Source organism: Allolucifera butyrica (genome assembly GCF_900476375.1).
Lineage (GTDB): Bacteria > Bacillota > Negativicutes > Sporomusales > UPPP01 > Lucifera > Lucifera butyrica.
Map to the genome: position 1 here is coordinate 57,672 of NZ_UPPP01000083.1, position 115,343 is coordinate 173,014.

At 46.7% G+C, this 115,343-nt stretch carries 129 protein-coding genes and 1 riboswitch (2 of these 130 cut by a window edge); of the genes, 3 read left to right on the forward strand and 126 right to left on the reverse strand.

Features of this window, described 5'->3' with window-relative positions; genetic code table 11:
* Window positions 1-1,088, forward strand: partial view of an Rqc2 family fibronectin-binding protein gene (locus LUCIF_RS15920; RefSeq protein WP_122628879.1) — the 3' portion only. It extends 676 nt beyond the left edge of the window; only the last 1,088 of its 1,764 coding nucleotides appear in the window; its start codon lies off the left edge, out of view; the stop codon is at window positions 1,086-1,088.
* Between the two features lie 267 nt (window positions 1,089-1,355).
* Here LUCIF_RS15920 and LUCIF_RS15925 read toward each other — a convergent pair whose 3' ends face one another.
* The 12 genes from LUCIF_RS15925 to LUCIF_RS15980 all read right to left on the reverse strand — a co-directional run bounded on the left by LUCIF_RS15925 (window position 1,356) and on the right by LUCIF_RS15980 (window position 13,421).
* Window positions 1,356-3,188, reverse strand: coding sequence for a carbon starvation CstA family protein (locus LUCIF_RS15925; RefSeq protein WP_122628880.1), 1,833 nt, complete (start codon window positions 3,186-3,188; stop codon window positions 1,356-1,358).
* Window positions 3,189-3,347: 159 nt separating this feature from the next.
* On the reverse strand, window positions 3,348-3,935 hold the full coding sequence (locus tag LUCIF_RS15930) for a lysophospholipid acyltransferase family protein (protein ID WP_122628881.1): 588 nt from the start codon (window positions 3,933-3,935) through the stop codon (window positions 3,348-3,350).
* Window positions 3,928-4,605 (reverse strand): (d)CMP kinase, encoded by a 678-nt coding sequence (gene cmk, locus LUCIF_RS15935; protein ID WP_122628882.1) that lies wholly within the window; start codon window positions 4,603-4,605, stop codon window positions 3,928-3,930. Before cmk ends, LUCIF_RS15930 begins: the two co-directional genes overlap by 8 nt.
* Window positions 4,606-4,625: 20 nt before the next feature.
* Entirely contained in the window at window positions 4,626-5,939 is a 1,314-nt protein-coding gene (aroA, locus tag LUCIF_RS15940) for a 3-phosphoshikimate 1-carboxyvinyltransferase (protein WP_122628883.1), read from the reverse strand.
* Between the two features lie 79 nt (window positions 5,940-6,018).
* The gene (locus LUCIF_RS15945) at window positions 6,019-6,540 is read right to left on the reverse strand and encodes a hypothetical protein (RefSeq protein WP_122628884.1); all 522 of its coding nucleotides are present in this window, start codon (window positions 6,538-6,540) and stop codon (window positions 6,019-6,021) included.
* A 46-nt stretch (window positions 6,541-6,586) separates the two neighbouring features.
* A complete protein-coding gene (locus tag LUCIF_RS15950; protein WP_122628885.1) occupies window positions 6,587-7,843 on the reverse strand; it encodes a BaiN/RdsA family NAD(P)/FAD-dependent oxidoreductase in 1,257 nt (418 codons plus the stop codon).
* Window positions 7,844-7,916: 73 nt separating this feature from the next.
* A complete protein-coding gene (locus tag LUCIF_RS15955) occupies window positions 7,917-8,639 on the reverse strand; it encodes a pseudouridine synthase (RefSeq protein ID WP_122628886.1) in 723 nt (240 codons plus the stop codon).
* 28 nt (window positions 8,640-8,667) lie between these two features.
* The gene (locus LUCIF_RS15960; protein WP_122628887.1) at window positions 8,668-9,666 is read right to left on the reverse strand and encodes a hypothetical protein; all 999 of its coding nucleotides are present in this window, start codon (window positions 9,664-9,666) and stop codon (window positions 8,668-8,670) included.
* Window positions 9,667-9,679: 13 nt separating this feature from the next.
* The gene (locus LUCIF_RS15965) at window positions 9,680-10,960 is read right to left on the reverse strand and encodes an FAD-dependent oxidoreductase (RefSeq protein WP_122628888.1); all 1,281 of its coding nucleotides are present in this window, start codon (window positions 10,958-10,960) and stop codon (window positions 9,680-9,682) included.
* 109 nt (window positions 10,961-11,069) lie between these two features.
* Window positions 11,070-11,609 (reverse strand): spore maturation protein, encoded by a 540-nt coding sequence (locus LUCIF_RS15970; RefSeq protein ID WP_122628889.1) that lies wholly within the window; start codon window positions 11,607-11,609, stop codon window positions 11,070-11,072.
* Window positions 11,610-11,612: 3 nt separating this feature from the next.
* Window positions 11,613-12,206, reverse strand: coding sequence for a nucleoside recognition domain-containing protein (locus LUCIF_RS15975; RefSeq protein ID WP_122628890.1), 594 nt, complete (start codon window positions 12,204-12,206; stop codon window positions 11,613-11,615).
* A 66-nt stretch (window positions 12,207-12,272) separates the two neighbouring features.
* Window positions 12,273-13,421 (reverse strand): D-alanyl-D-alanine carboxypeptidase family protein, encoded by a 1,149-nt coding sequence (locus LUCIF_RS15980; protein ID WP_122628891.1) that lies wholly within the window; start codon window positions 13,419-13,421, stop codon window positions 12,273-12,275.
* Between the two features lie 135 nt (window positions 13,422-13,556).
* On the opposite strand from LUCIF_RS15980, the gene LUCIF_RS15985 reads away from it, so the two are divergent.
* Window positions 13,557-13,745, forward strand: coding sequence for a ferritin family protein (locus tag LUCIF_RS15985; protein ID WP_122628892.1), 189 nt, complete (start codon window positions 13,557-13,559; stop codon window positions 13,743-13,745).
* Between the two features lie 171 nt (window positions 13,746-13,916).
* On the opposite strand, the gene ytfJ is transcribed toward LUCIF_RS15985, so the two are convergent.
* The 6 genes from ytfJ to LUCIF_RS16015 all read right to left on the reverse strand — a co-directional run bounded on the left by ytfJ (window position 13,917) and on the right by LUCIF_RS16015 (window position 17,981).
* Entirely contained in the window at window positions 13,917-14,354 is a 438-nt protein-coding gene (ytfJ, locus tag LUCIF_RS15990; protein WP_122628893.1) for a GerW family sporulation protein, read from the reverse strand.
* Window positions 14,327-15,004 carry a DUF2953 domain-containing protein gene (locus LUCIF_RS15995; RefSeq protein ID WP_122628894.1) on the reverse strand — a complete coding sequence of 226 codons (678 nt, stop codon included), beginning with the start codon at window positions 15,002-15,004 and terminating at the stop codon, window positions 14,327-14,329. The genes ytfJ and LUCIF_RS15995 overlap by 28 nt, the downstream gene beginning before the upstream one ends.
* A 100-nt stretch (window positions 15,005-15,104) precedes the next feature.
* Window positions 15,105-15,629 carry an SMC-Scp complex subunit ScpB gene (gene scpB / locus LUCIF_RS16000; RefSeq protein ID WP_122629077.1) on the reverse strand — a complete coding sequence of 175 codons (525 nt, stop codon included), beginning with the start codon at window positions 15,627-15,629 and terminating at the stop codon, window positions 15,105-15,107.
* A gap of 8 nt (window positions 15,630-15,637) precedes the next feature.
* Entirely contained in the window at window positions 15,638-16,345 is a 708-nt protein-coding gene (locus tag LUCIF_RS16005) for a segregation and condensation protein A (protein WP_122628895.1), read from the reverse strand.
* Between the two features lie 2 nt (window positions 16,346-16,347).
* The gene (trpS, locus tag LUCIF_RS16010) at window positions 16,348-17,343 is read right to left on the reverse strand and encodes a tryptophan--tRNA ligase (protein WP_122628896.1); all 996 of its coding nucleotides are present in this window, start codon (window positions 17,341-17,343) and stop codon (window positions 16,348-16,350) included.
* A 17-nt stretch (window positions 17,344-17,360) separates the two neighbouring features.
* The gene (locus LUCIF_RS16015; RefSeq protein WP_122628897.1) at window positions 17,361-17,981 is read right to left on the reverse strand and encodes a site-2 protease family protein; all 621 of its coding nucleotides are present in this window, start codon (window positions 17,979-17,981) and stop codon (window positions 17,361-17,363) included.
* Between the two features lie 226 nt (window positions 17,982-18,207).
* On the opposite strand from LUCIF_RS16015, the gene LUCIF_RS16020 reads away from it, so the two are divergent.
* Complete coding sequence (locus LUCIF_RS16020; RefSeq protein ID WP_122628898.1) at window positions 18,208-18,948, forward strand: hypothetical protein; 741 nt, start codon at window positions 18,208-18,210, stop codon at window positions 18,946-18,948.
* A 181-nt stretch (window positions 18,949-19,129) separates the two neighbouring features.
* Here the strand turns inward: LUCIF_RS16020 and spoVAEA are convergent, their stop codons facing one another.
* The 108 genes from spoVAEA to LUCIF_RS16555 form a co-directional block, all read right to left on the reverse strand.
* The gene (gene spoVAEA, locus LUCIF_RS16025) at window positions 19,130-19,705 is read right to left on the reverse strand and encodes a stage V sporulation protein SpoVABEA (protein WP_122628899.1); all 576 of its coding nucleotides are present in this window, start codon (window positions 19,703-19,705) and stop codon (window positions 19,130-19,132) included.
* Window positions 19,706-19,716: 11 nt separating this feature from the next.
* Window positions 19,717-20,406: a hypothetical protein gene (locus LUCIF_RS16030; RefSeq protein ID WP_122628900.1), complete on the reverse strand. Its 690-nt coding sequence runs from the start codon at window positions 20,404-20,406 to the stop codon at window positions 19,717-19,719.
* A gap of 14 nt (window positions 20,407-20,420) precedes the next feature.
* A complete protein-coding gene (locus LUCIF_RS16035) occupies window positions 20,421-20,810 on the reverse strand; it encodes a hypothetical protein (protein ID WP_122628901.1) in 390 nt (129 codons plus the stop codon).
* An 8-nt stretch (window positions 20,811-20,818) separates the two neighbouring features.
* The gene (spoVAE, locus tag LUCIF_RS16040) at window positions 20,819-21,172 is read right to left on the reverse strand and encodes a stage V sporulation protein AE (protein WP_442405369.1); all 354 of its coding nucleotides are present in this window, start codon (window positions 21,170-21,172) and stop codon (window positions 20,819-20,821) included.
* Window positions 21,172-21,633 carry a stage V sporulation protein AC gene (gene spoVAC, locus LUCIF_RS16045; RefSeq protein WP_122628902.1) on the reverse strand — a complete coding sequence of 154 codons (462 nt, stop codon included), beginning with the start codon at window positions 21,631-21,633 and terminating at the stop codon, window positions 21,172-21,174. Before spoVAC ends, spoVAE begins: the two co-directional genes overlap by 1 nt.
* Before the next feature lie 178 nt (window positions 21,634-21,811).
* A complete protein-coding gene (locus LUCIF_RS16050; protein WP_122628903.1) occupies window positions 21,812-22,009 on the reverse strand; it encodes a dodecin family protein in 198 nt (65 codons plus the stop codon).
* 316 nt (window positions 22,010-22,325) lie between these two features.
* Window positions 22,326-23,057, reverse strand: a complete 732-nt coding sequence (gene sigF, locus LUCIF_RS16055) for an RNA polymerase sporulation sigma factor SigF (protein WP_122628904.1) — start codon at window positions 23,055-23,057, stop codon at window positions 22,326-22,328.
* Window positions 23,058-23,068: 11 nt separating this feature from the next.
* Entirely contained in the window at window positions 23,069-23,494 is a 426-nt protein-coding gene (gene spoIIAB / locus LUCIF_RS16060; RefSeq protein ID WP_122628905.1) for an anti-sigma F factor, read from the reverse strand.
* 13 nt (window positions 23,495-23,507) lie between these two features.
* The gene (gene spoIIAA, locus LUCIF_RS16065; RefSeq protein ID WP_122628906.1) at window positions 23,508-23,843 is read right to left on the reverse strand and encodes an anti-sigma F factor antagonist; all 336 of its coding nucleotides are present in this window, start codon (window positions 23,841-23,843) and stop codon (window positions 23,508-23,510) included.
* A 108-nt stretch (window positions 23,844-23,951) separates the two neighbouring features.
* Entirely contained in the window at window positions 23,952-25,127 is a 1,176-nt protein-coding gene (locus LUCIF_RS16070; protein WP_122628907.1) for a D-alanyl-D-alanine carboxypeptidase family protein, read from the reverse strand.
* Between the two features lie 113 nt (window positions 25,128-25,240).
* Entirely contained in the window at window positions 25,241-26,128 is an 888-nt protein-coding gene (gene xerD, locus LUCIF_RS16075) for a site-specific tyrosine recombinase XerD (RefSeq protein ID WP_122628908.1), read from the reverse strand.
* Between the two features lie 134 nt (window positions 26,129-26,262).
* Window positions 26,263-26,466 (reverse strand): hypothetical protein, encoded by a 204-nt coding sequence (locus tag LUCIF_RS16080; RefSeq protein WP_122628909.1) that lies wholly within the window; start codon window positions 26,464-26,466, stop codon window positions 26,263-26,265.
* A gap of 109 nt (window positions 26,467-26,575) precedes the next feature.
* Entirely contained in the window at window positions 26,576-27,217 is a 642-nt protein-coding gene (gene spoIIM / locus LUCIF_RS16085; protein ID WP_122628910.1) for a stage II sporulation protein M, read from the reverse strand.
* Between the two features lie 52 nt (window positions 27,218-27,269).
* Entirely contained in the window at window positions 27,270-28,472 is a 1,203-nt protein-coding gene (locus tag LUCIF_RS16090) for an endonuclease Q family protein (protein ID WP_122628911.1), read from the reverse strand.
* The gene (locus tag LUCIF_RS16095; protein ID WP_122628912.1) at window positions 28,469-29,008 is read right to left on the reverse strand and encodes an NUDIX domain-containing protein; all 540 of its coding nucleotides are present in this window, start codon (window positions 29,006-29,008) and stop codon (window positions 28,469-28,471) included. Before LUCIF_RS16095 ends, LUCIF_RS16090 begins: the two co-directional genes overlap by 4 nt.
* Window positions 29,009-29,040: 32 nt before the next feature.
* The gene (locus LUCIF_RS16100; protein WP_122628913.1) at window positions 29,041-29,724 is read right to left on the reverse strand and encodes a nucleotide-binding protein; all 684 of its coding nucleotides are present in this window, start codon (window positions 29,722-29,724) and stop codon (window positions 29,041-29,043) included.
* A 9-nt stretch (window positions 29,725-29,733) separates the two neighbouring features.
* Window positions 29,734-30,807: a butyrate kinase gene (gene buk / locus LUCIF_RS16105; RefSeq protein WP_122628914.1), complete on the reverse strand. Its 1,074-nt coding sequence runs from the start codon at window positions 30,805-30,807 to the stop codon at window positions 29,734-29,736.
* Window positions 30,808-31,174: 367 nt separating this feature from the next.
* On the reverse strand, window positions 31,175-31,945 hold the full coding sequence (gene spo0A, locus LUCIF_RS16110) for a sporulation transcription factor Spo0A (RefSeq protein ID WP_122628915.1): 771 nt from the start codon (window positions 31,943-31,945) through the stop codon (window positions 31,175-31,177).
* A gap of 203 nt (window positions 31,946-32,148) precedes the next feature.
* On the reverse strand, window positions 32,149-33,501 hold the full coding sequence (spoIVB, locus tag LUCIF_RS16115; protein ID WP_122629079.1) for a SpoIVB peptidase: 1,353 nt from the start codon (window positions 33,499-33,501) through the stop codon (window positions 32,149-32,151).
* 168 nt (window positions 33,502-33,669) lie between these two features.
* Window positions 33,670-35,385: a DNA repair protein RecN gene (recN, locus tag LUCIF_RS16120; RefSeq protein WP_122628916.1), complete on the reverse strand. Its 1,716-nt coding sequence runs from the start codon at window positions 35,383-35,385 to the stop codon at window positions 33,670-33,672.
* A 25-nt stretch (window positions 35,386-35,410) separates the two neighbouring features.
* Window positions 35,411-35,857: an arginine repressor gene (argR, locus tag LUCIF_RS16125; RefSeq protein ID WP_122628917.1), complete on the reverse strand. Its 447-nt coding sequence runs from the start codon at window positions 35,855-35,857 to the stop codon at window positions 35,411-35,413.
* Entirely contained in the window at window positions 35,835-36,431 is a 597-nt protein-coding gene (mnmM, locus tag LUCIF_RS16130; protein ID WP_122628918.1) for a tRNA 5-(aminomethyl)-2-thiouridylate-methyltransferase MnmM, read from the reverse strand. Before mnmM ends, argR begins: the two co-directional genes overlap by 23 nt.
* Window positions 36,415-37,287, reverse strand: coding sequence for an NAD(+)/NADH kinase (locus tag LUCIF_RS16135; RefSeq protein WP_122628919.1), 873 nt, complete (start codon window positions 37,285-37,287; stop codon window positions 36,415-36,417). Before LUCIF_RS16135 ends, mnmM begins: the two co-directional genes overlap by 17 nt.
* A 16-nt stretch (window positions 37,288-37,303) precedes the next feature.
* A complete protein-coding gene (locus LUCIF_RS16140) occupies window positions 37,304-38,107 on the reverse strand; it encodes a TlyA family RNA methyltransferase (RefSeq protein ID WP_122628920.1) in 804 nt (267 codons plus the stop codon).
* A gap of 2 nt (window positions 38,108-38,109) precedes the next feature.
* Complete coding sequence (gene dxs, locus LUCIF_RS16145; protein ID WP_122628921.1) at window positions 38,110-39,996, reverse strand: 1-deoxy-D-xylulose-5-phosphate synthase; 1,887 nt, start codon at window positions 39,994-39,996, stop codon at window positions 38,110-38,112.
* Window positions 39,997-40,064: 68 nt separating this feature from the next.
* Window positions 40,065-40,523, reverse strand: coding sequence for a divergent PAP2 family protein (locus LUCIF_RS16150; protein ID WP_122628922.1), 459 nt, complete (start codon window positions 40,521-40,523; stop codon window positions 40,065-40,067).
* Between the two features lie 9 nt (window positions 40,524-40,532).
* Window positions 40,533-41,411, reverse strand: coding sequence for a polyprenyl synthetase family protein (locus LUCIF_RS16155; protein WP_122628923.1), 879 nt, complete (start codon window positions 41,409-41,411; stop codon window positions 40,533-40,535).
* Entirely contained in the window at window positions 41,405-41,674 is a 270-nt protein-coding gene (gene xseB / locus LUCIF_RS16160) for an exodeoxyribonuclease VII small subunit (protein WP_122628924.1), read from the reverse strand. Before xseB ends, LUCIF_RS16155 begins: the two co-directional genes overlap by 7 nt.
* The gene (gene xseA / locus LUCIF_RS16165) at window positions 41,646-42,878 is read right to left on the reverse strand and encodes an exodeoxyribonuclease VII large subunit (RefSeq protein ID WP_122628925.1); all 1,233 of its coding nucleotides are present in this window, start codon (window positions 42,876-42,878) and stop codon (window positions 41,646-41,648) included. The genes xseB and xseA overlap by 29 nt, the downstream gene beginning before the upstream one ends.
* Before the next feature lie 83 nt (window positions 42,879-42,961).
* A complete protein-coding gene (locus tag LUCIF_RS27030) occupies window positions 42,962-43,096 on the reverse strand; it encodes a hypothetical protein (RefSeq protein WP_279386965.1) in 135 nt (44 codons plus the stop codon).
* 224 nt (window positions 43,097-43,320) lie between these two features.
* Window positions 43,321-44,247 (reverse strand): Kae1-like domain-containing protein, encoded by a 927-nt coding sequence (locus LUCIF_RS16170; protein WP_122628926.1) that lies wholly within the window; start codon window positions 44,245-44,247, stop codon window positions 43,321-43,323.
* 16 nt (window positions 44,248-44,263) lie between these two features.
* Entirely contained in the window at window positions 44,264-44,671 is a 408-nt protein-coding gene (gene nusB, locus LUCIF_RS16175) for a transcription antitermination factor NusB (protein ID WP_122628927.1), read from the reverse strand.
* Between the two features lie 216 nt (window positions 44,672-44,887).
* Window positions 44,888-45,115, reverse strand: a complete 228-nt coding sequence (locus LUCIF_RS16180; RefSeq protein WP_122628928.1) for a DUF2273 domain-containing protein — start codon at window positions 45,113-45,115, stop codon at window positions 44,888-44,890.
* A 12-nt stretch (window positions 45,116-45,127) separates the two neighbouring features.
* Window positions 45,128-45,667, reverse strand: a complete 540-nt coding sequence (gene amaP, locus LUCIF_RS16185) for an alkaline shock response membrane anchor protein AmaP (protein ID WP_122628929.1) — start codon at window positions 45,665-45,667, stop codon at window positions 45,128-45,130.
* A 24-nt stretch (window positions 45,668-45,691) separates the two neighbouring features.
* A complete protein-coding gene (locus LUCIF_RS16190; RefSeq protein ID WP_122628930.1) occupies window positions 45,692-46,093 on the reverse strand; it encodes an Asp23/Gls24 family envelope stress response protein in 402 nt (133 codons plus the stop codon).
* A gap of 169 nt (window positions 46,094-46,262) precedes the next feature.
* Entirely contained in the window at window positions 46,263-46,796 is a 534-nt protein-coding gene (locus tag LUCIF_RS16195; protein ID WP_122628931.1) for a SpoIIIAH-like family protein, read from the reverse strand.
* A 9-nt stretch (window positions 46,797-46,805) separates the two neighbouring features.
* Window positions 46,806-47,408 carry a SpoIIIAG-related protein gene (locus LUCIF_RS16200; protein WP_122628932.1) on the reverse strand — a complete coding sequence of 201 codons (603 nt, stop codon included), beginning with the start codon at window positions 47,406-47,408 and terminating at the stop codon, window positions 46,806-46,808.
* An 18-nt stretch (window positions 47,409-47,426) separates the two neighbouring features.
* The gene (gene spoIIIAF / locus LUCIF_RS16205; protein ID WP_122628933.1) at window positions 47,427-48,026 is read right to left on the reverse strand and encodes a stage III sporulation protein AF; all 600 of its coding nucleotides are present in this window, start codon (window positions 48,024-48,026) and stop codon (window positions 47,427-47,429) included.
* 31 nt (window positions 48,027-48,057) lie between these two features.
* Entirely contained in the window at window positions 48,058-49,218 is a 1,161-nt protein-coding gene (spoIIIAE, locus tag LUCIF_RS16210) for a stage III sporulation protein AE (RefSeq protein ID WP_122628934.1), read from the reverse strand.
* 13 nt (window positions 49,219-49,231) lie between these two features.
* On the reverse strand, window positions 49,232-49,618 hold the full coding sequence (spoIIIAD, locus tag LUCIF_RS16215; protein ID WP_122628935.1) for a stage III sporulation protein AD: 387 nt from the start codon (window positions 49,616-49,618) through the stop codon (window positions 49,232-49,234).
* A 12-nt stretch (window positions 49,619-49,630) separates the two neighbouring features.
* The gene (gene spoIIIAC, locus LUCIF_RS16220) at window positions 49,631-49,828 is read right to left on the reverse strand and encodes a stage III sporulation protein AC (RefSeq protein WP_122628936.1); all 198 of its coding nucleotides are present in this window, start codon (window positions 49,826-49,828) and stop codon (window positions 49,631-49,633) included.
* 16 nt (window positions 49,829-49,844) lie between these two features.
* On the reverse strand, window positions 49,845-50,366 hold the full coding sequence (spoIIIAB, locus tag LUCIF_RS16225) for a stage III sporulation protein SpoIIIAB (protein ID WP_122628937.1): 522 nt from the start codon (window positions 50,364-50,366) through the stop codon (window positions 49,845-49,847).
* Window positions 50,357-51,349, reverse strand: coding sequence for a stage III sporulation protein AA (gene spoIIIAA, locus LUCIF_RS16230; RefSeq protein WP_122628938.1), 993 nt, complete (start codon window positions 51,347-51,349; stop codon window positions 50,357-50,359). The genes spoIIIAB and spoIIIAA overlap by 10 nt, the downstream gene beginning before the upstream one ends.
* 107 nt (window positions 51,350-51,456) lie before the next feature.
* Window positions 51,457-53,328, reverse strand: coding sequence for a YgiQ family radical SAM protein (locus LUCIF_RS16235; protein WP_122628939.1), 1,872 nt, complete (start codon window positions 53,326-53,328; stop codon window positions 51,457-51,459).
* A 237-nt stretch (window positions 53,329-53,565) separates the two neighbouring features.
* The gene (locus LUCIF_RS16240) at window positions 53,566-54,348 is read right to left on the reverse strand and encodes a helix-turn-helix domain-containing protein (protein WP_122628940.1); all 783 of its coding nucleotides are present in this window, start codon (window positions 54,346-54,348) and stop codon (window positions 53,566-53,568) included.
* The gene (gene mnmH / locus LUCIF_RS16245) at window positions 54,332-55,396 is read right to left on the reverse strand and encodes a tRNA 2-selenouridine(34) synthase MnmH (RefSeq protein ID WP_207857846.1); all 1,065 of its coding nucleotides are present in this window, start codon (window positions 55,394-55,396) and stop codon (window positions 54,332-54,334) included. Before mnmH ends, LUCIF_RS16240 begins: the two co-directional genes overlap by 17 nt.
* A 37-nt stretch (window positions 55,397-55,433) precedes the next feature.
* Window positions 55,434-57,593 carry an FtsK/SpoIIIE family DNA translocase gene (locus LUCIF_RS27035; protein WP_370745596.1) on the reverse strand — a complete coding sequence of 720 codons (2,160 nt, stop codon included), beginning with the start codon at window positions 57,591-57,593 and terminating at the stop codon, window positions 55,434-55,436.
* Between the two features lie 100 nt (window positions 57,594-57,693).
* Window positions 57,694-57,936 (reverse strand): YlzJ-like family protein, encoded by a 243-nt coding sequence (locus LUCIF_RS16255; protein WP_122628941.1) that lies wholly within the window; start codon window positions 57,934-57,936, stop codon window positions 57,694-57,696.
* Window positions 57,936-58,718 carry a ClpP family protease gene (locus LUCIF_RS16260; RefSeq protein ID WP_122628942.1) on the reverse strand — a complete coding sequence of 261 codons (783 nt, stop codon included), beginning with the start codon at window positions 58,716-58,718 and terminating at the stop codon, window positions 57,936-57,938. Before LUCIF_RS16260 ends, LUCIF_RS16255 begins: the two co-directional genes overlap by 1 nt.
* Before the next feature lie 209 nt (window positions 58,719-58,927).
* Window positions 58,928-60,592, reverse strand: a complete 1,665-nt coding sequence (locus LUCIF_RS16265) for a ribonuclease J (RefSeq protein ID WP_122628943.1) — start codon at window positions 60,590-60,592, stop codon at window positions 58,928-58,930.
* Window positions 60,593-60,834: 242 nt separating this feature from the next.
* Window positions 60,835-61,716, reverse strand: coding sequence for a 4-hydroxy-tetrahydrodipicolinate synthase (gene dapA / locus LUCIF_RS16270; RefSeq protein WP_122628944.1), 882 nt, complete (start codon window positions 61,714-61,716; stop codon window positions 60,835-60,837).
* 20 nt (window positions 61,717-61,736) lie between these two features.
* Window positions 61,737-62,957 (reverse strand): aspartate kinase, encoded by a 1,221-nt coding sequence (gene dapG / locus LUCIF_RS16275; RefSeq protein ID WP_122628945.1) that lies wholly within the window; start codon window positions 62,955-62,957, stop codon window positions 61,737-61,739.
* Between the two features lie 11 nt (window positions 62,958-62,968).
* The gene (locus tag LUCIF_RS16280) at window positions 62,969-64,000 is read right to left on the reverse strand and encodes an aspartate-semialdehyde dehydrogenase (RefSeq protein ID WP_122628946.1); all 1,032 of its coding nucleotides are present in this window, start codon (window positions 63,998-64,000) and stop codon (window positions 62,969-62,971) included.
* Between the two features lie 17 nt (window positions 64,001-64,017).
* A complete protein-coding gene (gene dapB / locus LUCIF_RS16285) occupies window positions 64,018-64,812 on the reverse strand; it encodes a 4-hydroxy-tetrahydrodipicolinate reductase (protein ID WP_122628947.1) in 795 nt (264 codons plus the stop codon).
* Between the two features lie 120 nt (window positions 64,813-64,932).
* Window positions 64,933-65,106, reverse strand: a riboswitch (Lysine riboswitch).
* A gap of 99 nt (window positions 65,107-65,205) precedes the next feature.
* Complete coding sequence (locus LUCIF_RS16290; RefSeq protein WP_122628948.1) at window positions 65,206-65,796, reverse strand: general stress protein; 591 nt, start codon at window positions 65,794-65,796, stop codon at window positions 65,206-65,208.
* Window positions 65,797-65,883: 87 nt separating this feature from the next.
* Window positions 65,884-66,159 carry a YlmC/YmxH family sporulation protein gene (locus LUCIF_RS16295; protein WP_122628949.1) on the reverse strand — a complete coding sequence of 92 codons (276 nt, stop codon included), beginning with the start codon at window positions 66,157-66,159 and terminating at the stop codon, window positions 65,884-65,886.
* Between the two features lie 16 nt (window positions 66,160-66,175).
* Entirely contained in the window at window positions 66,176-66,487 is a 312-nt protein-coding gene (locus tag LUCIF_RS16300; RefSeq protein ID WP_122628950.1) for a hypothetical protein, read from the reverse strand.
* 355 nt (window positions 66,488-66,842) lie between these two features.
* Window positions 66,843-67,289 (reverse strand): dUTP diphosphatase, encoded by a 447-nt coding sequence (gene dut / locus LUCIF_RS16305; RefSeq protein ID WP_122628951.1) that lies wholly within the window; start codon window positions 67,287-67,289, stop codon window positions 66,843-66,845.
* Between the two features lie 16 nt (window positions 67,290-67,305).
* Window positions 67,306-68,559, reverse strand: a complete 1,254-nt coding sequence (locus LUCIF_RS16310) for a M16 family metallopeptidase (RefSeq protein WP_122628952.1) — start codon at window positions 68,557-68,559, stop codon at window positions 67,306-67,308.
* A 124-nt stretch (window positions 68,560-68,683) separates the two neighbouring features.
* A complete protein-coding gene (locus LUCIF_RS16315) occupies window positions 68,684-69,544 on the reverse strand; it encodes an N-acetylmuramoyl-L-alanine amidase family protein (protein WP_122628953.1) in 861 nt (286 codons plus the stop codon).
* Window positions 69,545-69,687: 143 nt separating this feature from the next.
* Window positions 69,688-70,401 carry a polysaccharide deacetylase family protein gene (locus LUCIF_RS16320; protein WP_122628954.1) on the reverse strand — a complete coding sequence of 238 codons (714 nt, stop codon included), beginning with the start codon at window positions 70,399-70,401 and terminating at the stop codon, window positions 69,688-69,690.
* A gap of 123 nt (window positions 70,402-70,524) precedes the next feature.
* Entirely contained in the window at window positions 70,525-72,621 is a 2,097-nt protein-coding gene (locus LUCIF_RS16325) for a polyribonucleotide nucleotidyltransferase (protein ID WP_122628955.1), read from the reverse strand.
* A 150-nt stretch (window positions 72,622-72,771) separates the two neighbouring features.
* A complete protein-coding gene (rpsO, locus tag LUCIF_RS16330; protein WP_122628956.1) occupies window positions 72,772-73,038 on the reverse strand; it encodes a 30S ribosomal protein S15 in 267 nt (88 codons plus the stop codon).
* 144 nt (window positions 73,039-73,182) lie between these two features.
* A complete protein-coding gene (locus tag LUCIF_RS16335) occupies window positions 73,183-74,097 on the reverse strand; it encodes a bifunctional riboflavin kinase/FAD synthetase (protein ID WP_207857848.1) in 915 nt (304 codons plus the stop codon).
* 210 nt (window positions 74,098-74,307) lie between these two features.
* Window positions 74,308-75,174, reverse strand: coding sequence for a tRNA pseudouridine(55) synthase TruB (gene truB, locus LUCIF_RS16340; protein WP_122628958.1), 867 nt, complete (start codon window positions 75,172-75,174; stop codon window positions 74,308-74,310).
* Complete coding sequence (locus LUCIF_RS16345) at window positions 75,171-76,124, reverse strand: DHH family phosphoesterase (RefSeq protein ID WP_122628959.1); 954 nt, start codon at window positions 76,122-76,124, stop codon at window positions 75,171-75,173. Before LUCIF_RS16345 ends, truB begins: the two co-directional genes overlap by 4 nt.
* Window positions 76,124-76,480 (reverse strand): 30S ribosome-binding factor RbfA, encoded by a 357-nt coding sequence (gene rbfA / locus LUCIF_RS16350; RefSeq protein WP_122628960.1) that lies wholly within the window; start codon window positions 76,478-76,480, stop codon window positions 76,124-76,126. The genes LUCIF_RS16345 and rbfA overlap by 1 nt, the downstream gene beginning before the upstream one ends.
* A gap of 20 nt (window positions 76,481-76,500) precedes the next feature.
* Window positions 76,501-79,098, reverse strand: a complete 2,598-nt coding sequence (gene infB, locus LUCIF_RS16355) for a translation initiation factor IF-2 (protein WP_122628961.1) — start codon at window positions 79,096-79,098, stop codon at window positions 76,501-76,503.
* A gap of 36 nt (window positions 79,099-79,134) precedes the next feature.
* Window positions 79,135-79,449: a L7Ae/L30e/S12e/Gadd45 family ribosomal protein gene (locus LUCIF_RS16360; protein ID WP_122628962.1), complete on the reverse strand. Its 315-nt coding sequence runs from the start codon at window positions 79,447-79,449 to the stop codon at window positions 79,135-79,137.
* The gene (gene rnpM, locus LUCIF_RS16365; RefSeq protein ID WP_122628963.1) at window positions 79,446-79,712 is read right to left on the reverse strand and encodes an RNase P modulator RnpM; all 267 of its coding nucleotides are present in this window, start codon (window positions 79,710-79,712) and stop codon (window positions 79,446-79,448) included. The genes LUCIF_RS16360 and rnpM overlap by 4 nt, the downstream gene beginning before the upstream one ends.
* A 19-nt stretch (window positions 79,713-79,731) precedes the next feature.
* On the reverse strand, window positions 79,732-80,775 hold the full coding sequence (gene nusA, locus LUCIF_RS16370; RefSeq protein ID WP_122628964.1) for a transcription termination factor NusA: 1,044 nt from the start codon (window positions 80,773-80,775) through the stop codon (window positions 79,732-79,734).
* Between the two features lie 32 nt (window positions 80,776-80,807).
* The gene (gene rimP, locus LUCIF_RS16375; RefSeq protein WP_122628965.1) at window positions 80,808-81,266 is read right to left on the reverse strand and encodes a ribosome maturation factor RimP; all 459 of its coding nucleotides are present in this window, start codon (window positions 81,264-81,266) and stop codon (window positions 80,808-80,810) included.
* Between the two features lie 210 nt (window positions 81,267-81,476).
* Window positions 81,477-85,163, reverse strand: coding sequence for a PolC-type DNA polymerase III (locus LUCIF_RS16380; protein ID WP_122628966.1), 3,687 nt, complete (start codon window positions 85,161-85,163; stop codon window positions 81,477-81,479).
* Between the two features lie 197 nt (window positions 85,164-85,360).
* The gene (locus LUCIF_RS16385; protein ID WP_122628967.1) at window positions 85,361-87,070 is read right to left on the reverse strand and encodes a proline--tRNA ligase; all 1,710 of its coding nucleotides are present in this window, start codon (window positions 87,068-87,070) and stop codon (window positions 85,361-85,363) included.
* 3 nt (window positions 87,071-87,073) lie between these two features.
* A complete protein-coding gene (ispG, locus tag LUCIF_RS16390; RefSeq protein ID WP_122628968.1) occupies window positions 87,074-88,141 on the reverse strand; it encodes a flavodoxin-dependent (E)-4-hydroxy-3-methylbut-2-enyl-diphosphate synthase in 1,068 nt (355 codons plus the stop codon).
* A 25-nt stretch (window positions 88,142-88,166) separates the two neighbouring features.
* The gene (gene rseP, locus LUCIF_RS16395) at window positions 88,167-89,204 is read right to left on the reverse strand and encodes an RIP metalloprotease RseP (protein WP_207857860.1); all 1,038 of its coding nucleotides are present in this window, start codon (window positions 89,202-89,204) and stop codon (window positions 88,167-88,169) included.
* 18 nt (window positions 89,205-89,222) lie between these two features.
* The gene (locus LUCIF_RS16400; protein ID WP_122628969.1) at window positions 89,223-90,389 is read right to left on the reverse strand and encodes a 1-deoxy-D-xylulose-5-phosphate reductoisomerase; all 1,167 of its coding nucleotides are present in this window, start codon (window positions 90,387-90,389) and stop codon (window positions 89,223-89,225) included.
* A gap of 22 nt (window positions 90,390-90,411) precedes the next feature.
* Entirely contained in the window at window positions 90,412-91,236 is an 825-nt protein-coding gene (locus LUCIF_RS16405) for a phosphatidate cytidylyltransferase (RefSeq protein WP_122628970.1), read from the reverse strand.
* 24 nt (window positions 91,237-91,260) lie between these two features.
* Complete coding sequence (gene uppS / locus LUCIF_RS16410; protein WP_122628971.1) at window positions 91,261-92,034, reverse strand: undecaprenyl pyrophosphate synthase; 774 nt, start codon at window positions 92,032-92,034, stop codon at window positions 91,261-91,263.
* Between the two features lie 73 nt (window positions 92,035-92,107).
* Entirely contained in the window at window positions 92,108-92,275 is a 168-nt protein-coding gene (fdxA, locus tag LUCIF_RS16415; protein ID WP_122628972.1) for a 4Fe-4S ferredoxin, read from the reverse strand.
* A 3-nt stretch (window positions 92,276-92,278) separates the two neighbouring features.
* Window positions 92,279-92,482 carry a hypothetical protein gene (locus LUCIF_RS16420; RefSeq protein ID WP_122628973.1) on the reverse strand — a complete coding sequence of 68 codons (204 nt, stop codon included), beginning with the start codon at window positions 92,480-92,482 and terminating at the stop codon, window positions 92,279-92,281.
* 2 nt (window positions 92,483-92,484) lie between these two features.
* Complete coding sequence (frr, locus tag LUCIF_RS16425) at window positions 92,485-93,045, reverse strand: ribosome recycling factor (RefSeq protein WP_243638740.1); 561 nt, start codon at window positions 93,043-93,045, stop codon at window positions 92,485-92,487.
* Window positions 93,035-93,784: a UMP kinase gene (pyrH, locus tag LUCIF_RS16430; protein WP_370745608.1), complete on the reverse strand. Its 750-nt coding sequence runs from the start codon at window positions 93,782-93,784 to the stop codon at window positions 93,035-93,037. Before pyrH ends, frr begins: the two co-directional genes overlap by 11 nt.
* 141 nt (window positions 93,785-93,925) lie before the next feature.
* Window positions 93,926-94,573 (reverse strand): translation elongation factor Ts, encoded by a 648-nt coding sequence (tsf, locus tag LUCIF_RS16435; protein ID WP_122628975.1) that lies wholly within the window; start codon window positions 94,571-94,573, stop codon window positions 93,926-93,928.
* Between the two features lie 78 nt (window positions 94,574-94,651).
* Complete coding sequence (gene rpsB, locus LUCIF_RS16440) at window positions 94,652-95,359, reverse strand: 30S ribosomal protein S2 (protein WP_122628976.1); 708 nt, start codon at window positions 95,357-95,359, stop codon at window positions 94,652-94,654.
* A 132-nt stretch (window positions 95,360-95,491) separates the two neighbouring features.
* Window positions 95,492-96,079, reverse strand: a complete 588-nt coding sequence (locus tag LUCIF_RS16445) for a DUF6115 domain-containing protein (RefSeq protein WP_122628977.1) — start codon at window positions 96,077-96,079, stop codon at window positions 95,492-95,494.
* Window positions 96,080-96,139: 60 nt separating this feature from the next.
* Window positions 96,140-97,771, reverse strand: coding sequence for a flagellar assembly protein A (locus LUCIF_RS16450; RefSeq protein WP_122628978.1), 1,632 nt, complete (start codon window positions 97,769-97,771; stop codon window positions 96,140-96,142).
* A 21-nt stretch (window positions 97,772-97,792) separates the two neighbouring features.
* On the reverse strand, window positions 97,793-98,554 hold the full coding sequence (locus tag LUCIF_RS16455) for a FliA/WhiG family RNA polymerase sigma factor (protein ID WP_207857871.1): 762 nt from the start codon (window positions 98,552-98,554) through the stop codon (window positions 97,793-97,795).
* Between the two features lie 23 nt (window positions 98,555-98,577).
* Window positions 98,578-98,901 (reverse strand): hypothetical protein, encoded by a 324-nt coding sequence (locus LUCIF_RS16460; protein WP_122628979.1) that lies wholly within the window; start codon window positions 98,899-98,901, stop codon window positions 98,578-98,580.
* A 22-nt stretch (window positions 98,902-98,923) separates the two neighbouring features.
* Complete coding sequence (locus tag LUCIF_RS16465) at window positions 98,924-99,412, reverse strand: chemotaxis protein CheD (protein WP_243638741.1); 489 nt, start codon at window positions 99,410-99,412, stop codon at window positions 98,924-98,926.
* Entirely contained in the window at window positions 99,409-100,029 is a 621-nt protein-coding gene (locus tag LUCIF_RS16470; protein ID WP_122628980.1) for a chemotaxis protein CheC, read from the reverse strand. The genes LUCIF_RS16465 and LUCIF_RS16470 overlap by 4 nt, the downstream gene beginning before the upstream one ends.
* A gap of 48 nt (window positions 100,030-100,077) precedes the next feature.
* Window positions 100,078-100,545, reverse strand: a complete 468-nt coding sequence (locus tag LUCIF_RS16475) for a chemotaxis protein CheW (RefSeq protein WP_122628981.1) — start codon at window positions 100,543-100,545, stop codon at window positions 100,078-100,080.
* 12 nt (window positions 100,546-100,557) lie between these two features.
* Window positions 100,558-102,585: a chemotaxis protein CheA gene (locus LUCIF_RS16480; RefSeq protein ID WP_122628982.1), complete on the reverse strand. Its 2,028-nt coding sequence runs from the start codon at window positions 102,583-102,585 to the stop codon at window positions 100,558-100,560.
* Between the two features lie 18 nt (window positions 102,586-102,603).
* A complete protein-coding gene (locus LUCIF_RS16485) occupies window positions 102,604-103,650 on the reverse strand; it encodes a protein-glutamate methylesterase/protein-glutamine glutaminase (RefSeq protein ID WP_122628983.1) in 1,047 nt (348 codons plus the stop codon).
* Between the two features lie 23 nt (window positions 103,651-103,673).
* Window positions 103,674-104,306, reverse strand: a complete 633-nt coding sequence (locus tag LUCIF_RS16490; protein WP_122628984.1) for a flagellar brake protein — start codon at window positions 104,304-104,306, stop codon at window positions 103,674-103,676.
* Between the two features lie 44 nt (window positions 104,307-104,350).
* Window positions 104,351-105,238, reverse strand: coding sequence for a MinD/ParA family protein (locus LUCIF_RS16495; protein WP_122628985.1), 888 nt, complete (start codon window positions 105,236-105,238; stop codon window positions 104,351-104,353).
* A 1-nt stretch (window position 105,239) separates the two neighbouring features.
* A complete protein-coding gene (flhF, locus tag LUCIF_RS16500; protein WP_122628986.1) occupies window positions 105,240-106,322 on the reverse strand; it encodes a flagellar biosynthesis GTPase FlhF in 1,083 nt (360 codons plus the stop codon).
* On the reverse strand, window positions 106,323-108,386 hold the full coding sequence (flhA, locus tag LUCIF_RS16505) for a flagellar biosynthesis protein FlhA (RefSeq protein WP_243638742.1): 2,064 nt from the start codon (window positions 108,384-108,386) through the stop codon (window positions 106,323-106,325).
* 58 nt (window positions 108,387-108,444) lie between these two features.
* Window positions 108,445-109,584 (reverse strand): flagellar biosynthesis protein FlhB, encoded by a 1,140-nt coding sequence (gene flhB / locus LUCIF_RS16510; RefSeq protein ID WP_122628988.1) that lies wholly within the window; start codon window positions 109,582-109,584, stop codon window positions 108,445-108,447.
* Window positions 109,535-110,317, reverse strand: a complete 783-nt coding sequence (gene fliR / locus LUCIF_RS16515) for a flagellar biosynthetic protein FliR (RefSeq protein ID WP_122628989.1) — start codon at window positions 110,315-110,317, stop codon at window positions 109,535-109,537. Before fliR ends, flhB begins: the two co-directional genes overlap by 50 nt.
* A gap of 18 nt (window positions 110,318-110,335) precedes the next feature.
* Window positions 110,336-110,605, reverse strand: a complete 270-nt coding sequence (fliQ, locus tag LUCIF_RS16520; protein ID WP_122628990.1) for a flagellar biosynthesis protein FliQ — start codon at window positions 110,603-110,605, stop codon at window positions 110,336-110,338.
* Between the two features lie 12 nt (window positions 110,606-110,617).
* On the reverse strand, window positions 110,618-111,355 hold the full coding sequence (fliP, locus tag LUCIF_RS16525) for a flagellar type III secretion system pore protein FliP (protein WP_207857880.1): 738 nt from the start codon (window positions 111,353-111,355) through the stop codon (window positions 110,618-110,620).
* 44 nt (window positions 111,356-111,399) lie between these two features.
* Complete coding sequence (gene fliO / locus LUCIF_RS16530) at window positions 111,400-111,909, reverse strand: flagellar biosynthetic protein FliO (RefSeq protein ID WP_207857882.1); 510 nt, start codon at window positions 111,907-111,909, stop codon at window positions 111,400-111,402.
* Between the two features lie 46 nt (window positions 111,910-111,955).
* The gene (locus LUCIF_RS16535; RefSeq protein WP_122628993.1) at window positions 111,956-112,318 is read right to left on the reverse strand and encodes a response regulator; all 363 of its coding nucleotides are present in this window, start codon (window positions 112,316-112,318) and stop codon (window positions 111,956-111,958) included.
* A gap of 29 nt (window positions 112,319-112,347) precedes the next feature.
* Window positions 112,348-113,472, reverse strand: coding sequence for a flagellar motor switch phosphatase FliY (gene fliY / locus LUCIF_RS16540; RefSeq protein ID WP_122628994.1), 1,125 nt, complete (start codon window positions 113,470-113,472; stop codon window positions 112,348-112,350).
* Window positions 113,465-114,469, reverse strand: a complete 1,005-nt coding sequence (gene fliM / locus LUCIF_RS16545; RefSeq protein WP_122628995.1) for a flagellar motor switch protein FliM — start codon at window positions 114,467-114,469, stop codon at window positions 113,465-113,467. Before fliM ends, fliY begins: the two co-directional genes overlap by 8 nt.
* 64 nt (window positions 114,470-114,533) lie before the next feature.
* Window positions 114,534-115,007 (reverse strand): flagellar basal body-associated FliL family protein, encoded by a 474-nt coding sequence (locus tag LUCIF_RS16550; RefSeq protein ID WP_122628996.1) that lies wholly within the window; start codon window positions 115,005-115,007, stop codon window positions 114,534-114,536.
* A gap of 38 nt (window positions 115,008-115,045) precedes the next feature.
* Window positions 115,046-115,343, reverse strand: the final stretch of a protein-coding gene (locus LUCIF_RS16555; protein WP_122628997.1) for a flagellar motor protein. The gene runs 482 nt beyond the window's last position; 298 of the gene's 780 nt are visible here — the last part of the coding sequence; the start codon falls outside the window, past its right edge — the gene reads right to left on this strand; the stop codon is at window positions 115,046-115,048.

Sequence of the window (115,343 nt, forward strand, 5' to 3'; positions counted from 1 at the left end):
CCGGTCAAGACAGGACTTCTTTAGCGTCCGCGCTGAGCAATATAGTGAATCACTTGCGCTCTGATTGCGCCCGGCCTGTAGTAGTTACCGATAACAGCCAGTCCTTGCTGGCCATAGCCCCTTTCCCCCTGGAACACCTCTCCCGGCAGGAGAGCCGGAACTTTCCGACTATGAGCCTGGCTATCGAATTTGCCAGCCAGCTCAAAGGTCAAACCCGCCCGGGACCGGAAACGCAGGGGCTGCAGAAACTGGTAGCTGCAGAGCTGGCAAAATCGCACCGGAAGTCGCTTATCCTGAAACAGGAATTAGCCGATGCCCGGCAAGCAGATACCTTCCTTTCCCACGGCAACATTCTCATGAACTTTCTCGCGGCGGTAACCAATGGTGCGGAGGAAGTCTTATTACCCGACCTGCTGCGGGACCCTTCCGGCAAAACCTGTGTTGCGATTTCCCTTGATCCTGACCTTACCCCGGTACAAAATGCCCAAAACTATTATGCTAAATACAACAAACTGAAGCGGGCCCAGGAAACGCTGGCCGGCCAATTAGCGCAGTGTGAAACGGAACTCAAATATCTCGAAAGCATCCAAATTTCCCTTGACTGGGCCACAACGGCCTCGGATGCATTGGAAATCCGCCAGGAACTGATTGCGGCCGGCTACATAAAAGAGATCACCCGGTGCCGGAAAACCGCTTCTACGAATTCCCGGCCCCTCTCGGCGCTCACCGCCGACGGTTTTACCATTCTTGTCGGCAAAAATAACCTGCAAAATGATTTCGTAACCTTTAAACAGTCCCGCCCCGATGATATCTGGTTTCACACGAAAGATGTCCCCGGATCTCACGTTATTTTACGCCGCCAGGCAGAGCAAGCGTCACCGGCCGCTCTTAATACGGCGGCTAATCTCGCCGCCTATTTCAGCAAAGCCCGCTCTTCAACAAATATACCCGTCGATTATACGGAGCGGCGCTATGTAAAAAAACCGGCCGGTGCAAAACCTGGTTTTGTCATTTATAGCCACCAGCATACTTTGTATATAACACCGGATGAACAATTAATCAAAGCAGTTCTTAAGCAGGACCGCTGAAGCGGTCCTGCGGCGCAATGCGCAGGGCCCAGGGCGCATAAGAACCCCTTCCGCAAGCAATTCCTACTTACACAGTCTTTTTGACGTCTGCACCCGGCAGAAGGATCGTCTTGTCATAAGCGGAGGTTAAGTGGTAACGGCGGAGCGTTGATAAAGCGATTCTTCTGCCGTTAGCAGCTATATATATAGTCCCAAATACTTATACTTCCCATATAGCAGCAAAAAACCAGGGGACCGATTTTGTCCCCTGGTTTTTCGTTTCCCTATTTAGGAAGGAATGTTCGGTTTGGTTGTTCCATATTTACACAGAATAATCTCTGTATTCAACCCAACCGGTTTGGGTGTTTTTAAAAGTTTTATCCAGACTCGCACCGAATCCAGCAAGGTAACAGCAACCAGCGCAATTAGCACAATACTTACCGTACCATTGATGTCTCCCAGGCTGTCGCCCCGTTTATAAAACATGCCCACATTTAAAATTCCGGCAGTAATTACCGTTATGGTCAAAAAAACCAATGGCGCGAAAGAAATCCAGGCATACGACTTTTTGGCGCCGACCTTTAAAATAATGGTAGTGCCAATTGCCAGCGCCACTACCGCCAATAATTGATTGGCCACGCCGAATAACGGCCAGATACTGGCTACGTCACCGGAATATAATAAATACCCCCAAGAGCAGGAAACAACAGCGCTGGTAATAAGAATCCCCGGCCACCAGCTGGTTTGCTTCAGCGGCTCATACATATAGGAACCGATTATATCCTGCAGGATATAGCGGGCCACCCTTGTGCCGGCATCAATTGTCGTTAAAATAAACAATGCTTCAAACATAATTGCAAACTGATACCAGTAATTCATCAAATGTTTCATTCCGCCGATACTGGAGAAAATATGCGCCATGCCGACGGCCAGGGATACGGCGCCGCCCGGCCGCCCGGCGACATCGATACCGACCAGTTGCGATAATTGTTTCAGTTCCACGATCGGTAAGTTTAACTTGGCAAAAACAGGCGGCACTGTATTAATGGCGAAATAATCACCGGGCATTAAAACAACAGCGGAGATTAAAGCCATAACTCCGACAAAGCCTTCTACCAGCATGCCGCCATAAGCAATCATCCGGGCCTGTGATTCATATTCCAGCATCTTAGGCGTGGTTCCCGAACTAATCAACGAATGGAACCCGGAAATAGCGCCACAGGCGATCGTAATAAACACATAAGGCCACCACGGTCCCGGAATAATCGGCCCTCCGTTTAAGAAATTAGTAACCGGAGCATTGATAGTGGGTTGAACAATTAAAATTCCCACTGCCAAAGCCGTGATGGTACCAATTTTCATATAGGAGCTAAGATAATCGCGCGGTGCCAACAGCAACCACACGGGAAGAACGGCGGCAAGAAAACCGTATATGGGTAATAGGATCGACAATTGCTGTTTATTCAGTGTAAAAACATTGGACCAGGCCGACCCCGGAATATAGTGTCCGGTAAATACGGCCAGCAAGACTAAAATAAAACCTGCAATCGAACCGGAACGGATCGATCCCGGTACAATCTTAAACATATACAAACCAACAATAATAGCAATCGGGATGGTCATCGCCAGCGTATACACACCCCAGGGATTTTTAAACAACGCATTGACAACCACAATAGCCAGCCCGGCCAGGGCAACAATAATAATGAAAAAAATTGCCAGCGACGTTGTGATCCCGGTAACCGGTCCCACTTCCCTCCGGGCAATGACTGCTAAAGATTGTCCGTTATGGCGTACGGAAGCAAACAGAATGATAAAATCGTGAACCGCTCCGGCAAATACCGCCCCCAGTAAAATCCAAACAAATCCCGGTCCCCAGCCATATTGAGCGGCCAAAACCGGACCAACCAGCGGACCGGCCCCGGCAATGGCGGCAAAATGGTGACCAAACAGAACCCATTTGTTGGTCGGAACAAATTCCCGTCCGTCATTGCAGCGGAATGCGGGCGTAATATTGGCATCATTCAGCACTAAAACTTTGGCCGCAATAAACGCGGAATAATAACGATAGGCCAGCGCAAAAAAACACGCCGAAACAATGAGCAACATGACCGAATTCATCTAAATTCCTCCCGATAAAAATTTTGACGGGCATTACCTCCGGTGTCTCTCCCCCCCTTCAGTAAATTCAAATTATTCCATCTATTCAGAATAACTTAACTAACCCATCCCCGGCAGCTGCTACCTATCGTTTCATTGTCTTTTGCCTGAACTAAACCATTATTTTAGCAATATCGCAATCTCATCCATAATTTTCCGGCTTAAGGCATCCAGGGTTTCCTTATCCGCCTTTGCTTTATCGACCTTGATCGGTTCACCGAATTTCACCGTAAAGCGGGAAAAAATAAAGCCATCCCTGAATACCTTATTGGTACCGGTCAAAGCGGCCGGAACCACGGTCGCGCCGACTTTGGACGCTATCATGGCTACACCGGGCTCCGCTTTCCCCAGCATACCGGTTTTACTGCGGGTTCCTTCCGGAAAAACTCCCACGACTTCACCCTGTTCCAAAAGGCTGATCGTGGTACGGATCGCCGTCCGGTCGGCAACCCCCCGACGTACGGGAAAGGCATGAAATTTAGTAATAAGCCATCCGAAAATAGGAATGGCAAACAATTCCTCTTTGGCCATAAAATGAATTCGCCGTTTAGAAATTGCGCAGCCCAGCACAGGGGGGTCAAACAGACTTACGTGATTGGCGGCGATAATCACGCCGCCTTCGGCCGGTATATTTTCCCTGCCTGTAATTTCCCAGCGAAAGAATACGCGGAAAATAAGCCGCAAAAAGGTCCGAACTATCTCATACAACAGTGCTTCTCTCCTTACAAATATTTAATATTGCCGTTACCGCGCCCTCAATGGTAAGGTCGGTAGTATCCACCAATATGGCGTCCGGTGCCTGGCATAAAGGCGCGATGTCCCGTTCACAATCCGCTTTGTCCCGGGCGGAAATCTCCGCTTCGATTTGGGCCAACTCCATAGTAAATCCTCTGTTATTCAGCTCCTGCCAGCGCCGTTTGGCCCGTACCGCGACCGAAGCCGTTAAAAATATTTTTATATCTGCATTCGGCAAAACATAGGTGCCAATATCTCTTCCATCCATAACAACTCCCCCGCGTCCAGCCATCTCACGCTGCACTTTCAGCATGGCCTCGCGAACACCGGCAATTTGCGCAATACCGGGCACCAGACGGGATACGGCCGGCGTCCTGATTTCCTGAGTAACATCCAGTCCGTTAACCCGTACGGTGGTCTTCCCTTCCCGGTAAAGCAACTCAAGGTTCATGTGGTAAGCCATTTCGCTTACTTTTGCTGCATCTTCCAGAGGTATTTTTTCCTGATTCGTCAGCCAGGTAACAGCACGATACATGGCCCCCGTATCAATATATACATAGTTAAGGCGCCGGGCCACAATTTGGGCAACCGTACTTTTCCCCGCGCCGGCCGGTCCATCAATAGCAATGATCAAATTTCGCATAGCTTCCTCCGCAAACCAGATTACCGGCAACATCCGTTGCTGACAGCGTCTAATGTTGAATAAAATCCGGGATAAGAGATTGCCACACAGTCCGGCTCAAGAATCTCCACTCCTTTGGCTGCCGTACCGGCAATGGCCAGCGACATGGCCATCCGATGATCATCATAGGATTGACATACAGCAAAATTAAGCGGCTGCGGTCCTTCAATAACCAGCCCGTCATCGGTCTCGGTTATTTTGGCCCCCATCTTGGTCAATTCGGCAGTAACCGCCTTCAGCCGGTCCGTTTCTTTGACCCGCAATTCCTGAGCTCCCTGAATGACCGACCTGCCTTGGGCAAACAGTGCCGCCACAGCCAGTACAGGAATCTCATCCACTAGGCGGGGTATGATTGCCGGACCGATGGAAAAACCGGTAAGGGACGATGAAGTCACGGTCAGATCGGCTACGGGTTCACTGCCGCTCCAGCGTTGATTATCCATTGTTATTGCGGCACCCATTTCCTTCAGAACATCGAGAATCCCCGTACGCGACGGATTAATGCCGACATTTTTGAGGGTCAGCCTGCTATTAGGTATAATGGCAGCCGCCACCAGCCAAAAAGCCGCCGAACTAATATCACCCGGCACCTCGATTTCCTGCGGGGCCGTCAAGGCTGCTACCGGTTCAATGCTCACCGTATTCCCCCTGCGGATAACCGGCACTCCAAAGGTTTCCAGCATCCTTTCGGTATGGTCCCTTGACAAATAAGGCTCGATGACGGTTGTCCGTCCCCTGGCAAACAAGCCGGCCAGCAATACGGCCGATTTTATCTGGGCACTGGCTACCGGCGAAGTATATTCAATCCCGGCAAGACCTGTCGGCGAGGGTAAAATTGCCAGGGGAGCAAACTTCGAGCTATCCCGGCCATAGATTTGACTTCCCATCCCGGCAAGAGGCTTGATTACCCGTGCCATAGGACGGTTGCGCAAAGACGGATCCCCGGTCAGTACGCTGAAAAATTTTTGACCGGATAAAATGCCCGTTAACAGCCGCATCGTCGTTCCGGAATTACCGGCGTCCAGAACGTCCCGCGGTTCCGACAATCCTTCCAGACCGTGGCCGGTTACGTAAAGAACACCGTTGTCATCTTGCTCAATCTGCACGCCTAGCGCTTTCATGCAATGAATCGTCGACAGACAGTCCTGGGAAAACAAGTAATTTTTAATACGAACCATTGAATTGGCCAGACCGGCAAACATAACACTGCGATGGGAAATGGATTTATCACCCGGAATATCTATTACACCTGTTAAATTATGCCCTGGCGCTACACGTCTGCATTTCTCTGTCATTTTTTCTCTCCCAATACGAATTTAAGAATTGTTGCCATTCCTTGTATTCACTATATACCGGTAAGAATCCTCTATTTCCTTATCGTCTTAATTTAATTTTTCCAATTGGCAATTTACTGTTTCTCCCTTCGACAACCAACCCGTCGGGCGGAAATAAAACCGCTTGCCCGTTGGTATGGACAATCGCCGTCAGCGGTTTCTTCACCCGGGTTGCATCAATTTCCAGATAGTCGCCGCCGTAAACAGCAATTGTCACTCCTTCCCCGGAGAGTTCCGCCAAATTTTCACCGTTAATGCTAATGTATGCTTCACCGCCGGGTGACGGTCCGAGCAGCGAAATTGTAATCCGCTGACCGGCTCGCTGCGGGTTCACATTACCGGTAACAGGCCGTTCCGTGAACACCATTGGTGCCTTATTGTATGACGGCAAGTCCAAAGCAACGCTCTGTCCTTCCAGCCGGTCGACAAGAGAAAAATACCTTCTTGTCTGCTCCTTTAATTCCAAGGCTTGGGTGATGAGCAGCAAGCCAATAAAAACGATACAGAGACGCAATACCAGTTGTTCGCCGCGAATAAACCATTTTCCGTTGCTATTTTGCATAACATTCCTCATTTTCGGCGCTTTCTTTTAATATATATAGTATGCGTCATCGCTTTTCCCGATTATACGATTCGGCAGCCGCGTTCATTCCTGCAACATACCCGGTTGAAAATGCCGCCTGCAGATTAAATCCGCCGGTAAAACCATCCACATCAATGATTTCGCCGGCAAAATATAAGCCGCGAATTTGCCTGGACTCCATCGTAGCCGGGTTAATTTCTTTGGTAGAAATTCCGCCGGCTGTTACAATGGCCTCCGCTACCGGCCGGGTCCCGGTTATGGTAAAACTTAAATGCTGCAGTTGAAAAACAAGACGGTTCCGTTCTTCCTTTGTTATCTGGTGGACGGGTTTGTCGGGGTTAATATGGGCAAGATTGATCATCACCGGAATCATCTTGGCGGGCAGTAATTCATGCAAAGCATTTTTGATTTGTTTACGGGCAAACTTTTCAAAGTCGCGTTGAATCCGCTTGTCCAACAGTTCAGGACTCAAAGCCGGCTTTAAATTGATTTCGATAAATAAGGCGGCATCCGCCTTTTGTTCGGAAACTTTTTTGCTCAAAGATAAAATAATCGGCCCGGAGAGTCCATAATGGGTAAATAGCATCTCGCCAAATTCGCCGGCTACATTCCGGTCGCCGCATTGGAGCGCCGCGGCCACATTTCGCAATGATAAGCCTTGCAATTCGGCAATCCATTCTTCGGCCACTTCCAGGGGAACCAGGGACGGCTCTATGGGAATAACGGTATGACCGAGTTTTTCGGCTATTCTGTACCCATCGCCGGCAGAACCCGTATTGGGATAGGATGCTCCTCCGGCAGCTAAAATAACGGCATCGGCTTCCATAAAGACATTAGTCTGAGTCCGGATTCCTTTTACTTGCCCTTGTTCCGCCACAATCTCTTTAACGCCATGCTTCACCAATAATTCCACATGCAGTGCTTTGAGCGCCTTAATAAACGTTTCGACTACATCGGCAGCTTTATCACTCACCGGAAAAATCCGGCCGCCCCTCTCTATTTTCGTCGCCAATCCCCAGGAAGTCAAAAAATCAATCAGATCCTGGTTGAAAAATGTATGAAATACACTGTGTAAAAATTTGCCGTTTCCGGGAATGTTAGCAATAAACGTTTTCAAGTCACAAGAATTGGTAATATTGCAACGGCCCTTACCGGTAATTAATAATTTACGTCCCGGCGACGGCATCTTTTCCAGTATTATAACGTTGGCTCCATATTGGGCGGCACTGCAGGCAGCCATTAATCCGGCCGCCCCGCCACCAATCACAATCACTTTTTTCATTTTACCCTCTCACCCTTGTATTTTAATAAGAAAAACACCCTTACTTATTGCCGCAATAAGGGTGCACACAGCATTACCTTTGAATCAGTTTCATTAATTCCGCAATTTCCGAGGCGGTAAGGTAACGGTATTGGCCGCGCCGCAAACCAGCCAGCGAAAGAAAGGCAAATTCAATTCGCTTTAAATATTTAACCGGATGGCCGATCGCTTCACACATCCGGCGGATTTGCCGGTTCTTTCCTTCATGCAGTGTAATTTCCAGTGTCGTTATATCTTTTTCCTTGTCCCGGTCCCGAATGTGAATTTGGGCCGGTGCCGTAACCCCGTCGGCCAGTTTAATACCCGCCCTTAATCGGTCTAATTTTTCTTCCGACGGCATACCGTCCACTTTAGTCAAATAAACTTTCGCAACATGGCGGCTGGGATGGGTCAGACCATGAGCCAGCCGTCCGTCATTGGTAAGCAGCAGCAACCCTTCGGTATTATAGTCCAGCCGCCCGACCGGATAGACGCGTTCGGTAATATCGGCGACAAAGTCTGCCACTGTTTTCCGCCCCTGGGGGTCCGAAAGGGTCGTTACAACCCCTCTGGGTTTATAAAACAATACATACACATATTTCTCATCTTTTAATAACCGGTTATCAACTCTAATTTTATCCTGCTCGATTGAGGCTTTCGTGCCCAATTCCGTAACAATGGTTCCGTTAACGGACACCCGTCCCTGCCTGATTAAATTCTCAGCTTCCCGCCGGGACGCAATTCCCGCCTGACTGATAATCTTTTGCAACCGTTCCACCGAAAAACTCCTCTTGTTAAAATTATCGTTACATCTTTAGCTCTTTATCACTTACAAACCGGGCAAAATCAGTTTGTACCTTGCAAGTGCGGATCAATTGATGGTCATTGGTTTCTCTTTCACAACTGCCGCAAATTCCTTCCCCGCAACACATGACTGAATTATTGGTAGCCGCCATCGGCAGATTTATACCTGCTTCCTGCATTGCCGCAATGACACCGTAATGCAGTTCATCCGGTCCGGCACTGACTACCAGATCAGGACAGGTCGTACGGCTCTGGAAAAGCTTCTTTAACAGGGGCAGTCCCGCTACCCGCATGGACGTAACCGTTGTTACCATGATTCCTGCTTCCATAAGCTCCCGTTCAATAAATACTTTACCGGTTTTTCCCGGAGCCAGGATGGCTGTAACCTGATTTTGATTGCGGCCAAGTTTCTGTACAATGGGCAGTGCCGGCGGTTGCCCGATACCTCCTGCTAACAATATTATTTTACTATTGGCAATTTTGTCAATCCATGGTTGCCCAAAAACACCATTATAATAGGGTCCCCTTACCAGAACACAGTTATTATCTTCCTGGAAAATCCGGCTGGATTTAGGGCCTACTGCTTCGATTACCACCTGCAGGTTGTTATTTTCTATTTTCATTACCCCTACAGGGAAGTGATAAAATTGAGGATCCTGCGGGCACCGCAAGAATACGAAAGAACCGATTTTATTTAATCCTTCCGCCAGTTCCTGGGAAATAGGCATTTCCAGCCAATACGTATTATCACTGATTTTCTCTTTTATAGTAAATTTAGATTCGATTTCAATTCGAATCGGCGAATCTTCACTTTGACGCATCTTATTTTTAGATTGCCATTGTTTTTCATACAATATACATACGCCGGCCCAATTACAGTCGCAAAGGTCCTCTCCTTTCAAATGACTGCAGGATATACAGTGATTGGTATCCGCTAACAGGCAGGGACAGTAAAGACTATTAATATCCACACAACGAAGGGGTAATTCTGTATTATGCATGGTATGCCTCCTTTTAAACCAGACAGGAGTTATAGATATCGCTAAGCCCGGCTTTCGCAACCCGTTCATTGATCTCGGCCCGGTTCGTTGAATAAAGTGACAGAGCTTTCATGCGCTCAAAATAAACGGAACCGGAAAATGTATACCGTAAATGCAGTCCCTCGGGAACCGTCATCTGTTGATGAATAAAAGAAATAAAATCTCCCGTAGCCAATTCACTGGGCAGTTGGAGATACGGCATATCGAGACAGTGCCGCACAGCATTATGGCCGCTTAACAATCCCGTAACAACTGCTTCCGTATGACCTACCAGAATACCGGCCTTCTCGCCGCCGCAAAACAGGTTGTCTAACCCCTCCACTTTCAAGGTATCATCACAAGGGGCAATACCAAGATACCGGACCGAATTGCCGATTCCGCCGGCATAAGGATCTTCATACCGCGCTTTTTCCAATCCCGGAATGGAACGCAATTCTTCCAGCGGAAAATAGGACGTCATCATTTTCGCATGGCCCGTATCCAGTAAAACCAGATTGGCGGCAAATTCCGGCAGGGCATATTGGGAACAGGCCTTTTTCCCTAAGCCGTTCGGTTTCATTAGATGTTCCGGCAGCGGCAAGACAACAATGCCTTTCGCTTCTAATTGGTCACGGATTTCCTTGCTTAATGATTCTTTGTTAAGTTTACAGGAACCGCTCATGGCGCCATAGGAACCGTCCGCTTTTTGCGCTTTAAATTCCTTTACCTCCGCCTTGGCGGTAACACTAACCCGTGGTCCAAAGGAAGGACACCGCAAGACACACATGGAACAGCCGTTGCCATATTTGTAACAATTGCCCATAGGCCCGGCTGTTCCCGTTGTATCCACAAAAACGTCGCCTTTTATAACCTCGCCGTGATCGCCTGTAAGAGCCTGAATTTTCCTGCCATATTTCAATACATCGGCGACCCGGGTTTGCGTTTTTATTTCAATCCCGTAGTTTTGCAATATTTTCTTTACCAGTGGCTCCATCATGGTGACGTCATATAAAGAGGCGTGATTATGACCCGGAAAACAAATCCCTTTATGGCGGGCGTTGGCATCCATGGCCACAAATAAGTCGCCCCCTCCCATGGCAATTGCTTCTTCCGCGGCAGTAAAGCGACCGTTGTTTCTAAATATTCCTCCGACTAATCCGGTACCCAACAATAAATCTGTCCGTTCCAGCAAGAGAACCCGGGCCCCCGCTTTCGCTGCGGCGATCGCTGCGGCGCACCCGGACCACCCCCCGCCGACCACTACTACTTTGACCATGGACATCCCTCCATTTTGTCTGCTTTTATTCACACTACAGTGTATTCTCCGTCTAATAAATTGTCACAAACGATAACACAAAAAAGACTGGTATCTTTTGTTACCAGTCTTAATTCAGAAAGAGACGCCGACAGATATATACAGAAGAGACAAAACCGACCAGATCTCCGATCAAACCTACTAGCACGGAATAGCGCGGATTGCGGATGCCAACAGCGCCAAAATAAACAGTAAGGATGTAGAACGTCGTATCCGTACTTCCCATCAGGGTAGAAGCAATGCGCCCGGTTAGGGAGTCGGCCCCATACCGGTTCAAAATCTCGGTGGTTAATCCCAGTGCCCCCGTCCCGGACAGGGGACGGATAATCGCCAGCGGGATAAGATCCGGCGGCACACCCACTGACTGAAGCACCGGTTTTAGGGCCGCAATGAAAACATCCATTGCTCCCGAGGCTCGAAAAATGTTAACCGCCACCATCATGGCCACCAAAAACGGCAAAATCCGGATTGCCGTCTGAAACCCTTCGGCAGCCCCTTCAACAAATTTTTCATACACGTTCACTTTGTTAAGAAAGCCAACACTGGGAATAATTAGCAGCAGCACCGGAATCGCCCAGGCAGATAATTGTTTACAAAAGTCGGCAAACATACCTTACCTCCTCGTCCTATCCCCCCAAATTGCCCGGCAAAAACGGTCGGCCAAAATAACACAAACCGTGGCGGTCAGACTCACAATCAGCGTAGGCCCTACAATTTCCGCCGGGCTTATGGATCCGGCCGCAGACCGCAACGCAATCACCGTTGCCGGAACTAACGTAAAGCCGGTCGTACACAGCGCCAATAAAGTGCACATCGCATCAGAGGCAGTATCTTTGCTCCTATTCAATTTTTGTAATTCCTGCATGGACTTTATGCCTAAAGGAGTCACCGCATTCCCCAGCCCTAACAGATTGGCACTCAGGGTTAACAAAATGGCTCCCATGGCCGGATGCTTTTTCGGCACGCTGGGAAATAAGAAGCGGATAACCGGACTCAATAGAAAAGAAAGAAAACGGACAATCCCGGCCGCTTCGGCAATTTTCATCATACCTAACCATAAACACATGATGCCAACCAGTTTAAAAACAAGATTCACGGCACTCTCCGCCGCCTGAATGGCGCTTTGCGTAACGAGTTCCATCCGTCCGTGCCAGGCGGCGTAAAGTATGCCGATGCTCATCAACAACAGCCAGATAAGATTAATCATGCGCTCTCATCACCCCTTACGAAGGTATGACGCAAGCGATGACCCTAGAACTGTTCCGGTGGACAATTACGCAAAATTACGGATAAAGAAAGTTAAAACACTCCACAGCGAGCCCCAAAACAGATTAAAAAAAGACTTTTTTTCCACCGACCGGGTGGCAACTAAATCGGTTGAGGCTACCTCCCTGTCTTTATACATTGTTTTTACAACCCCGATCTTTTCTCCGGCCGTAACCGGAGCTGCTATATGTTCGGGAGCTTCAATCACGGTATGATACTGGTCTTTGTCACCGTCGGACACAGGAACCGTTAAAGAAGCATCGGCGGCCAGGGATAGGACGGTACTCTTGCCATTATCGACCCGGATCGTTTTCATGATGTCGCCTTTATTTAATAAAGTAAGCGGTTTCACTTGCGAAAACCCATAATTCAATAAGGCGATGGAGTCATCCCACATCTGGTCGCTATCCAGAACGACGGCGATTAATTGCAGATTATCCCGCTTGGCGGCGGATACCAGACAAGGACCGGCAACTTCCGTATAACCGGTTTTCACGCCGTTGGCGCCGTTATACAGCCATAACATTTTATTTTCGTTATACAAATCCCGGTCATGGTCTTTGCCGGCCCAGGGAATAATTTTATGCTTGGTGCTCACGATTTGAGCAAACATCGGCACGTTAGTATACCCATACGCCGCAATCCGGGCTAAATCATGGGCGGTTGTATAATGATTCGGGTCAGGCAATCCGCTGGAATTAACAAAGTTCGTATTCACGGCGCCAATCGCATGGGCCTTTTCTGTCATTAATCTGGCAAAATTCGGAACCGAGCCGGCAATGTTCTCCGCCACGTCTACCGTGGCATCATTACCGGAAATCAGCATCATTCCATAGAGTAAATCCAGCAGCTTCAGTTGCTCTCCCGCTGAAAGGGACAACGAGGAGCCTTCTGTACTTGCCGCATTCTTACTGGCCGTCACGGTCCCGTTCAAATTTCCTTTCTCCAGGGCGATAATCAAGGTCATTATCTTGGTCGTGCTTGCCGGATAATGGCGTTGTTCCGCATTTTTGGCGTATAAGACCCGCCCGGTGGTTGCATCAATAACAATAGCCGATTTTGCGGTAATTTCAGGCACCCCTCCGTATACCAAACCCATTTGGCAAAAAAGCAAAACGGATACCATGCTTAAAATCAACACAAACTTTTTGCTCATAAAATAGTTCCTTTCCGTCTTATGTATAGTTGGACCAATCACTATTATATATTTGTTTTTAGCAATCGTCAAAAAAGTTACATCAATCAAGCGGAAATGGAAATAATACTAAACAAACTTAAGGAGGTGACGAAATTGGAAGTTGTCGATGTAAAAACCGCTTTACGTACTACATTAACTCAAAAACAGGAGCTCGTTCGGGACTATCAGACTTTTGCCACACAGATTAACGATACCGAGGTTGCCAAAATGTTCAAACATTTTGCCGAAGCCGAAGCATTACATGCTACCCAAATTAAGGACAGATTAAATAAATTACAATAGCTTCAGTCCATTTATATGTAAAAAACCGCACCTTAATGTGCGGTTTTTTATTGGGATCGGAAAGTATAACTTTTCGGATTGTTTCTAAATATCGCCTTCTCCTTTTAAAATGCCGAAAAGTAAAATACTTTCCTTCCACTTAAAGACCCTTTGGGTCTTTCTTGTGTAAATTCAATAAGTATGTTCAGCTTGGGTTTCGGCTGTTTTAGCCAATTCTTCCATTGGGTTTTGTTTCATATTCAACATGCCTTGTATTTTGTCCAACACCTGCGGCACTAAATCAATAACGCGGTCAAAAATGACATTACTTTCCACCGGCATAAACCGGATGCCGTTTTTTGACGAGCACACCAAAAAACCTACCGGTTTAACGCTTACGCCGGCGCCGCTGCCGCCGCCGAACGGATGCAGTGAATCCGAATCCTTCACTTCTTCCGGTTCATAATCGCCGCCGCCGGCGGCAAATCCGAAGGTTACTTTGGAAATCGGTACAATCACTGTTCCATCGGAAGTTTCTACGGCATCGCCAACAATGGTATTCACATCAACCATCCCCTTGATGCTTTCCATTGCTGTCTTCATCAGCCCCTGGATCGGATGTTCGGCCATCCACTACCACCACCTTGCCGTTCATTAATCATTCGTAATGTTGCATTAATAAGATTACCCAGCTTGATACTGAATATACATCGGAAGTCAACTCGGAATTGAACCTCACCAAAGAATGGAGCCACCCGTATTTCCGGTGGCTGCCGGAAATGAAACCGCTCCCTCAGGTTGGTTACTAACAGCCCCTTCAGCATCCAGATGATACCATAAAAAAATGCCGTCAGGGCGGAATCTCCCAGACCATACGCCGTACGCCACTCTAATTTTTCGCACTGCATGGACTGCATTATATTTTTCATAAATTGATTATACATGCGGGTATAATATTGTACGATGCGGACACTGTCATAAAATTTGTCAGGGTCTTTCACGCTTTTGTGGACAAACCGTTTTTCCCGCTCCACATGGGTTGTTATTTTTTCTTCCCCGCTATGGACTTCCGTTTCTAGCCAGGGCAACATTCCCTGCGTAATTTGCAGCAGGGGAACTTGCAAGGAGTAGAGCACTATTTTTTTATAGGTATATACCTCAATTAACAGATAATCATCCGCAGCCTGCCTCTTATACTGCAGCTTAATATACAGGGTAATCCGGGAAATAAAATAGGAGACTAGTATCCAGGCTGCTATTCCGGACAGCCAAACGTTCATAATTGCCGCCTCGTTCCTGACTGATCCCACAGATCTAAGATTATTCTGGATAAATCCCTCCCCGGCTATACAAAAAGAGTGACTAAAAGGCTAGCGCTTTTTAGTCACTCTCTGTCAGAAATTGACTTAAGTCAGGTAAATCCTGCAAAGTTTTCAAGCCGAAGCATTGGAGAAATTGATTGGTTGTTCCATACAAAATGGGACGGCCAATCGCCTCTTTGCGGCCGACTTCCTTAATCAGGCCCCGTTCAAGCAGCATGGAAAGGAGTTTATCCACCTGAACGCCCCGTAAATTTTCAATTTCCTGCCGGGTAATAGGCTGTTTAAAGGCAATAATGGATAACGTTTCCATGGCAGCAACGGACAAGCGAACTTGATGGACTTTAGCCAGTTTTTCAACAATTGCGGCTAATTCCGGCTTTGTACACAGTTGATAACCGCCGGCAACTTCGATCACGGTGAGACCGCGTTTTTCGCCCTCCATTTCCTTCTTTAACGTTTCGACCAGCAGGGGTATATGCTCTTCATCAATTTCCAAAATCTGAGCCAGTTGGGATGCCGTTAACGCATCCCCGCTGGTAAACAGCAAGGCTTCAATATGACCTTTTAAATGTTCATAAAACACGAAGCCCGTCACTCCTTTAACTCCATATAAATGGGCGCAAAGTTATGCTGCTGATAAATGGTTATCCGTTTTAAGCGGATCAGCTCCAGCAAAGCCAAAAAAGTGGCGATCATTTCGGAACGGCTGCCGGTCCGCATGATGGCTTGACTAAATTCGAGACGCCCTTTTAATTTATGCAATAAGTGGAGTATATCCTGCATCTTATCCTGAACACTGATTTCTTCCCTGTCAATCACGGCGAAGTCATCGCTGCCGCTTTCCCAAACTGCAAGAAACGCTTTGATTAGCTCATCAATTTTTAATCCTTCCGGCAAAGCATATTGGGTCGGCAAAATTTGCATCTGCCGGGTAAAATAGCGTTCCTGTTTCTGTTTCATTTCATCAAGCATGGAGGCAAGCTGCTTAATTTTGCGATATTCCAGCAATTTGTCCACCAGTTCCTGCCGCGGATCTTCATCCTCTGACGTCTCATCTGCCCGTACCGGTTTCGGCAGCAGCATGCGGGACTTGATTTGTAATAAAGTAGCCGCCATTACCAGGAACTCACTGGCAATATCAATGTTGAATTTTTCCATATTAGACAAAAATTCCAGATATTGTTCGGTGATCCTGGCGATGGGAATATCATAAATATCAATTTGATCCTTCTCAATGAGATGCATTAATAAAGCCAACGGACCCTCAAAGGTATCTAATATGATCTTATAATCCGACATCTTTATGCCAAATGCATGGCCGCACGGACTTCTTCCATTGTCATCGCGGCAACCTTGCGGGCCCGTTCCGCGCCATACGCCAGAATCTCCCTGACCCGTTCCGGATTGGCCTCCAGGTTTTGCCGCCGCTGATGAATATCAGCCAGCGCCGACACCATGTTCTCTGCCAGTCTCTTTTTGCAATCGACACAACCGATATTGGCCTGCCGGCAATCCCCCGCAATTCGTTCCAATTGACCCGCACTATAAAATTTGTGAAATGTATAGGCCGTACAGACATCGGGATTCCCCGGGTCCGACCGTTTTATCCGCTGCGGGTCCGTTACCATTAGGCGAACCCGGGCCCGAAGCTCATCCGGACCGGCGGCAAAAGGGATTTCATTTCCATAGGACTTGCTCATTTTCCGTCCGTCAATACCGGGCAATACTTTGGCCTGGCTTAAATAAGGCATTGGTTCCGGAAAAATAAGCCGCTGCGGGCTGTATAGGTAATTAAAACGCCGTACAATCTCCCGCGCCAATTCCAGATGCGGCACCTGGTCTTCCCCCACCGGAACGGTATCCGCTTTGTATAATAAAATATCGGCGGTCATTAATTCCGGATATCCCAAAAAACCATAGGTATTAATTTCTTTTCCCTGCTCACCCAGTTGCTGGAGTTTGTCTTTATAGGTCGGCACTCTTTCCAGCCAGGACAACGGTGTGATCATCGACAGCAGCAGATGCAGTTCCGCATGTTCCTTTACCTGAGACTGAACAAAAATTACATTTTGTTCCGGATCCAATCCGGCACTCAGCCAATCCAGCGCCATATTGTAAATATGCTCCGGCAGCTTGCCTGTATCTTCATACGTCGAGGTTAATGCATGCAAATCAACAATACTAAAAAAACATTCATAGTCATTCTGCAGCTTTACCCAGTTCTCCAAAGCTCCGAGATAGTTTCCTAAATGAAACTTGCCCGAGGGCTGCATGCCGCTAAAAATTCGTCCTTTCATATTTACATCTCCCTTTGCTAAAAAATAAGCATGACAATATGATTTATAATCCCGGAAAGAGCCATTTCCAGCGGATAAGTAACCGCGCCAATCACACCGATATAAACTAAGCCCATCAAAATAAACGGTCCATAGGGTTCAATCCGTTCAAACGTATACGCCTGACGTCCGGGCAATAAACTGCTGAGAATTTTTGATCCGTCCAGCGGCGGCAGCGGAATAAGGTTAAATATGGCTAATATAATATTATAACTATATGTTAACCATAAAACTTTTATCCAGGCACCGGTCAGCAACTGCAACTTTGCCATCAAAGCAATGACTAAAGCAGTCACTAAAGCCATCAAGACATTAGAACCTGGTCCGGCCAGAGAAACCAGCAATACGCCGCGGCGGCCATCGGAAAAATTATGTGGATTAATCGGGACCGGCTTGGCCCAGCCAAACCGGAACAGCCAAAGCATAATCAAGCCGATAGGATCCAAATGGGCTACCGGATTTAGGGTCAACCGGCCTGCATAGCGGGGTGTCGGGTCCCCCATGGCAACCGCTGCCCGGGCATGACCATATTCATGAACGGTCAAGGCAATTAATAATGCCGGAATCCGGAAAATCATATCTGCATCAAAACCAAACACGCTTTTTCCTCCCAAGTGCTATAGATTCTCAAATAAATAGACAACCTTGTCTTACTTTTCTTAGCGCCTCATCTTTATTATTTTGGCACATTATATCAATCTACGCAAGTTTTTAATCGTAGAAAATCACCGTTACATCCGGCTTTTCTTACTTTAAAAGAATAAATTAAAGACAGGTTGCAAAAGCTATGATAGAAGAACTAGCCGGATTTAAGGGGGTATTGGCGTGAAACAAAAAAAGCACTGGGTAATTTGTCTCTTGCTATTTCTTTTGTTAGTTTTTATCGCCGGCTGCAGTCTGCATGCCCCGGTGAAAAAACCCGATATCGGTCCTGCCGGCAAACCGCCGGAATCGAAACCAAATCCGCCATTTGCAGAACGTTTCTGGTCGCCGCCGGGCCAGCTATATGATCTGGAGACTACGGCCGGGGTCGTGTTTGAAGGAATTCAGAAAGCCGATTGGTCGCAGGTCCAGTCAGGACTGACCAATTTACAGACTATCTGGCGGGAGGCAAAACCGGTCATCGGCGAAAAAAAAGGTGTAAAACAGGCGGACGAAGCGTTGGAAAAGTTAGTCCATTCCGTTGACGGACAACAAACTACCGCCACTTATAAAAATCTCAATTCGTTTATGAGCAGCATCAGTGAGATTGGTAAATCCTATAAACTTTCTCCTTTATCGGATATTATCACTATTGATAATGTCATTCGAGACGTCAGTTTCTATACGGAAAGCAACAACTGGAGCAAATCGGCTTCGAAAGTAAAATCATTGGAAGATACCTGGGGCTCGCTAAAAACCAATATGGAGAAAGTAGGAATCTTAGGGGAAATCACCAAATCTCATTCATTCATTCAACAACTTAAGGATGCTGTAAATGCTGAAAATGAGGGCGGCGTAAAGGAACAAATTACCAATCTTAACGAAAGTATGGGAAAAATACGCAATTTTTATCATGGCAAATAAGAAAGACCGCTGACGCGGTCTTTCGGCTTGTGGCTCAGAGCGCTGAGCGCAAAAACCCATCGGAAACTCATTTGGGGGGCAGCCAACCCCGGCCGAAGGATCGTCTTGTCATAAGCGGAGGTAAAACGATGTTTAAAACAATCCGGTCCGTACTTAAGTTTACGGAACCGGATTATTGATTTTATAGCTCCTGTTCAATGCCATTGCGTTTCAGTATTTCTTCAATCGCTCTTCGCGTAACCGGCGCCCCCCGGCTTAAATCATCAGCCTTGTCCATTTTTCCTACATCACCGACACCGATGATGACCGGTACATCGACATGATTAAGAACGTCAACCGTATCCCCGCAAACAAGCGGTTCTCCCGCTTCCGTTTCACCATATTTATTTACTGCCGAATCGACTAGTTTTCCTTGATTATTAATACAGGCATCCGCTTTAATCCCGTTGATGTGAGTTGTATTGGACGCTACGGCTACGGCACCTAATACTTCAATATCGGGATGGGCGGCAACATATTCCATAGCCTGTTCACCTTTTCCCTTATCCCTCCGTCCCCGGTCATCAAACATAACCAATACAGGGTCATACTGCACCTCCTTTAACAAGTGAACGATCTCTTCACCGCTAATGGGGGTGGGATTTCCCGCCGAAGCAGATATACAACGCAACCCAAGTGACCCGGCAATTTCTTCTATCACTCGCTGAGCAACGCGGTCACCATCAGTAACCAAAATCACCCTTACTTTTTCCGGCACAGTATCACCTCTCACTGTTGTTTTTCTTTGCCCAGCAAATTGCTGATTTTATTGGCAACCCGTTCACTCTCCCGGATTACTTGTTTCAATTTATTAAGACTGGTTTCCAATTCATTGGCCAGTTCATATTGCGCCTGGGATATAATTTGCGTCATATTTTTCATGGAAGGATTGGAATCGGCCGATTTTTGCTTATCCGGCGCCTGGGAAGGATTATTATTCATTGTTTGTTGTCCTGTTCCCTGGAGTAATGTGCTAAATACCGATTTCAATTCTTCGGCAATCGCATTATTATTGTTGCTGTTATTCGTACTATTGTTCATTTGATCTGTACTATTTGTACTATCAGGTGCTTGCATTCCCTGACTATTGTCCTGTTCTCCCCCACCGCCGGCGGATTGGTCACCCGTCTTGTTACCCTTAGGGACGGAACCTTTCATTTGCTGTTGCATTCCTTGCAATTGACTGCTGATTTCAGATAAAGCCTGCAAAATCTTTTCTTCATGATCCGTTCGGGAACCATCGGTGATCTTGGCCTGCGCTTCGACAAAACCCTTAGCCATATCAGCAATCATATTTTCCGTCCGCACATTCGTTGTACGGCTATTACTATGCTGACTACCATGGGATACGTCACTCCCGTATTCTTCGTCATACCGCCTGTCGTAGTTACGGTTTCCTTTGAAAGTGTGCCTTGTCATGCAATTACCTCCACCTAAAAAAGGGTCTTCAGATTAAATAAAATTGATAAAACAGCAAACCGTAGATTAATTACCGCGAAAGGATGTTTTAAAACAGCGAACGGATTGAACAGGGCGGCGGTTTTTTCATATTCCACTCCGCCAACGGTCGCGCTGACAATATAGTTAGCCAGGGGACCGCTGAAGATGACCAGTAATGCACTCATATTTCCTTGTAAATTATGAACGGTTGTGGCCCCAAAAGCTCCTGCCGCTGTAACCGATTCGACCTGTCCCTGCAAAAAAAATGCCATGGTCATTCTGCCTATTTCGTGTATCAGCGAAGCCAAAAAAACATAGGGCAAATAACGGAGACCAATTAAAGAGGCCGTGATTATCAAACCGATTATATCAATTGCCAGCATATTTCACCTTATCCTTTAGGATCGAACAGCACCGCCATAAAAAAGCCGAATACGATGGCAGCCATAATTCCGGCGGCTGTACCCTTTAACCCTCCGGTAAATATTCCGATAAAACCATTTTGTTTAACCTCTTCAATCGTACCGGCAACCAGGGAATGACCGAACCCGGGCAGCGGCACGGTTGCACCGGCGCCACCAATATCTATCAGTGGCTGGTATAGGCCAAGTCCGCTTAATATACCGCCTAATACGACAAATAAAACTAGCACATGCGCCGGCGTAAGCGGAGTCAGGTCCATTAGTAATTGCCCGATTACACAAATCATTCCGCCGATAACAAACGCCATCAGGTAAGATTGCACTAAAATCCTCCTTGTCTTAACCAGAAGATGAATCCCGTGATAAAAGCAGTGACTAAGCCATAAACCAAGACAGGACCGGCAATAACAAACATTTTGGCGCCAATACCAAACACATATCCCTCCCGTTTGAATTCCATAGCCGGGGCAACAATCGAATTCGCGAATCCGGTAATAGGAACGATAGATCCTGCCCCGGCTCTTTTACCCAATTCATCATAAACGCCGATTCCCGTAAAAAAGGCACCCAGAAAAACCATCACGGCACTCGTGGCCGCCGCTACCTCTTTCTTCCCCATTCCTAAAATCAGAAAATAATTTTGTACCCATTGTCCTAAAATACAGATTAGCCCACCTACGGTAAAGGCCCAAAATACATTTTTCAGTAAGGGCGGTTTCGGTTTTACCCGGTTAAATTTATCTTGATATTGTTGTATGTCCTGTTGTTGCTTTTTGTCCGGCATGTTTCCACCTCCCGTCAGTTATTATTTATTGTGACCACTCCGGCCATAAATAATGCAAAAAAGACCGTTTAGGGCGCTCCTTCTTGCGGTAATTGGGAATTTGGTAATTGGATTTTAGAAAGATCTTCCATTGTAAAAAAAGAGTGCCTTAGCGGCACTCTTGGCTGTTAGTATAAAATTAATGGACATGAAAAGCGACTTTAACGTCAGCCTTGTACTCGGCAATCCGCCCATTATCAATATTTGCCGTAAAATTGGTAACCTCAACACCCACAATATCATCCAAAGTTTTGGACGCTTCAACAACCGCATTATCCACAGCATCCGTCCAGTTATGCCGGGATGTACCGACTAATTCAATGACTTTTACTACCATTTTTCAGACCCCCTTAGTAAGGTTATTATTTTTTTAGTAGTTTGCACAAAATCCGGATAGTTTATGCCGGTTGATTTTACTCTTTTGGATTCAATGCAGGACAAATAAACAGTAAAACCTGTTTAGCCCGCATGGGTGCCTTTTTAGGTACATCCTCCCAGTAATAAAAGAGAGCCATTGTACTCGTTAAGGCAACCAAACAAACCGCTAAGAGAATTATGAAAATTTTCCTGTTAGCCATATTCTTTCACCTCTCACGCCGAGTACTAAGCACTAGTATTCCCTTTTGCAAAAAAAACAGACCTCCTTTTTGCATTTACGAGGTCTGCAGATATTCTCTGATTGTCTTTAAGGCGTTTTTTTCAATACGCGACACCTGCACTTGCGACAGGCCAATCACAGCAGCAATTTCCGCCTGGGTCCGGTCTTCAAAAAACCGCAGCTGAATTACCGTACGTTCTTTTGGCGGCAGCCGCGATATAACTTCTTCAAGGGCTAACTTTTCAATATAGACCGTATCCTGGCCGTCGCTATGCTTAATCTGGTCCATCAATAATAACGGATCCCCCTGAGCGTGAAAAACCTGTTCATAAAGAGATGCCGTTGGTTGAACCGCTTCAAGGGCCGATACGATCTCCTGCGGCGCCAAGGCTAATTCTTGGGCAATTTCGGTAATTGTAGGGTCGCGGCCTAATTCTCCCTGCAATTTCTCCTGTATCCGGTGAACCCGGTAAGCCAATTCCTTGACCGGCCTGCTTACCTTGATTGGATTGTCATCCCGCATATACCGCCGGATTTCACCAATAATCATCGGAACCGCATAGGTGGAGAATTTAACACTAAACTGGGAATCAAACCGTTCGATTGCCTTCATCAGACCAATACAGCCGATCTGGAATAAATCATCCCATTCATATCCCCGGTTGGTAAAACGATATACAATACTTCGCACCAAATTCAGGTTATTCTCTAAAATAATTTCGTTTGCTTTTTTATCGCCGTTATGGGCGCGTTGAATTAATTCTTTAAATTCTTCCTCTCCCAGCATGAGCATCCCACCTAATGCACTTTAGTAATCATTTTGCCCATTTTAACCGTTGTGCCTTGTCCCACACCAGACTTTACGTCCAGCTCATCCATAAAGGATTCCATAAAAACAAATCCCAGTCCCATACGCTCCGGATCGGTCGAAAATGCAGGCTGCCGGGCTAAGGCGATATCGGCAATCCCCTTACCGTAATCAATAATTAAGCACTCCAATTTCTCCTCATACAATGTCATTTCAAACTGAATCTGTCCATCCTGATGGCCATAGCCGTGAATAATCGCGTTAGATATTGCCTCTGAGACCGCCACTTTAATTTCTTCAATTTCACTTAAGGTAAAATCAGCCTGAGCGGCAAATGCAGCAGCGGTGATTCTGGCAATACCAACATTTTCGCTGCAACTTATAAAGGACATGGTCATTTTATTTTTTATTGCCATTGGCGCTCCCTCCTCATACTCTTTCCAAGGCATCACTCTCTGTTGCGTACAACTTCATAATTTTCAGCAGTCCGGACAATTCGAAAATTCGTTCTACCTGCGGTTGAAGCTGGACGGCACCCATTTTACCGCCTAATAAATTTAATTTTTTATAACGACCTAAAATCACACCTAGACCGGAACTGTCAATAAAAGAAACCCCCTCTAAATTGAGCAGCATGTTGGTAACTCCCGTCTTTTCCAGCGCGTCGTCAACCACTTTCCGGAATTCATCGGCCACATGCATGTCCAATTCCCCTGCAATATTTACAATTAATACTCCTCTTCTTACCGCCGTAGTAATTTGCAACCATTTTTCCTCCTTTTCAATGCTAGTCAACTTTATATTCTGTTTCAGGAAAAATTTTCCTGCCGATTAAAATAAAAAAAACGGGTTAAAACCCGTTTCCTAAAGAATTTATCGATTTATGCTAAATAGCTCATAAAACATATTGCTAATAATTTGGCCAAACCCAATGCGGGGGACCGTTTTGGCCGCAACCAGATCGACCTTATCGACTTCTTTCCCATCTTTTTCAATAATCAATTCCCCGCACTTCTGGCCTTCGGCTACCGGTGCGTTAACCGCCGGCCCGGCGACGAATCTCTTTTGGATGGCTTTATTTTGACCTTTGGCCAGTAACAAGGTAATATCTTTCGCGGCAATTAGTTGTACTTCCTTTTCCGTCCCGTTATTTACTTTCATTTTTTCTACCGGGGAGCCTTTTTCCACCACCGGCGCCGCGATATAATTGGCAAACCCCCAATCCATTAATTTCATACTTTCCCGCAGATGGGACCGGGGTTCAGGGGTTGCAAAAACAACAGCAATCAACCGCAGTCCGTCCCGCTTGGCCGTACCGGCAAAACAATATTTTGCTTCTTCGGTCCAGCCCGTTTTTAATCCATCCGCCCCTTTATACCACCATAATAATTTATTGGTATTGACCAGCCAGTTTTTCCCGTTACGCAGCCAGGTTTCTTTAATACCGCATAATTCCATATATAATGGATGCTTTATTGCTTCTTTGACGATTAAAGCCGTATCATATGCGCTCAGATAATGTCCGGCAACAGGCAATCCATTCACGTTGGCAAAATGGGTATTCTTTAAACCAAGATCGGCTGCTCGTTGATTCATGGCATCAACAGCCGCTTGTTCAGAACCGTATATATGTTCCATAAGCGCGACAGCCGCATCATTAGCGCTTACTACGGCAATGGCCGTCATCAATTCTTTGACGGTCATTCGTTCACCCGGTTCCAGCCATATTTGTGAACCACCTTGCCGCCAGGCATTTTCACTGGTAGAAACTTCGTCCGTCAATTTAATTTTCCCCTGTTCTACGGCTTCCACCGCCAGCAATAAGGTCATTGATTTTGTTACACTGGCCGGAGGCAATGGCTGATGGGCGTTTTTCTCAAATAATACGGTACCGTTTCCATCCATTAAAACAGCTGACTGGGCCGTAGTTTCCAGTTTCGTTGCCGTAATCTTCCCATCGGCAGCGTTAGCGTTGGCACCAAACAGTAAAAATAAAATGAGCGGCGTGATTAACGCCGTTGCAACGATTACTTTGCACAGTCGGCGCATGAATAACACTCCTTTCTTTTTATTTTTAGCTTCTCCAACAAACTAACATCTACTCTGGAAATATAGAACAGAACCGGCTGATATCAGCCGGTTCTGTTCTATATTTAAACATATTAAGCGCGGGGATGGGTTTTATCATAAACTTCCTTTAAGCGGTTTTTGGTAACGTGCGTATAAATTTGCGTCGTTGAAATATCCGCATGTCCCAGCATTTCTTGTACCGAGCGCAAGTCGGCGCCATTTTCCAAAAGATGGGTAGCAAAGGAATGACGCAGTGTGTGGGGGGTTATTTCTTTCATAATATTAGCCTCCTGGGCATATTTCTTAATAATTTTCCAAAAACCCTGACGGGTCAGCCGGTTGCCATGATGGTTGACAAACAAGGCCGGTTCTTCATACGTCCTTATTAGCTTTTGCCGGCCCTTGGTAATATAATCCTGAACACATCTCGCCGCAATGGAACCTAACGGCACAATCCGTTCCTTGGCTCCCTTGCCGTAACATTTAATATATCCCATATCTAAATTCACATCGGAAATATTTAAAGAGATCAGTTCCGAAACCCGGATACCGGTTGCATAGAGCAATTCCAGCATGGCTTTATCCCGAAGGCCTGTAGGAAATAAACCATTTGGCTGCTTAAGCAGCTCTTCTACTTCACCAATTGTAAGAATTTTGGGCAATTTTTTTTCCAGCTTGGGTGATTCAAGATTGGCGGCCGGGTCTTTTTCTACATAATGTTCTCTGACAAGATATTGATAAAAGGATTTAATTGCCGCCAGGTTGCGAGATATGGTGGAAACCGCCCGTCCTTTTGACTGAAGGTTGCTTAAATAGCTGAGAATAGTATTACGGTTCGAGTCTTTAAGCAAATCTATTTGACTGCTTTGCAAATAGATTTGAAACTGACGCAGGTCCCTTCCATACGATTCTAAGGTATTTTGGGCTAATCCACGTTCAACCGAAAGATAGTTAATAAATTCGTTAACATAACTTTCCATCTCTACCACCCTTTTATTCCCATTTTCTCGTCGAAAAGTTTACAGTAATTTATATTTTACTGCTTAATTCCACACTAAAATACTTTTTTCCTTTGTTTTCCTAGCTAAAATTCGCGAAAAATATAATTTCTTTGTTAACTAACATGATCATTCATTAATTGTACCCGTAAAGGACGCTCCAGTAATTGCTCCTGGCGCAATTTTTCTTCCAATGCGGGATACCAAAACAAGGTCAGCAGCTTAGGCAATACATAAAGTACCAACAAGACCAGGACCATAACTTTCAGATATAACTGAGACCGCTTAATAATCCTACGCAAAGATACACTGGTTATCATCGTCTTCCACTTCCTACATTGCTTAACTTAATATCATACATATTCCTTTACCTAGCAGTTTATTCGTATAAAAAAAGTCAAGACTGCTGAAATTTTTACAGTCCTGACCCTATTCCTTTAATAGTAAACTGGCAAGCATTTTCATGAATACAGGCGAAACATAGACTTCAATTACCGACGCCAACACCATTAAAGCCAGCATCCCCGCACACAAAACCGTATAAGTAACCGTCTCATATAACAAATTGATTCTTCCCTGGAGCTTATGACGCACCAGCAATAAAGAAAAACTGGTTGCCGCTACACCGGTTACCAGAACTGCGGGAACGGCCAAAAAATTATGCGGCAATACGGAAGCTAAGGCAAAGACCAGTCCCCGTACAATGTATTCGTTCACTAAAAAACCAACTGTGAATCCAATAACAAAGCCACGGGTAAACACGATAAACAGAACAGCCGGCAGGCCAATAACGGTAAAACCCAAAATCCACATCAATCCCACAGACTTTAGATTATTATATAAAACAGAACTAAACATAGTAGCATTATTGGGTGCCGCCGGATTCTGGCTAAGTCCCTGAAAAAAGACCTGTAAATAACCGATCAGCTCATTTTTCGGCTCATCGGGCAGGCTTTTTGCCGCTAAGGCTCCTACGACAACGCCAATAATAAAGATTAAAATAATAAAAAAATAAGCAACTATATTCGACCGCAAATGATTTAAGATGCATTGCCGAAAATAACCCAGCATTTGTTTTCCTCCCTGCATGTACCTGTTACAATGTATGCTCCATAAACTAGGGTTATTCCTTTACCGGGTTCTTTTTGCGTTCCAGCTTTCCATAAATTCCGCCGCCGCCGGCAACAATAGCTGCACTCCCTGAACGGGCCGCCGCAATATGGCGGGCTACCCCCTCACCTGCCACGGCAGCAATTGCCTCATAGTCGGCATAATGAATCACATTCATTTCCGTCCCGAAAATAGCAAGTAATTTATCCAATGCCCTGGGTCCCAGCCCCGGTATGAATTCTAAGGGGATTTGATAATGATACGGTGGCCGGTTGGCGGGATGCCGGGGAAGGGAAAAATCAGCAATCTGATGAATCCGGTTAAGAACTCCCCGGGTAATCTTTTTACTGCCGCACTCCGGGCAAAATGATATCCCTGCCCCGCCGCCTTGAAAACCGCAAGCATTGCAAAATGTATGATGATATTTTCCCAATCGCGGATCCAGTCCGTAATTGGCGACAACACTGCGGCCATTTCGAACGGTTAAAGCAGCCCGGCATTCTGCAAAGTCCGGCCGGGCCAAATTCATCACATTGTACTCCCGGGCTATTTTGGCCAAAGAATGAGCATCCGAATCCGATACGAAGGTAAAGGACTGCAATTCTTCAATCCGGTCCGCCATGTCGCTGTCTGCACTAAGGCCGAGTTCCACGGCGGCTATCTTTTGCATTTCTTTATCTGACAAAATAGTGGCCATCCTGGCCGTGCAGGCGCCATACAGGCCCTTGAAGGGAGTAAACACATGGGCCGGAATAATTACGGCCTCGAATAACCCGCCGGCAATATGAATCAGTTTGCTTAAAGGCATATGCGCATTTTGCGAACTTAAATTAATATTCCGGATAAATTGCGCCATGTATTCGGAAAATGACTTCATGCTATTTAAATCGGGCAAAAAAATGAGTGTATGGGATAGTCCGCCGTCTTCTTCCGCCGTTTCAATTTCAGCCCCTAACAGCAAAGAAATCTTGTTTTCAAAGCAATAACCGCCACCGGTATAAGGAACAAGCTTTCCTTCCTCAATCAACCGTTCTATGTCGGAGATTACCAAAGGGGACAACGCGTCAACAATGCCCAGCAGATGCAGTCCCTTTTGCCGCGCCGCCTTCTCCAGAATATTACGGACCGTCAACAGCCGGGATGTTGGTATCTTTACCCATTTGCCGCATTCGGTCATCCCCACATGTACGTGTAAATCGACAAAGTAGTGCTTCACAGCGTGATTCCCGCCAGCATCAACCCGACTATGGTTTTAGCGTCCGTAATCGTACCGTCGCTGATCATTTCCCGCACTGCGTCCCGGGAGTATAGTTCAACATTTAAAAATTCATCCTCGTCCGGATGCTGCTGCGTCGACCGCAGTTCCCGGGCGACAAAAATATGAATGATTTCATTGCTGAAGCCGGGAGTGGTTTCAATGCTGGTCAGTCTTTGCATTATAGCGGCGACGTAACCGGTCTCTTCCTCTAATTCTCTATGTGCACAGGTATCGGGACTCTCACCGGCATCCAGTTTGCCCGCCGGGATTTCCAATAATAATTTGCCTACGGCGTGGCGATATTGGCGCACTAGAACAATCTCTCCCGCAGCGGTCACCGGAACGATTGCGACCGCTCCCGGATGCTCAATGACCTCCCGCGTGGCCGGCTTACCATTCGGTAAAACGACCGAATCCAGCCGCAGCGTTAAAATCTTACCGGAAAATATTTTTTTCGACTCCACAAACCGTTCTTCCAAATTGATCTGTTCCATTCCCTTTTCTCCTCATACTCATATATTTTTAATTATTCCATATACGGATAATGCGTATACCGCTCCAACAATAACACAGGATATTTGGTAGTAATTTCCTGCTGCAGCCACTGCGGAATCACCACCCTCATAATGGGTATTCCCGTCTTTTCCACCACCTTTTCTACGAGAGAAATACCGGCGTAAATATGCTCTGCCGTAGTTTCCGCCGCCAAATTGGCATTACTGATTAAACCCGAAATAGATATACGGGCCGTCTTTTGAATCCGGTCTATGGCCGCTACGATATCTTCCACGGTTTGACTAAACGGACGGTATATATTAATAACCATCATGGCAGCATAGGAAACTTCCGCCAGTTGACGCTGAAACCGGCCTAAAACGATTGCCGCTTCGCTGCCGCCGACATCAATAACAACCTGATAATCCTCGTCATACAACAATTGATTCAATTCGGAGGGCAACACGGGTAAATCGGCATTGGCTAAGCGGTTATCCGCCGCGCTCACCCGGATATGCTGTTGTTCCAATAAATCCCGGTTTTCCCGGGTTCGAAAATAGGGTTTGACTAAATCCATATCAACAATGGCCGTCTTAAAGCCAGCCCGCTTTAATTGCACCGCATAATTCACGGACACTTCCGTTTTGCCGCTGCCGAACTCACCGACAAAAACGGCAATCCGTTTCTGCCCTGCTAATTGCTCTTGCATATCCATTTCTGCCTCCTAGTCATATTCACGGGCCGTCTCCTCCTGCCGCAACACACGTAAAGTTCCCTCCACCAGTGCCATGAGTTCGTCTTCCCCAGGATAGACAAGTACTTTACCTAAATAATCGACTCGTTTGGTAATCCAGCCGGTTAACAATTGGGAATGAGCCAGTCCGCCGGTCAAAACAATCGCATCTACGTCTCCGCTCACCACTGTGGCCATAGCGCCGATCTCTTTTGCCACCTGATAAGCCATGGCCTCATAAATTAAGGCCGCCTGCCTGTCACCGGCTGCTATTCTTGCTTCAATTTCCCGGCCGTCACTTGTCCCCAAATGGGCAACTAAGCCACCGTTTCCGATCAGTTTTTTTTGCATTTCCGCCAAGCTATATACACCGGCATAACACAATTTTACCAAATCACCGGTGGGCACGGCCCCGGCTCTTTCGGGTGAAAATGGCCCTGATTCATTCGGATTGGCTACATCAATCATTTTCCCCTGCGATTGAACCCCGACGGAAATACCGCCGCCAAGATGGACCATGATCATGGTTAATCGCTCATAACTCACTTTCAGCTCTATTGCCGCCCGGTGGGCAGCCGCTTTAAGGTTTAGAGCATGGAACAAGCTGCGGCGGCTTATCTCCGGTACACCGGTAATTTTCGCCAACGGTTCCATCTCATCAACACTGACCGGATCAACAATAAAAGCCGGAATGCCGGCTTTGTCAGCAATACCGCGGGCAATTAAGCCACCCAGATTGGAAGCGTGCTGGGTCTGAATTCCTTTTCGCAAATCTTCACACATCCGGTCATTTACCAGGTATGTACCGCCGGCTATTGGTTTTAAGGGTCCTCCCCGGCCAACAACAGCAGCCAATTCCCGAATATCTACGTTTTGTTCCCTTAGTGTTTTTTCGACCATGTTCAGGCGAAAATCATACTGATGATTGATCTCGGCAAACTGGGACAGTTCCGCCCGCTCATGCCGGATCGTCTGTTCATAAAGACATTGTTCATCGGCAAATAGGCCGATCTTTGTCGAGGTTGAACCGGGATTTACCGCTAAAATCTTAAATTGTTTATGCACGTAGGCCCCTCCTGTAATCTCTTTAGTTAGTTTATTCATTTTACAAGGACAAAATCCTTCTATGAGAAAAACCGCTAACGCGGTTTTCCGGCTCGGGGCGCAGGGCTCGGGGCGCAGGGCTCGGGGCGCAGGAAAAATCAGTTACAAAACGCTTGCCTAGCAGAAAAATACTAATGGCTTTTTCGTAGAAAAAAGCCGCCTGCATAAACAGGTGGCTTAATTTTAAGAGAAAATTGCTTCAGACGAGTTCTTCCACGCCCTGAGCCTTGCGTATGGATAAAGACTATGCCCCTATGATTTCGGACTGGTTTCCCCGCGCTCTGAGCCCTGCGCCATGAACCAAAAGACCGCGCAGCGGTTCTTCTTGTTATGCTCTCATTTCCATTCTCAATTTATCGGCAATCATAGCCATAAATTCAGAGTTGGTGGGCTTCCCCTTATCCAACTTTACGGTATAACCAAAAATCCGGTTAATCATTTCCACATTACCGCGTCCCCAGGCCACTTCAATGGCATGCCGGATGGCCCGCTCGACGCGGCTCGGCGTGGTGGAATATTTTTCCGCAATCATAGGATAAAGAACTTTCGTAACCGCCCCGAGTAATTCCACTTCATTAATAATCATCATAATTGCATCTCTTAAATACTGATAACCTTTAATATGGGCAGGAATGCCGATTTCCCGGATAATATTGGTCACTTCCACATCAATCGGACGGGCCTTTATGGCCTGGGCTACAATCGGCCGCTGGGCAGTAATCGTACTGGCCAGTTGCCGTATGCGATTCACAAGCACTTCCATATTAAAAGGTTTTAAAATATAATAGTCCGCCCCCAGTTCCACTACCCGCTGCGTTATACTTTCCTGGCCGAATGCAGTCAGCATAATGATTTTCGGGCGCTTGCCGGTAAAGGCATTAATCCGCTCCAAGACACCGAGACCATCGAGATGGGGCATTATAATATCGAGAATAACGACATCCGGTTTTTTCTCTTCTACAAGCGTGAGAATCTGTTCGCCATTATAAGCGACCCCTACTAAATCAATATCAGGCTGCTGCATAAGATACTCCTGCATAATACCGCAAAATTCCCTGTTATCATCAGCGATAGCAACCTTAATGGCATCCCTAATCATGTATAATCCTCCCTAAATTTTTATATGAAAATGGAATTCGACAAATCATCAGCATTTCCTTCCTTTCTTGGAAAAAAAATCCATATTTTGTATAATTATTTTTTATCAAGAAAGACCCAGGGGGTCTTTAAGCGGAAAGAATGTATTTTACTTTTCGGGAATCTAGGAAGAATGCCTTATCTATATAGAAATAACCCGAAAAGTTATACTTTCTGATCCAAAAAAAAACGACCGGAAAGTGTAAATAGCTTTCTGGCCGATTGTCTTTCTTTTTTGGGAATAATACCGCTTTCCATCAGCATCCAGTCAATAAAACAGCCGTATCCTTTGGTCGGGTCATGGACAAATACATGCGTCACCGCACCGACCAATTTATTATTTTGTAAAATCGGGCTGCCGCTCATTCCCTGTACAATCCCTCCTGTTTTAGCCAATAACCGCGGATCCGTAACTTTAATAACCAAACCTTTCCCTTCAGGGTATTCCTGCAAATTAACTTTTTCAATATCGATGGAGAATCTTTCGATCTTTTGGTTATCCACAACGGTCAACATTTCAGCAGGGCCCGTATGAACCTGACTCATCGAAGCAACACTAACACCATCACTGTACAATTCATTTTTCAAGGGAGTAAACATCTGGCCATATATGCCAAAAGGAGTATTTTTTTGAATATCTCCCAAAAGTTCGTTATCATCAATAAACGTCCCAATCTTTTCTCCCGGCTGCCCCCGCTTTCCCTGTTGAATACCGGATACGGTCGCCAATATAATTTTTCCCTGGTCACAATCAATCGGCTGATTGGTGTCACTATCCGTTATTATGTGCCCCAGCGCACCGTATATGCGGGAATGCGGATCATAAAAGGTTAATGTCCCTACACCTGCGGCACTGTCCCGCACAAACAGACCGATACGGAATCGTTTGGTATCGGAACACAATACCGGCGTAACATGCATTTGTAACTTTTGATTGCCGCGCTTAATTAATAAATCAACGGCATGATCCTTTTTACCATTCTCATCAATAATTTCCGCCACCTGCGTGTCGCTGTGAACCGGTGTACCGTTAATGCTTAGGATCACATCCCCGACGGAAACACCCGCCTCTTTGGCAGGCATGGCATATTGTCCGTTCGCCGTTGGTACCGGTGAATTACCCACCACAATAACTCCTTGCGAATGCAATATAACCCCAATCGAATGGCCGCCCGGTATCAGCTTGATTGGTGGCAGCACGTCCACCTCAACGCTTCGCAAGGGAATGATGCCTAAAAATTGAAATTTAATTTCCGTTTTACCAATTTTAACCGGTTCAAAAGAAACAGGCCGTGAAAAATCTTTTCCTGTAAAAAAATCTTTTACACCGCCTGCTTCTGCGCCATAATCCACTTTAATTGTCAGGGGAAACGAAACCGTTATTATAGCATTCTCGCCCTCGATAATCCGCATGTGGGAAGGAAGACTATAAATACTGCGAAACTGGGGCGAAAGACAAAATGCAACAATGAGTACAGCGATACCAATCCCAACAAAACGTTTACTAACTCTTGTCATATTTTTGCCATCACTCCCCGCCATTTATTTGGACTTTCCCAATCCGGGCAATTTTAATTGCCCAAAATTAAAGATGCCCGAAAATTCCGGGGATTATTCCGGCATATATAGTATTAATTGACTTGTATAGCGATTTTAAGCGGTTTCAGCCGTAATAATAGCGCAATCTTAAGATTGCGCTTTATTTTTCCATTTTTCTTTTTTTTGATACGCCTGCTCAATCATTTGCGCAGCGTTCTCAATTGCCAGTTGCGTAGTATTGGTGCCGGCGATCATCCGGGTTAATTCCAGCAACCGTTCCGGTTCATCCAGTTTTTTAATGACCGTACTGGTCCGGCCGTCCCCGGTCCGTTTTTCAATATAAATATGAGCATCGGCCATACAGGCCACGGCCGGTAAATGAGTGATACACAAAATCTGCCTGTTACCGGCCAAAAAGGCTATTTTTTCTCCCACCATCTGGGCCGTTCGTCCACCGATACCGGCATCCACTTCGTCAAAAACCATAGTAGTAATGTCATCCCGGTACGCTGCTACCGTCTTAATCGCCAAAGCAATCCGGGAAAGTTCCCCCCCGGATGCAATTCGCTGCAACGGCTTGGATTCTTCGCCTTCATTCGCGGAAAACCATACCGTGACTTCATCTCGCCCGATTGGCGTAAACTGCGAACTAAAAGCCAATTCAAATTTTACTTTAGCCTTCGTCATACCTAGATCCGCCAGATGAACCGAAATTTGCTGCGAAATTTCCCGGGCGGCACTCTGTCTGGTTTCACTTAGACGATTGACAATCTCATTGAGTGCATCTGTTTTTGCCGCCAGTTTCCGGGTTAAATCCGTTACCCGTTCATCCATGTTAGATAATTGCGAACATTCTTCCATTGCCTCATTATAATAAGCAAGAATTGAGTCAACACTTGCGCCATATTTTCGCTTTAAGCGGTGGATAAGGTCCAACCGTTCCTGCAATACGGCCAAACGGTCGGGATTAAATTCGACCGCCTCAACCTGCTCACGCAGTTCCAGACTAGCATCTTTCAATTGATATAAAATATCCGTTAAAAGGGCCACCTGCTTTTCCGTCTGGCTATCATACCGGGCAGCAAACTCCAATTCCCGTTTGACTTCCGACATAGCCGGAATAATACCGGCCATTCCTTTTCCGCCCTGATTCAGTAAATTGTAGCCGTTGTTTAGCGCATTAAGAATCTTTTCCGCATTGGCCAATCGTTTTATTTCATTTTCTAAGTCTTCTTCTTCATTTTTTTGTAGCTTTGCTGCCGCAATCTCATTCGTCTGCCAGGTCAACACGTCAAAACGCTGGGCCAGTTCCCGTGAACTCGTCTCAACACTGGCCAATTCATCTCTTAAATCCGACCATTCGCAATATAGCTGTCGATACTGCCCGGCAAGAATTTTACCCTCCGGCGTCCAGTTATCGAGCAGTAATAAATAATAATCGGACCGCAGCAATTCCTGATATTCATGCTGTCCCTGCATATCAATCAAAGTTCTGCCGATTTGGCGTAAACTATTCAGCGGAATCTGGCAACCATTTACGACGACGGAATTTTTACCGTTTCTGGTTATGCGCCGGCTGACAATCAGAATACCATCGTCCTCCATTACAATATTCTGTTCCTCAACTACTTTTTGCGTCTGCTTTTCCCGGGTTATATCAAAAACCGCTTCTACCTGTAAATAATCACAATGAGAACGTATTAGGTCGCTGGATGCCCGATTGCCCAAAAGAATACCCAGCGCGTCAATTAAAATGGATTTACCGGCGCCTGTTTCTCCGGTTAAGATATTAAGTCCGTGATCAAATTCGACGAAGGCGTGTTCAATAAGCGCAAAATTAGTTACCGTCAACGATTTAAGCACTTACATCCTCTCCCGTGTGAAACACTTATAGTAAAGCATGAAACTTGGCTACAACCTGCTCGGCTACTTCAACCGGCTTAACAGCCACGAAGATTGTATCATCCCCTGCCACCGTACCAAGCACTTCCGGCCATTTTACATAGTCGATCATAAAAGCGACGGCCTGAGCGGTACCGGGCAGTGTTTTTAAGACAATAATATTGCCGCTGAAATCAATTGATAAAACGGAATCCTGAAAGGTCCTCATCCTTGATTGCGCAAACGCTGCATTTTGTTCCGGTGGAAAAGCATAACGGTATTGTCCGTCCCCGATCGGCACTTTAATCAGCATCAATTCCTTAATATCTCTGGATACAGTGGCCTGAGTTACTTCAATTCCTTCTTTTTTCAACGCTTCAGCCAAGTCTTCCTGGGTATCAATAATTTGTTGTTCAATAATTTGTTTAATTTTAGCATGGCGCAGGCCTTTCACGAAATTCACTCCTTACTTTTTCTACTAAAAACATTACGGGTGGTTCGTGAGCCTGGTTAATCATGCTCCATGAACCCACGGCGAAGATAGGCGACGGTAAAACGGACAGATAGCGACGGACTGCCTCATGTTCCAGCTTGCCGGCAGCATGTCCGGGATAGGCCACAATGGAAATCAGCCCTCCCGCTTTGAGCTGCGTCAGCACGGCTTCCAAGGCCTGCAGCGTGGAATCGGCCTGGGTGGTATTCTGATGCGCTCCGCCCGGCAAATAGCCTAAATTGAACATAGCTACATCAATTGGTTGGCGGACATATAACGGCAGATTGGCATGGCTGTCCAGAATCAAACGAACCTTTTTTTCCTGCCCCTGCTCCTGTAAACAGGTTCGAGTCTTCTCCAGTGCCTCCTTTTGGATGTCAAAGGCCCATATGAGCGCGTCATCAGGACTATTGGCCGCTAAAAAGGCCGTATCCCGTCCGTTGCCGGCCGTCGCATCAACCATGCAGCCGGCAGTATATATCCGGGGTAACAGCACGTTATGGACCATATTGACGGCATTAGCGAATTTCATCATGATTTCCCCGCTGTAATTTGGTTCGTAGTCTTTCATAATAACTTTTTCCGTTCAAGCGTAAAAAACGGGCGGAAAAGTTTGAAGACCGAACGGCTACCTGCTCCTCCGGCAATAAATGATATACTTTTTGTCCATCCACAGTAAGTACGGCATCTTCATGGGTCGCCTGCACCTGGATCCGGATTTCCTCCTTGTCGGCAATAAGCAGGGACCGGGAATGAAGCGTATGAGGACAAATCGGAGTTAAGACCATTACCCGTAAGTTAGGATTTACAATCGGGCCGCCTGCCGACAAGGAATATCCCGTCGACCCCGTTGACGTGGCAACAATCAGACCATCTGCCGAATATTCCGCAGCTAATTCGCCGTCAATATAAAGCAGCAATTGAATCAGACGGGAAAAACCGCCTTTCGTCACGACAATATCATTCAAGGCCGAAGAAAAATACTGTTGCTCTTTGCCCTGGCGGATAATAAAGGAATCCAGCATTAATCTTTCCTCAATATGAAAGTCCCCCTGAATCAGTTTGTCCATGGCGTGTTCCAATTCGTCCGGTTCCACTTCCGTCAAAAACCCCAGTTGCCCTAAATTAATACCGCAGACCGGAACATTGCCGGGAGCAATTTCCCTGGCCGTATTTAGCAGTGTCCCGTCACCGCCAATTGTAATTCCTACGGAAATTTCGTTTTTCATTTTATCTCTGGGGCACCCCAGATCGGGAAACTGCATTTCCCGGGCACAATCGTCGGGAAGGAAAACAGGTATATTGTTTTTTTGCAAATATTGCACCAGCCGGCTAAGTACCGGCAGTACATTACTTTTTTTAGTATTTGGGTATACTCCAACCGTTAACAAACGACAACTCCCCTTATCATTCCTTCAAAGCGGCATGCGCTTCCTGGACGACAGCCTCGATAAGTGCATCGCTAAGCCGGTCTTCGGCGTTATCATTCAGTAGATAAAGCAAATATTCTATATTCCCTTCCGGTCCTTTAACCGGCGAAAAAGTCAGGCCTATCGGAGTAAAAGCAAATGACCGGGCCGATGCTGTAACTTTTTGTATCACTTCAATATGAACCGAGGGTTCTCTTACAACCCCTTTTTTGCCGACCTTTTCCCGGCCGGCTTCAAATTGGGGTTTAATCAACGCAATGATATGACCTTGAGGCTGTAAAATATTTTTTAGGACCGGCAATACCTTTACCAGCGAAATGAAGGCTACATCGACCGTAATAAAATCCACATTGTCATCTATATCTGCCGGCGTAACTTCACGAATGTTAGTCCGTTCCATATTGACTACGCGGGAGTCATTTCTAAGCGACCAGGCAAGCTGTCCATAGCCGACATCGACCGCATAAACCCGCTTTGCCCCATTTTTCAGGGCGCAATCGGTAAATCCCCCGGTTGAAGCGCCGACATCCAGCATCACTTTCTCTTCCAGGCTGATAGCAAAATATTGCAGCGCTTTCGCCAGTTTCAGTCCGCCCCGGCTTACATAACCGATGCTATCCCCCGTAAGAATAACCTTGGCATCCGCAGCAACCATATGCCCGGCTTTATCCACCCGCTGGCCGTCAACCAAAACCTTGCCGGCCATAATGCAGGCTTTCGCCCTCTCGCGGCTTGGTGCCAATCCCAGTTTAGTAAGTACTACATCCAATCGCTCCTTCATACTTAACGCACCCCGGCTTGCTGCAGAAATGACATAACGGATTTGGCGATCCCGGCTCCATCCAAACCATATTCAGCAAGCAACTGGGAGCGGGAACCATGTTCGACAAAAGCGTCCGGCAGGCCTAATCTTAACATTTTCACCCAAGCCAGTCTTTGATTATTTATATATTCTAGCACGGCCGAGCCAAATCCTCCGGCCAGTACATTATCCTCCACCGTCACGATGATGCCGGTATCCCGTGCCAGCCGCCGAATCATCGGTGCATCCAACGGTTTAACAAACCGGGCATTGACCACACCGGCCCGGATCCCCTTGGCGGACATTTCTTTACTTGCCTCCAGACAGGGCTCCACCATCGCTCCGAAGGCCAGCAAAACAACATCGGCACCTTGACTTATTTCTTCGGCATTGCCAAAAGGAATCCTCTTTAGCGGCTCATCAACCGGAACGCCAATGCCTGCACCGCGCGGATACCGGATTACAACCGGTCCGTCGGCCATGGTTGCCGTAAACAGCATATGCCGCAATTCATTCTCATCCTTGGGAGCCATTATGGCCAGATTGGGAATATGCCGCAAACAGGAGATATCAAACACCCCTTGATGAGTCGGCCCGTCTTCCCCGACAATACCCGCCCTGTCCAGGGCAAAAACGACAGGTAGTTTTTGCAGGCATACATCGTGGATAATATGATCGTAGCCCCGCTGGATAAAGGTCGAATAAACGGCGACAACCGGACGTTTCCCCATGGCAGCCATGCCGGCGGCCATGGTAATGGCATGCGGTTCGGCTATGCCCACATCAAAAAAACGCTCCGGAAATTTAGCGGCAAACGCTTTGAGACCCGTTCCTGCCGGCATCGCCGCTGTTATAGCCACAATATCTTTGTTTTTCTCAGCCAGCTCAACAATGGTTTGACCAAAAATCTGGGTATAAGTCGGTTTATTGCCCTTTGCTTTTACTTCTCCCGTTTCAATACAAAACGGATTAATACCATGAAACTTATCCGCATTCCGTTCCGCCGGCGCATAGCCTTTTCCTTTACGGGTGACGACATGAACCAAAACCGGTCCTTTTACCCCCTTGGTCTTCTCCAGCACATCCGATAACAAACCGATATTGTGTCCGTCAATGGGACCAAAATAGGTAAAGCCCAGTTCCTCAAACAGCACGCCGGGAACCACCAAATATTTCAGGCTGTCCTTTACTCTTTCGACCGTTTTGGCAACACTGTCCCCAATCGCCGGGATCCGCCGCAGTAAAATTTCCACATCGCGCTTAACCCGCGAATAGGTCGGGTCGGTCCGCATTTTGGCAAGATATTCCGACATGGCCCCTACATTTTTGGCAATCGACATTTCATTATCATTTAAAATAACGGTCAGATTAGTCCCCAAATGGCCGGCATGATTCAGCGCCTCATAGGCCAGGCCGCCCGTCAGGGAACCATCCCCGATTACGGCGATTACATGAAAGCGGTCACCGCTGATATCCCGGGCCAGCGCGATACCCAGAGCCGAAGAAATGGACGTACTGGAATGGCCGGTGCCGAAAATATCATGTTCACTTTCACAACGTTTCGGAAATCCGCTCAGCCCGCCCCACTGACGAATGGTAGAAAAACGGGACCGCCGGCCGGTAAGAATTTTATGGACATACGATTGATGGCCCACGTCCCAGATGATTTTGTCCACCGGACTGTTAAAGGTCTTATGAAGCGCCAGCGTTAACTCCACAACTCCCAAATTAGGCGCTAAATGGCCGCCGTTGCAAGCTATCGTATGTATAAGAAGCCCGCGGATTTCTCCGGCGAGCTTTTCAAGCTGGGCAAGGGAAAGTTTTTTTAAATTTTGCGGTTGGTCAATGCTTTCGAGCAGACTATTCAATTAAGGTCCCCCTATTCAAAAGTGACATAAATTCACTCTGCTATATTATATCACCCGCACATTGTTTATCACCAGTAAAATAAATGAAACCCATAGGCAATGCCAAACCCCAGCAAGGCACCTCCAAGCACTTCCAGCGGTGTATGTCCCAATAATTCTTTCAGGCGGGTATCCCGGATTTTATGTTCCACTTTCAAATCACGCACTAGTTGGTTGATCACTTTCGCCTGCTTGCCGGCCGCATGACGGACTCCGGCGGCATCATACATGACTATGCCGGCTAACACTACGGCCACCGTAAACAGCGAAGACTCCACTCCGTCATGAAACCCGATGGCCGACGCCAGGCTGACAACCAGGGCTGTATGCGAACTCGGCATGCCGCCGGCGCCAATGAGCCGTTCAATATTAATTTCTTTATTTTTAAGATAGGTCGTAAAAAACTTCAAAATCTGCGCAGTAATCCACGCCGTCACGACTGTGACTAATATAATATTTTGGCTGAGTGCCACCAGAAAATTCCCCATAAGACCACCTCATGAATCTCTTGCCAGGAGAAACCGCACCAAATCACGCAATATATCCGCTTCCGTCCCAAAAATATCCAGGGCTGTTATTGCTTTTTCCACCGTCTGCCGGGCCATTTCCCGGGCTTTTTCCAGGCCATATAAAGCAACATAGGTAACTTTGTTATTCTTTTGGTCGCTGCCAATCGGTTTACCGACCAGTTCTTCCTTGCCAACAACATCTAATATATCATCTGTAATCTGAAACGCCAAACCAAATTGTTCGGCATATTCATTGAAACAGTTTAGCTGTTCTTGCGATGCTCCTGCTAAAAGCGCTCCGGCCCTCAATGCGGCCCGGAATAAAGCGCCTGTTTTTCGCCGGTGCATAAATTCCAGCGTAGCCGCATCAATGGATTGGCCTTCGGACAGCAAATCGACGGTTTGCCCTCCCACCATTCCCTGGGCCCCTGCCGCTGCGGCAATTTCCCGCACCGTTGCCAGTAAGACAGCCGGCGCGACACCGGGTTGGGAAAGCATGACTTCAAAGCCGTAAGTTAACAGGGCATCGCCGGCTAAAATAGCCAGGCCGTCACCGTAAACTTTATGGTTGGTTAATTTGCCCCGCCGGTAATCGTCATCATCCATAGCCGGCAAATCATCATGAATTAAGGAATAGGTATGAATCATTTCCAAGCCGCAGGCTACCGGCAAAAATTTCGAACCGTCACTTTGGACGGCATCGGCGGCAGCCATAAGTAAAATGGGGCGTAACCGCTTGCCGCCGGCAAATAGACTATACCGCATCGCCTCAAAAATAGCCGGCGGATATTGCCCGCTGTCAGGAATAAACCGGCCCAGTGCCGCATCAATCATCGCCACCTTCTCTTGGCAGTATTGTTTTAACATTGCTCTTCCTCCCACAGCTCCAATGGCTTTTCGATCAGTTTCCCTTGTTCCATCTGCACGATTTTATCAATTTGTTTCTCGGCCGCGGCTAATCTGGACAAACAAAGTTTCGCCAGGTCCATCCCGGTAGCAAACTTAGTCAAAGATTCTTCTAAGGCAAGTTCACCACTTTCCAATTCATTCACAATCGTTTCCAATTTGTTTAGAGCCTCTTCAAACGATACCGGCCCGATTTCATTGGCGGTTTCTTTTTTTTGCTTCACCGCTGAACTCCTCCTGAATGTCAATTATTTCTGCCGTCAAAGCCCCTTGCTGCAGCACAATCTGTACTTGCTCTCCCAGTGATACGTCCCTTGTATTCCGTACTATTTTCCCCGCCCTGGTCCGGATAATGCCATAACCGCGACTTAAAACCCCCAGCGGATTTAACATGGCCAGCTTTTCTGCCAGTACCTGGAAAGCATGTTGTTTATTAAGATAGATTTGTTTAAACCTGTGTTCCAGCCGCTGTACCTGCTGGTCAGTCATTTGCTGCTTGTCCAATAACATGGCATAAGGCATTCGCAATACCCGGCTGCTTAATAAATGTTCCACCCTGGCGCGCTGTGACTTTAAGTCAATACGCATGGCTGTTTCCAGGCGGTTTTGCAGCGACAACAGGTAACGGCAAAGGTCTTTGACATCCGGAGCGACCAGTTCTGCCGCCTGGGAAGGAGTTGCGGCCCTGCGGTCGGCGGCAAAATCGGCCAGGGTAAAATCGGTTTGGTGGCCAACGGCGGCTACCACCGGAATGGAGGAAGCCGCAATCGCCCGTACCACAATTTCTTCATTGAAAGCCCAAAGTTCTTCCAGACTGCCGCCTCCCCGGCCAACAATAATCACGTCGACCTGCCCTTGCTGGTTTAAAATGCGGATTGCCTGCGCAATCTGGGCCGGCGCTTCCGTTCCCTGAACCTGCACCGGATAAAGAATCAGGGAAATTCCCGGGTAGCGGCGTTTGGAAACGGTTATAATATCCCGTATAGCGGCTCCCGTAGGGGATGTAACAATCCCGACCGAGTGGGGCAGCAAAGGCAAGGCTTTTTTCCGCTCCGGATTAAACACCCCTTCTTTACTCAACTTTTCTTTTAACTGCTCAAAGGCTAGGGTAAGCTCGCCCAACCCTTCCGGTACCAGGTGGTCGATATACAACTGATATTGACCGTCCCGTTCAAATACGGTAATATGTCCACCGGCGATCACTTTGAGTCCGTCCCGGGGGATAAATTTCAAATACTGGGCCCGGCTTTTAAACATGACGGCTTTCATTGTCGCCTGACTGTCTTTCAGCGTAAAATAGCAATGTCCGGAATAATGATGTTTGAAATTGGATATTTCTCCCCGTACATAAACTGCGGCCAGGGTTGCATCCCGCTCAAAAATTTGTTTAATATATTTATTGGCTTCCGTCACCGTTAATATATTCATTCGGTCACCTTCGAAAAATTTTTTCTATACTAATCATATACCAGACATACAAAAAAAAACAGACAAAAGTCTGAATAGCCGGCCTAGCGGCGGTTGCAATACTTTTGGGCCAGGAAACCGCTCGCCGCCCCCATAATAAACCAGAAGAAGTACCCCGGGGGAATGAGATGACCAATGAATGCCCCGGCCAGCGCGCCGAGCAGGATATACGTAAACAAACGGATTCCCTCCTCTCACTTACGTTATATGGTATATGATATGTGAGGGAATTCCGGATGGTGCTAGCGCTCTGTAAACCCTAACTCTATAGTGTTCTTGCGAGATATTTTCCGCCCTGCTTTGTTGTCGTCGGCTTACATATTCTCGATATGCGCGCCTCCTCCGCCGTGCAGGACGAAAAATCTTTCGCAATTCATCCTACAGATTTAGGGACAACAGAGCACTAGCAAAAGGCGCAACCGGCAGCATTATCAGAACTGTAGCGGCTATCCGGGAAAAAGAGGCTGAATCCCTGACTGTGCCGACACAGGTAATCCCGGATAAATTGATTGGCGGAAACTCCGCCAACCAACAGGATTTCCGTCAATCCGGTTTGAGCCACGGCCTGTTTCATTAATTTGACTAACGTCTCCGCCACACAAAGTTGAACACCCGCCGCCAGAGCTGCCGGGGGCTCCCCCTGTGCCAGCAATCGTCGGACATAGGTTTCGGCACCGGAAAAACTAACATTCAAGTTCCGTACGGCAACCGGCACCTTACATAGACCGCTCCGGCCGCAATCAGCCAGCTTTTCCAGATGGGAACCGGCCGGAAAGGGCAAGTTGAGAGCAACGCCAATCCGGTCGACAAATTGTCCGGCCGAAATGTCCAGGCTTCCGCCCAACAAATCAATGCTCATTTGTTGGCTGCTGCCGATACCGACCTTTACGATTTCCGTCGTACCGCCGGAAATATGAACGGCTAAGAAATCAGTCCCTTTTGGTCCGTCGGCAGACCATCTGCCGGCCCAAATATGGTTTTCCTGATGGCTGATTTTATATAGGGGAATCTGTTGCGAAACGGTCAACACCTTGCCGTATCCTTCTCCTACCAGGAAAGCCGGCATATAAGAACCGGGCAGCGGACGCGGACGGTTGGAAACAGTAACTGATTTAAAACGCACCGGTCCGGAAAATTGCGCCATCGCCTCGGCAAAGACCAGCGGTAGATTGCGCGTATGCTGAAACACCATTTCCGATTGGGCTAAGCCACGGCCACCCGGTTTCACCGTCAATACTTTTCGCACATCGGCGAGAAGGTTCCCGGAATCGTCCATAATTGCTACGGAGGTGGTATAACAACTCGTATCAATTCCCAAACGATAATTCATCAAAAACGACCAACCTTTAATCTTTCTTTTTGATCAAAGACCCTAAAATTCCGTTCACGAAACGGCTTGATTCTTCCGTACCAAATGATTTTGCCAATTCAACGGCTTCATTAATAATTACATTGGGCGGTAACGGTTCCGTGCCAAAATTCATTTCATAGACGGCAATACGGGAAATATTGCGGTCTATTCCTGTCATCCGGTCAATTTTCCAGTCAATGGCGGCCTTCGCAATAATATCGTCAATCACTGGCAAATTTGACTGGGTTCCCTTAACCAGCTCACAGGTGTAGAGCCTTGTCTTTTCGTTGATTGCCGGCTGCTCTTGAAAAACACTCTCCAGGGCGGTTTCCGCCTCAGTCTGATTATAATCCAGCTGAAATAATGCTTGTAATGCCATTTCCCGGGCCTGTCTCCGACTCATATGCTTCCTCTTCTCTTATGAGCCTGCTTAAAAAGCGCATCAATCCCATTTTTCGCAGTCCTCTGTCATTATTCAGAGTGCGAAATGTGGGAACGTTGTTGCGGCTGCGCGTTCTCACTCAACGTACGCCTAAGTACGCCTCGTTCGAATGCTCGCCGCGCCTAGTATCTGCATCTTTTTAAGCAGGCTCTCTTGTAATCATAATAATTAGTTTGCTTACCGGTGATACCCCGGTGGTAATAGTTTGTCCAAAATATCCATAATATCTTCTTTCTCGTCAATCCGTTTGCCGATTATATAGCCTACGATAACACACATCGTAATAAACAAAGTCCGGAAAAAGCCAAAAAGGATGATGAGAACGCCCAATATAAATCCCAGGGTAACCCCCAGTATCTTGCCGCTGTGATGCTGCCAAATTTCCGCCAGTAATTTGAGATTCATGCTCAACACCTTCTATTCCACGCGTTGTCGGGGTTTAAATTCGTTGGATATATTCTCCACCAAAATCCGTACATCCACTAATTCGACACCAACTGTATTCTTAATATATTCATTCACTTTGTTTTGCATTTCCGCCGAGACGGCAGGAACATTACTTTCGGGACTCACGATCACTTTTAAATTAACCTTTAACGCTTCGCCCACCGTGCCGACCGCCACTTTTACCCCCCGTACGCCCCGGGTGTGCCGGGCCGCTTTTTCCACCAGATTTTCAATGGCGTTAATCGAAATATGCACATCGCCCATATCCGTATGATGAACAATGGTATCTTTCGCATGACGGGAGCGGACTCCCGCCAGCAACAAACGAATACTGACCATAAAGAATACGGCGCCGATCAAGGCGGCTTCCCAGCGTCCATATACATGCTGCAGGCCTGTCCACAACCAATCCAAAGAAACCAGGCTTAATCCCAGCAGGATTATTCCTAATGACAAAAGCGCCAGCAAAACTGTATAAATTGATAAAATAACGCGGTCAATTATGCCCATAGTATCTTCCCGTAACTCCTTTCTTTAACGCACCCGTATGTCTTCATCCTTTTCTTCCGAACCAAAACCGACACCCTGAACATGAATGTTCACTTCCACAACATCCAAGCCGGTCATCGACTCAATCCCCCGCTTTACATTTTCCTGGACCCGCAAAGCAACATCCGGAATGCGTACACCATATTCAACAATAATATATAAATCTACCGCTGCCTCCCGCTCACCAACTTCTACCTTTACTCCTTTAGAAAGATTCTTTTTGCCAAGCATCTCGGCAATTCCTCCGACTAAACCGGCACTCATACCGGCAACACCGGGAACTTCCGTGGCAGCCAGACCGGCAATAACTCCAACTACTTCATCCGCAATACGAATTGAACCAACATCATTATGTTCGGTTCTTTCCATCCGTTCCTTTTTATCCACTCCCAACCCTCCCGTTAAAATGTAGCAAAAAAGATCAGTCCTAGTAACATACTTTCCTTCCATTTAAAGACCCTTTGGGTCTTTCTTATTAACTCATAACATTATACCAAAGTTTTTCCATTTTTACACTAAAAAATAAGCCTTTGATGCGCAAAGGCTTATCCTGACATTAGGGTCTCGCGCTCACTGTTATATTCTCCGGCTTTACTCCCGCCAGCCGGCTTACCACATCGGCAATTTGAATCACTTCTTCCCGGGTCAGGGAAGAAGCTTTTACGACAACGCTGACCGAATTATTCCGGGTAAAGACCAGCGCATCCATAAAGCCGCGCGCCCTTATGAGATTTTCCATTTCCGCTTCCCGCTGTTTTTCCAGCATCATCTTTAAAATCGCCTCTTGCGCCTTCTGCCGGGCATCTTCAGTAGGGGCATTCTTTATGGCATCCCGCAGCAAATCCGACCGTTCGCTGCGAATCTTTTCCCGTTCAATTCTGTATTCCGTAAAAAAGTCCGGACTTATGGCCGGAATCATGGCCTCTTGCAGTACGGGCTTACTAACCCGTACTGCATTGGAACGGTCTACTTTCGCCTGCCAGCCTGCCAGGTCATATCCCATGAATCCCAATGCCACCATTCCAATGACGGCAAATCCCGTTATGAGTGAAGCCGTTCTCCACAGCCTGCGTAAAATGATTATTTTCATTTTTTCTCCTCACCTTCTTTGTGGCAATACAGTAATCTTATAAGCGGGAATTCCCAGCCCTGCTTCGACAGCCTCCATTAGATCGGCCTTTACTTTGGAATCATAGGCACCGGCCGCAATTACGAGTATTCCTTTTATTACCGGTTTATCTTCCCGGACCGTCACAGGCCGGTCGACACCATTTTCCCGGCTCATGAGAACTTGCTCGCTTTCTTTGGTCTCCGTCGTCGTACGAACCGCACCGTTTGTGTCTTTTTCCTGTACCGTCTTACTTTCCTTTACAACATTTTTATCATGTTCATAGGTACCGTTATCATCTAACGTAATACTGACGGCAACGGAACCGGCTCCTTTTACTTGGGAAAGCAGATTTCCCATTTTGGCCTCCAGCTGCTCTTCATAGCTCCGGTTATTCCCGCTTTGATAGGGTATGGCCGGCGTATTTTCCACCTTGCTTTTAGTTGTTGGTACTTGAATGAGACCTCCCGCTAATAAAAGAAAAACACCCAGCAGTCCCAGAATGATAAGACGAGCGTTAATGACACCGTCGCGCACCAATTGAGCCGGCCAAACTTTTTTGACGCTGGCTATCATTTCATTGAAATTTCCCATTTAAAAGCCTCCTTTCGGTTAATCCGGCATCGTTTCAATTTGAATTTGCTCCGGACGTAACTGATATAACTGAACAATGATATTTTGGATTTTCCTTTTCAGTGCCAAATCAATTTTGTTTTCTTCTTTTGCCGGCGCTTTATCAATGACTATTTTACGAATCGGTGCTTGAGCGGCATGATTTCCCGGACGAATCAGAATCTTAACACTCTCAATTTTAACCGGACCATGTTCCGGTACCAGACTCGCCCGGACGGACACCTGGGCGCCGGCTACACCGTCAACCGCTTCTACCGTCGCCTGGATTTGCCTGGCCATATCCCTTTCATAAAGCTCCAAAGTCAACTGTTCTCGGGCCTGAGCCGTTTTCCGGGTCTCCGCCAGGATTTGCGCCGTTTGTCCGTTCGAAGACGGCATTGCCAGCATGGTTTCTTCTGCCCGCCACGGATGTTGCATCAGCTCGACAACCGGATTCAATATCGCCAGCATGATAAACAGGCCCATAATAACCCGCACAAAACGCTGCATGTTACTGCGGGGCAATAAAAATTCCAAAAATACCGCAAACAGCACGATGAATATAACATTTTTCACCCACATACTGATCATGTCAAACATGCAAATCACCTGTTAAAATAAATTTCTGAGACTACTTCAGCATCATGGTCACACTGCCCACACCTACAATCATGGTAATACTCAGAAAAAACATTAATGCCGCAGTTAAAACCGCCCCAAATGCCAAAAAAAGATTATTGCCAATCCCATCCAGACATTTGGCCATTTTCTCATCTCCCATGGGCTGAACCAGCGCACCGGATACTTTGATGACTAAAATCAAGGCAATCAACTTTATTAATGGCAATAAACATACTATTGCAATTACCATGACACCGAATATGCCCACTACATTTTTGAGAAACAGGGAAGCGCCCATGACTAATTCCACCGTATCGGAAAACATTTTGCCAACTACCGGTATAAATGTTGTCGTAGCATACTTGGCCGTTCGCAGCGTGACCCCGTCGGTCACACTCCCCGCTGCTCCCTGAACCGTGATTACACCGATAAAGGCCACCAGCGTCAATCCCAGAATAACCATGCTGGCTTGTTTAAACAGCGTGGTTAAATTGGTTAAACGATATTGGTCGGATAAATAATTAACACATTCTAAAACAGCCGTTAAAAAAATCAAGGGCAAAATCGCGTCCCGTACAACGACACTAACCGTATTAACCACAAATAACATCAGCGGGGTAAACAATGCAGCCGAAGTAATTGCCCCTACCCCGGCTAAAAGCGATAATAACAACGGCAGCAGCGCTTCCATGAAGCCTACCATCATTCCCACCGTATTCCGGGCAATCGTAAGTATATTATAAAAAGCGGTTAGGGCAATCACCATCAGAAAAATAAAACAAACACTATATGTCAGCAAGGCGATATTCGAGTCTTCAAAAGAATTTTGCAGATTGCGCAATAAGGTGCATAACACCACCAAAAAGAGCAGTTTTCCCATCAGATGAATATTGGTTGCCAGATCCCGGAACAGGCGTTCCCATAACATCCGTTTTATAGTATCCCAGTTAAAGTGAATGCCTTTCGTGCCAATTTCCCGGACTGTCCCACTATTCAGCTGGGGAATTGTTTCATTCAATTCCCTGTTTATCTTGCTCACAAATTGATTGACTTGCCCGACGGATAATTGGTCAAACAATTGCCGGCTGATTTCTTCGTTATCTATGGGAGCGGCATAAACAAAACCGGACAACAGGACCAACAGCATCAAGGTCATTAAATATATTTTCATATAAATTCCTCACTCACGGAATCAACCTTACAATCGTATCGAGCACCAGCGCGATAATCGGTATTGCCATAATCATGACCATAATCTTGCCGGCAAATTCAATTTTACTGGCTACTGCCCCTTCGCCGGCATCCTTGCATACTTGAGAACCAAACTCGGTTATGTAGGCAATGCCGATTATCTTAAGAATGGTATTCAGATACATTTGACTAATGTTTGCCTTATCCGCCAGATCGCGAAACAAATCCAGCACCGCCTGAATCTTGGACAAAACCAGCAGAAAAATCATAATTGCCAAAGTCAGACTTAATTGCACGGCAAGTTCCGGCCGTTGCTGCCGTACTACCAGGATCAGGAGCGTGACAACAAAACCTAACCCGATAATCTGAATCATTTCCATGCCGCCCACTCCCTAAAAAAGTTTAAACACATCCTGCACGGTGGTAAATAATCGTCCCAGCAGCTGGACAACCCAGATCAATACAACGGCAAAGCCGGCCAGGGTGCACAAATGAGCCATATCTTCCTTTCCTGCCTGCTTTAAGGCCGTGTGAAAAACAGAAATCAATATACCGATACCGGCTATTTTGAAAAGTATATCCAAGCTCACCCCCGACACTCCTTCCTCATATCAAAATAATTACTAAAGCCAACCCGCTGCAGATTCCCAAATAGCGGTACATTTTTACATTCTGTTCTTTGAATGACAAGGCTTCCCGTTCGATTTTTCGCAATTCCTCCTGCGCTAAAGAAAGATATTGGAATTGCTCCTGCCGGTCGGTCGTCCCCAAGTTGGCTGCTAAATTAAATAATATTTCGATTTCCGGTTTATTAAGGCACAGCCGGTTTTGATTTTCTTTTAATTTCTGCTGCATCACTTCCAGGGGAGATAGCCAGCCTTTTTGCCTGAGCAGAGTTGCTATATCCCGGAACAGATCAGCTACGGAGCCCTCCATGCCGGCGGCGCACTTTTCCAGGGCTTCCGGCAAAGGGGCAGCAACATAGTTAATATACGACTTTAAGGAAACCAGACAATTTATTAGTTGCGTGATTTGTTTGGGCCGCTCGCTGGAGCGCCATGCCAGCTTAAAGCCGATGCATGTGCCTGAGGTTATGATTAAAATACTGCCGATTACTTTTAACCACATATTTTTACCCCTTTTCTTAGCAAATACAGCATTTTGCCGGTTTGGGCATCCGTGATTTCTTTGACCGTCCCCGGTTGCGGCGTATCATTCAGGATAATATAACGGTGAAAATACAGCCGTTTTATCAACTCGCCCACATAAGGGCGATTCAATATATCCTCAATACTCTGGCCATGCACGGTGGTTATTACACTGGTGCCGGCATGGATTGCTTCACAAATTGCCTCTGTATCTTCTTCCCGGCCCAATTCATCGGTAATAATTACCTGAGGCGCCATAGAACGGATTAACATAAGCATGCCATGGGCTTTTAAACAACCATCCAATACATCGACCCGCTCTCCCAGATCGACGGACGGCACCCCCTGGACACAAGCGGCAATTTCCGAACGTTCATCAACAATTCCCACCTGGGCGCCGGGGAAATTATATCTGGCGTCGCCCGTACTGATATGGCGCGCCAAGTCTCGCAAAATTGTTGTCTTGCCGCAACGCGGCGGCGATATAATTAACGAATTTAGAATTTTTTTTCCGGCAAGGATATAGGGAAAGATCAGGTCGGCACAGCCCGTTACTTCGCGAGCCAGCCGGATATTCAAAGAACTGACGCATTTAAACGTCTTTACCCGTCCTTCATAAAATACAACTTGTCCGGCCACTCCCACCCGGTGTCCGCCTTGCAGCGTTAAAAAACCGGCTCTTAGTTCTTCTTCAAACGCGTAAATTGAATTCTGGCACATCAATAAAAGAGATTTATGAATGTCGTCCGGTTTGCATAGATAAGCCTGTTGTCTTTCCTGAACAGGCTGCCCGCAATTTCCCAGCATTACGTCACCACTTTGGCTACGTAATAACAGCGGCTGGCTGATCCGCAGACGGATCTCCGTTGTCCGGTGCAGTATTTCTGAAGGAACGGATTCAAATATTGCGGTAAGATTAGCCGGCAATACGGGATAGATAGAAGATTTTAATACTGGGTTCATGTCTATCACGTCATCCACCCTTTCTTTACATAGATATGGACAAAACCCAACTTTATGCCAATAAATAAAAAAAATTCCCGACCTGGTCGGGAATTACGGTTTTGAAACTATTTTCTTTTTTTGCCGGCCTTAGCCGTTGGCCGTTGCTTATGCCGCTGCCGGGAAAACGGCTTCTCACCGGCCCGTACCCGGGGACGGATCAAACATTTAGGGCCAAAGCCGATTAAATCCTGACGGTTTGCCTTTTCCAGAGCCTCATATACCAGGGAATAATTCTTCGGATCCCGATACTGCATTAAGGCCCGCTGCAGTCTTTTTTCATGCGGCTCTTTAGCAACATACACTTTTTCGCCGGTTAACGGATTCAGCCCGGTGTAATACATACAGGTGGATAAACTGCCCGGTGTGGGAATAAAATCCTGCACCTGTTCCGGATGATAATTGAGATCACGGATAAATTCCGCCAGTTCTACCGCTTCCCGCAGTCCGGCCCCGGGATGACTTGACATAAAATAGGGCACCAGATATTGCTCTTTGCCCAATTCCCGGTTGACCTGCTGGTAAGCTTTCATAAACTTTAAATAAACATCTTTACCGGCTTTGCCCATGAGCCGGGTTACCTTAGCCGAAACATGTTCCGGCGCAACTTTCAATTGACCGCTGACATGATACTGGCATAATTCCCGTAAAAACACATCATCCTTGGCGGCCAGTAAATAGTCATACCGCAGACCGGAACGCACAAAGACCTTTTTTACGCCTGGTAAATTGCGCAAAATCCGCAACAATTGTAAATAATCGGCGTGGTCGGCCTTTAAATTCCGGCACGGCTCGGGATATAAGCATTGCCGGTTGCGGCAGGTACCCCGTTCCGTTTGTTCCTGACAGGCCGGCAACCGGAAATTAGCCGTAGGACCGCCCACATCATGGATGTATCCCTTAAAATCAGGCAGGCTGGTCAGTATTTTTGCTTCCTTAATAATGGAATCCAGGCTGCGGCTTTGTATCATCCTGCCTTGATGCGATACAATGGCGCAGAAGGAACAACCGCCAAAACAGCCGCGGTGACTGACCAGACTAAATTTGACCTCCTGGATTGCAGGGACTCCACCCGCCGCTTCATAAACGGGATGATAGGTCCGCTGAAAGGGTAGTTCATAAATTTCATCCATTTCAGCCGTAGTTAACGGCAAAGCCGGCGGATTTTGCACCACATACGTTTCGCCGTGGTTCTGAACAATCCTTTTACCCCGGACCGGGTCCTGCTCCAAATACTGAACCTGAAAAGCCGCGGCAAATTTTGTTTTGTCCCGGCAAATCGCTTCATAATCCGGAACCTCGACATAATCCCAAACCGTATCCAATGTATCCGTCAAATAACAGGTTCCCTGAACACTGTGAATATCCCCGGCCTTGATTCCGGCCGCCAGTTGAGCGGCAATTTCTTTGATTTGTTTTTCTCCCATACCGTAGACCAATAAATCCGCCCGGCTGTCAATCAATATAGAACGGCGGATTTTATCCGACCAGTAATCATAATGAGCAAATCGTCTAAGGCTGGCTTCGATCCCGCCGATAATTAACGGAACATCCTTCCACAATTCCCGGATCCGGTTACCATATACGATGGTTGCCCTGTCCGGACGGCACCCCGCCCGGCCGCCCGGCGAATAGTTATCTTTGCTGCGAATCTTTTTAGCCGCAGTATATTTATTTAACATGGAATCCAGATTGCCTGCCGATACCAGCACGCCCAGGCGGGGTTTGCCTAGTTTTTTAAAATCGGCGGTCGAACGCCAGTCAGGCTGGGCAATCATCCCCACCCGGTAGCCCTGCTTTTCCAGCAGCCGGCAGATAATAGCCGGCCCAAAACTGGGGTGGTCTACATACGCATCGCCGCTGACAAATAAAAAATCCAGCTGGCTCCAACCGCGCCTTTCCATATCTTGCCGCGAAATTGGCAAAAAATCATTCTTCATTGTCGGTTACCTCGCTAAAAATAGAAGAGACCCAACGTGAGCCAAGTCTCTTCCGTCTTGAGCCTGCTTAAAAGATGCAGATACTAGGCGCGGCGAGCATTCGAACGAAGGCGTACTTAGGCGTACGCTGAGTGTGAACGCGCAGCCGCAACAACGTAGGTCCCACATTTCGCAATGATTGTCGAGTGACAGAGGATTGCGAAAAATGGGATTGATGCGCTTTTAAGCAGGCTCATCTTAATGAGAAACAGGAGCGGCAGAATATGTTTTTAGCACTACATCCCCGTCTCCGCCTAATTTTTCCTGGGGCTTGCCGTTATATACCAGATCAACGCTGCCGGCATTGCCGAATTTGACCACGATCTTTTTCTCCGCCTCCCAGGTAAGTGTTTCGCCTTTTCTAGGAATTCCTTCGTAAATTTCCTTCCCGTCGGCAACCACCCGCGTCCAGCATTCGCCCGAATATTTTGCCTGCAGAACAACCGGCTTCGCTTGAGGAGATTGCACAGGAGCCGGTGTGGTTGGCGGCGGAACCGGCGCCGGACGAATCGGAACCGGAGCAGGCGCCGGATTCGCTTGCTGAATTGGCGCCGGAACCGTAGGCTGTCCGCCGGACAAATAGAAACCAGCGGCGACGGCCAGCCCTACGACAACCACACCTAAAAGCAATTTAGGCATTTTCGATTTTGGTTTATCGGCTTGATCTTCATCGTTTTCTTCATCCGTATTTTCCGTTTTGGCGTTTATACCGACCGCGACTCCCTGTCCCTGTCCTTGTCCTTGTCCTTGTCCTTGACTTTGACGATACAAATCAACCATTTGATCGCCTTTCAGCCCGAGAAAATTAGCATAGTTGCGGATGAATCCTTTCAAATAGACCTCACCAGGAACGATCTTATAATTGCCTTCCTCAATCGCCGTGAGATAAAGAGCCCGGATGCTGGTTCCATTTTCCACATCCTTAATGGATAGGCCTTTTTTCTCCCGTTCTTCGCGCAGTACTTCACCCACCGTTGGCATAATTAAGCCTCCTGTCCTTTTTCAAATAACCAATGATTTGATTGGCCGCCTGCACTAAATCATTGGCATTTACTTTTAAATCAAAATAATCGCCGGCAACTTCTTCATAACCATATAAAGGATCATAATAATCCGTTAATAAAATTACAACTGCCTCTTCCAGCTTACCTGCAGTAAAACTTGCCATAAGCTGCCGGGATTTTTTTTCCCCCAGTCGCTTTTTCAAGGATTGAATCGCCGCGAAAATAGCTTCCGTATTGGCGCCTGTTCCCATATACTCGGCAAGCAGGCGCTGGATACGAACCGGAAGATCGGCCTGTACCAGTATTTTTTTCCCCTTTTGCATCGCTGCATAAAAAACATCCGGTAAATAGACATTGCCGATTCGTTTACTTTCACACTCCACAACAATAAACGGCTGCCCGTTCAGAGATTGCAGCAGGTTAAGCAGCTGCGCGTCGAAGTTTTTTGCACTGGCCGGCATTCCCAGTCCAATTTGACCGAAAATAGACCCGCGATGATTGGCCAACCCTTCCAGGTCAATCACCGGAATTCCCTGCCGGGACAGCAGGGAAAGCAGCCCGGTTTTGCCGACTCCGGTCGAACCGCACAATACTACAATTTCAGGGTTTATTTGGAAATCCTGCAAGCTTTCTAAAACATACCGGCGGTATGCTTTATAGCCTCCCCGTAATTGCCATGACGGGATTCCCATAAGTTCCAGGATACTGACAACCGAACGGGACCGCAATCCGCCGCGCCAGCAATAAACAATCAGAGGTTGTCCCAGAGCGGTATAGTGGCGGACCTGTTTGACCAGTTCAGGCAGTTTCGTGGAAACAATGGCCAAGCCCCGTTCTTTCGCATCGTCCGCACTGACTTTATGATAAACCGTTCCGACTTCGGCCCGCTCTTCATCCGTAAACAAAGGAATGTTAACGGCTCCGGGAATATGGCCGGCGGCGAACTCGCCGGGAGAACGCGTATCAATATAGACTGGGTTATTTAAAACTCTGGCGTGTTCAAAATCAATCACTTTATGCAACATATATCACCACATATACTTATCATCTAGTTTACCCAAATTATTTCTGAAAATAACGTGAATAGACCTGGTCTGAAGTCATAATAATCTCCCTGGCTTTGCTGCCTATGTTAGGACCCACAATTTTCATTTCTTCCATCGAATCGATGAGCCGGGCCGCCCGGGTATACCCAATGCGGAATTTGCGCTGCAGCATCGATGTGGATGCCTGCCCGGTCTCTAAAACCATGCGAACGGCTTCTTCCAATAACTCATCCGTATATTGGTCTTCCTGTTTAGCCGGGGAAGCAGCTTCCACACAATTGGTAACACCCTCCGCATATTGCGGTTCCGCTTGTTTCTTAATAAAGGTAATCAGTTCCTCAACCTCGCCGTCGGTAATAAAAGCGCCCTGCACGCGAACCGGTTTGGCCGCCCCCACCGGATAAAACAGCATATCTCCTTTGCCCAATAATTTTTCGGCTCCGGCCATATCCAAAATAGTTCTGGAATCAATCTGGGAAGAAACCGCAAAGGAGATGCGGGAAGGAATATTGGCCTTAATAATGCCCGTAATTACATCAACCGAAGGACGCTGCGTCGCCAGGACCAGGTGAATTCCCGCCGCCCTTGCTTTTTGGGCCAGGCGGCAAATGGCGTCTTCCACGTCAACCGGCGCTACCATCATTAAGTCGGCCAATTCATCAATAATAATTAGAATTAAAGGCAGCTGACTCTCCTCAGTCACCTCGTTATAACGGGCGATATCGCGAACCCCGGAAGCGGCAAACAAAGCATAGCGCCGTTCCATTTCCTGGACTGCCCACCGTAATGCCGATGCCGCCTTTTGGGAATCCGTCACGACCGGCACCAGAAGGTGAGGTATCCCATTATAATTGGATAACTCAACCATTTTGGGATCTACCAGAATGAATTTAACCTCTTCCGGATGGGCCTTAAACAAAATACTGGTAATCAAAGTATTAACGCAAACACTTTTCCCCGAACCGGTTGACCCGGCAACAAGCAAATGCGGCATTTTCGCCAAATCAGCGATAATTGTCTGTCCGGCAATATCCTTACCCAACGCCACGGTCAAACGGGAAGCCGCTTTTTGAAATTCATCGCTTTCCAGTACTTCCCGCAATGGAACACTGGCGACTTCCTTATTGGGCACCTCAATACCAATAGCGGCTTTACCGGGAATCGGCGCTTCGATCCGCACACCGGAAGCAGCCAACTTGAGAGCCAGATCATCGGCCAGATTAACAATCCGGCTTACTTTAACCCCTGGAGCCGGTTCCAACTCATAACGGGTCACGGTTGGACCCTGGCAAGTATTAGTAACCCGGGCGCTAACATTAAAATTTTTGAGAGTTTCTTCCAGTAAGGCGGCATTTTCTATTACTTCTTTGTTCATTTTAGTGGAACGAACTTTGGTTTGTTTTTTTAGTAGGGATAAGGAAGGAATTACATAGGACGCCATAGGGGGAAAAGAAACTGTTTCCCCGGCATCGGCGCCGGCAGCTTCTCCGGTCCCCGGCTCATCAGCCGGCAAAATGTCCGCCGTTTTTTTGATTTTTTTAACGGTGAAAGATTTTTGCTCTTCTCTTTCCTGATTATAAATAGAAACAGACCGACTATCCTCTCTTCTTTCCTCGTGCACCTTTTCCAAGGTACAGGCCAGGGCATCGCGGGCATTGGTAAAACCATCGGCGGCACGCTCTTTGGCCGCCATCAACCCCGCCGACAAAGACCAGCTTGTAGCCATTAAAAAGGCGCAAATCAACAACCCGGCCAAAACCACAAAGGCTCCATAAAAACCGAGAAACTTACGTAAAATAAACAATAGCATGCCGCCGGCCAAGCCGCCGCCAGGCATCAAATTCTCCGGCATGATTTCCTGACCGGACGCAAATTTGAAATGCTGGAATATTGCGAGAGAAACTAAATAAAACAGGCATAAGCCCCAAAACTTTATGGAATAGGTTATCCCGCGGCGGATCCATATATACCGCCAGCCGATAATGACAACCAAAACCGGTATCACAAAGGAACCAATCCCGAAAGAGTATTTTAAGACTTTGGCCGCCAGCAAACCGGCCGGTCCCGTATTTAAGCCAATAAGACTTATGATTCCTAACATTCCCACGGTGACGAAAGCGATTCCCATTAATTCATATTTTAATTCCGGTGCCAAGTCTGACAGAATTTTTGGCAAGATACAACACCTCTAAAAATAAATTTTTCTACATAGCAGCCAAAAATCCTCTATTTACTTGGTCTTCCCTCCATATCCTGATAAAAAAGAAGAAAGCTCCCTAACCCGGGGAGCCTGATAAATCTGCATAAGCCGGACGATAGGTCAGCAGAGCGCCCGGCTGAAACTCGGGGCGCAAATAATTTTGCGGATCACTCGTTACAATCCGGACAATCCGATACTGAGCTGCTGAAATTTTCTCAACAACGGCCTTTACGCCGGCATATTCAATTTCTTCATAGGCGGGAGATTTGTCGATGCCGTCCAGCACCATTTCCAACGGCAATATAGTCCATAAAATCATTATTGTTTCAACCCCTTGGTCTCTTTCCGGGCGTTAATCAATTCCTGTAATTTATCCAATGCCTGGGCAACACCTCCCACTTCGTCAATCAGACCGGACCGGACGGCGTCCTTGCCAACCAGGGAAGTCCCTATATCGCGCGAAAGTTCGCCAGTCTTAAATAATAGTTCCTTCCATTTTTTTTCACTTATACTGGAGCGATTGACAACAAACTTATTTACCCGCTCCTGCATTTTTTCCAGGTAATCGAAGGAACTTGGCGCCCCAATTACCAATCCGGTTAAGCGAATCGGGTGAATGGTCATACTGGCGCTTTCTACGATATAGGAATGGGTTGCCGATACTGCGATGGGGACCCCGATACTATGACCCCCGCCCAAAACAATGGATACAGAAGGTTTCGACATGCTCGCAACCATTTCCGCGATTGCCAAACCGGCCTCCACATCGCCGCCTACCGTATTTAGCAACAAAAGCAGTCCTTCAATCTCCGGATTTTGCTCAATCGCTACTAATTGCGGCATAATATGCTCATACTTCGTTGTTTTATTTTGCGGCGGCAGCACCATATGCCCCTCAATTTGACCGATAATGGTCATTACGTGAACATTGGTTTTTGCCGTAGGCACTTCCGGTGTTCCCATTTCCTGAATATTTTCGGCCGGAGAATTGCGCTTAGCCTGCCTTGTCTTCTTATTAGGAGCCGCAGGTGGAACAGGTAAGTCAGGATGTTCCGGGTTGACTCCCGGTGGAGCAACTACAGGATTGTCATTTTCTAGCATAGTATCCCTCCGTCACTGTAATTCTCATTTAGTATTAACCATAAACCGAAATTCATACCCAACGAGTTATTGCATCAGCTAAACACAAGAAAGACCGCTACGCGTCTTTCGGCTCAGGGCTCAGGGAAACCATCGGAAAATCATTACTTTATATAGTAAAAAACTCCGGATTGAGCTTTTCAATCCGGAGAAGAAACTTTGCGCGCCTATTAAACTTCCATTATAATGGGCAAAATCATCGGACGACGGCGGGTTTTTTCGTATAAATATTTTCCCAGTGTATCCCGGACATTGCTTTTGATAACGGCCCACTCCGTAATACTGTTCAACTCACACTTTTCCAAAGCCTGCTTTACCTTTTCCCTGGCTTCTTCCATTAGTTGTTCCGATTCGCGTACATATACAAAACCGCGGGATACAATATCAGGACCTGCTATCACTGCACTGCGCTGTTTATCCATTGTTACAACTACAATGAGGATTCCATCCTGGGCAAGCTGCCGCCGGTCCCGCAATACAATGTTACCGACATCCCCGACACCCAACCCGTCAACCAGAACATTTCCGGCGGTAACTTTGCCGTTTATGGCACCCTGGGCCGGTGAAAATTCAAGTACCTGGCCGTTTTCCGCCACAAATATATTTTCTTTCGGCATGCCTAACTCCTGGGCCAGTTTTGCATGCTTTTTCAAATGGCGGTATTCACCGTGAACAGGGATAAAAAACTTAGGCCGGATCAAATTATGGATCAGTTTCAATTCTTCCTGGCTGGCGTGGCCGGAAGCATGAATTCCCGACGTTGCCTCATAAATAACATCCGCCCCTTGGCGAAAAAGATAATCAACCGTCCGGGACACCATTTTTTCGTTGCCGGGAATGGGGGTCGCCGAAATAATTACCGTATCCCCCGGTAGGATTTCAATTTTTTTATGATCGGACATTGCCATCCTGGTTAACGCCGCCATGGGTTCCCCCTGACTGCCCGTTGTTAAAATAACAATTTCAGCAGCAGGATAATTCGGAATTTCATCAATGTCGATCAAGGTTCCTTCCGGTACGGTCAAATAACCCAATTCCAACGCAATAGTAACCACATTTATCATACTGCGTCCCAGTATCGCCACTTTCCGTTTGTATTTAACGGCCATGTCGATGGCTTGCTGAATCCGGTGTATATTAGAGGAAAAAGTAGCAATAATAATCCGTTCCCGGGCATGCCGGAAGGCCTCATCAAACGCTAATCCCACCGATTTCTCACTCTGGGTATAACCGGGCCGTTCGGCATTCGTACTGTCCGCCAGTAAAACCAGGACTCCCTTGGTTCCCAATTCGGCAAAGGCATAGAAGTCAGTCACCTTTCCATCGATTGGTGTTTGGTCCAGTTTGAAATCGCCCGTATGAACAATCGTCCCAACCGGTGTCCTCACCGATATGGCTACCGCATCGGCGATACTATGGCTGACGCGAATAAAACCAACCTTGAAACAGCCAACCTGGATTTGATCCCCGGGCTTAACCGCCACCAAATTGGTGGCCGGTACATTATTTTCCTTTAGCCGTCCTGCAAGGATTCCCAGGGTAAGCCTTGTACCATAAACAGGTACATCTAATTGTTTTAGTACATAGGGCAAAGCACCAATATGGTCTTCATGCCCATGGGTCAGAACAATCGCCTTAACTGAATCGCGATTTTCCAACAAATAAGTAATATCCGGAATCACTAAGTCAATGCCCAGCATGTCATCTTCCGGAAACATGAGTCCGGCATCAATAACAATCATCTCGTCGCCATAACGGATGACTGTCATATTCTTCCCAATTTCCCCCAAACCGCCCAGGGGAATAATTTGAACTTTTTGTGGTAATTTTGCCAAAAACCACTACACCTCCATTGTTTGTTATAAGCAATACTAAACTAAGCATTTCGTCCCTTGTAGTTGCCGCTCATTACCCACTAGGAAAAATGTCCGTTCCGTTCACTTGCTTCTAATTATATCGTAATTAGAAGTTTACAACAAGTGGCAAATGGCCTGTGCGTTTATTATATGCAAAAGCCGGTTATAAATGTAAAAGACCCATCCTCGCGGGATGAGTCTTAAAACAGCTAACAAATTGCTTATAAGGCGCCCACCTGGAGCATAGCCTGCTTAATCAATTCCAGTTCGGCGGACTGCGGCGCCACCAGCGGTAACCGCAAGGGGCCGGCGTCAAGGCCGAGTAAATTAACCGCCGTTTTTACCGGAATCGGATTCGTTGTGACAAACATCGCTTTAAAAAATGGCAATAATTCTAAGTGAAGGGCCTGTGCCTTTGCTAAATTACCGGCAAAAAAGGCGGTAACCATTTCTTGCATCTGCCTGCCGACAATATGAGCTGCTACACTAATGATTCCCGTCCCGCCAATGCCTAAAACCGGCAGCGCGAGACTGTCGTCACCGCTGTAAACGAGAAAATCCTGCGGCGTTGTACGGATAATCTCGGCTACTTGTTCTAAATTGCCGCTCGATTCTTTCACGGCAACAATATTGGGGATCTCAGCCAGTCTGGCAATAGTGGACGGTAAAATATTAGAAGCGGTACGGCCTGGCACGTTATAGACAATTAAGGGTAAATCCGTACTCGCCGCGATTGCTTTAAAATGTTGATAGAAACCCTCCTGGGGCGGTTTATTATAATAAGGCCCGACCAGCATGGCACCGTGAACGCCAATTTTTGCCGCCTCCTGCGTTGCCTCAATCGAAGCATGGGTATCGTTGCTGCCTGTGCCGGCAATTATTGTTGCTTTATCGCCGACAGCATCAAGAATTGTGGCAAAAAGCTGATTCTTTTCCGTTCTATTTAATGTAGCCGACTCCCCCGTACTTCCCGCCACAACCAATCCGTCCGATCCATGCGCTACCAGATACCGGGCCAATTGGGCGGCGGCTTCATAATTTACACTGTAGTCATCATGAAATGGAGTAACCATGGCCGTAAGTACTCGACCAAACTGCTTCATTCTTACCCCTCCTCAGTAATCTAACTATCCAAACCAAATTTAGCGTGTAATGCCGTTACGGCATCCTCAACATCTTCTTTATGGATTAATACGGAAATCGATGTATGGGAATCGACGGTTTGCAAAATCGTAATATTATTAGCGGACAAAGCCTCCACGAAGGTTGCCATAACACCCGGAACTTCCCGCATTCCGCCGCCAACGACTGATACCTTGGCGCAATTGTACAAAATCCCGGCCTTATAGCCTAAGTCCTGAATTCTGGTGCCGGCTTTTTCAGCAATTTCTTCACTTACAGTAAACATGATCTGACCGGGATGAACATTAATCAAATCAACACTGATACCGGCATCCGCCATAGCCCGGAATACTTTCGAACTGGCATTATAGGACTGGTCGGTAACGATCTCTATTTTGATCTGGGCCAGGCCGTTTACATAAGTCACACCGGTTGCCACCCGGTCGGCAACCGCATTGCCTCGGGTATCTTCTTTGGCAATGTTTGTTATTAAAGTTCCGGGAGTATCGGAAAAAGTTGATTTTACAACCAGGGGAATATTTTTTTGCATAGCAATTTCCACGGCCCGCGGATGAATCACTTTGGCGCCTTGATGTGCCAGTTGACACACTTCACCGTAGCTGATACAATCCAAAATTTTAGCATTATTCACAATGCGCGGATCGGCTGTCATGATTCCGTCCACATCCGTGTATATCTCCACCAGCTCGGCGTTTAAAGCGGCCCCCAGGGCAGAAGCCGTAGTATCGCTCCCCCCCCTGCCCAGGGTTGTGAATTCCCCGTCGGCAGTCATGCCCTGAAAACCGCAGACAATCGGAACTTTCCTCATCTTTAAAAGAGTGATTAACCGGGTAGGATCAACTTTTAAAATTCTGGCGCTGGTAAAATTATCATCCGTAATGATACCTGCCTGACCACCCGTTAACATGACTGCTTCCAAACCGGCATTCTGCAAAGTTGCCGTCATAACCACCGCTGAGATAATTTCGCCGCAATACATAATTTGATCCAATTCACGGACGGCAATATTCTTATATACTGATTTTGTCAAACCGAGCAGAGTATCGGTTGCATACGGCTCGCCCTTGCGCCCCATGGCCGAAACCACAACCACAGGATAAAATCCCTGTTCCCGTGCTTTTTCGATTTTGCCAAGTACCATGGCCCGCTTTTCCGGTGAAGCGACCGATGTTCCCCCGAACTTTTGTACAATTATCCGCATTCAACTACACCTCAAATTAAATTCTGGTCAATCATATGCTCGGCTATTTGCAAAGCATTCAAAGCCGCTCCTTTGCGAATCTGATCACCCACAACCCATAGATTTAAGCCATATTTGACTGTATGGTCCGGACGGATTCGTCCCACAAACACCTCATTCCGGTCCGAAGCAGTCAACGGCATAGGATAAAGCATTTCCGCCGGATCATCCTGAACAATCACCCCGGGGAAAGCAGCCAGTATTTCTTTCGTTTCTTCTATCGACAAGGGCCGTTTCATTTCAATATTAACGGATTCCGAATGACTCCGGTATACCGGCACCCGTACTGTAGTAGCCGTAATACCGATACTTGGATCATTCAGTATTTTGTGGGTCTCGTGAACCATTTTCATTTCTTCTTTCGTATAATTCTCCGCCACAAATACATCAATCTGCGGCAAAAGATTAAACGCAATCTGGTAATGTTTGGACAGACTGGCTCCCGGCAGGATAGTAGCCTTCACTTCCTGCTCTGCCATGACGGCTCTGGTTTGATCGGTGAGTTCATCAATCGCTTCTTTGCCGGCGCCGGACACGGCCTGATAGGTGGAAACCACAATCCGCTTAATGCCGGCTTTATCATAAATCGGTTTAAGGGCCATCACCATGATGATGGTCGAACAGTTCGGATTGGCGATAATTCCCTTATGTTTTTTTAATGCTTCCGGATTTACTTCCGGTACCACCAGGGGAACGTCCGGGTCCATCCGGAAAGCGCTGGAATTATCAATCACTACGGCGCCCCGTTTTACCGCCTCCGGGGCAAAAATCTTGCTGGCCGCCCCACCGGCAAATAAAGCAATTTGTACATCTTTAAACGAATCCGGTGCAGCTTGCTCGACGGTATACGTTTTTCCCCTGAAATCAATCTGTTTTCCGGCCGACCGTTCCGAAGCAAGCAGTTTCAGTTCATTATAGGGAAAATTGCGTTCGGCAATCAATTTAAGAAATTCCTGCCCTACAGCCCCGGTAGCGCCCAGTATGGCCACATTAAATTTTTTCATTCTCATCATCCCCTAAACTATTCCATTATATGTTCCAGCCCGCATATAAGGCCATCGACCGTTAACACTTTCTTACACGCCAAAATAACTCCCGGCATGAAGGATTCACGGGAAATCGAATCGTGCCGGATAGTTAAAGTCTGCCCCAAGCCGCCAAAAATTACTTCCTGATGGGCAACATATCCCGGCAGACGCACACTATGCAACCGAATACCGGCTAATTCCGCCCCTCGGGCTCCCATTAATTTTTCCGTCTCATCCGGATGGCCCTGCCGCAATACTCCGCGCTGTGCGGCGATTAATTCCGCCGTACGCAGCGCCGTACCTGAAGGAGCATCCAGTTTCTGGTCATGGTGCAGTTCAATGATCTCAACCTGCGGCAAATATTTCGCCGCCTCTTGCGACAACTTCATCATCAGAACCGCTCCGACCGAAAAGTTGGGCGATATAATTGCATTCACCTTAGTTTGTAAGCACAATTCCCTGATTTCACTTATATTATTCTCCGTCAAGCCAGTTGTTCCTACTACCGGACAAACGCCATTTTTTATTGCCAGCCGGATATTATTTAAAACGGAAACAGGATTGGTAAAATCGACCATCACTTGCGGTTTCGTCTCATTAATTACGGTTTGAAGATCATTACCGACAGGAATGCCGGTCTTCGCCACACCAATCAAATCACCAACATCGTCAAAGTTTGATTTGACGTCAACTGCTCCTACTAAGCTCAATTGTTCATCGCGATACACGGCTTTTATAACTTCCCGTCCCATTTTCCCGTATGCACCGCAGACCATAACCCTAATCAAATTATTCACTCCTTAAATAAAATAAAATAACCGGTGAGGCAAATCTCACCGGTTGTCACTCTTACAGACAACCCTGAACCACAACGAAAGAAAAGCAAAATTACCTGCTTTCTCCGCTATAGATGAGATAGCGCTCCACCAAAAATATTGGTGACAGTCTTAAGCCTATTCGACTTAAAACCAGTGCCAAGAATCCGGTAATTCTTCGCACTTCGGCGGTCAACCCTTTTCTTTCAGTTCATCAATACCACTCTCCCTGAAAGTACTTCTGTTGCCCGCACCTCTACTCCACCCTGTGCAGGATGATTTCTATTCATTTTACGTTTATTGTATAATATTGGTTCCATGACTGTCAAATAATTTTTATAAAAAAAACCGGGGATACATCCCCGGTCAGCGTGCGTTGTGGCTTTCAACATCTTGTGCTCCGTTTTGCCGTAAAATTTGGGCTGCTTGATTTACTTTTGTTGATTGGGTGCGAATAACCGCCAAAATTCCGCCGCGGGCCACTTCCTGCTCATAATGCTCGCTGGCTTCCGCCGGAATCCCCCAGTCAATCAAACCACCGGCAAGACCGCCGGCAACCGCTCCGCTCAAAGCGGCGGCAATCGGGCCGGCGGCAATAACCGGACCGATTCCAGGGATGGCCAACGCACCGGCACCAAGCAATAATCCGCCAATCCCGCCGATTGTGCCTCCCGTCATCGCGCCATCGGTTATATCATCATCCTGTACATCCCCGCCTTGCCCACGACGGTCTTTCGAGAGAATATTGATTTCCTCCGTGGAAAATCCCTGGCGGCGCAATTCCTCCACTGCTTTTTCCGCCTGGTCCCGGGTACTGAAAACACCAATAACGGCTTTAACTTGGCCTGAAGTTACCCTTTGCGGCGTGCCCATCTGATTAGCGCCATATTCCGCATTCGTATAACTGGTCGTTACCGTACCGGATTGCATGGGAGTTTGATTTGTATTTTCCGTCATAGCTTCCGCCTCCTAACATGTATGTTGCAAAATGCCATTGCAACTGCGATGTTAGGTTTCCCCTGTTACCAATTTTTATACATTGTTTTATTTTGCCAGACTTGATATAGACCGGCGGTCGTAGGCATTATTCAAATCGACAATAATCACTTCATCACCAACCCGGCGTACTGCCTGCCAGGGAATAAACGATCCATTCTGGTCGCCAAAAAAACCAAATAAATTATGCCGTTTAGGTAGTGTCAATCCTTGAATATGACCGGTTCTACTTTCGAAAGAAAGGTCACATTCGTCAATGGTTCCCAGTCTCGCCCCATCCCCCAGATTAATGACTTCCTTTCCGGACAATTCACTAATGCGCATATACTCATCACACTCCTTACTTTTTATCAATAAATTTTATAAATAAGGGCTGGATAATGGCAATTCCCAGCGCCGTAAGCGCCAACGGATCAAAGGCTACCTGAAACAGCAATATCTTATCAGGAATTTCCAGCTTTAAAAAGGCAACCAGCATGATAAAAGACAGATATACTCCACCAGCGGTAGCGACAAGCTCCTGCAAAGCAATGGAAAAGGGGGAAGCTTTGGTATCCGTCTGTTCGGCACTGTGCCGAAAGCGGTCGGCCCTGACCCACAAAGACCATAACGTGCCGCAAAGTATAATGATCAGTGCGCTCCACCCATACATTGCCTTCCCTCCACCAGCAAGCTTATTACATAAGTATGACTGCCGTCCGGTTTATATGTCCATTTATAGGAAAAACCACTGACACGGTTTTTCGGTAATTGGAAATTGGTAATTGGATTTTGGAATAAAAGACCACGATTCCATAAGAACTTGTTTGCAGGGTTCAGGGTGCGGGAAAATCCTCTGAAAATTGGCAGTCATCCCGGCAGAAGGATCGTCTTGTCATAAGCGGAGGTTAAGTGCCAACGGCGAAGCGTTGATAAGGCGATTCTTCTGCCGTTTTTCATAGAAAAGAATCCCCCTTGCCCATTTACCGCAGGAGAGATTCCAGATACCAAATATTTTTAAAAATTTTCTACTGACCGGTACTGCCTAGGCCGCCGGTCCGGGAAGCGCTAACTGTTTTTTCCTCATCCGCCCGCAAGTATTTATAAAAAATCCCCTGGGCAACTCTGGTCCCCTTGGTAATCCGGACCGCCTCCTCACCATGGTTAAAAACGGCAATTAATATATGCCCCTCATTCGTCTCATTGTTATAATAATCGGCGTCAATAATACCCTGGCCGTTTATCAGGCTAAGGGAATGTTTGATTGCCATACTGGACCGGATGTGAACACCGAAGAACTCATCGGCCTGCATATATACTTTTAAACCGGTAGGGATAAAAGATACTTTTTGCGGCGGCAATACTACATCCTGAGCGGCGGCGATATCATAACCCGCACTATAAGCCGTTTTTCGTTCCGGTAAGGGAATTCCGTCATTTTCATAACCGGAAATTTTGGCAAACCCTCGCAACATAACCGAACTCCCTTTCTTATATTTTTAAATCTGCCGGCAACTGTTCCCCCGAAACGGGGCCCAAAGCAGTCAAACTTAAAGCTTGCTGCAAAAACAGCCTGTCGCACATGTTTCTAAAATCAGCGAGCGAAACCTGTTCAATTTTCTCAATAATCTCTTCCAGCGTAATATATTTATTCATGGTAACTTCCATTTTACCGAGCCTCGACATCCGGCTGTTGGAACTTTCCAGGCCAAGCAGCAAACTGCCCTTTAACTGCTCTTTGGTTTTGACTAATTCGGCTTCGGTAATCCCCTGCCGGCACAGCTCTTTTATATTTTGCAGGATCAGTTCAATCACCTGTGATGCATTCCCCGGTCTGGTCCCGGCATAAATTGTCAGTAAGCCGGCGTCACTGTAATTGGTTTGATACGAATAGACGGAATAGGCCAAACCTCGTTCCTCCCGGATTGACTGAAACAGGCGGGAACTAATTCCACCGCCTAATATGTTGTTTAGGATATGTACGGTGTAAATGTCAGGCGAATTTTGCGGCACACTGCCGGTGCCCAGGCAGAAATGTACTTGTTCCGTATCTTTCGTTTGTACGGTATAAGCGGAAGTTAATACCGGCGGCAAAGCTAAAGAAGTCCTTTTCGTTCCCGTGAGACTGCCAAAAAACCTTTCCGCCAGAGCGGTTACTCCCTCGTGCGTAATATTGCCTGCCGCGGCAATAACCATATTATCTGGTGTATAAAAGCGCCGATAGTATTCCAGTACTTTAGTTCGGTTAAGCTCTTTCACTGACTGAACGGTTCCCAGGATATTCCGGCCTAATGTATGACCGGGCCATACATGATCCAAATAAAGATCATGTACCAATTCGTCCGGTGAATCTTCATACATATTGATCTCTTCCATTACGACTTCCCGTTCCCGTTCAATATCGGCCGGGTCAAATTTGGAAAAACACAACATATCGCTTAAAATATCCATGGCCAGCTCTGTGTGCGTGTCTAAAATCTTCATGTAATAGCAGGTGTATTCTTTGGCGGTAAAAGCATTCAATTGCCCGCCTACGGCATCTACCTGTTCCGCTATGTCTTTAGCGGAACGGCTGAGTGTTCCTTTAAATAATAAGTGTTCAATAAAATGAGAAACTCCATGGTTATCTTCCTCTTCATAGCGGGAGCCTGTGTTTACCCAAATCCCAAGCGTTACCGACTTGACATAAGGAATAGTTTCTGAAACGATCCGAATCCCGTTTGGCAATACAGATTTACGATACATAGAAAACTCCTTTTTTATAAAATATAAATAACATTCTGTCGATACGTGGGAAATCCTGCTTTTAATATTATATTCATTCCTATAAGGAAAAAACCAGGGATTCTTTCCTCCCTGGTTTATCAGATTACCGGCTACTGAAATAATTAACGATCCCGTTGAAAATGCCTTGCGCTATGCTGGCACGATACGTTGCGTCATGCAGCCGCGCCGCCTCTGTCGGATTGGAAACAAATCCCATCTCCAACAGCATTGCCGGCACAGGATTATTACGCAGTACATAGAAATTGGCCGGTGATACTCCCCTATTCACAGCATGGGTTTCTTTAACAACCGCATTTTGTACCGCCCTGGCTAAAGCAGATGATTTGCCATTGGGATAAAAGGACATAGTACCGGCAATACTGGGGTCGTCATTGTCGTTGGAGTGAATACTGACAAAAATATCAGCCTGATTTTCCTCAGCGATCGTTATCCTTGCCTGTAATTCCTGATCCAGCGTACTGCCTTCCGGTGCGACGGTACGGTCCGTATCCCGGGTCATAACGACTTTGGCCCCTGCCTGGCGCAATTTATCCCGCAACTTCAGACCCACGGCTAAATTATTATCGGATTCGCGGGTATTGTTGGCTACAGCGCCCGGATTACTGCCGCCATGACCGGGGTCAATCACAATCACTTTTCCTTGTAATACATTGCTATCCTGTCCGTCACTGCCTACTGGCGGCAACGGAGTCACTTTTACCGGCGAATCGGCTGTTGACGATTTGCTGCCAAACACATTTAAAATTGGATCCAGGATTTTGTTGAAGAGTAAGTCAATAACCTTGTCAATCAAACCCGTTCCGCCGGAACCGGGCACGGTCGACGCCGTCAGGACACTGGAGGCGTGGCCCGGTGGCGCCGCTTGGGTTGTGGGTAAAGGCAGGAGCAGCGTTAGCAACAAAATTCCCAATAGAATATGGGTCAATCGCTTTTTGTTATGCATTGAAACCTCCCCCAAATATAAAATAACATACCTACTTAATATAAGTGGTATGTAAAACAATAAAGATAGTTTTATGTAAACATGTTAACATAAATAAGCGATTTAAGCAATAAAAAATATAGGCATTTACATGCCTATATTTGTCAATCCAACACATCAGATACCGTTGTTATTTGATAGCCAAGTTTTTGTAATTCTTCAATCAAATCCGGCAGAGCCTTGGCTGTCGGTTCGGTTGGATGCATAAGGATAATTGCACCGTTATGAATTTTTTTCAGAACTCTCTTTTTTATAATATCTGCCGGTGGCCGTTGCCAATCAATCGTATCAATACTCCACATGATGGTTTTGTACCCTAATTCCTGGGCGGCTGACAAAACCGTATCGTTATACTCTCCATAAGGCGGCGCATAGAGCACGGTTTTCTTGCCGGTTATATTATTAATAAGATCCTGTGCCAGAATAATTTGTTCCTTATTTTTTTCTTTACTGAGAGTATTCGGGTGCGGGTGGCTATAGGTGTGGTTGCCCAGTTCATGCCCTCTGTCGGCAATCATCTTCAAAACGTCGGGATAGCGTTTAGCCCAGCTGCCGCCGATAAAGAAGGTGATCTTGCAATTGTATTTATCCAGCGTATTTAACATGTCGGGAAGAAACTCTTCCCCCCAGAATACATTACAGGCCAATGCCACTTTCGGCTTTGACTCATTCCCATGAAAGTATGGCTGGGGTACTGATGACGACTGATTGCTGAGCAGTGGCTGAAGGATGCCGGATAACATGGCCAGAAACAAGAAGATCCCCGTTGCAAAAACAACATACCATTGCGGAATCCGTACAGCCAAAAATATTTTCATTACCATCACTCTCCAATTGAACTTCCTTATTACTTAATGTATTAAGCAAGCAATTGTTTCATGATACGAAAGACCGCATAAAAAAACATAAACCGTTGGGTTTATGTTTTCTGAGGAAACTACTTATTCAGCTTCTTTTGGTTGTTCCACTTTTAGCAATTCCTTCCGGGATAAGTTGATCCGTCCTTGGCGGTCAATCTCGGTAACTTTAACCATGATCTCATCCCCTGGTTTTACAACATCCTCCACCTTCGCAACCCGCTCCCGTGCCAGCTGCGAAATGTGAACCAAGCCTTCTTTCCCCGGTAATATTTCCACAAACGCACCAAAATTCATTAAGCGGGTCACTTTTCCTAGATAAATACCGCCAACTTCCACATCCCGCACTAAATTCTCAATAATTTTTACTGCTTTCTGACCGGCTTCTACATCAACGGCAGCAATAAATACCTTACCGTCATCTTCGATATCAATGGTAACCCCAGTATCTTCAATGATCTTTTTAATAATTTTGCCGCCCGGTCCAATTACGTCCCGGATTTTGTCCGGGTCAATCTCCATAGTAATAATTCGCGGCGCATACGGTGAAAGTTCAGCCCGGGGCGTATCGATTACGGCCATCATTTTTTCCATGATATGCATCCGTCCGCGTTTGGCTTGTTCAAGAGCCGATTCCAAAATTTCTTTGGTAATGCCCGCAATCTTAATATCCATCTGGATTGCCGTAACCCCTTGGGTCGTACCGGCAACTTTAAAATCCATATCTCCCAGGGCGTCTTCCATCCCTTGTATGTCGGTCAAAATGGTGTAATGATCCCCTTCTTTGACCAGCCCCATGGCCACTCCGGACACCGGCGCTTTAATCGGCACCCCCGCATCCATTAGGGACAATGTGCTGCCACAAACGCTTCCCATGGACGTGGAACCGTTCGATTCCAATACTTCCGACACAACCCGGATGGTATACGGAAAATCTGTTTCTGATGGAATCACGGGCAATAAAGCACGCTCAGCCAAGGCACCATGGCCGATTTCCCGGCGGCCGGGCCCTCGTGAAGGTTTAGTCTCGCCAACGCTGAAAGCGGGAAAATTATAGTGATGCATGTACCGTTTCGATTCTTCAACACCGAGACCGTCCAAAATTTGTTCGTCACCAATTGCCCCTAAGGTCGCAATGGACAACACCTGTGTCTGTCCCCGGGTAAAAAGTCCCGATCCATGGGTCCGGGCCAGCACGCCCACTTCGCAGGTAATGGGACGCACCTCGTCTACTTTCCGCCCATCCGGCCGGATTTTGTCCACCGTAATCATACGGCGCACAATTTCTTTCAGAACTTTTTGCATGGTATAGGCTATTTCTTTTGCATTATCGGGATAAATCTCAGCGAAATGTTCCATCGCTTCATTTTTAACCTGTTTGATGTCTTCTTCCCGGGCAAGTTTATCCGAATTTGCCACAGCGACCTTTAGTTTTTCGGTTACATATTCCCTGACCGCCGCGTTAATTTCTTCCGGAACCTCATAAAGCGGCAGTTTCCGCTTCGGCTTACCTATTTTTTCCACAATTTTTTCCTGAAAAGCTACAATTTCCCGGATGACATCATGACCAAAACGAATGGCTTCCAGGATCACTGTTTCCGGCAATTCATTGGCTCCGGCTTCTACCATAAGTACAGCGTCCTTCGTGCCGGCGACTACCAGATTCATTTCACTTTGATTTTGCTGTTCGACAGTTGGGTTTATAATAAATTCCCCATTCATTCTGCCTACTCTCACGCCGGCAATCGGACCATTAAAAGGAATATCGGAAATAGACAGCGAACAGGACGCGCCGATCATCGCCGGTATATCAGGTGGATTATTCTGATCAACCGACATAACCGTAGCAACTACTTGCACATCATTTCTAAAACCTTCGGCAAACAACGGACGAATCGGACGGTCAATCAACCGGCCGGAAAGAATGGCCGCTTCACTGGGACGGCCTTCCCGTTTTATAAAGCCTCCGGGAATCTTACCTACGGAATATAGCCGCTCCTCATAATCAACAGTCAAGGGAAAAAAATCAATCCCTGCTCTTGGTTCGGCCGATGCAGTGGCGGTAACCATCACGGCGGTATCGCCGTAACGTACCAAAACTGCACCATTTGCCTGTTTAGCCATTTTGCCTGCTTCCAAAACAAGCAACCGGCCGCCAACTTCTAATTGAAAACTCTCCATATTTGGTTTTCCTCCTCTTCTTAAACCCCTTTTCTTTTTCCAAAGTTTAACTCTTCGACATTTTTCTTATTATTCCCTTTTTTATTCAAATCTAACCTGAATAAAATAAATAAAAGCGGGCATAACCCCGCTTTTAAATCCTGCATGTAATTATTTTCTGAGATTGAGCTTTTCAAGGATCGAGCGGTAACGTTCAATATCATCATCACGCAGGTAGTTTAATAAACCTCTGCGTTGACCTACCATTTTAAGTAGTCCGCGACGGGAATGATGATCTTTTTTGTGCTCCTTTAAATGTTCGGTCAGGTAGTTAATCCGCTCCGTCAAGATAGCAATCTGTACTTCCGGAGAACCGGTATCACTTTCATGGAGACGATACTTTTCAATCAACTGCTGCTTTTTTTCCGGTGTCAACACAATGGGTCACCTCCTTTTATTCACTATCCCCATTAGCCAAGACAATCGTTGGAGATTCGATGATCCTCGCTACGGTTCTGCTAATTATTCACACCAAAATCATTTTACCATAAACAAAAAATCCTGTAAATGGTCAATTTGGATTTAGCGGGATAGAATGTTAAAATACGACCGGACGGCGGCAACATCCTGCCCGATCTGACGTTTCAACTCATCCGTAGTAGCAAATCGGATCTCGGACCGGATGCGTTCGACAAATTCGACAGTAAGCACCTGTCCGTATAGATTCGCCGTATAATCCAGAATATATACTTCCAGTCTTCTTTCACTTCCCTGGAAAGTAGGATTTTTACCAATATTCGCTACTCCGTAATATTGGTTCTTTTGGTTATTCACCCGCACCGCATAGACCCCGTCGGCCGGCAAAACCAAATTGGCATCAACCGCCAGGTTGGCCGTGGGGTACCCCAGAGTACGGCCACGCTGGTCACCGGCAATTACGGTTCCGGTCACACACGGTAAACGCCCCAAGAGCATCGTTGCCTGCCTTATGTTGCCTTCCGTAATACATTGTCTGATTAACGTACTGCTGACAAGCATTGTCTCTACATAAACACTTTCATGGACTTCCACGGAAAAAGAATTTTCCCGCCCGGCCTGTTGCAATACGTCCGGCGTACCGGCACCCTGATAACCAAATGAATAATTGGGTCCGACCACAACATGCCTGGGTCCGAGATTGTCCGCCAACATCGTTATAAAAGCGGCCGGCGATAACCGCAGAAATTCTCTGGTAAATGGAATCGTTAATAAAACATCGACGCCTAATTTTTCAATCAGCGCCGCCTTATCCTGCTGTGATACAATTTGCGGCGGGCAATGCTCCGGTGCCAGCACGGCAAGAGGATGATTGCTGAAAGTAAATACAACGCTGGTACCACCTGAGGAACGAGCCAGATTTACTACCCGGGAAATAATCTTTTGGTGTCCCAGGTGTATACCGTCAAAGGTGCCTAACGCAACCGAGACAGCAGGGAAACTCCCCCTTAACTTTGTCATTTGGGTATATATCTTCATATCTTTCTCCTCGCATAACAACCTGGACCAAATCGCCACCCACATTTCGCACCCTAAACTTATAGCGACAATATTTCCCCCAATTTATAGCCACAAAGTAATAATTGATTTTTTATTTCGTTTAAAATTCCTTCAATATATCTTTCTCAGAGAAAATATTTTAAATGACAGAGGACTGCGAAAAGTGGGATTTTACCCCAAATTTAGTACTTTAACCGGTGTAAGATAAACGGAATCCGGCTGTTGCCGCCCAATCCCCACCAGACGATTCGAATGGTCATAAATTCGAAAAAGCCCGGCTGGGCTGCCGCCGGTTTCAACCGCCTGCCCATTTTGAAGCCGTTTGGCTGTTTCCGAATTTAAAGTAATTTGCGGCATATGACCCAGAGCATAATCAAGCGGCAGGATAACCGCCTCTTTTTGTTCGGCTATTTGCTCCAGTAAGACGGCATCCGCCAGCGTAAAATTCCCCACCCGGGTCCGGACTAAAAAAGACATCACCGCCGGATAACCCAGCTTTTGTCCGATATCCATGCATAACGAGCGGATATAGGTACCTTTTGAGCAGGTTACATCAAACAAAATGCCTGCCTCTGTTATTTTTATCAGTTGAATCGAATCGATAAAAATCGTGCGGGCTTCCCTTTCCACTGTCATTCCGGCGCGGGCCAGTTCATACATCTTCCGTCCTGCAACCTTGACTGCCGAATACATGGGAGGAATTTGCCGGGAGGTTCCGGCAAAGGAGGCCAGAACGGTTTCGATTTGTTCGGCGGCAATGCCCGGATACGGCGCCGAGCGGAGAACTTCCCCTGTATCGTCACCGGTGTCGGTTTCATAACCAAAGGTTAATTCGGCCCGATAGCTCTTGCTGCAATCGGTTGTGTATTCGATAATGCGGGTAGCTTGTCCCAAAAAAACCGGCAATACGCCGGCGGCGGCAGGGTCCAGCGTACCGGCATGACCGGCTTTTTTTTCTCCCAATGTGCGGCGGACAAAAGCTACAACATCATGAGAAGTCATGCCCGGCGGTTTCAGCACATTGATAATTCCCGTCATACCGGACTCTCCTTAAGCCGGGCAACGGCGGCGCCAATTATTTTTGTTTTGGCATCCTCCAGGGTTCCGTTCAGTGTGCACCCGGCAGCGCGGGCGTGACCGCCGCCGCCGAAAGCTAAGGCTAACCGGCTGACGTCGACATTTCTTGAACGCAGACTGACCCGTACCGTATTGGTATCCACGACTTTAAATAAGACGGCAATTTCCACCCCTTCAATATTGCGGGGATAATTAATGAATCCTTCCGTATTATCCGACGTAATCTGTCCCATTTCGGCCGACAGGGTAATGGTGGCAATCCTGCCTGCTTCATATAGTTGAAGAGTTGCTAATGCCTTGGTCAGCAAAATAATATTTGCCAGAGGGCGTGTATCCAAATGTTCAGCGATAACGTGCGGCTGAACACCGCATTCGATCAATTCCGCCGCATAACGCATCGTAGCGGCGGAAGTATTGGCGTAACGGAAAAACCCGCAATCCGTCGCAATTGCCGTATATAAACAAACCGCAATCTCCCGGGTGATTTTTCCATTCATCAGTCCCAATAACTTAAAAATGATTTCGCCGGTCGCGGCAGCTTCTGCGTCAACGTACCAATAATCGGCAAACCGGGTATTGGACAAATGATGGTCTAAGTTCAGGATGGGTGCGAAAACGGCTGTCTTAACCGCCCCGATCCGCTCCTCATCACTAGCGTCAAGTACGACCAGCAGGTCCGCATTCAGTCCGGAACGGGGCCGGACTATTTTCTCCTGGCCGGGAAGGTACTGGTATAATTTCGGCACGTCATCGTCGAGAAGCATCGTAACGTCCTTGCCTGCGGCCCTAAGCGAATGAAAGAGGGCAAGCATAGAGCCCAGACTGTCGCCGTCCGGATAAATATGGGCGGTCAGCACGATATTGGCAGCTCGTTCCAGCAATTCCGAAGCCTGCTTAAGTGAAATTTCCATCAGCGGCTGCCTTCCTCCTGCTTCAACTTAGTTAATAGTTCCTGAATGCGTGTGCTATAATCCAGGGAATCGTCAATATGCAGCGACAATTCCGGCGTTATCCGCAGCCGGATCCGTTTGCCGATTTCACTGCGTAAATAACCGATTGCGCTTTGCAATCCCTGCCAGGTAGCTACCTTCTGTTCATCATTTCCCATGAGGCTAAGATATACCTTAGCCGTATGTAAATCGCCGCTTACCTCCACGTGGGTGACAGTAACAAAGCCAACCCGCGGATCCTTCAGCTCAGTCAGTATAATTTTACTGATTTCCTGTTTAATAAATTCTTGGACTTTTTCCACCCGCAGTTGTCCCATATGATTCCCCCGCTTCCAAACTAACTGCTTTGTTTTACCAATTCCATCATATACGCTTCAATCACGTCGCCCTCTTTGATGTCCCGGAATTTTTCCATGGAAATTCCGCATTCATAGCCGGCGGCAACTTCTTTTACATCATCTTTAAACCGGCGCAAGGATTCCAGTTTGCCCTCATGCACCACAATCCCGTTACGAATAATACGAACCAGGGATGCGCTGGTAATCTTTCCTTCCAATACGTAGGAACCGGCGACAACCCCTTTGGGAATGGAGAATACTTTCCGGACCTCAATGCGCCCTAAAATAACCTCTTTGTACTCCGGCGCCAGCATGCCGGTCATGGCCGCTTCCACGTCGTTTATTGCTTCGTAAATAACCCGGTAAGACCGGATATCAATTTTTTCCGTTTCCGCTGCTTTCCGGGCATTGGCATCAGGCCGTACATTAAACCCGATAATCAAAGCATTGGATGCCGAAGCCAGCATAACGTCCGACTCATTGATTGCCCCTACCCCTGAGTGAACAATGCTCACCCGCACTTCTTTATTTCTCAACGACACCAGCGCTTGCTTTAACGCTTCGATAGAACCCTGAACATCCGCTTTCACGACAATATTCAGATCCTTGATGGCTCCCTCCTGGATCTGCTTGAACAAATCGTCCAGAGAAACTTTTTGCGACTCTTTCATTTCCTCGCTGCGCTTCTTGGCAACTCGCTTTTCAGCAACAGATCGGGCTATTTTCTCATCAACAGCCGCTAATACATCGCCGGCCATGGGAACATCATTTAATCCCAATACTTCTACCGGTGTGGAAGGTTCGGCCTTTTTGACCTTATCACCGCGGTCATTGATCATGGCCCGGACTTTGCCATAGGTCGTACCGGCGATGATCGAATCGCCGATTCGCAAGGTTCCTTTTTGTACTAAAACGGTAGCAACCGGTCCCCGGCCCTTATCCAGCTCCGCTTCGATAATTGTGCCATAGGCCAAGCGGTTCGGATTTGCCTTCACTTCCTGCATTTCAGCCACTAATAAAATCATTTCCAGCAAATCACTCAAGCCGGTTTTTTGGTGAGCCGAGACAGGCACCATGATCGTGTCGCCGCCCCAGTCTTCCGGCACTAAACCTTGTTCCGCCAGTTGTTGTTTAACCCGGTCGGGATTGGCTCCCGGACGATCCATTTTATTTATCGCGACAATAATCGGCACCTTCGCCGACTTGGCATGATTGATCGCCTCAACGGTTTGCGGCATCACGCCATCATCTGCTGCAACCACTAAAATGGCAATATCCGTTACCTGCGCCCCTCTGGCCCGCATGGAAGTGAACGCCTCGTGACCGGGAGTATCCAAAAACACGATCTTTTTTCCCTGGCATAGAACCTGATAGGCTCCAATATGCTGAGTTATGCCACCTGCTTCGTGAGCGGTAACATTGGTTTGACGGATGGCATCCAAGAGCGAGGTCTTACCATGATCGACATGTCCCATAACCGTCACTACGGGAGGACGTAAAACCAGACTGGCGGGATCGTCTTCGATTTCGGCAATTTCCGTCGGATCTTCCTCCGGCGGCAGTTCTTCCACGGTTATATCGTATTCACCTGCCAGAATGACGGCCGTATCCAAGTCAACTTCCTGATTGATCGTGGCCATGGTTCCCAACGTCATTAATTTTTTTATGATATCACTAACTTCCCGGCCCATCTTACCGGCAAGTTCTTTTACCGTAACCGGCCCGCCCAGTTTAATAATTTTCGGTTTTGGCGGTTCTTGCTTGGCAGCCGGATTTGGCACCGCGGTATTCATGCCGGGTTTATTCGCCTGATGCCGGTTATGCCCGGACGGTCTATTTCCTCCAGTCGGTCTATTTCCACCGAACGGTCTATTTCCTCCGGCTGGTCTATTTCCTCCGGACGATCTATTTCCACCGGCTGGTCTATTTCCTCCGGCTGTATTCCCGCCCGGACCGGCTTGATGAAACCGGTCCCGGTTCTGCTGCGGTTGAAATTGATTACCGCCGGTTTTTGCAGGCTGTTGGGCCTGTTCCGGCCGTGGTGCTCCACCAAAGGCCCGGTTCTGATTTTGTTGTCCGGGGGTTCCAAAACCACCCCTGGGCTGTTGCCGAAATGGTCCCTGTTGCTGGCCTTGATTCGGCCGTTGCTGATGGGGAAAATTCGGACCGGACCTTCTTGCATCCTGAGCCCCTTTAACCTGGGTATGCGCTTCAGCCTGCCGGTTCATCGCTCCTTGCTGATTATATCCTTGCTGATTATGTACCGGTGGTCTGTTTTGCCCGCGCTGCTCCGGTCTCTGACCGGGCTGCCAAGGCCGGTGATTTTGCCTTTCGGCCCGGTCGGAAACCGGACCGCCTGCGGATTGCGCCGACGGCGCCGGGCCGTGACTTACGGAACTGGTTTCCTTTTTCTCGCCGGCCGGTTCCGCTGCCCCCGTTTTACGGGCAAACGTACGGTCAATAACAATCTTCGCGTCTTCATCCACACTGCTCATATGATTTTTCGCTACCATATTGTGCCGTGCCAGAATATCTATAATTACTTTACTTGTTGTATCAAACTCTTTAGCTAATTCATAGATCCTGTATTTAGACATTGATCCACCCCCAATTTTCTTTCTCCCGGAAAAAACTCACTGGTCTGTTTTTTCTATCATCCTTTTTATGGCATCACAAAAACCAACATCAAGTACGGCAACGGAAGCCCGGTGCATTTTCCCCGTGGCACTGCCTAACTGTTCTTTGGATGCGACTTCATAATGAGCAACCTGATAAAACGCCGTCATACTGCGAAAGCGGTCTTTGGTATTAGCCGAGGCATCGGCGGCAATCAACACCATTTTGGCCTTCCCGGCTTTCACCGCCTTCTCTACGGCAAATTCTCCCGTAACAAGCTTTCCAGCCTTTTGGGCCAACCCTAACAGGGATATAAGTTTCGCTTCCTTCATATTTTTATAATACCCTGGCGCAATTGTTCATAAACTTCCGGCGCAATAACCTGATTTAAAGCCCGTTCCAGTTTCTTTTCTTTAAAGGCTTTATTTAAACACGCTTCGCAGCTGCATACATAAGCCCCGCGCCCCGCTTTCTTCCCGGTGGGATCCAGTAAAACCTCTCCCGCCGGCGTACGTACCACCCGCATTAATTCTTTCTTATTTTTCATTTCTTGACAGCCGACACATAGTCGCTGAGGAATCTTTTTCGGTTTCATTCTGTTTCCTCCTCTCGCATTATGTGGCAGACTGAATTTGCGACTCGCTCTTAATGTCTATTTTCCAGCCGGTTAATTTGGCGGCCAGCCGGGCATTTTGCCCCTCCTTGCCAATTGCCAGGGACAGTTGATAGTCCGGCACAACCACTTTGGATATTTTTTCAATTTCGTTAACATCAACCGACAGTACTTTGGCCGGACTTAGCGCACTGGCAATATATTTGGCCGGATCATTATTCCATTTAACAATATCTATTTTTTCGCCTTTTAATTCGTTAACAATTGTCTGTACGCGCATCCCTTTGTGTCCAACACAAGCTCCTACGGGATCCACATTTTCGTCCCGGGAATGAACCGCAATTTTAGAGCGTAACCCCGGTTCCCGGGTAACCGATTTAATTTCAACTACGCCATCATGAATTTCCGGAACTTCCAGCTCAAATAACCGCTTCAATAAACCGGGATGAGTCCGGGATACCAGAATTTGCGGCCCCTTGGTGGTTTTCTTCACTTCAATAATATAAGTCTTTAGCCGGTCTCCGTGCCGGTATGCCTCACCCGGAATCTGTTCCGACGACGCCAAAATAGCTTCCGCTTTGCCCAAATCAATAAATACATTTTTTTGTTCCAGACGTTGCACAATACCGGTAACGATGTCACTTTCCCGGTTGGAAAATTCTTCGAAGACAATACCCCGTTCCGCCTCCCGGATTCGCTGAACGACCACCTGCTTAGCGGTCTGGGCGGCAATACGGCCAAAATTTTTCGGTGTTACTTCCAACTCTACTACATCGTCCAATTCATAACGTAAATCAAGGGAACGGGCCTCGGCCAGCGAAATTTCCAGACGGGAATCCTGCACTTCTTCCACAACGATTTTCCGGGCATAGACATGGATTTCCCCGGTACTTCGATCCAAAAATACTCTTACATTTTGAGCTGAGCCAAAATTCCGTTTGTAAGCTGAAATCAGCGCCGCTTCAATTGCATCAAATACAATCTCCGCCGCAATTCCTTTTTCCCGCGCTAATTGTTCAAAAGCTTGCATAAATTCGGCATTCATCTGAATCCCCCTATTAAATTTTTATTTGAAATCTAAAAATCAATATGCAATCTCACTTGCGAGACTTTTTCCTGCGCTATGCTGGTTTCCGTCCCGTCCATATTGATGGTTATATTGCCGTCATTCAGGCCCAGTAAAGTGCCGGTGAACATTTTGCGCCCGTCTAACGGCGCAAACATATGAACATCCACTGTTTCCCCGCGATAACGGGTAAAGTCAGCCTCTTTTTTTAACGGCCGGTCCAGTCCCGGTGACGAAATTTCCAGATAATAACTATCCCGGATAGGGTCAAGACGGTCCAGTTCACTTTCCAGTTTTTCACTAACCCACTGACAGTCTTCCACTTCAATACCGCCCAGTTTATCAAGAAAAACCCGCAAATACCAATCCCGCTCTTTGACATATTCGACATCAACCAATTCCAGTCCGGTATTGGTGATTATATTGCCAACTAAATTCGCCACCAGTTGTTCAATCTGTTCCCTCGCCAATTCAATCCCCCATTTCCTGCTACGAGTATTCCTCATCACCCGTATTCCCTACTATTGTTGCCTAAGCATGCTCATACTTATACCTTGTTGGAAGAGTAAACCAGTATAAGATGAAAGAGTGGGTATATACCCACTCTTGTCATGCACCACACTTGTAACTATATGTAGTATAACACTCAAGGATTAATTTTACAATATACAATTCAAAAATCAGGCAAACAACATAATCTGGTCGGTTTCCGGCAAATCATCCAAACAACCGTGTTCTTTCAAAATATCAATAACGGTCTTCGACACGCGACTGCGTACACGAAGGTCCTCCTGCGAGGAGAAGGGCCGCGGTTCCCGGGCCTGGACGATATTGCGGGCTGCCGTATCTCCCAGTCCCTCTAAGGCTGCCAATGGCGGCAATAAACCATTCCCGGCAATTAAGAATTTAGTGGCATGCGACTCATAAAGGGAAACTTTTTGAAAAGAGAAATTGCGCAGATACAGTTCCAGAGTCATTTCCAAAATAGTTTGCAATCCCTTTTCCTTAGCCGTCAAATCATTGCCCCGCTCCTCAAATTCGGATAATTTAGCCCTGATGGCTGCCTCTCCCTTAACAATTAAGCCGGCATCAAATTCAGTAGCCCGGACAGTGAAATAAGCCGCATAAAAAGCCAACGGATAATGCACTTTGCAATAAGCAATGCGGACAGCCATCATGACATAGGCGACCGCATGCGCTTTCGGAAACATGTATTGTATTTTCCGGCAAGATTCAATGTACCACTGGGGAACCCCCTGGTCCAGCATTTTCTGAATATCTTCCTCCTTAATCGATTTACCTTTTCCTTTACGCACCATTTCCATCGTTTGAAAGGCCATTTTAGGCGGCAGCCCTTTTTGAATCAAATAGATCATAATATCATCACGGGCAGAAATTGCCTCCGACAACTTGGCAATGCCGTTCTTTATCAAATCCTGTGCATTATTAAGCCAAACGTCCGTACCATGAGAAAATCCGCTGATACGAACCAATTCGCTAAATTTGCGCGGCTTCGTATCTTCCAGCATCTGACGGACAAACTTAGTACCAAATTCGGGAATGCCAAAAGTCCCAACGGTACTGCCCAATTGTTCGGGGGTCAAACCTAACGCTTCCGTGGAGGAAAACAGGCTCATTGTTGCCGGATCATCAAAAGGAATTGTTTTCGCATTCCGTCCGGTCAGGTCTTCCAGCATTCTAATGACGGTGGGATCATCATGACCTAATATATCCAGCTTAACCAACCGGCTGCTGATGGAATGATAATCAAAATGAGTCGTGATGGTGCTGGACGAATTTTTATCCGCCGGATATTGAATGGGCGTAAAATGATGCACATCCATATCACGGGGTACAACCATGATTCCCCCGGGATGCTGTCCCGTGGTCTGCTTGACTCCGCCGCAGCCGGACACAAGTTTATTGACCCGGGCGTTACGGACCATTGTATTTTTTTCGCTAAAATATTTTTTTACAAATCCATACGCTTTTTTATCGGCAATGGTTGAAATCGTACCGGCTCTGAATACATTGTCCTTGCCAAACAACTCTTCCGTATATTTATGGGCAACGGGCTGATAATCGCCGGAGAAATTAAGGTCAATATCCGGTACCTTATCTCCGTTGAACCCCATAAAAACAGCGAACGGAATATCATGGCCGTCTTTTTTCATCTCCATATTACAAGCCGGACACTTTTTATCCGGCAAGTCAAAGCCGCTGCCATAACTGCCGTCGGTTACAAATTCGCTGTGCTTGCACTCGGGACATCGCCAGTGCGGCGGCAAAGGGTTGACCTCGGTAATATCCGTCATGGTGGCTACAAACGAGGAACCTACCGAACCCCGCGAACCGACCAGATAGCCGTCATCCAGCGATTTTTTTACCAATTTATGGGCTATAAGATACAACACGGCAAAACCATGGTTAATAATCGAGTCCAGTTCCAATTTAAGACGCGCCGCCACAATCTCAGGCAGCTCCTTGCCATATAGAGCGGCTGCTTTGGCATAAGCCATAGACTGGATTTGTTCTTCCGCCCCCGGAATTTGCGGCGAGTACAATTCGTCGGGGATCGGTTTTATGACTTCAATCCTGTCATTAATTTGCCGTGGGGTTTCCACAACGACCTCGTAAGCTTTGTCCTTTCCCAGGTAATCAAACTCCGCCAGCATTTCCTCGGTGGTGCGGAAATAAAGCGGCGGTTGTTTGTCGGCATCCGAATATCCCTGGCCGGCCATAAGAATCGCACGGTAAATATGGTCTTCCGGATTTAAGAAATGAACATCGCAGGTTGCAACTACCGGCTTGTTCAGCCGTTCGCCAATTTGGCATACTCGCCGGTTAATCTGCCGCAGTTCTTCTTCACTGCCGACTTTTCCTTCGCGCAATAAAAAGGCATTATTCCCCGTCGGCTGAATTTCCAGATAATCATAATAAGCAGCAATCTGGTCCAATTCCGCATCGGTGGCGCCATGCAGCATGGCCTGAATCAGATCCCCCGCCTCGCAGGCGGAACCAAAAAGCAGGCCTTCCCGGTGTTCCGTCAGAACGGCCCGGGGAATTCGGGGCTTCCGATGCAGGTATTTCAGATGGGACAAGGATACCAGCCGGTACAAATTGCGCAGACCAACGCTGTTTTGAACCAAAATTACGATATGTCTGGCCTGATTGATATCTTGTTCAAACAAGTAGCCTTCCATCCCGTAAATTACTTTAATTCCGGCCTTGGCCGCTTCTTCTTGGGCTTCGGGAAACGCTTGCACTACGCCGTGGTCGGTTATGGCAACGGCGGGATGACGCCATTTGGCCGCCGTCTTAATAAGGCTTTTTACCGCCACAACGGAGTCCATACTGCTCATACGGGTATGCAAGTGCAGTTCGACCCGGGGAGTATCGGCGGTATCCAGCCGTTCCGGTTTTATCACTTTGCAGATGCTGTCAGGGTACATCATCAGTTCATCCGAATATTTATCGTTCCGCACCATTCCCTTAAGGCGGACCGTCATTCCGTCCCGCAGTTCTTCCATTATTTTGCCGGCTTGTTCTTTATCCTGGTCTTTAAAAAATACCTTGCAGCTAATCCCGTCCGTTCCATCAACCAGGTCAAAGGTAACAATGCTATTTCCCGTCCGAAATTCCGTTAATTTTACATTTAATATTTCGCCTTCAAAGACAATGTTACGGTCTTCCTCCTGGACGGTAGAAATCTCTACAGGCATATCTTTAATATTTCTTCCTAAAATGATATCATTGCCCTTATCTTTTTTCTTGGTTTCCGGTGGTGACGTGCACTCGTTCAAGGCCGCCATATATTCCGGCGTCAGGTAATCCTCCTCGCATAGTGTCTGTTCACTGCCAACGGCGCCGGCTGTAAACGTTACACCACAGGAACGTCCGAATTCGCGGAGAAAATATTCCTTGATCTCGCGGTCCACATTTCTTCCGTGCAGCATTTCAACTGCCCAATCACCCAATGTTTCAATGATTAATTCTTTGCCGTCAAAAGTGTGTTGCGCTGTTGTTAAGATATGCTTCACCGACGGATTATTCCCGGCGATTTGCCGGGTAAAGTCATTCCACTGCCGCTCTAAATAATCTTCCAGTTTTTTGATTTGCTGAATAAAAATAACTTTGGTTACCTCACAGCTTTGGCACAAACTGTCTTCCGCCAATTTTATGATTGCCGCCGGCAACTGCTGGGGCGTACTGACAAATATTTTCCAGCGTTCCAGACGGGTATTAATTTCAACTTTTTTAACCAGGCATTGTGTTAATAGCTCCCGGTGGTGTTGCGCTGCCGGTACATTCTCCAGGAATCCCCAGATACTCTGACAGTGCTCCGGGATCAGGCAATACTCAGACATAAACTTCTCTCCACTCGAAAATAAAATACGTTTCACATTGCTGCGGTCTTCTGCCAAACACCCGTTAGACTCACAACATGCCTTTCGGAAACTACCTGTTTGTAAGCAAAATGAAACATTTTATCCATACACTTCTATTTTAACACAAAAAGTTACAAAAAAAGCTAAGAAAAAAACCGCTAACGCGGTTTTTTAATTCAAATCTTGCCCAGCAGTTCTTTAACCTTACCGGAACATTGCTCAATAGCAAAAAACTCAATTTCCCCGCTTCGTCTCACTTTAACTTCCACTTTTCCTTCCTGCAACGTCTTGGGGCCAATTATGACCCGTAACGGGTAGCCAATTAAATCGGCATCCTTAAACTTTACTCCCGGACGTTCATTGCGGTCATCCAGTATCGTTTCCACGCCGGCGGCGCTCAACTCTCCGTATATCTTCTCCGCCAGCGCCATTTGCGCCGCATCTTTGGCGTTAACCGGCACCACAATCACCTGATACGGTGCAATCGGAACCGGCCAGATAATCCCATTCTCATCATGATTCTGTTCAATAGCGGCCGCCATGGTCCGGCTTACTCCCACGCCGTAACAGCCCATGACCATGGGTGCTTCTTTGCCATTTTCATCGAGATAAACCGCATTGAGAGCCTGACTATATTTCGTATGAAGCTTAAACACCTGGCCCACTTCAATGCCTCTTGCCGTTTTCACCGGCGCACCGCAGCGAGGACAGGGGTCATTCTCCTGGATCAGGCGGATATCGGCCACTATGGCCGGTTGAATGTCCCGTTGCGGCTGAACATGCAGATAATGCACATCCTGGCTATTGGCACCGCACACGGCATCCCGCATCAGCATAACCGTATGGTCGGCAACAACCGTTACATTTTGGGCCTTGACCGGTCCCAAAAATCCGGCACAGCTTTCCAACACTTCGGCAATGACCGCTTCATTCGCCAATTCCAAATATAAACAGTCCAATTTATTTTTCAGTTTGATTTCATTTACCTCATGGTCGCCCCGTACCAAAGCTAAAACGGGCCCTTTATCCGTTTGATAAGCGATTGTTTTAATGATCCGGGTAGCATCCATACCCAAAAACCGGGTTACCTCTTTTATTGATTTCATATTCGGTGTTGCAACCCGTTCCAAGGGCAATACCGCCGTACCGTCCGCCTCTACCTCTATTGCCTGTAATTCCGCCTTTTCCACGTTAGCGGCATAATCACAAGCCGAACAAAAGGCAATCGCCGCTTCACCGGAATCGGCAATAACCATAAATTCGTGCGAACCGCTGCCGCCGATTGCGCCGGAATCCGCTTCTACCGGCCGGAACTCGAGTCCGCAGCGGGAGAAGATACGGCTATAGGCGTCATACATCTTATTATAACTTTCGTCCAAACCCGCTTCGTCCCGGTCAAAAGAATACAAATCTTTCATAATAAATTCCCGTCCGCGCATTAATCCAAAACGGGGCCGAATCTCATCGCGGTATTTATTCTGAATTTGATATAATAACAACGGTAATTGCCGGTATGAGCGAACATCGGAACGCACCAGGGTCGTAATCATTTCCTCATGTGTGGGTCCCAGACAGAAATTCCGGCTATGACGGTCACGGAGCCGGAACATTTCCTCGCCATATACATCCCAACGGCCTGTTTCCTGCCACATTTCCGCCGGCTGAATAATCGGCATCAGCAACTCTTGCCCGCCCTTGGCATCCATCTCTTCTCTTACAATAGCTTCAATTTTTTTTAATACTTTCCAGGCAAGCGGCAAATAGGTATAGACTCCGCCAGCTGCCTTACGAATCATACCGGCCCGCAACATTAACTGATGACTAACGACTTCCGCTTCGGCGGGAGTTTCCCGCAATGTGGGCGCATATAACTGGGACACACGCATATTCTAGTTTTCCTCCTCAACTATTTTATCGATTTCCCTAAACAATGCTGCTAATAAATCCTCTTCCGGGACTTTTTGAATCACTTCGCCCTTGCGAAAGATCAGGCCCTGCCCTTTACCGCCGGCGATCCCAATATCGGCTTCCTTCGCTTCACCGGGTCCGTTGACAACACACCCCATAACCGCCACTTTGATCGGTTTTTTTATCTGGTTTAGTTTTTCTTCCACTTTTTGCGCCAAAAAGATTAAATCCACACTCGTTCGGCCGCAAGTAGGGCAGGAAATTAATGTTGGGCCATATTCCTTAAGGCCCAGTGATTTTAAAATTTCATTACCGGCCCGTACTTCTTCCACTGGGTCACCGGTCAAAGAAACCCGGATCGTATCGCCGATACCTTCTGCTAAAAGAGCACCAATCCCTACAGCCGATTTAATGATACCGGATTTCACCGTACCGGCCTCGGTAATTCCCAAATGCAACGGATAGTCAACAACCTCCGACATCAGTTCATAAGCCCGGATGGTCATCGATACATTATGTGCTTTTAAGGATATCTTAATATCAAAAAAGTCAAGTCTTTCTAATATATTAACATGGTTCATGGCGCTTTCCACCATGGCTTCCGGCGTAGGATGCCCGCCATGCCTGGCTAATACAGCCTTATCCAATGAACCGGCATTTACGCCGATCCGGATAGGAATCCGTTTCTTTTTAGCCTCTTTTACGACAGCAGCAACCTGTTCCACATCGCCGATATTGCCCGGATTCAAACGCAGAGCGTCAATTCCCCGCTCAATGGCCGACAAAGCCAGCCGGTAATCAAAATGAATGTCTGCCACCAGCGGTACGGTCACAAGTTCTTTTATCTTTTCCACCGCCAGAGCGGCAGCCATATCCGGAACAGCGATTCGGACAATATCGCAGCCGGCGGCGGCCAGACGTTGAATCTGCGCCGCTGTGGCGGTAATATCATCTGTTTTCGTATTGGTCATGGACTGTACCGAAATCGGTGCTGCCCCGCCGACAGTTACCGTACCGATCCGGATGGGACACGTCTTTCTTCTTTCCATAAGCTCACTCTTTCACTCGCTTGATTTAGAATAATTTTAGCCGGTTAATATCTTTAAAAGTAGCCATAATCATCAACAACATTAGAAGTATAAACCCAATCATTTGAATAAACTGCATTTTATTGCGTCCCAACGGTTTTCCCCGTAGGCCTTCCACCGCCAATGTAACAACGTAACCGCCATCCAGTACCGGAACCGGCAATAAATTGATCAACCCCAGATTAATACTAAGAAACGCGGCAAATTGCAATAAAGGAATGATCCCTAACTGGGCAACTTGCCCTGCCATTTGGGCAACCCCGATCGGACCGGCTACTTCGGCGGCAATTTTTCCGGTAATCATTTGCACAATCCCCGTCACCATACTAACCGCTATTAAATAAGTCTGTTTCACGGATAGACCCGCAGCCTCGATTACATTGGGATGATAATTTTCAATTTTCGGCATAACCCCGATAATACCGCGATTCATTTGGTTGTCATATTCAGGCATAACCGTCGTCTTTTGTTGCGTCCCATCGCGCCGATAGATAACTTCCAGCTTTTTACCGGCATTACTTTGAATGATATTGACCAAATCCCGCCAGGAACCAACGCTGTAACCATTAATGGCTTCAATATGGTCACCAGGCATAAGACCGGCCTGGGCAGCCGGCTTCTCGGCAAATATTTTGCCGAGAATCGGTTCCGTCGAAGGGGTATCAACACCCGCACTAAGAAAAATAATCATAAATAAGGCGATCGGTAATAAGAAATTCATAAAAGAACCGGCAATAATTACCAGTATACGCGCCCAAATTGGTTTGGCATTAAACGATTTTTCATCTTGTTCTTCATCCGGGTCCATGCCGGCGATTTTATTAAAGCCACCTAACGGAATCATGCGCAAGGAATAAACCGTTTCCCCCGACTTATAACTAAACACCTTAGGCCCAAAACCGATAGCAAATTCATCAACCCGCATACCGACTGATTTAGCAGATAAAAAATGGCCCAATTCATGAAAAAAGATCAACAATCCAAACACAAAAACGGTAGCAACCACCGTAACTGTCAAATCCATTCACCGCCTTCCGAATATCTATTTCCTATGGTTATAATCGTTGGAAATAATTTGCGTTGCATATTGACGGGCCCAGGAGTCGGCTTTTAATAAATCCTCCAGGCAGGGCTCAGTAAGTCGTTGATGCCCGTTGATTGTTTGTTTTATAACGTCAGCAATATCCAGAAAACCAATTTGGTTATTTAAAAAAGCATATACGGCAATTTCATTCGCAGCATTAAAAACACAAGGCATGGATCCGCCGGCCCGTCCGGCAGCAACGGCACCCCTTAATGCTTCAAATGTATCCGTATCAGGCTTTTCAAATGTCAGTTTATTGAAAGCGGTAAAATCCAATTTAGGATAACCGGCCGGCCAACGCTCAGGATAACTGAAGGCGTATTGGATCGGCAGCCGCATATCCGGCATTCCCATTTGCGCCATGACACTGCCGTCACAAAACTCGACCATGGAGTGTATAATGCTCTGAGGATGGACAATCACTTCAATCTGCTCGTAAGGAATGTTATAAAGCCAATGAGCTTCCATCACTTCTAAGCCTTTATTAGCTAACGTAGCTGAATCAACGGTAATCTTGCGGCCCATAGACCAGTTGGGATGTTTAAGACAATCACTCACGGTAACCGCCTTTAACTGCTGTTGCTTCATTCCCCGGAAAGGCCCGCCTGATGCGGTGATAATCAGACGCCGGACTGTTTTCCTGTCTTCCCCTTGTAAACACTGAAAAATAGCGCTATGCTCGCTATCAACGGGAAGAATCGGAACGCCCTTTTTTTGGGCTAAAGACATAACCAGTTCTCCGGCAGCCACTAAAGTCTCTTTATTAGCCAGGGCAATCGCTTTTCCGGCTTCAATCGCCGCCAGAGTCGGTTTCAGTCCGGAAAACCCGACCAAAGCGGTCAAGACGGTTCCAACCTTCTCATGAGTAGCAGCCGCCATAAGTCCGTCTTCCCCTGATAAAATACGGGTGGCTCCATGGTAACGCCGGACCAGCCGGCCGGCAGCTTCGCCGTCAACCAGAACAGCAAGCTCAGGCTTAAATAACCGAATTTGCTCTTCCAGTAATTGGTCATTTTGATAGGCTGCCAATGCCGTTACGCTGAATTTTTCCCGATTGGCGGCAATCACCGCCAACGCTTGTGTGCCAATTGAACCGGTACTGCCTAAAATAGCAACATGCTGCATCTGTTTTCTCCTTTAACTCACACTACCGTAGCATAAAATAATATGTATAATAATATACAAACGGTACGACAAATAAAATACTGTCAAAACGGTCCAGAACACCCCCATGTCCCGGTAATAACCGTCCTGAATCTTTAACACCGGTAAAACGTTTAATGGCGGATTCCGCCAAATCTCCCAAGGGTGCTATAATACCAACTAATCCGCCAATAATTATACCATGAAATGTTGATATTTGAAATAAATAGGTAATTCCGGCAACCGCCATAATGCTGCCGACCACCCCTCCTAATACACCCTCCACTGTTTTCCCCGGGCTTATGTTTGGACATAATTTATGTTTTCCCCATTGCGAACCAACCAAATAGGCCATGGAATCACTGGCCCAAGTGCCAATAAACGGCAACCACAGATAGGCCGCTCCGGCCGGCAATTTTCCCCATAATGTCGTAATATACCCTGAGTCAATCGACCTTAAAAGTAATAAATAAGAAAAGGTCAATCCTACATACAGAATACCCATAATCATAAAAGCGGCATGTACCACCGAAAATTTAACGCCCGCAAAAATGATTCTCATAAAGGTAATTAGTACACTCAATAAAATAATTGTTTGTATTTCGGCGGGATTTCCCCACCAGGCACATGCCAAAAGCAAGATAATTCCCGCTATTCCCATTCCGTAAGGCAAATCAATATTTTTATGGCGCAGCATAGCGGTAAATTCATACCAGGCAAGAGAGGCAAGCGCAAGTACGGTCAGAAAAAACGGCCAGTCACCCAGATTAATAACATACATAGCAAACGGTATGCCAACTGCCGCTGTGAATACGCGTTTTACAAGCATCTGGTCACCCACTTCATAACCTTATTATTTTAACCCGCCGAATCTTCGTTCACGCTGTTGAAAATCAACGACCGCCTGAATCAAATGTTCCGGTTTAAAATCAGGCCAGTTAAGCGTTGTAAACCATAACTCGGCATAGGCTATTTGCCAAAGTAAATAATTGCTAATCCGTAAATCCCCGCTGGGACGGATCAGTAAATCGGGGTCAGGCAAGTCTGACGTATATAAATGCTGCTGGATTACTGATTCATCAATTTGTTCCGGCGTTAATTCCCCGGCAGCTATTTTCCGGGAAATTCCTTGCACAGCCTGCGTAATTTCGGCCCGGCTCCCATAGTTTACGGCCAGATTTAAGATTAATCCGTTATTATTTCGCGTGCGCACCTGCGCCTGGGCAATTTTATGTTGCAAATTAACAGCTAATTCATTAATTTTACCGATGAATCGAATTTGCACTTGATTACGGTGGAGCTCTTCAATTTCATTATCCAGATAGTCCGACAAAAGGCTCATCAATAAACCGACTTCATCAGCCGGTCTTTTCCAATTTTCCGTTGAAAATGCGTAGGCCGTTAGCACTGCCACCCCCAGTTCCGATGCCGTTTTAACGATATCCCGCAATGTTTCTGCACCGGCACGGTGTCCGAATGTGCGGGGCAAACCCCGTTTTTGAGCCCATCTTCCATTACCGTCCATAATAAGGGCAATATGCCGGGGAATCTTCGTAAAATCAATGGTGTCATATAAGGATTTTGGGGCGTCATCAACAGTGTTTTTACCGAACCACTTTTTCCACACACTCAAACCTCCAAATAAGAAAGTAGATACTGCTCTCTGCAAGGATAAACCCCCTCTTGCGAGGGGGTTTCAATCATGGAGCCTTAATAGCACCAACCGGGCAAACCGCCGCACAGGCACCGCACTCAACACATTCATCGGTAATTTCATATGTAGGACTGCCTTCTTTAATCGCGCCAACCGGGCAAGTGGCGGCACAAGTGCCACAAGCAACGCACTCATCGATAATTTTATAAGCCATGGTTTACAACACCTCCTTTCTCATTTTCGCAGCGGCTACCAAATGATAGGTCCCTTCCCTATCAATTTGCTGCTTAATAACATATAAACAATTTTCATTGACTGCTAAATAGTTTCGTGGCGGCCGGGTTACTACAATGGTATACCGCAATCCCCGGGCTTCCAGCCGGGCCGTTACTGCCGCCAGCGGTTGAGCAAGAGTATCCACGGCTACACTTCCATAATTTCTTTTTCTTTGGCTGCCATAATCTTATCAATTTCTTTAATATATTTATCCGTTAACTTTTGCATTTCTTCCTGAGCTTTTTTAGCTTCATCTTCGGATATAACTTTCTCTTTTTCCGATTTTTTTATAGCATCATTGGCATCGCGACGCAAGTTGCGAATCGCGACTCTTTCCTCTTCCGCTTTTTTGTGAACAACTTTTACCAATTCCGTTCGCCGTTCTTGCGTCAGCTGCGGTATGGATAAGCGGATTACCACCCCGTCACTGTTGGGCGAAAGACCAATATCCGATTTTAGAATCGCCTTTTCCAGCGGTCCCAGCATTGTCTTTTCCCATGGCTGAATCACAATCATCCGCGGTTCCGGCACCGAGATATTTGCTACTTGATTGACCAGAGTCGGCGTCCCATAATAATCGACCATAATTTTATCCAATAAAGACGGAGTCGCCCTGCCGGCGCGTAATGTCCCATATTCCTTACGTAGGACATCCAGCGCTTTTTTCATCTTTTCCTCATGCATCATATAAATCTCTTTAACCGTCACGTTTTATCCCTCCCACTATTGTACCAATATCTTTTCCAAGGGCAGCCTGCATTATATTACCCGGTTCATCGATACTAAAAACGATAATGGGGATTTTATTGTCCATGCACAGGGAAGTTGCTGTCGAATCCATGACTCCCAAGCCTCTTTTTAAAACCTCAATATACTCTAATTCTTTAAATTTTTTCGCATCGGGATTGTAACGTGGGTCAGAATCATAGACTCCGTCGGTATTTTTTTTAGCCATTAGGATTACATCCGCTTCAATTTCAGCCGCACGCAGCGCAGCGGTTGTATCCGTTGAAAAATAAGGATTTCCCGTACCGGCAGCAAAAATAACTACGCGCCCCTTTTCCAGATGACGAATCGCCCGGCGGCGGATATACGGTTCGGCAATTTGCCGCATTTCAATCGCCGTTTGCACCCGGGTGTTTACACTGTAGTTTTCCAGGGCATCCTGTAAGGCCAGGGAATTCATTACCGTAGCCAACATACCCATATAGTCTGCGGTCGCCCGGTCCATCCCCTTGGCGCTTCCTGCCATTCCCCGCCAAATGTTTCCTCCTCCGACGACAATGGCCATTTCAATTCCGGTACTTTGCGTCTCTTTTATCTGCCGGGCAATCGAATCCACAATAACCGGATCAATGCCATATCCTTTGGTTCCGGCCAGAGCTTCGCCGCTCAGTTTTAAAACCACGCGTTTAAATTTAGCGACGTCCAAAAACAAAACCTCCATTCTCAATCATTTTCTACATTGTGGAAATGAATCCTTTATTTACGGGTTCAAATTTTAAAATAACAAATCGGCATCATGTATAGTTTTGTCGGCCAGGCCGGCCAATCATGCTAGAAAATAAGAGAACACAGTAGTGTTCTCTTATTTTTTAACAGCAGCCATAACTTCAGCGGCAAAATCACTGGATTTTTTGGTTAATCCTTCGCCAAGCTGATATCTGGTAAATCTTCTAACCGAAATATTCTCACCAATTTTTACAATACTGTCGTTAATTACCTGGGTAATCGTCTTATCCGGATCTTTTATGAACGGCTGCTCCATAAGACAAATTTCTTTATAGAATTTTTCCACCCGGCCGGTGATCATTTTCTCAACAATATTTGCCGGTTTTCCTTCATTTAAAGCTTGAGCCCGCAAGACTTCCTTCTCATGTTCCAAAACTTCCGCCGCAACTTCCTCGCGCCGGACAAAGCTGGGATTTGCCGCCGCCACTTGCATGGCAATATCTTTGGCTAATGCTTTAAAAGCATCCGTTTTAGCAACAAAATCGGTCTCACAATTTAATTCCAGCAATACGCCAATCCGGCCGCCACCGTGTATGTAAGCCTCGACTACGCCCTCGGCCGCAATCCGGCCGGCTTTTTTAGCGGCAGCTGCCAATCCTTTTTCCCGTAAAAAATCTACCGCTTTTTCCATATCGCCCTTGGTTTCGGTTAACGCCTTTTTGCAGTCCATCATTCCCGCACCGGTACGTTCCCGCAATTCTTTCACCATTTCCGCCGTTACCATCTTTATCCTCCTGTCTACTATTAAAGGTAAGGGGGCGCACTGCTGCTCACCCCTTACCTTTATTTTCAAATATCCGAACTACTCGCTAGCAGCAACCAGTTGTTCCCCTTGACGACCTTCCAAAACGGCATCCGCCATTTTGCCGGTAAGAAGCTTAACGGCCCGGATGGCATCATCGTTACCAGGAATCACATAATCAATCTCGTCAGGATCACAATTCGTATCGACAATAGCGACAATAGGAATTCCCAACTTACGCGCTTCAGCCACTGCAATCCGTTCCTTGCGCGGATCAATTACAAACAAAGCGCCCGGCAGTTTATTCATATTCTTTATGCCGCCCAGAAATTTCTGCAGGCGGTCCATTTCATGCCGCAAAGCAATGACTTCCTTTTTCGGCAATACGTCAAAAACACCGTTGGCTTCCATTCCCTCCAGTTCCCGCAAGCGGTTAATGCGCTTTTGGATTGTCTGGAAATTAGTCAACATGCCGCCCAGCCATCTTTCGTTGACAAAAAACATTTCAGAACGAAGGGCTTCCTCTTTTACTGCGTCCTGAGCCTGCTTTTTAGTACCGACGAACAGCAGGGTCTGTCCTTGCTCGGCAAGTTCGCGCACAAAATTATACGCTTCCTCCACCTTTTTTACTGTTTTCTGTAAGTCAATAATGTAGATACCATTCCGCTCCGTAAAAATATAGGGAGCCATTTTAGGGTTCCATCTTCTGGTCTGATGACCAAAATGCACACCAGCTTCTAAAAGCTGTTTCATTGATATGACTGACATACCGTCACCTCCTGTTAATTTACCGCCGCTAATCGCACTTTTTGCCACCACCAAAACGGCACAGGGACAAAATTGACCAGCGTGTGGATTTATACCAAAAGAAGTATAGCATATATTGGTTCCTAGAACAAGTCAATTATCATAATTAGTATCCATATTTTTATATTTTTTATGCAATTGGAGAACTAATAAGACTTCCCCTTTTCCCATACCGGTTTCCTTGGCAATTTCCGTAACGGAATATCCCTGGTCAGCCAATTGCAAAATTAAGCGATGTTTATCATTATTTAAGGGTTCCCCGGATCGCATTTCGGTCTCCTCTGCTATCCTTTCCCCGTTATCTGCCGATTTTTCATTTTTAAGCTGTCTGGCCAGCATTTCCGCTTCCTGGTAAGCAGTAACCGGATACTTCCCGGCGGGAAAAACCGCTGTTTGCTCAGCCGGTTCGCCGGCTTCCGGAACAGCACTTAAATTGCCCGTCCGATTCTCTAATTGGGCAATGCGACAATCGGCTTCATGCAGTAGATATTCCAAATGATTAATCTTTTCTTCCAGCCTGGTTAAAATAATGTCCGCCGTTTCCTCCAGCCTGGTTTGCAGCTCATTCGTTGGCGTTGCAGCATTCAACGAAAACAAATTGATTAGCATTTTACGTTTATAAATTATAAAATAAACTAGAAAAAAAAGACTAATAACCAGAACAACCATTTCCGTAAACACTGGTTCACCTCATTTCTTCTGTAACACCGTATTGTTCCAGTACATTCATATTATATATCATTACTTAAATGAACCGATTTTTATTTCTCCGTCTTCGGCGTGCAGAGAAACGAATTTTAAGGGTTCCCGGATCGGTTTTATCTGGGTGCCGATAACAATTTTAGTACCGGGATAAATCGTCTCGGCCACTCGAATCCGGCCGTATTTCATTTCTTCAAAAGCAAGTTCGATTTCCATCGTCCGGTTGCGCATGGCTTCGGTCTGACCGACTAAGTGAAATTGGGATTTCGTTAGCTTTAAGAGCATCTCCTGTTTTTCTTTCGGCAGTTTACTTTGTTCCGTATTCCGTAAAATGGCTAAGGCTTTTTGAGTTTGTTCCAGGGTAAACTGCGCTTTTTTCATTTCTTGGCGAATCTGTTGATATTCTTCCCGCAATTCCGGATTAACCCCTACTTCCAGGTCGGTATTTACCGCCATATGGGTCCCCACCATTTTTGCCCTGATTTCTTCCCCGGCCATCACTTTTCCCCCGGCAATTAAGCCTCGCCGCCCTTCGACAATAACCTTTTTGCCGGCATTAATCCGGCTATGTAATATCACTTCATTCACAATAACATCCCGCCCGGCGTAAACAGTCGCATTTTCAATAAATTTGGCAACAACATCCTCTACCGCCCGGATGGAGCCGGATTGCATTCCCTGCACTCCCATTCTTACGACAACCGTTTTCCCCGTCACGGTCCCCCCGCTTACAGTCCCGTAGATTTCCACATTTCCTTCCGCTTTAATGGTAAAGCCGGCCTGAACGGAACCACGGACGACAACATTACCGACGAATTCAATATTGCCTGTGGATAAATCCACATCGCCCTTAATTTCAATGACGGGAATCACATTAATCTTGTTGTTGACGATCACAACCTGACCCGGCATTAGAGCCACAATGTCTTTTTGCTCCGTCATTTCCACATTTTTACCCAGCGGCGGCAAAATATCCTTGCCAACTTTAGCGGCAACAGGCTGTCCCAAAACATCAATCCCGTCAACTCCGGGCGCCGGAGAAACTTTTTGGGCAATCGTTTCACCCTGACGGACAGTAATAAACATATTTAAATTTTTAAAATCAACTTTACCGCTGCCATCGTCCAGTTCGACCGGACGTCCCTTATTTTCCCGGTCAATATAATAATGAATATACCCGTCTTTCCCGTTAACAGGCTGTTGTCCCCGGGCAAAAACAATCCTTACACCAGGCCGTTCCAGGGCTTTTTGCAGTAATGATTCATCAATACCGTAGGTCACGCCGGAGTTCTTAATCTTTTCTTGTACTTCTTCCAGGGAAACTTTCCGGCAACCTTTCGGCATGTCAATTTGAATGGAAGCTTCCATCCGGTCGCGGGCTACTAAAATTTGAAATTCCGGTTCCGGCGCCGGCCCCGGGGGTTCCGCGATTTTTATTTCCGTTCCCGCGGCGTCCCGGATAACCCGAATCAACGCAGAATATTCAAAATTTTCCACTTCCCGGTTTCTTAATTCCTGAATTATGCTTGCCTCTTTTACCGGGTGTCCCTGCCCTTGCGGCGGGAATACACTAAGATATACTCCCGTATCCTTGACCGATATTTGGAAATATCCGTCGAGATTGGCCGCTTGTTCCTGTATATTCTCCAAAATTCGCTCGCTGTCTGTCATAACCATAACCCCCTTAAAGGTTCAAAACAAACTTGATTTAATACGGGATAAAGCCCCCCTCAGCCGAAAAACCGCTTTGGTGTGCAGTTGGGAAATTCGCGCTTCCGATAATTTAAGTATTAAACTAATTTCCTTTAAGGTTAATCCTTCATAATAATATAAAGTCACAATCAGTCGCTCTTTTTCCGGCAATTTATCAATCGCCCGGGTCAACGTTCGCTTTATCTCCTCATCCTCAATGAATTGAGACGGATTCATGGAAACGTTGGCCGGCGTTTCTGTTTTAGTAAATTCCTCCAGAGGGATCAGCGTCGTTGCATTGAGTTGCGTAAGGAAACCATAAAACTCATGAACCGAAATCCCCAGTTCCACAGCGATTTCCTCATCCGTAGCCGAACGCCCCAGACGATGTTCCAATAAAGAAAGCGTCTGCTGATATTGACGGGCTTTATGGCGGACGGTTGCCGGAACCCAATCCTGGGCTCGAATCGCATCAAGAATCGAGCCCCGAATCCGCGTTACAGCGTAGGTTTCGAATTTAATTCCCCGCGATAAATCAAAGCGTTCCACCGCATCCAGTAAGCCAAAAAAACCATTACTAATTAAATCATCCTTGTCCACATGTTGCGGCAATCCGATAGCAATTCTGCCGGCAACCATTTTTACCAGCGGTAAATAGTGCTCGATTAGTTTTTCCCGGATTTCGGCCTTGCGAGTGGCGGTGAACTCCTGCCATAACCTATTCAGTTTTGTTGCCTGAACATCACATTTTTCTATCATCATGATTGTCAATCCTCGCCTTGCTGCTATGACCGTGAAGACCGGGTAACATGTTGCAAATCATTTTGATCCAAAGGACGGAATGACTCTGATGCAGCTTGAATTGCCGAATCCTCCGGTTCATTCTTTATATCGATGATTTGCCCCTGCGGCTTCTGTTCAGCCGTAACTTTGTTTAAAAAACTGTCCGTAAAATAACCAACCCCAAATCCAACTGCAGCAAAAACAATAATTGATATACTGACACGGTAAATAATAGTGTCAATTCTTAGGTCATGCAAAATACTCATTATTAACGTAATAAAGCCGACAATCAGGGATAATAATAAAGCGAATCGCAGTTTGAACACCGGACCACGCCTCCCCTGTTTTTTATAATTCTTTTTCTCCCTTATCAATTGTTTTTACGCGAAAAATGCCATTTTCTAATTTAAGTTCTACGGTTCGCCCGTAATTCCCCCCTGTATCTTCGGCAAGAATCCGGATGTCCAGCTTTTTTAAAACAACCCGTACCGCTTCCGCATTGCGTTCGCCTACCCGCATAATATCCGTTGCGTTGGTAAAGGTAAACATCTGGGCGCCACCGGCAATTTTAGCAATGATTCTTGTTTTGGCGGCTCCCATTTTTATCAGGTCTTCCAGCATCAAAGGCAGGGCCGTATCGGCAAACTTCGCCGGATTTTCCGTAGAGCGGGCCTGCGTGCTGTCCGGCAGCATAATATGAGCTAATCCGCCTAACTTACTGATAGGGTCATATAAGGCAATACCAACACAGGATCCTAATCCATAACTTATCAAACTGGCCGGATTATGTCCGACTTTATAATCAGCCATCCCTACTTTAATTAATTCCGACATCATTCCTTCACCCCTATTGCCGCCAGGATAGTATTTAATGACCCCGGGTCAGGAATGAGAAAAAAATGACCTTTTACACCATCTAACTCATTGGTAAATTCCGTTTCAATTACAAGGGCATGGTCACCCATTTGCCCAAGCTGAATTAAAATAACACTGAGTATGGCACCTGCCATATCCATGGCCAATGACGGAATGGAAGGCAATAATGTCAATTTAGTAAAATGAGACAGGGCGTTTAAATAGGCCCCTGCCAGAATATTGCCGATTTCCATTAACGCCGATTCATCCATGGAGCTAAGAGATGTCGTACTCCCCTGGCTGCGTCCCATTAGCATATCAACAAGATAGAAAGCACTGTCGCGCGGCAGCAGAAATAAAATGCTGCTCGGCGCAGGGCCAAATACCCGTAAATACACACCGGCTACCATAGCGTCAGGACCACCGACAACATCCGGTACATCTCCCAGCGGCATGATGGAGACTTGCGGCACCGTCATATCAATTTTCCGGTTAATAATTTGCGACAAAGCCGTTGCGGCATTTCCGGCGCCAACATTGCCGACTTCCCGTAATGCATCGAGCTGTAGTGATGACAATTTCAATATATCTTCAGACAAAATTTTCACCTCATCGTTAAACAAATAAATAAATCAATGCCGCCCGGCTCAACCGGCTTTACTTGCGTCCTGTCCCATTCCCACAATGGAATCCAAATTTAACAAGATCAACAGCCGGTTTTCCAATTTCCCCACGCCGCTGATATAATTCGTTGCAATGCCGCCAACCGCGGTAAAGGGCGGCTCAATATTTTCCTGGGGAATTGCCATGACCTCCGAAACAGCATCCACAATCATGCCTACCGTAATCTCTTCCACCTTGGCAATGATAATCCGGGTATCTTCCGTGTATTCCTGGGGAGGCAAACTGAGACGTTTTTTAAGATCCAGGACCGGCAGCACACTGCCGCGCAAATTGATAACTCCTTTTATATAATCCGGCGTATGGGGCACCCGGGTAATATCGGTCATTTTCTTTATTTCCTGTACTTGCAGGATACTAATGCCGTATTCCTCACGACCCAGCTTAAACACGACCAATTGAACTTCCTTACCGGAATAATTCTTCTCTGCCATAAATTCCACCTCCTAATGCATTAAAGAGCCGACATCCAGAATAAGCGCTACCTGTCCGTTGCCAAGAATTGTCGCCCCGGCAATCACCTTAATTCCCGCTAATAACTTGCCTAGTGACTTAATTACAATTTCCTGCTGGCCAATTAATGTGTCCACAATAATTCCGGCACGCTGTTCACCCATATGTACTACGACGACAAACAGCTCGTCCTGTTCCTGTTGACAGGGTTCCGGCACATTTAACACATTCGCCAGGCGAACAATCGGAATAATTTGTCCCCGCAATAAAATAACTTCCTGATTCTGAATCGTTTTTATTTGATTCGGCGCTACATTAATTGTACTGTCAATAGAGCCCAGCGGGATGGCGTAAATCTCCTCGGCAACCTTAACCAGCAAGGCCTGAATAATAGCCAGCGTCAAGGGCAGGCGAATTTTAAACTTACTACCCTCATTTATTTTTGTCTCGACATCCACCATACCGCCAAGGGATTCAATTTTAGTTTTCACGGCATCCATACCCACACCCCGGCCGGAAATGTCCGTAACCGTTGCGGCGGTAGAAAATCCGGGTAAAAATACCATCTTCACGGCTTCACCCGGCTCCAGCTTGTCCGCTTCCGCCTGGGAAATCAAGCCTTTCTCCACCGCTTTTTGCCGAATAATATCCGGGTTGATTCCCTTGCCGTCATCCTCAACGACGATAATTACATTATTGCCCTCGTGGCGGGCAATCAAGCGAATTTCTCCCACCGGATTTTTGCCCTTGGACTTGCGTTCGTCCGGATGCTCGACACCGTGGTCAATTGCATTGCGCAATAGATGAACCAGGGGATCCCCGATTTCATCAATCACGGTCCGGTCCAGTTCCGTCTCTTCCCCTTGAACAATCAAGTTAACTTCTTTATTCAGCTCATGCGATAAATCTCTGACCATTCGCGGGAAACGGTTAAATACCTGCCCCACAGGTACCATACGGACTTTCATGACAACCGTCTGCAAATCCGTCGTTACCCGGTCCATTTGTTCTATCGTTTCGACCAGATCCGTCAGTTTATGGGTCAGTCCGATTTGTTCCAAACGGGTCTTATTAATAACCAGTTCGCCGACCAGATTCAATAAACTGTCCAGCTTTTCGATGTCCACCCGGACCGACTGACCGCCTCTAATTTTCTTTTCTGTTGTGGTATTGCCGGACTCCGCTGCCGGGCTTTTTTCTTTTTTTTCAGTTCCGGCTCCTGGAAGCGATTTTTCCTGCTCCGCCTGGGGAGTTACCGTCTTTTCCTGCTCCGGTAACTGGCAGGGTGAAACAACAACGGCATCGATTTCGGAAATCGCTAATAAGGTCTGCTGGATTTTTTCGGCTTCTTCATCGGAAATGACAAACGCCTCAAAAGTCAGATCAAAGTTTTCTTTTTCCAGTTCCTCCACACTGGGAATGCTTTTGATCACGTCGCCCAGCTCATCCAAAGCATTCATGGCCATATAAGCCCTGGCCGATTTTAGCAAAGTTCCCTCCTTTAAGGAAACTTTGACTTCGTAAGTTACCATGCCTTGTCCTTTAGCCGTCTTAATTACATTCATTTCACTCTCGTTGAAATTAGCAATGGTGGTATTGCCGGACTCAGCCGGCGTATCCGCCGCAGCGCCGGCCAATGTTTCTCCCTTGGCCAAAACACTAAGCTTGGTCAGCAGCGGTTTAATTTCGATATCCGCCCCACTGTTATTCGCAACACTTTCAACCAGTTGCTCCAGTGTATCAACACATTGAAAAAGCGTGTCAATAATATCATTATTTGCTTTTAATGCCGCCTTGCGTAAAAGGTCAAGAATGTTTTCCATCTCATGGGTTAATTCCGCAATCGACGTAAACCCCATCGTTGCCGACATGCCCTTAATCGTATGGGCACTGCGAAATATTTCGTCCAATACGGATAAATTATTCGGGTCGTTTTCCAAATCAAGCAGACAACGGTTAAGGGTCTGTAAATGCTCGCGGGACTCTTCCAAGAACATTCCCATATACTGATTCATATCCATTTCACGCACACCTCCATATTATTTTATAGCCATTTTAGTTATTTCTGCTGCAACGGCAGGCAATGGAACGACCTTATCAACAATTCCCAATTCAATGACCGACTTCGGCATACCATATACAACCGATGTCGATTGATCTTCCGCAATTGTATATCCCTTCTGCCGCTTAATGGCTTGCATTCCTTTCGAACCGTCATGCCCCATACCGGTCAGAATTACGCCGACCGTCTTCGCCCCATATAATTCGGCGACCGATTCCATCATTGGATCCACGGCCGGACGATGTCCGCCGACGGGGGGATTTGGGTTCAGTTTAATTACGGTTTTATTTCCTTCCCGTTCCAGGAGCATATGATAATCGCCGGGAGCAATATAGACGGAACCGGCCGTAACGACATCATTGTGTTCAGCCTCTTTTACCGTAAGAGCCGATAAGGAATTTAGCCGTTCCGACAGCGATTTAGTGAAACCGGGCGGCATATGCTGAACAATAACAACCCCGCAAGGTAAATTCCCCGGCAGCTTGGTTATAACCTCCTGCAAAGCCCGCGGACCGCCCGTTGATGTACCGATGGCAATGATCTTTTCAGTCTGGGATCCATACTGCATTGTTGGTACGGTTGGTTTGACGACTGGACTTGCTGTAATTGTTTTATTTATAATCTGCAGGACATTGGCTTGAACCGCAATGCGGCACTTTTCCAGTAATTTTTCCCGAATACCGGTGATGCTGGAGATGGGACCGGCTGTTTTAGCAACAAAGTCAATCGCACCAAGTTCCAGCGCTTTGAGAGTCGCTTCCGCTCCCGCCTTGGTCAGACTGCTAACCATAACTACCGGTACCGGCGCTTCCTTCATGATAATTTCTAATGCGGTTATGCCGTCCATAACCGGCATTTCCACATCCATTGTAACTAAATCAGGCTTTAACCGTTTCACTTTATCAATGGCGTCTTTTCCGTTGCGTGCAGTATCTATTACCATAAAGTCCGGCTCGGTAGCAAACAGGTCGGTTAACAGTTTACGCATAAAAGCCGAATCGTCAACAATTAAGATTTTTATCATCCTGCATCCCACCATACTAAAAATTATAGCTCCTTTTTCCGTCGTTCCAGTTGCTTTTTAAAAATAAATTTTATTAACTTGCTCCGGTCCTTTTCCGCAATTTCTAAAAATTTGACACCGATCCAGAATAACGGCCGTTCTAAATCCGGCTGTTCCAGCCGTACAACTTCACCGTTCGCCTGAACACTACCCGCATCAGGCACCGCAAGCGTCAATGCCAGCCTGACGCCAATATTGATAGGTTGTTTGCCAACCAGCTGTACTCCGCCGCCGCTAATATCTCTTGTCTGCAAATTTAACGAAATTTCCTGCTGCTCCGAAGACAGACTTTGAACTTGAACCGACAGTATAGTATCGATGCGAACAAATTCTCTAAGCTGAACTTTCTTTATATCATAGGGTGCAGAAACGATCCATACCGGTAAAGGTACTATTTTTTTATCCACAAAGGCAGAGGTAAAGCAATAGACATTCCCTTTTACAATGATTTTTCCCTCGAAAATATCACCCGGCCTTAATAGGACCGGATAACCTTTGGACATCGGCATCGCCAACATCATACGGTCTGCCGTAATTTCTTCAATCCGGCTATGATATTTTATTATCTCCTTGTTATTCGATACCATAATTTCCAAGCGTTGATTTACCTTAAACAAATCCTGTTGATTAATAGCCTTTCCCCCCCCCGTTCAGGCATTGTCTATTGCATCATTTTGACAAATTTAGAAAAGAACCCCTTAATGCCGTGAGCTGGCGGTAAATCCTCGTCATAAAGCAACCGGTGCGCAATGCGTTCAATACAATGCGCCGACACAGTGTCGGGAAAAGATAACAATACCGGCGTCTGATTTTTCACAGCCCGTACCAAATTACGGTCATCATTTACAAAACCCAGACTATTGATTGATAATCCCAGAAAACGAAATGCGACCTTAGTCAGCTTATCCACCACCATCCGGCCTTCCTCTTTATCGGCTACCCGGTTCACAACCAACTGCAGGGTTGCCTTGCCCTGCTGCGCCACATACGCTTTGATCATGGCATACGCATCTGTAATTGCCGTCGGCTCCGGGGTAGTAATTAGAATTACTTCATCCGCGGCTAAAACAAAATTCAACACGCTCCGGCTGAGACCGGCCCCCGTATCAATTAATATAATATCCGCCAACGTATCAAACTTGGTAATCTGGGTAATAAAATACTGCAATTGTTGTTCGGTCATATTGGCCAGATGATAAATTCCCGAACCGCCGGAAATAAATTTAACGCCTCTTGGACCTTCCATTACAACCTCAGACAGTGGAAGTCCGGCATTCATCAGACTTAAAATATTATTTGCGGCAGAACAGCCCAAAACCACATCCACATTAGCCAACCCCAGGTCCGCATCAATAATCAACACTCTTTGCCCGCGAGCAGCCAGGGCTAATGCCAAATTTACCGTGAAATTGGTCTTCCCGACACCTCCCTTGCCGCTTGTAACAGCAATTACTCTCGCCTGAGATTCCTGTTGACTTAAAACAGAACTTTTGATAACCGGTCGAGTATCCTGAGCCATTCGACGTAGTTTTTCCGCTTGATCTCGCATTTTAATCCCTCAAAATTAAATTTGCCAACTTAACAGAATTCGCGATTTCGATATCGTCAGGCACGCTTTGCCCTGTTGAAATATAAGAAAGAGCCGCAGGATACTGATATAACAGATTTAGAATTAAACCCAGAGTACTCGCTTCATCTGTTTTAGTAAACAAAAATTTATGGGGTGAACAAATCGAAAATTTATTTACAATTTCCAAAGCATCCTTATATTTCGTAGTCGCACTTAAAACCAAATAGATCTCAGCCGACGGGACGGCAGCAAGCAATTCCTTCAGTTCCGCCAGTTGGTCCTGATTGTGAGGACTGCGCCCGGCCGTATCGATCAAAACAAGCTTCTTATCCTGGTGGCGCAATATTGCCGTTTTTAACTCCTCCGGCGTATATACGACATCGACGGCAATCCCCATAATATCACCATAGGTCTTTAACTGTTCGACAGCCGCAATACGATACGTATCCGCTGTAATCAAAGCAACTTTACACCCGTCCCGCAAGGAGAAATTAGCCGCCAACTTAGCAATCGTTGTTGTCTTGCCGACTCCCGTTGGGCCAACTAACGCAACGGTCTTACAGGCGAAACCGTCAAGAGAAATTCCGGCAACATTTTGTAAACAATTGCTGATCCGTTCCAGCAGCAATTGCCGGACAATGGGCTCATCCTGCCCGGTCATGGCTGGCAGCCCTTGAACCAGATTAGACGCAATTTCGGCAGTGACGTCATTCTTTATCAGTGTTTCCCAAAATGGCGATGGCTGATTTTCCGGCTTTGGCATTTTATAAAGGACCTGTTCGATGAGTTTTCGCATCGAAGTCAATTCGGACTGCATCGCCGTTACCTTGGGCTCCGCTTCTGCCGGCACCGGCGATGAATCAGCGGCCTTTTTTCTGGATTCTGCCGTTTCCCGGGAATCAATTGCCGCCATAACTTCCACCTTTTCCCGGCGAAAAAAACCAAGGAATCCCCCTTTGTGAATACGCCGGGTATGAAGAATCACCGCATCGCGCCCCAAATCACTTTTTACCCTCGCCAACGCATCTTGCATTGTATCGGCGATAAATAATTTAACTTTCAATTATATCGTCACCATCCCCAGTGCTTGTACTTCAACCTTCGAATCCAATTCGGCGTAAGACAGCACACTCAGATTCGGCGCGACCCGATCCGTCAGTTTTCGAAAATACAATCGAACCGCCGGACTCGTAAGTACAATTGGCTGATAGCCCATATCGGTAAGTTTAGGAAGTTCTTTCGTAAGATTCGCAACTAAAGCCTGCATTTTGTTCGGCTCCAAATTGACATGGGATCCATGCTCACTGCGCTGGACGGAAGAAGCTAACAAATTCTCCAGTTTCGGATCTACCGTCAAGCAGGTAATAACATTATTATAAACATATTGTTTGGTAATTTGGCGGGCCAGAGCATGCCGGACATATTCCGTCAAAATCTCCGTATCCTTGGTAATCGAAGCATAATCCGCCAGCGTCTCCAAAATTGTGGCCATATTGCGAATGGATATCCGTTCCCTTAATAGATTGGCAAGAACTTTTTGGACATCCCCCAAGGAAAGCAGATTGGGTACCAATTCATCCACAACGACCGGATAATTGGGTTTAATCGCATCGACAAGAGTCTGAACTTCTTGCCTGCCAAGCAGTTCGGCAGCATGGGCCTTGATAATTTCCGTCAAATGCGTAGCCAGTACCGAAACCGGGTCGACTACGGTATATCCGGCCAACTCCGCCTTCTCCCGGTTGGAATCCTGAATCCATAAAGCCGGTAAACCAAATGCCGGCTCGACCGTTTCAATTCCCGGCAGTTTCTCAAACGCATTGCCGGGGTTCATGGCCAAATAATGATCAAGTAATAATTCGCCTTTAGCAATCTCTATCCCTTTTAATTTTATAACATAAGCATTCGGTTTTAACTGGATATTATCCCGGATGCGGATGGTTGGCACAACAAGGCCCATATCCAGAGCGCACTGGCGGCGAATCATGACGATGCGGTCTAATAAATCGCCCCCCCGGCTGGCATCAACCATGGGAATCAAACTATAACCGATTTCCAGTTCCATGGGATCTACCTGCAGCAAGGAAACAACATTTTCCGGTTTACGGACATCATCATTTTCCTTTTCCTCTTGTTGAATGATTTCCGCCTGCGCTTTAGATTGCCCCACTTTATGCAAAACATAGGCAATGCCGCCGCTGGCGAGGCTGAGAAAACCAAAAGGCACCCCCGGCAAGCCGGGAATTATCGCCAAAAAGGCCAATACCCCGGAGGCTATAAAAAAAATCCGGGGATTTGTCAGTAACTGACCGACAATGTCTTCCCCCAAATTGGATTCCGAAGCGGCACGGGTAACAATAATGCCTGTAGCCGTCGAAATAAGCAAGGCCGGAATCTGATTTACCAGTCCTTCCCCCACTGTCAGCAAGGTGTAGTTCTGCAAGGCCTGGGTCACATCCATATTGCGTTGAACCATGCCGATTACAAATCCGCCGACAATGTTCACAATAATTATAATAATAGCAGCAATGGCATCGCCCTTGACAAATTTACTGGCGCCGTCCATAGCTCCGTAAAAGTCGGCTTCCCGCTGAATATTCCGGCGCCGTTGCCGCGCTTCGGCATCACTGAGCAACCCGGCATTTAAGTCCGCATCAATGCTCATTTGCTTGCCGGGCATGGCATCCAAAGTAAAACGGGCCGCCACTTCCGCTACCCGTTCGGCGCCGCGGGTAATAACCAAAAATTGAATGATAATTAGAATAACAAACACGATAAAACCAACAATCGGGTTCCCGCCAACTACAAAGTTACCAAAGGCTAAAATTACATCGCCGGCATAGCCGTTGAGAAGAATCAGCCTGGTAGAAGAAACATTAAGTGACAGCCGGAAAAGGGTTGTCACCAGCAAAAGTGACGGAAACACGGAGAATTGCAACGGTTCGACATTATAGATGGTAACCATCACAATAATCAAGGCAAAGGTAATATTAAAAGACAAAAACAAATCCAAGAGAAACGGCGGCAAAGGAATAATCATCATGATGACAATGGTAATCACTGCCAACGCAATAAAAATATCGCTATGCTTCGTAATTTTTTGAAAAGGTGATGCTGGCGTAGACAATCGTCTCATCCCTTCTTACATACTATACTAAACTCGAATTTACAAACTATAAGCAAAATCAGGATAGGCGTCTTTTCAGTTTATATACATACGCTAGCACTTCCGCTACGGCTTGATACAATTCGGCGGGAATGACTTCTCCCACTTCCGTCGAAGCATATAAGGCCCGCGCTAACGGTTTATTTTCCACTACTATAACCCGGTGCTCCCGGCCAATTTCTTTAATGCGGACCGCTAGAAAATCCTGTCCTTTGGCAATTACCATGGGAGCGGTCATTTTTTTCTCATATTTTAAGGCAACCGCAAAGTGAGTTGGGTTGGTCACAATGACATCCGCTTTCGGTACTTCCTGCATCATGCGCCGCATCGCCAAAGCCCTTTGACGTTCCTTGATCTTTCCTTTTATCTGCGGATTTCCTTCGGTCTGTTTAAATTCCTCTTTCACTTCTTCTTTCGACATTTTTAAGCTTTGCTTATTTTCCCACCATTGATAAAAATAGTCCAATGCCGACAGAACAATCATAACGGCGCCAATCTGAAAAACAAGGTCGAGCGTAAGAGCCGCCATCGTACTGAGAGAATCACGCAAACCAAAATTAATTAGGGCCGCTAACTGACCAATTTCTTTATAAATAAAACTATAAATGAAATAACCGATAATCAGCACTTTAAACAACGACTTAACCAGTTCGACGAGCGAACGTTTTGAAAACAGGCGTTGAAATCCGTTCAACGGATTAATACGCCCCAAATCCGGCATGAGCCCCTCGGTGGAAAAAACAAATCCCACTTGCAGGACATTTATGGCGACGGCAATGACTAATATGGTAATCATAACCGGAAAAACCGCCTTTACAAAAACCAGAGCGAACTGCAAAAACAGGGTCTGCAAGCCTTCGTTGCTAAAATCATGCACCGCTAGCTGGCTAAACATATAACCCATATAAGCGGTGAGATTCTCATAGATGTACCCTCCCGCTATTTTTAGAACCAAAAACGCCGTTAAAATAATAAAGGTTGCATTAATTTCGCTGCTTTTCGCTACCTGCCCTTTTTCACGCGCTTCATTCTTACGTTTCGACGTAGGCTCTTCCGTCTTTTCACCATTAAACAGCTGAAGATCAAAACCCTGGAATTGAAAGTTTTTTTTACGGTGCAAAGACTGCCAGAAGATGGTATACATCCCGGTACATGCCATTAAATACCACCTCCAGAAATACAACATAAAATGGAATCGCCAGGGATAAAACAAATAGGCCGACTGCGATCTTAACCGGAATGCCTACGACAAATATATTCATCTGCGGCATGGTCCGGGCCAGGATTCCCAATGCCACATCGGTTAAATAAACCGCGGCTAAAACAGGCAGACTGATTTTAACCGCAATCACAAAGAATTCCCCCACCATGTCCACAATCTGATCACTCATACTAACCCGGAATACAGTTTCCAGGGGAGGAATCAGCTTAAAACTGGAAAACAGCGCCGTAATGAGGACATGATGCCCATTAATTGCTAAAAATACCAATAGCGCCAGGATATATTTGAAATTTCCCAGCAAGGGAAGTTGTTGACTGGACTGGGGGTCAATCACATTCACCATACCGAAGCCAATCTGCATATCCAAAAGAGTCCCCGCTGCCTGCACCGCCTGAAAAACCAGGGATGAGGCAAAACCAAAAATCAATCCCAGTAAAAACTCTTCCACCACGGCAATCACGTAAGCGAACAAAACATCGGGTATCGGCTGCGCCGGCGGACGGACCAGCGGCAATAAAAGAAAAGAGAATAATAACGACATTCCCGCCTTTAAATAAGCGGGAACATTGCGGCTGCCAAAAATAGGCGCCGTGGAAAAAATGCCGCTGACACGCGCAAAAATTAACAAAAAAAGCCCCACTTGATTTTGCATCAGCCCAAACAAATCCACCGATATTACCACCTTATATTAGCGTATCATTTGCGGCAAACTGACGAAAATCTCACGGGTATATCCTACCATCATACTCAGCATCCATGGCCCGAAAAGCAGGATTGCGACAAATACGGCAATAATTTTAGGGATAAATGCCAGGGTTTGTTCCTGAATCTGAGTAGTAGCCTGAAAAATACTGACCAGAATTCCTGCCAGAAGACCAAGCAGCAACATTGGCGCCGAAACCATCATCACCATTGTCAACGCATTGCGGGCAACTTCAATTGCCATATCACCGGACATAGGCCCCCTCCTTTAATGAAAACTGGTTATGAGCGACCGGATAATTAAATGCCAGCCATCCACTAAAATAAATAATAAAATTTTCAAGGGCATAGAAATCATGGTGGGAGGCACCATCATCATTCCCATAGACATTAATGTACTGGCTACAACCATATCAATCACGATAAAGGGAATATAAATCAGGAAACCAATTTGAAATGCCGTCTTCAATTCACTGATCACAAAGGCCGGAATTAATGTTGTCGTTGGGATGTCATCGGGAGATTTAGGACGGGGTTCATTCGATAAATTGACAAACAGCGCCAGATCAATTTCCCGGGTTTGTTTAAACATAAACTCCCGCATCGGTTTTATTGCTTCCGTCAGGGCTGTCTCCTGGGAAATATGCCCTGCCATATACGGCTGGAGCGCATTTTTATTCACTTGGTCAAGATAGGGTGACATCGTAAAAAACGTTAAAAACAAAGCTAAACCAATCAAAACTTGGTTGGGAGGCATTTGCTGCGTGGCCAGGGCACTGCGTAAAAAGGAAAGAACAATGATAATCCGGGTAAAAGACGTCATCATAATTAAAATAGAAGGCGCCAGGGATAATACCGTCAACATCAATAAAACTTGCAAACTTACTGCTACATCCTGGGGATTGCTGGCAGTGCCTACACCAATATTCAAGCTGGGAATCGGTATCAGGGGAGCGGCTTCCGCCAAGGGTGTTCCGGCTAGAAACAGACCGCAGAGAATTGTCATAACCAAGACTAACCTACTGTTACACCACTTTGACATGTTTGCCGCTACCTTTCCTTTTGTTCGTTTACTTGTCCTTTTTCATCCTGCAAGCCAAAAACATGGGGAAACTTGCGGGACATTTGCTGCAATGAGGCAAGCTGTCTTTGAAACATATTTTCAAACTGATTAGCCGGAATGACACTATGATTGGCTTTTAACTTTTCAATTTCTTCGCCGGCAGTGATTTCGTTCAATACGGAAATTCCATGGTCCGTTACCCCAATAACAAGAAACTTGCCGGCCGCTTCAATAATATATACGGCCCGGCTAGTGCCGAGAGAGAGCGCCGCCAGCACTTTCAGCGGCCCGTGTCCGGCAACGTTTCCCATCTTTTTGCCCATAAACCGGGAGGTATAATAAGCCAGCCCGAGCACCAAGGCAAAAGTAAGCAGCAAGGAAAATAAATAGGACACCGTTGACCAAAGGGACGGAGCAGCCGGCTGCGGTTCATGGTATTGAAGATAGCCGGCGCTCTGCTCAGCGGCGGCTACCTGGCCGGAGACTAACAAGGTCAACAAGCATAGTAGCAAAAGAACTAGAAAAATATAACGTTTAGGCATATTATCCGACGGCTTTGCGTACGGCTTCCAATACCCGGTCCGGTTGAAAGGGTTTGACAATAAAGTCGCGGGCCCCTGATTGAATTGCTTCAATAACCATTGCTTGTTGTCCCATGGCGCTGCACATAATTACCTTGGCACCAGGATCCATTTTCTTGATTTCTTTTACCGCCGTAATCCCATCCATTTCCGGCATCGTAATATCCATAGTCGTTAAATCGGGCCGCAATTCTTGATATTTTTCCAGAGCCTTGGCGCCATTTTCCGCTTCCCCAACAATTTCATATCCGTTTTTACCTAAAATATCTTTAATCATCATTCTCATAAATGCCGCATCATCAACGATTAAAACTTTAATGGCCATGAACAAATCTCTCCTCTTTGTCAATAATTTTATTGTAGATTGCTGGCGCGTTCTAACGGGCTAATGATATCCGTGACCCTCACACCAAAGTTTTCGTCAATAACAACAACTTCTCCTTTGGCAATCAGCTTGCCGTTGACTAAAATGTCCACCGGCTCACCGGCTAACTTATCCAGTTCAACGACGGAACCCGGCGATAATTCCAGGATCTCCCGGATCAGCTTCCGGGTCCGGCCTAACTCAACCGTAACCTGCATCGGAACATCCATAATCAAACCAATATTGGTTTCCCCGGGTGACAAAACCGTCTGCTTCAACGGTGCAAATTGAACCGGTTGAACATTTACATTCTGCGCTACTTGCGGCTTAGCAGGAGAAGAGGTTGCAGCGGCAGCAACCAGCCGGGATGGGTCCGGCTCTGAGGATGCTACCGGAGGAGGCGTTGACGCCGCCGGTTTAGCGGGAGCTTGCGGCGCGGCCGGCTGTTGTACGGCATTCATCAAATTCTCCACCAATTCCTTGGCCACATCAGTCGAAACAATCTGCATAATTTCACTGTCGATCAGGTCTTCCACTTCCATCCGGAAAGCTACTTTTACAATGGGGTCGTCTTCTCCCGCCATACTTGTAATCGTCGCGTCGGCGGCAAAATCCAAAAGGCTGACCTGCGGCGGTGCAATATCAATTTTCTTTTTAAATACCGTAGATATGGAAGTTGCGGTTGAACCCATCATCTGATTCATTGCTTCCGTAACGGCGCTCATGTATAAGTCGTTTAAAGCTGTCGGGGAATTCGAACCGTCCCCGCCCATCATTAAGTCTGCAATAATCAGCGCATCCTGCTCTCTCATAGCGAACAAATTAGTCCCCGTTAATCCGTGGGTATACCCTACTTCAATCACCAGATAAGGTAATGGATAGGTGCGCTTGATTTCACGGATCGTAGAGATTGAAACAACCGGTGTCGTGATCGACACCCGCCGGCCCAGCAAAATTGACAAGGTCGTGGCCGCGGTTCCCATCGATATGTTGCCGACTTCCCCCAGCGCGTCCTTTTCGATATCCGTCAAATCCGTTGTTGCAGGAGATGCAGCTGCCGGTTCACCTCGTAACAAGGCGTCTATTTCTTCCTGGGAAAGAAATCCATCATTCATCTGTATCATCTCCTCCTAATATCGACTCGGTTATTTGTATCGCAACCCGGTGTCCTGATGTACCGGGCTTGCATTTAAATTTTTCTTTTTGTCCTATCATTACACTGAGAGAGTCCGCCAAATTGCGTTCCAGTTGCAGTACATCGCCAACCGACAAATCCAGCAGTTCCTGCACGGTGACGGTAGAACGGCCAAGCTCCACTATGATGGGTACCCTGGCTTTTTCCAATTTTCGCTGTAAAATATCCATGCTTTCCTGAGAAAATTGTTTTGCCATGGAGGAAGCAACCCAAAAGGTAGTGGTCAGTTTCGACATAATCGGCTCCAAGACCAAATATGGTATACAAATATTAATAAGACCCTCGGATTGTCCGATTTTAGCCTGTAAGGTTACAATGACCACCATGTCGTTCGGTGGTACGATTTGTGTAAACTGAGGATTGGTCTCAATCGCTTCCATGCGGGGTTCAATCGCCACCACCTGCTTCCAGGCTTCCTGAAAACTCTCCAGTGTCTTACCGATCAGCCGCCGCACAATCGCTTCCTCGATATCGGTTAAAGCCCGTGGTTTCCCCGGTGGCAAACCCGGTCCGCCAAACAATCGGTCAATAATCGAAAAGATTATATTAGGATTTATATCCAGGATGGCATTTCCTTTTAGCGGCCGCATCTGAAATATGTTAATTACACTGGGATTCGGCAGGGAACGGATAAACTCTTCATAGGTCAACTGGTCAACCGAAGCTACGTTGATATGGACCAGGGTTCTCAAATGTGCGGATAAATAAGTATTGATGAGACGGGCAAAATTTTCATGCAGCATATATAAAGTGCGGATTTGGTCCTTGGAAAACTTATCCGGACGCTTAAAATCATAGACTTTAATTTTCCGCTGTTTCTCTTCACTTCTTATATCTTCCGCCGATACTACTCCTGTGGATAAGGCTGATAGCAACTCGTCTATTTCGGCCTGTGACAATACTTCTGAACCTGCCAATACTCATCCCTCCTTTCCGCACTGGCAATACTGCCCTGCAAGGCAAACCCGACGCCGGTTCGATTTATTGTAAGACAAAATTGGTAATATACACTTCATATACTTCGTCCTGGCCCAGCGTTTTGTTGATTTCGTTTTTCAGCAATTCTTTCAAATGGTCCTGCTTGGCCGGGTCAAAGTCCTCCACTTTTTGCATTCTCAGTACGTTGACTACTGTGTCCAGAATTTTAACTTCATTGGGGGAGAGACTATTGCCGCCTTTGGGTGTCCCATCCTTATCCGGCTTCATTTCCAGCACAATGCCGATTTTCAGGTAATGGCCGCTGTTAACGCCGCCGATATTGACAATCAGTCCTTCCTTCGGATCCCCCAGTTTCACAAACACTCCCGGTTCATGCTTGGCGTGCGCATCGGCCGCTTTGCCGCCAGAGGCAATTTTGGTAGCGATAAAATAAGAAATACCGCCAGCCAGCAACAAGCCTACCACCACGAGTCCTACTACCAACATTACAGGGAATTTTTTTTCACTATCCGCCACAATCACACCTCCTTCGCTAACTTAAAGCGAATCAAAGATTATCTATCTTCTTGTTTTTTCGGTTCCGGCCGTTGTTTGGGAGCCAAAAAGGCCTTAAGTTTTTCCTCGACAATGCGGGGGTTATCCCCGGCCTGCACCGAAAGAATTCCTTCCAATGTTACTTCGTAGAAAAATATTTGATGGGCATTATGCGTCTTAAGCTTGCCGGCAATGGGAAGAAAAAACAGATTGGCGCTGCCGACCCCGTATAAGGTGGCAATAAAAGCCGTAGCAATTGCCGGTCCCAGGGTCGCCGTATCACTCAAATTTCCCAGCACATGCACTAACCCCATTACC

What these genes read in the sequence shown, in the direction of transcription:
- LUCIF_RS15925 (WP_122628880.1), bottom strand. Translation starts at nt 3,188, where the DNA reads ATGAATTCGGTCATGTTGCTCATTGTTTCGGCGTGTTTTTTTGCGCTG.
- cmk (WP_122628882.1), bottom strand. Translation starts at nt 4,605, where the DNA reads ATGCGAAATTTGATCATTGCTATTGATGGACCGGCCGGCGCGGGGAAA.
- aroA (WP_122628883.1), bottom strand. Translation starts at nt 5,939, where the DNA reads ATGACAGAGAAATGCAGACGTGTAGCGCCAGGGCATAATTTAACAGGT.
- LUCIF_RS15945 (WP_122628884.1), bottom strand. Translation starts at nt 6,540, where the DNA reads ATGCAAAATAGCAACGGAAAATGGTTTATTCGCGGCGAACAACTGGTA.
- LUCIF_RS15950 (WP_122628885.1), bottom strand. Translation starts at nt 7,843, where the DNA reads ATGAAAAAAGTGATTGTGATTGGTGGCGGGGCGGCCGGATTAATGGCT.
- LUCIF_RS15960 (WP_122628887.1), bottom strand. Translation starts at nt 9,666, where the DNA reads ATGCATAATACAGAATTACCCCTTCGTTGTGTGGATATTAATAGTCTT.
- LUCIF_RS15965 (WP_122628888.1), bottom strand. Translation starts at nt 10,960, where the DNA reads ATGGTCAAAGTAGTAGTGGTCGGCGGGGGGTGGTCCGGGTGCGCCGCA.
- LUCIF_RS15970 (WP_122628889.1), bottom strand. Translation starts at nt 11,609, where the DNA reads ATGTTTGCCGACTTTTGTAAACAATTATCTGCCTGGGCGATTCCGGTG.
- LUCIF_RS15975 (WP_122628890.1), bottom strand. Translation starts at nt 12,206, where the DNA reads ATGATTAATCTTATCTGGCTGTTGTTGATGAGCATCGGCATACTTTAC.
- LUCIF_RS15980 (WP_122628891.1), bottom strand. Translation starts at nt 13,421, where the DNA reads ATGAGCAAAAAGTTTGTGTTGATTTTAAGCATGGTATCCGTTTTGCTT.
- ytfJ (WP_122628893.1), bottom strand. Translation starts at nt 14,354, where the DNA reads ATGGCCGAACATCCGATCCAGGGGCTGATGAAGACAGCAATGGAAAGC.
- LUCIF_RS15995 (WP_122628894.1), bottom strand. Translation starts at nt 15,004, where the DNA reads ATGAACGTTTGGCTGTCCGGAATAGCAGCCTGGATACTAGTCTCCTAT.
- LUCIF_RS16005 (WP_122628895.1), bottom strand. Translation starts at nt 16,345, where the DNA reads ATGTCGGATTATAAGATCATATTAGATACCTTTGAGGGTCCGTTGGCT.
- trpS (WP_122628896.1), bottom strand. Translation starts at nt 17,343, where the DNA reads ATGAAAGGACGAATTTTTAGCGGCATGCAGCCCTCGGGCAAGTTTCAT.
- LUCIF_RS16030 (WP_122628900.1), bottom strand. Translation starts at nt 20,406, where the DNA reads ATGACAAGGCACACTTTCAAAGGAAACCGTAACTACGACAGGCGGTAT.
- LUCIF_RS16035 (WP_122628901.1), bottom strand. Translation starts at nt 20,810, where the DNA reads ATGCTGGCAATTGATATAATCGGTTTGATAATCACGGCCTCTTTAATT.
- spoVAC (WP_122628902.1), bottom strand. Translation starts at nt 21,633, where the DNA reads ATGCCGGACAAAAAGCAACAACAGGACATACAACAATATCAAGATAAA.
- LUCIF_RS16050 (WP_122628903.1), bottom strand. Translation starts at nt 22,009, where the DNA reads ATGGTAGTAAAAGTCATTGAATTAGTCGGTACATCCCGGCATAACTGG.
- sigF (WP_122628904.1), bottom strand. Translation starts at nt 23,057, where the DNA reads ATGCTGGGAGAGGAAGAATTTAAAGAATTAATTCAACGCGCCCATAAC.
- spoIIAB (WP_122628905.1), bottom strand. Translation starts at nt 23,494, where the DNA reads ATGGCAATAAAAAATAAAATGACCATGTCCTTTATAAGTTGCAGCGAA.
- LUCIF_RS16070 (WP_122628907.1), bottom strand. Translation starts at nt 25,127, where the DNA reads ATGCGCCGACTGTGCAAAGTAATCGTTGCAACGGCGTTAATCACGCCG.
- xerD (WP_122628908.1), bottom strand. Translation starts at nt 26,128, where the DNA reads ATGGAAAGTTATGTTAACGAATTTATTAACTATCTTTCGGTTGAACGT.
- LUCIF_RS16080 (WP_122628909.1), bottom strand. Translation starts at nt 26,466, where the DNA reads ATGATAACCAGTGTATCTTTGCGTAGGATTATTAAGCGGTCTCAGTTA.
- spoIIM (WP_122628910.1), bottom strand. Translation starts at nt 27,217, where the DNA reads ATGCTGGGTTATTTTCGGCAATGCATCTTAAATCATTTGCGGTCGAAT.
- LUCIF_RS16095 (WP_122628912.1), bottom strand. Translation starts at nt 29,008, where the DNA reads ATGGAACAGATCAATTTGGAAGAACGGTTTGTGGAGTCGAAAAAAATA.
- LUCIF_RS16100 (WP_122628913.1), bottom strand. Translation starts at nt 29,724, where the DNA reads ATGGATATGCAAGAGCAATTAGCAGGGCAGAAACGGATTGCCGTTTTT.
- spo0A (WP_122628915.1), bottom strand. Translation starts at nt 31,945, where the DNA reads ATGATTAGGGATGCCATTAAGGTTGCTATCGCTGATGATAACAGGGAA.
- spoIVB (WP_122629079.1), bottom strand. Translation starts at nt 33,501, where the DNA reads ATGACAAGAGTTAGTAAACGTTTTGTTGGGATTGGTATCGCTGTACTC.
- mnmM (WP_122628918.1), bottom strand. Translation starts at nt 36,431, where the DNA reads ATGATGAAATTCGCTAATGCCGTCAATATGGTCCATAACGTGCTGTTA.
- LUCIF_RS16140 (WP_122628920.1), bottom strand. Translation starts at nt 38,107, where the DNA reads ATGAAGGAGCGATTGGATGTAGTACTTACTAAACTGGGATTGGCACCA.
- LUCIF_RS16150 (WP_122628922.1), bottom strand. Translation starts at nt 40,523, where the DNA reads ATGGGGAATTTTCTGGTGGCACTCAGCCAAAATATTATATTAGTCACA.
- LUCIF_RS16155 (WP_122628923.1), bottom strand. Translation starts at nt 41,411, where the DNA reads ATGTTAAAACAATACTGCCAAGAGAAGGTGGCGATGATTGATGCGGCA.
- xseA (WP_122628925.1), bottom strand. Translation starts at nt 42,878, where the DNA reads ATGAATATATTAACGGTGACGGAAGCCAATAAATATATTAAACAAATT.
- LUCIF_RS16170 (WP_122628926.1), bottom strand. Translation starts at nt 44,247, where the DNA reads ATGAATTATCGTTTGGGAATTGATACGAGTTGTTATACCACCTCCGTA.
- nusB (WP_122628927.1), bottom strand. Translation starts at nt 44,671, where the DNA reads ATGAGTCGGAGACAGGCCCGGGAAATGGCATTACAAGCATTATTTCAG.
- LUCIF_RS16180 (WP_122628928.1), bottom strand. Translation starts at nt 45,115, where the DNA reads ATGAATCTCAAATTACTGGCGGAAATTTGGCAGCATCACAGCGGCAAG.
- amaP (WP_122628929.1), bottom strand. Translation starts at nt 45,667, where the DNA reads ATGGGCATAATTGACCGCGTTATTTTATCAATTTATACAGTTTTGCTG.
- LUCIF_RS16195 (WP_122628931.1), bottom strand. Translation starts at nt 46,796, where the DNA reads ATGAAAATAATCATTTTACGCAGGCTGTGGAGAACGGCTTCACTCATA.
- LUCIF_RS16200 (WP_122628932.1), bottom strand. Translation starts at nt 47,408, where the DNA reads ATGGGAAATTTCAATGAAATGATAGCCAGCGTCAAAAAAGTTTGGCCG.
- spoIIIAF (WP_122628933.1), bottom strand. Translation starts at nt 48,026, where the DNA reads ATGTTTGACATGATCAGTATGTGGGTGAAAAATGTTATATTCATCGTG.
- spoIIIAE (WP_122628934.1), bottom strand. Translation starts at nt 49,218, where the DNA reads ATGAAAATATATTTAATGACCTTGATGCTGTTGGTCCTGTTGTCCGGT.
- spoIIIAD (WP_122628935.1), bottom strand. Translation starts at nt 49,618, where the DNA reads ATGGAAATGATTCAGATTATCGGGTTAGGTTTTGTTGTCACGCTCCTG.
- spoIIIAB (WP_122628937.1), bottom strand. Translation starts at nt 50,366, where the DNA reads ATGTGGTTAAAAGTAATCGGCAGTATTTTAATCATAACCTCAGGCACA.
- spoIIIAA (WP_122628938.1), bottom strand. Translation starts at nt 51,349, where the DNA reads ATGAACCCAGTATTAAAATCTTCTATCTATCCCGTATTGCCGGCTAAT.
- LUCIF_RS16235 (WP_122628939.1), bottom strand. Translation starts at nt 53,328, where the DNA reads ATGAAGAATGATTTTTTGCCAATTTCGCGGCAAGATATGGAAAGGCGC.
- LUCIF_RS16240 (WP_122628940.1), bottom strand. Translation starts at nt 54,348, where the DNA reads ATGCCAACGGTGGGTGAAGTACTGCGCGAAGAACGGGAGAAAAAAGGC.
- mnmH (WP_207857846.1), bottom strand. Translation starts at nt 55,396, where the DNA reads ATGTTGCATAAAGTGATTGATTTTGAACACGCCAGAGTTTTAAATAAC.
- LUCIF_RS16255 (WP_122628941.1), bottom strand. Translation starts at nt 57,936, where the DNA reads ATGATTTTATGGACTATATTGCCGTTGGAAATGGTGCTGGACGGCATC.
- LUCIF_RS16260 (WP_122628942.1), bottom strand. Translation starts at nt 58,718, where the DNA reads ATGCTAGAAAATGACAATCCTGTAGTTGCTCCACCGGGAGTCAACCCG.
- dapA (WP_122628944.1), bottom strand. Translation starts at nt 61,716, where the DNA reads ATGAAGCAGTTTGGTCGAGTACTTACGGCCATGGTTACTCCATTTCAT.
- dapG (WP_122628945.1), bottom strand. Translation starts at nt 62,957, where the DNA reads ATGCGGATAATTGTACAAAAGTTCGGGGGAACATCGGTCGCTTCACCG.
- LUCIF_RS16280 (WP_122628946.1), bottom strand. Translation starts at nt 64,000, where the DNA reads ATGAAAAAATTTAATGTGGCCATACTGGGCGCTACCGGGGCTGTAGGG.
- LUCIF_RS16290 (WP_122628948.1), bottom strand. Translation starts at nt 65,796, where the DNA reads ATGACGGAAAATACAAATCAAACTCCCATGCAATCCGGTACGGTAACG.
- LUCIF_RS16295 (WP_122628949.1), bottom strand. Translation starts at nt 66,159, where the DNA reads ATGCGCATTAGTGAATTGTCCGGAAAGGAAGTCATTAATCTGGGGGAT.
- LUCIF_RS16300 (WP_122628950.1), bottom strand. Translation starts at nt 66,487, where the DNA reads ATGTATGGGTGGAGCGCACTGATCATTATACTTTGCGGCACGTTATGG.
- dut (WP_122628951.1), bottom strand. Translation starts at nt 67,289, where the DNA reads ATGTTGCGAGGGTTTGCCAAAATTTCCGGTTATGAAAATGACGGAATT.
- LUCIF_RS16310 (WP_122628952.1), bottom strand. Translation starts at nt 68,559, where the DNA reads ATGTATCGTAAATCTGTATTGCCAAACGGGATTCGGATCGTTTCAGAA.
- LUCIF_RS16315 (WP_122628953.1), bottom strand. Translation starts at nt 69,544, where the DNA reads ATGCATAACAAAAAGCGATTGACCCATATTCTATTGGGAATTTTGTTG.
- LUCIF_RS16320 (WP_122628954.1), bottom strand. Translation starts at nt 70,401, where the DNA reads ATGAAAATATTTTTGGCTGTACGGATTCCGCAATGGTATGTTGTTTTT.
- LUCIF_RS16325 (WP_122628955.1), bottom strand. Translation starts at nt 72,621, where the DNA reads ATGGAGAGTTTTCAATTAGAAGTTGGCGGCCGGTTGCTTGTTTTGGAA.
- LUCIF_RS16335 (WP_207857848.1), bottom strand. Translation starts at nt 74,097, where the DNA reads ATGACAAAGTTAAGGGGGAGTTTCCCTGCTGTCTCGGTTGCGTTAGGC.
- truB (WP_122628958.1), bottom strand. Translation starts at nt 75,174, where the DNA reads ATGACGGGAATTATCAATGTGCTGAAACCGCCGGGCATGACTTCTCAT.
- LUCIF_RS16345 (WP_122628959.1), bottom strand. Translation starts at nt 76,124, where the DNA reads ATGGAAATTTCACTTAAGCAGGCTTCGGAATTGCTGGAACGAGCTGCC.
- rbfA (WP_122628960.1), bottom strand. Translation starts at nt 76,480, where the DNA reads ATGGGACAACTGCGGGTGGAAAAAGTCCAAGAATTTATTAAACAGGAA.
- infB (WP_122628961.1), bottom strand. Translation starts at nt 79,098, where the DNA reads ATGTCTAAATACAGGATCTATGAATTAGCTAAAGAGTTTGATACAACA.
- LUCIF_RS16360 (WP_122628962.1), bottom strand. Translation starts at nt 79,449, where the DNA reads ATGAAGGAAGCGAAACTTATATCCCTGTTAGGGTTGGCCCAAAAGGCT.
- rnpM (WP_122628963.1), bottom strand. Translation starts at nt 79,712, where the DNA reads ATGAAACCGAAAAAGATTCCTCAGCGACTATGTGTCGGCTGTCAAGAA.
- nusA (WP_122628964.1), bottom strand. Translation starts at nt 80,775, where the DNA reads ATGAATGCCGAATTTATGCAAGCTTTTGAACAATTAGCGCGGGAAAAA.
- LUCIF_RS16380 (WP_122628966.1), bottom strand. Translation starts at nt 85,163, where the DNA reads ATGTCTGAGTATTGCCTGATCCCGGAGCACTGTCAGAGTATCTGGGGA.
- LUCIF_RS16385 (WP_122628967.1), bottom strand. Translation starts at nt 87,070, where the DNA reads ATGCGTGTGTCCCAGTTATATGCGCCCACATTGCGGGAAACTCCCGCC.
- ispG (WP_122628968.1), bottom strand. Translation starts at nt 88,141, where the DNA reads ATGGAAAGAAGAAAGACGTGTCCCATCCGGATCGGTACGGTAACTGTC.
- rseP (WP_207857860.1), bottom strand. Translation starts at nt 89,204, where the DNA reads ATGGATTTGACAGTTACGGTGGTTGCTACCGTTTTTGTGTTTGGATTG.
- LUCIF_RS16400 (WP_122628969.1), bottom strand. Translation starts at nt 90,389, where the DNA reads ATGCAGCATGTTGCTATTTTAGGCAGTACCGGTTCAATTGGCACACAA.
- LUCIF_RS16405 (WP_122628970.1), bottom strand. Translation starts at nt 91,236, where the DNA reads ATGCTTGTAAAACGCGTATTCACAGCGGCAGTTGGCATACCGTTTGCT.
- fdxA (WP_122628972.1), bottom strand. Translation starts at nt 92,275, where the DNA reads ATGGCTTATAAAATTATCGATGAGTGCGTTGCTTGTGGCACTTGTGCC.
- pyrH (WP_370745608.1), bottom strand. Translation starts at nt 93,784, where the DNA reads ATGGAGGTTTTGTTTTTGGACGTCGCTAAATTTAAACGCGTGGTTTTA.
- tsf (WP_122628975.1), bottom strand. Translation starts at nt 94,573, where the DNA reads ATGGTAACGGCGGAAATGGTGAAAGAATTGCGGGAACGTACCGGTGCG.
- rpsB (WP_122628976.1), bottom strand. Translation starts at nt 95,359, where the DNA reads ATGTCAGTCATATCAATGAAACAGCTTTTAGAAGCTGGTGTGCATTTT.
- LUCIF_RS16450 (WP_122628978.1), bottom strand. Translation starts at nt 97,771, where the DNA reads ATGACAGACAGCGAGCGAATTTTGGAGAATATACAGGAACAAGCGGCC.
- LUCIF_RS16455 (WP_207857871.1), bottom strand. Translation starts at nt 98,554, where the DNA reads ATGATGATAGAAAAATGTGATGTTCAGGCAACAAAACTGAATAGGTTA.
- LUCIF_RS16465 (WP_243638741.1), bottom strand. Translation starts at nt 99,412, where the DNA reads ATGATGTCGGAATTAATTAAAGTAGGGATGGCTGATTATAAAGTCGGA.
- LUCIF_RS16475 (WP_122628981.1), bottom strand. Translation starts at nt 100,545, where the DNA reads ATGGCAGAGAAGAATTATTCCGGTAAGGAAGTTCAATTGGTCGTGTTT.
- LUCIF_RS16480 (WP_122628982.1), bottom strand. Translation starts at nt 102,585, where the DNA reads ATGGATATGAATCAGTATATGGGAATGTTCTTGGAAGAGTCCCGCGAG.
- LUCIF_RS16485 (WP_122628983.1), bottom strand. Translation starts at nt 103,650, where the DNA reads ATGATAAAAATCTTAATTGTTGACGATTCGGCTTTTATGCGTAAACTG.
- LUCIF_RS16495 (WP_122628985.1), bottom strand. Translation starts at nt 105,238, where the DNA reads ATGCGAGATCAAGCGGAAAAACTACGTCGAATGGCTCAGGATACTCGA.
- flhB (WP_122628988.1), bottom strand. Translation starts at nt 109,584, where the DNA reads ATGGCATGTACCGGGATGTATACCATCTTCTGGCAGTCTTTGCACCGT.
- fliQ (WP_122628990.1), bottom strand. Translation starts at nt 110,605, where the DNA reads ATGTCCGGTGATATGGCAATTGAAGTTGCCCGCAATGCGTTGACAATG.
- fliP (WP_207857880.1), bottom strand. Translation starts at nt 111,355, where the DNA reads ATGACAATTCTCTGCGGTCTGTTTCTAGCCGGAACACCCTTGGCGGAA.
- LUCIF_RS16535 (WP_122628993.1), bottom strand. Translation starts at nt 112,318, where the DNA reads ATGGCCATTAAAGTTTTAATCGTTGATGATGCGGCATTTATGAGAATG.
- fliY (WP_122628994.1), bottom strand. Translation starts at nt 113,472, where the DNA reads ATGAATGATGGATTTCTTTCCCAGGAAGAAATAGACGCCTTGTTACGA.